The organism is Paraburkholderia sp. BGA-UO-ETr-F12 (assembly GCF_059567945.1).
In genome coordinates this window covers 169009-280264 of the sequence record NZ_JCAQOZ010000024.1, presented here as the reverse complement: position 1 = coordinate 280264, position 111256 = coordinate 169009, and the positions used below count along the sequence as shown (strand labels likewise).

General features: G+C 61.6%; 117 protein-coding genes and 4 pseudogenes (1 of these 121 cut by a window edge). 77 read left to right on the top strand and 44 right to left on the bottom strand.

Annotated elements, in window-relative coordinates:
• Positions 1-417 precede the first annotated feature (417 nt).
• On the top strand, positions 418-1002 hold the full coding sequence (locus AC57B6_RS10525) for a hemerythrin domain-containing protein (protein ID WP_035483076.1): 585 nt from the start codon (positions 418-420) through the stop codon (positions 1000-1002).
• Positions 1003-1212: 210 nt separating this feature from the next.
• Here the strand turns inward: AC57B6_RS10525 and tnpC are convergent, their stop codons facing one another.
• The 10 genes from tnpC to merT (AC57B6_RS10475) form a co-directional block, all read right to left on the bottom strand.
• Positions 1213-1584: a Tn3 family transposase post-transcriptional regulator TnpC gene (gene tnpC, locus AC57B6_RS10520; RefSeq protein WP_035483074.1), complete on the bottom strand. Its 372-nt coding sequence runs from the start codon at positions 1582-1584 to the stop codon at positions 1213-1215.
• Between the two features lie 7 nt (positions 1585-1591).
• The gene (locus AC57B6_RS10515; RefSeq protein ID WP_183804545.1) at positions 1592-4588 is read right to left on the bottom strand and encodes a Tn3 family transposase; all 2997 of its coding nucleotides are present in this window, start codon (positions 4586-4588) and stop codon (positions 1592-1594) included.
• A gap of 286 nt (positions 4589-4874) precedes the next feature.
• On the bottom strand, positions 4875-5441 hold the full coding sequence (locus AC57B6_RS10510; RefSeq protein ID WP_496421256.1) for an acyloxyacyl hydrolase: 567 nt from the start codon (positions 5439-5441) through the stop codon (positions 4875-4877).
• Between the two features lie 259 nt (positions 5442-5700).
• Positions 5701-6399 (bottom strand): BufA1 family periplasmic bufferin-type metallophore, encoded by a 699-nt coding sequence (gene bufA1, locus AC57B6_RS10505; RefSeq protein WP_496421255.1) that lies wholly within the window; start codon positions 6397-6399, stop codon positions 5701-5703.
• Positions 6400-6555: 156 nt separating this feature from the next.
• Entirely contained in the window at positions 6556-7524 is a 969-nt protein-coding gene (locus AC57B6_RS10500) for a LysR family transcriptional regulator (protein ID WP_496421254.1), read from the bottom strand.
• Between the two features lie 35 nt (positions 7525-7559).
• Positions 7560-7994 (bottom strand): organomercurial transporter MerC, encoded by a 435-nt coding sequence (gene merC, locus AC57B6_RS10495; RefSeq protein ID WP_496421253.1) that lies wholly within the window; start codon positions 7992-7994, stop codon positions 7560-7562.
• A gap of 613 nt (positions 7995-8607) precedes the next feature.
• Positions 8608-9246, bottom strand: coding sequence for an organomercurial lyase MerB (merB, locus tag AC57B6_RS10490; RefSeq protein WP_496421252.1), 639 nt, complete (start codon positions 9244-9246; stop codon positions 8608-8610).
• Positions 9247-9383: 137 nt separating this feature from the next.
• On the bottom strand, positions 9384-11090 hold the full coding sequence (gene merA / locus AC57B6_RS10485; RefSeq protein WP_496421251.1) for a mercury(II) reductase: 1707 nt from the start codon (positions 11088-11090) through the stop codon (positions 9384-9386).
• Positions 11091-11273: 183 nt separating this feature from the next.
• Entirely contained in the window at positions 11274-11552 is a 279-nt protein-coding gene (gene merP, locus AC57B6_RS10480) for a mercury resistance system periplasmic binding protein MerP (protein ID WP_496421250.1), read from the bottom strand.
• A 13-nt stretch (positions 11553-11565) separates the two neighbouring features.
• Positions 11566-11916 carry a mercuric ion transporter MerT gene (gene merT, locus AC57B6_RS10475; protein ID WP_496421249.1) on the bottom strand — a complete coding sequence of 117 codons (351 nt, stop codon included), beginning with the start codon at positions 11914-11916 and terminating at the stop codon, positions 11566-11568.
• A gap of 455 nt (positions 11917-12371) precedes the next feature.
• Between merT (AC57B6_RS10475) and AC57B6_RS10470 the strand changes: the two genes are divergently transcribed.
• Together AC57B6_RS10470 and AC57B6_RS10465 are read left to right on the top strand one after the other, a co-directional pair.
• A complete protein-coding gene (locus tag AC57B6_RS10470) occupies positions 12372-12764 on the top strand; it encodes a MerR family transcriptional regulator (RefSeq protein WP_496421248.1) in 393 nt (130 codons plus the stop codon).
• Positions 12662-13009, top strand: a complete 348-nt coding sequence (locus AC57B6_RS10465) for a MerR family DNA-binding protein (protein ID WP_496421247.1) — start codon at positions 12662-12664, stop codon at positions 13007-13009. The genes AC57B6_RS10470 and AC57B6_RS10465 overlap by 103 nt, the downstream gene beginning before the upstream one ends.
• A gap of 108 nt (positions 13010-13117) precedes the next feature.
• Here the strand turns inward: AC57B6_RS10465 and AC57B6_RS10460 are convergent, their stop codons facing one another.
• On the bottom strand, positions 13118-13777 hold the full coding sequence (locus AC57B6_RS10460) for a hypothetical protein (RefSeq protein ID WP_496421246.1): 660 nt from the start codon (positions 13775-13777) through the stop codon (positions 13118-13120).
• 391 nt (positions 13778-14168) lie between these two features.
• Here AC57B6_RS10460 and AC57B6_RS10455 point away from each other — a divergent pair, with 391 nt between their 5' ends.
• From AC57B6_RS10455 to AC57B6_RS10425, 7 genes are all read left to right on the top strand, one after another.
• Positions 14169-15422: a hypothetical protein gene (locus tag AC57B6_RS10455; protein WP_496421245.1), complete on the top strand. Its 1254-nt coding sequence runs from the start codon at positions 14169-14171 to the stop codon at positions 15420-15422.
• Between the two features lie 137 nt (positions 15423-15559).
• Positions 15560-15907 (top strand): hypothetical protein, encoded by a 348-nt coding sequence (locus tag AC57B6_RS10450; protein ID WP_496421244.1) that lies wholly within the window; start codon positions 15560-15562, stop codon positions 15905-15907.
• Positions 15908-16176: 269 nt separating this feature from the next.
• Positions 16177-16299, top strand: coding sequence for a hypothetical protein (locus AC57B6_RS10445; RefSeq protein WP_496421243.1), 123 nt, complete (start codon positions 16177-16179; stop codon positions 16297-16299).
• 114 nt (positions 16300-16413) lie between these two features.
• On the top strand, positions 16414-16590 hold the full coding sequence (locus AC57B6_RS10440) for a hypothetical protein (RefSeq protein ID WP_496421242.1): 177 nt from the start codon (positions 16414-16416) through the stop codon (positions 16588-16590).
• Between the two features lie 264 nt (positions 16591-16854).
• Positions 16855-17382 carry an Xre family toxin-antitoxin system antitoxin gene (locus AC57B6_RS10435; protein ID WP_496421241.1) on the top strand — a complete coding sequence of 176 codons (528 nt, stop codon included), beginning with the start codon at positions 16855-16857 and terminating at the stop codon, positions 17380-17382.
• Positions 17379-17858 carry an RES family NAD+ phosphorylase gene (locus AC57B6_RS10430; RefSeq protein WP_496421240.1) on the top strand — a complete coding sequence of 160 codons (480 nt, stop codon included), beginning with the start codon at positions 17379-17381 and terminating at the stop codon, positions 17856-17858. Before AC57B6_RS10435 ends, AC57B6_RS10430 begins: the two co-directional genes overlap by 4 nt.
• Before the next feature lie 4 nt (positions 17859-17862).
• Positions 17863-18327 (top strand): hypothetical protein, encoded by a 465-nt coding sequence (locus AC57B6_RS10425; RefSeq protein WP_496421239.1) that lies wholly within the window; start codon positions 17863-17865, stop codon positions 18325-18327.
• A gap of 294 nt (positions 18328-18621) precedes the next feature.
• Here AC57B6_RS10425 and AC57B6_RS10420 read toward each other — a convergent pair whose 3' ends face one another.
• The gene (locus AC57B6_RS10420; RefSeq protein WP_496421238.1) at positions 18622-19269 is read right to left on the bottom strand and encodes a hypothetical protein; all 648 of its coding nucleotides are present in this window, start codon (positions 19267-19269) and stop codon (positions 18622-18624) included.
• A gap of 59 nt (positions 19270-19328) precedes the next feature.
• Here AC57B6_RS10420 and AC57B6_RS10415 point away from each other — a divergent pair, with 59 nt between their 5' ends.
• From AC57B6_RS10415 to AC57B6_RS10405, 3 genes are all read left to right on the top strand, one after another.
• On the top strand, positions 19329-19475 hold the full coding sequence (locus tag AC57B6_RS10415; RefSeq protein ID WP_496421237.1) for a hypothetical protein: 147 nt from the start codon (positions 19329-19331) through the stop codon (positions 19473-19475).
• Between the two features lie 244 nt (positions 19476-19719).
• Positions 19720-20325 (top strand): DNA-binding protein, encoded by a 606-nt coding sequence (locus tag AC57B6_RS10410; RefSeq protein WP_496421236.1) that lies wholly within the window; start codon positions 19720-19722, stop codon positions 20323-20325.
• Between the two features lie 52 nt (positions 20326-20377).
• The gene (locus AC57B6_RS10405; RefSeq protein ID WP_496421235.1) at positions 20378-20527 is read left to right on the top strand and encodes a hypothetical protein; all 150 of its coding nucleotides are present in this window, start codon (positions 20378-20380) and stop codon (positions 20525-20527) included.
• A 302-nt stretch (positions 20528-20829) separates the two neighbouring features.
• Here AC57B6_RS10405 and imuA read toward each other — a convergent pair whose 3' ends face one another.
• Together imuA and AC57B6_RS10395 are read right to left on the bottom strand one after the other, a co-directional pair.
• Positions 20830-21486: a translesion DNA synthesis-associated protein ImuA gene (gene imuA / locus AC57B6_RS10400; RefSeq protein ID WP_496421234.1), complete on the bottom strand. Its 657-nt coding sequence runs from the start codon at positions 21484-21486 to the stop codon at positions 20830-20832.
• A 395-nt stretch (positions 21487-21881) separates the two neighbouring features.
• Positions 21882-24854 carry a Tn3 family transposase gene (locus AC57B6_RS10395; protein ID WP_496421233.1) on the bottom strand — a complete coding sequence of 991 codons (2973 nt, stop codon included), beginning with the start codon at positions 24852-24854 and terminating at the stop codon, positions 21882-21884.
• A 153-nt stretch (positions 24855-25007) separates the two neighbouring features.
• Between AC57B6_RS10395 and AC57B6_RS10390 the strand changes: the two genes are divergently transcribed.
• From AC57B6_RS10390 to AC57B6_RS10380, 3 genes are all read left to right on the top strand, one after another.
• The gene (locus tag AC57B6_RS10390) at positions 25008-25571 is read left to right on the top strand and encodes a recombinase family protein (RefSeq protein WP_496421232.1); all 564 of its coding nucleotides are present in this window, start codon (positions 25008-25010) and stop codon (positions 25569-25571) included.
• A gap of 288 nt (positions 25572-25859) precedes the next feature.
• Positions 25860-27404 (top strand): hypothetical protein, encoded by a 1545-nt coding sequence (locus AC57B6_RS10385; protein ID WP_496421231.1) that lies wholly within the window; start codon positions 25860-25862, stop codon positions 27402-27404.
• Positions 27405-27428: 24 nt separating this feature from the next.
• Positions 27429-28019 (top strand): uracil-DNA glycosylase family protein, encoded by a 591-nt coding sequence (locus AC57B6_RS10380; RefSeq protein WP_496421230.1) that lies wholly within the window; start codon positions 27429-27431, stop codon positions 28017-28019.
• Positions 28020-28138: 119 nt separating this feature from the next.
• Here AC57B6_RS10380 and AC57B6_RS10375 read toward each other — a convergent pair.
• Positions 28139-28347, bottom strand: a pseudogene (locus AC57B6_RS10375) (tyrosine-type recombinase/integrase); the annotation flags it as partial.
• A 244-nt stretch (positions 28348-28591) separates the two neighbouring features.
• On the opposite strand from AC57B6_RS10375, the gene AC57B6_RS10370 reads away from it, so the two are divergent.
• The 9 genes from AC57B6_RS10370 (at position 28592) to pxpA (ending at position 37003) form a co-directional block, all read left to right on the top strand.
• A complete protein-coding gene (locus AC57B6_RS10370; protein WP_496421303.1) occupies positions 28592-28999 on the top strand; it encodes an NUDIX domain-containing protein in 408 nt (135 codons plus the stop codon).
• A gap of 30 nt (positions 29000-29029) precedes the next feature.
• Entirely contained in the window at positions 29030-29563 is a 534-nt protein-coding gene (gene bamE / locus AC57B6_RS10365; protein WP_496421229.1) for an outer membrane protein assembly factor BamE domain-containing protein, read from the top strand.
• A 155-nt stretch (positions 29564-29718) separates the two neighbouring features.
• Complete coding sequence (locus AC57B6_RS10360) at positions 29719-30120, top strand: DUF3597 domain-containing protein (RefSeq protein ID WP_496421228.1); 402 nt, start codon at positions 29719-29721, stop codon at positions 30118-30120.
• A gap of 156 nt (positions 30121-30276) precedes the next feature.
• Positions 30277-30672: a hypothetical protein gene (locus AC57B6_RS10355; protein ID WP_496421227.1), complete on the top strand. Its 396-nt coding sequence runs from the start codon at positions 30277-30279 to the stop codon at positions 30670-30672.
• 709 nt (positions 30673-31381) lie between these two features.
• On the top strand, positions 31382-33697 hold the full coding sequence (locus AC57B6_RS10350) for a bifunctional diguanylate cyclase/phosphodiesterase (protein WP_496421226.1): 2316 nt from the start codon (positions 31382-31384) through the stop codon (positions 33695-33697).
• A gap of 5 nt (positions 33698-33702) precedes the next feature.
• Positions 33703-34737, top strand: coding sequence for a helix-turn-helix transcriptional regulator (locus tag AC57B6_RS10345; protein ID WP_496421225.1), 1035 nt, complete (start codon positions 33703-33705; stop codon positions 34735-34737).
• 178 nt (positions 34738-34915) lie between these two features.
• Positions 34916-35986: a TRAP transporter substrate-binding protein DctP gene (dctP, locus tag AC57B6_RS10340; RefSeq protein ID WP_496421224.1), complete on the top strand. Its 1071-nt coding sequence runs from the start codon at positions 34916-34918 to the stop codon at positions 35984-35986.
• Positions 35935-36243: a hypothetical protein gene (locus AC57B6_RS10335; protein WP_496421307.1), complete on the top strand. Its 309-nt coding sequence runs from the start codon at positions 35935-35937 to the stop codon at positions 36241-36243. The genes dctP and AC57B6_RS10335 overlap by 52 nt, the downstream gene beginning before the upstream one ends.
• A complete protein-coding gene (gene pxpA, locus AC57B6_RS10330) occupies positions 36224-37003 on the top strand; it encodes a 5-oxoprolinase subunit PxpA (protein WP_496421223.1) in 780 nt (259 codons plus the stop codon). The genes AC57B6_RS10335 and pxpA overlap by 20 nt, the downstream gene beginning before the upstream one ends.
• 8 nt (positions 37004-37011) lie before the next feature.
• Here the strand turns inward: pxpA and AC57B6_RS10325 are convergent, their stop codons facing one another.
• Positions 37012-37410: a helix-turn-helix domain-containing protein gene (locus AC57B6_RS10325; protein ID WP_496421222.1), complete on the bottom strand. Its 399-nt coding sequence runs from the start codon at positions 37408-37410 to the stop codon at positions 37012-37014.
• An 84-nt stretch (positions 37411-37494) separates the two neighbouring features.
• Between AC57B6_RS10325 and AC57B6_RS10320 the strand changes: the two genes are divergently transcribed.
• The 26 genes from AC57B6_RS10320 to AC57B6_RS10195 all read left to right on the top strand — a co-directional run bounded on the left by AC57B6_RS10320 (position 37495) and on the right by AC57B6_RS10195 (position 58378).
• Complete coding sequence (locus AC57B6_RS10320; protein ID WP_496421221.1) at positions 37495-37746, top strand: DNA-binding protein; 252 nt, start codon at positions 37495-37497, stop codon at positions 37744-37746.
• 146 nt (positions 37747-37892) lie between these two features.
• Positions 37893-38552: a lytic transglycosylase domain-containing protein gene (locus AC57B6_RS10315; RefSeq protein WP_496421220.1), complete on the top strand. Its 660-nt coding sequence runs from the start codon at positions 37893-37895 to the stop codon at positions 38550-38552.
• 77 nt (positions 38553-38629) lie between these two features.
• Positions 38630-38968 (top strand): hypothetical protein, encoded by a 339-nt coding sequence (locus tag AC57B6_RS10310; protein WP_496421219.1) that lies wholly within the window; start codon positions 38630-38632, stop codon positions 38966-38968.
• A 7-nt stretch (positions 38969-38975) separates the two neighbouring features.
• Complete coding sequence (locus AC57B6_RS10305) at positions 38976-39413, top strand: VirB3 family type IV secretion system protein (RefSeq protein ID WP_496421218.1); 438 nt, start codon at positions 38976-38978, stop codon at positions 39411-39413.
• On the top strand, positions 39413-41983 hold the full coding sequence (locus AC57B6_RS10300) for a VirB4 family type IV secretion system protein (RefSeq protein WP_496421217.1): 2571 nt from the start codon (positions 39413-39415) through the stop codon (positions 41981-41983). The genes AC57B6_RS10305 and AC57B6_RS10300 overlap by 1 nt, the downstream gene beginning before the upstream one ends.
• A 25-nt stretch (positions 41984-42008) precedes the next feature.
• The gene (locus AC57B6_RS10295) at positions 42009-42782 is read left to right on the top strand and encodes a TrbJ/VirB5 family protein (RefSeq protein WP_496421216.1); all 774 of its coding nucleotides are present in this window, start codon (positions 42009-42011) and stop codon (positions 42780-42782) included.
• The gene (locus AC57B6_RS10290; protein ID WP_496421215.1) at positions 42772-43017 is read left to right on the top strand and encodes a hypothetical protein; all 246 of its coding nucleotides are present in this window, start codon (positions 42772-42774) and stop codon (positions 43015-43017) included. Before AC57B6_RS10295 ends, AC57B6_RS10290 begins: the two co-directional genes overlap by 11 nt.
• A gap of 69 nt (positions 43018-43086) precedes the next feature.
• The gene (locus AC57B6_RS10285) at positions 43087-43959 is read left to right on the top strand and encodes a TrbL/VirB6 family protein (protein WP_496421302.1); all 873 of its coding nucleotides are present in this window, start codon (positions 43087-43089) and stop codon (positions 43957-43959) included.
• A 301-nt stretch (positions 43960-44260) separates the two neighbouring features.
• Positions 44261-45112 (top strand): VirB8 family type IV secretion system protein, encoded by an 852-nt coding sequence (locus tag AC57B6_RS10280; RefSeq protein WP_496421214.1) that lies wholly within the window; start codon positions 44261-44263, stop codon positions 45110-45112.
• Between the two features lie 17 nt (positions 45113-45129).
• Positions 45130-46020 carry a TrbG/VirB9 family P-type conjugative transfer protein gene (locus tag AC57B6_RS10275; protein ID WP_496421301.1) on the top strand — a complete coding sequence of 297 codons (891 nt, stop codon included), beginning with the start codon at positions 45130-45132 and terminating at the stop codon, positions 46018-46020.
• Between the two features lie 18 nt (positions 46021-46038).
• On the top strand, positions 46039-47397 hold the full coding sequence (locus AC57B6_RS10270; RefSeq protein WP_496421213.1) for a TrbI/VirB10 family protein: 1359 nt from the start codon (positions 46039-46041) through the stop codon (positions 47395-47397).
• Between the two features lie 11 nt (positions 47398-47408).
• Positions 47409-48068 carry a hypothetical protein gene (locus AC57B6_RS10265; RefSeq protein ID WP_496421212.1) on the top strand — a complete coding sequence of 220 codons (660 nt, stop codon included), beginning with the start codon at positions 47409-47411 and terminating at the stop codon, positions 48066-48068.
• 54 nt (positions 48069-48122) lie between these two features.
• Positions 48123-49160 carry a P-type DNA transfer ATPase VirB11 gene (virB11, locus tag AC57B6_RS10260; RefSeq protein ID WP_496421211.1) on the top strand — a complete coding sequence of 346 codons (1038 nt, stop codon included), beginning with the start codon at positions 48123-48125 and terminating at the stop codon, positions 49158-49160.
• Complete coding sequence (locus tag AC57B6_RS10255; RefSeq protein ID WP_496421210.1) at positions 49157-49420, top strand: hypothetical protein; 264 nt, start codon at positions 49157-49159, stop codon at positions 49418-49420. Before virB11 ends, AC57B6_RS10255 begins: the two co-directional genes overlap by 4 nt.
• Positions 49417-49644 (top strand): DUF3717 domain-containing protein, encoded by a 228-nt coding sequence (locus AC57B6_RS10250; protein WP_496421209.1) that lies wholly within the window; start codon positions 49417-49419, stop codon positions 49642-49644. Before AC57B6_RS10255 ends, AC57B6_RS10250 begins: the two co-directional genes overlap by 4 nt.
• Positions 49641-49931 carry a hypothetical protein gene (locus AC57B6_RS10245; protein ID WP_496421208.1) on the top strand — a complete coding sequence of 97 codons (291 nt, stop codon included), beginning with the start codon at positions 49641-49643 and terminating at the stop codon, positions 49929-49931. The genes AC57B6_RS10250 and AC57B6_RS10245 overlap by 4 nt, the downstream gene beginning before the upstream one ends.
• Positions 49932-49987: 56 nt before the next feature.
• Entirely contained in the window at positions 49988-50344 is a 357-nt protein-coding gene (locus AC57B6_RS10240; protein WP_496421207.1) for a hypothetical protein, read from the top strand.
• A gap of 2 nt (positions 50345-50346) precedes the next feature.
• Positions 50347-52140, top strand: a complete 1794-nt coding sequence (locus AC57B6_RS10235; RefSeq protein WP_496421206.1) for a type IV secretory system conjugative DNA transfer family protein — start codon at positions 50347-50349, stop codon at positions 52138-52140.
• A complete protein-coding gene (locus AC57B6_RS10230; protein ID WP_496421205.1) occupies positions 52137-53795 on the top strand; it encodes an LPD7 domain-containing protein in 1659 nt (552 codons plus the stop codon). The genes AC57B6_RS10235 and AC57B6_RS10230 overlap by 4 nt, the downstream gene beginning before the upstream one ends.
• A gap of 61 nt (positions 53796-53856) precedes the next feature.
• A complete protein-coding gene (gene stbB / locus AC57B6_RS10225; protein WP_496421204.1) occupies positions 53857-54567 on the top strand; it encodes a StbB family protein in 711 nt (236 codons plus the stop codon).
• Between the two features lies 1 nt (position 54568).
• Positions 54569-55009, top strand: a complete 441-nt coding sequence (locus AC57B6_RS10220; RefSeq protein ID WP_496421203.1) for a hypothetical protein — start codon at positions 54569-54571, stop codon at positions 55007-55009.
• A 44-nt stretch (positions 55010-55053) separates the two neighbouring features.
• Positions 55054-55380, top strand: a complete 327-nt coding sequence (locus AC57B6_RS10215) for a TrbM/KikA/MpfK family conjugal transfer protein (RefSeq protein ID WP_200654964.1) — start codon at positions 55054-55056, stop codon at positions 55378-55380.
• Positions 55381-55849: 469 nt separating this feature from the next.
• Positions 55850-56209 carry a hypothetical protein gene (locus AC57B6_RS10210; protein WP_200654963.1) on the top strand — a complete coding sequence of 120 codons (360 nt, stop codon included), beginning with the start codon at positions 55850-55852 and terminating at the stop codon, positions 56207-56209.
• Positions 56210-56214: 5 nt separating this feature from the next.
• Positions 56215-57570 carry a DUF8535 domain-containing protein gene (locus AC57B6_RS10205; protein WP_496421202.1) on the top strand — a complete coding sequence of 452 codons (1356 nt, stop codon included), beginning with the start codon at positions 56215-56217 and terminating at the stop codon, positions 57568-57570.
• A 172-nt stretch (positions 57571-57742) separates the two neighbouring features.
• Complete coding sequence (locus tag AC57B6_RS10200) at positions 57743-58000, top strand: hypothetical protein (protein ID WP_200654961.1); 258 nt, start codon at positions 57743-57745, stop codon at positions 57998-58000.
• Positions 58001-58039: 39 nt separating this feature from the next.
• Positions 58040-58378 (top strand): hypothetical protein, encoded by a 339-nt coding sequence (locus AC57B6_RS10195; RefSeq protein ID WP_200654960.1) that lies wholly within the window; start codon positions 58040-58042, stop codon positions 58376-58378.
• A 254-nt stretch (positions 58379-58632) separates the two neighbouring features.
• Here the strand turns inward: AC57B6_RS10195 and AC57B6_RS10190 are convergent, their stop codons facing one another.
• The 10 genes and pseudogenes from AC57B6_RS10190 to AC57B6_RS10145 form a co-directional block, all read right to left on the bottom strand.
• Positions 58633-59322 (bottom strand): hypothetical protein, encoded by a 690-nt coding sequence (locus tag AC57B6_RS10190; RefSeq protein ID WP_496421201.1) that lies wholly within the window; start codon positions 59320-59322, stop codon positions 58633-58635.
• An 82-nt stretch (positions 59323-59404) separates the two neighbouring features.
• Entirely contained in the window at positions 59405-59830 is a 426-nt protein-coding gene (locus AC57B6_RS10185; RefSeq protein ID WP_200654958.1) for a hypothetical protein, read from the bottom strand.
• Between the two features lie 20 nt (positions 59831-59850).
• Positions 59851-60345, bottom strand: coding sequence for a zinc-finger-containing protein (locus AC57B6_RS10180; protein WP_496421200.1), 495 nt, complete (start codon positions 60343-60345; stop codon positions 59851-59853).
• 67 nt (positions 60346-60412) lie between these two features.
• Positions 60413-62755 (bottom strand): annotated as a pseudogene (locus tag AC57B6_RS10175) (AAA family ATPase).
• A 178-nt stretch (positions 62756-62933) separates the two neighbouring features.
• Positions 62934-63947: a hypothetical protein gene (locus AC57B6_RS10170; RefSeq protein WP_496421199.1), complete on the bottom strand. Its 1014-nt coding sequence runs from the start codon at positions 63945-63947 to the stop codon at positions 62934-62936.
• Between the two features lie 62 nt (positions 63948-64009).
• On the bottom strand, positions 64010-64537 hold the full coding sequence (locus AC57B6_RS10165) for a PH domain-containing protein (protein ID WP_496421198.1): 528 nt from the start codon (positions 64535-64537) through the stop codon (positions 64010-64012).
• Between the two features lie 14 nt (positions 64538-64551).
• On the bottom strand, positions 64552-67785 hold the full coding sequence (locus AC57B6_RS10160) for an LPD7 domain-containing protein (RefSeq protein WP_496421197.1): 3234 nt from the start codon (positions 67783-67785) through the stop codon (positions 64552-64554).
• The gene (locus AC57B6_RS10155; protein ID WP_496421196.1) at positions 67779-68030 is read right to left on the bottom strand and encodes a hypothetical protein; all 252 of its coding nucleotides are present in this window, start codon (positions 68028-68030) and stop codon (positions 67779-67781) included. The genes AC57B6_RS10160 and AC57B6_RS10155 overlap by 7 nt, the downstream gene beginning before the upstream one ends.
• Before the next feature lie 12 nt (positions 68031-68042).
• Positions 68043-68408 carry a plasmid mobilization protein gene (locus AC57B6_RS10150; protein WP_496421195.1) on the bottom strand — a complete coding sequence of 122 codons (366 nt, stop codon included), beginning with the start codon at positions 68406-68408 and terminating at the stop codon, positions 68043-68045.
• A complete protein-coding gene (locus AC57B6_RS10145; protein ID WP_496421194.1) occupies positions 68389-68772 on the bottom strand; it encodes a hypothetical protein in 384 nt (127 codons plus the stop codon). The genes AC57B6_RS10150 and AC57B6_RS10145 overlap by 20 nt, the downstream gene beginning before the upstream one ends.
• 304 nt (positions 68773-69076) lie before the next feature.
• Here AC57B6_RS10145 and AC57B6_RS10140 point away from each other — a divergent pair, with 304 nt between their 5' ends.
• Positions 69077-69586: a hypothetical protein gene (locus AC57B6_RS10140; protein ID WP_496421193.1), complete on the top strand. Its 510-nt coding sequence runs from the start codon at positions 69077-69079 to the stop codon at positions 69584-69586.
• Positions 69587-69950: 364 nt separating this feature from the next.
• Here the strand turns inward: AC57B6_RS10140 and AC57B6_RS10135 are convergent, their stop codons facing one another.
• Positions 69951-72038 (bottom strand): ParB/RepB/Spo0J family partition protein, encoded by a 2088-nt coding sequence (locus tag AC57B6_RS10135; RefSeq protein WP_496421192.1) that lies wholly within the window; start codon positions 72036-72038, stop codon positions 69951-69953.
• A 227-nt stretch (positions 72039-72265) separates the two neighbouring features.
• Here AC57B6_RS10135 and AC57B6_RS10130 point away from each other — a divergent pair, with 227 nt between their 5' ends.
• The 10 genes and pseudogenes from AC57B6_RS10130 to AC57B6_RS10085 all read left to right on the top strand — a co-directional run bounded on the left by AC57B6_RS10130 (position 72266) and on the right by AC57B6_RS10085 (position 81524).
• A complete protein-coding gene (locus AC57B6_RS10130) occupies positions 72266-72685 on the top strand; it encodes an antirestriction protein (RefSeq protein ID WP_496421191.1) in 420 nt (139 codons plus the stop codon).
• A 52-nt stretch (positions 72686-72737) separates the two neighbouring features.
• Positions 72738-73115, top strand: a pseudogene (locus tag AC57B6_RS10125) (DUF932 domain-containing protein); the annotation flags it as partial.
• A 42-nt stretch (positions 73116-73157) separates the two neighbouring features.
• On the top strand, positions 73158-74606 hold the full coding sequence (locus tag AC57B6_RS10120; RefSeq protein ID WP_496421190.1) for a site-specific integrase: 1449 nt from the start codon (positions 73158-73160) through the stop codon (positions 74604-74606).
• Entirely contained in the window at positions 74603-76486 is a 1884-nt protein-coding gene (locus AC57B6_RS10115; protein ID WP_496421189.1) for an integrase, read from the top strand. The genes AC57B6_RS10120 and AC57B6_RS10115 overlap by 4 nt, the downstream gene beginning before the upstream one ends.
• Positions 76483-78366, top strand: a complete 1884-nt coding sequence (locus tag AC57B6_RS10110) for an integrase (protein ID WP_496421188.1) — start codon at positions 76483-76485, stop codon at positions 78364-78366. The genes AC57B6_RS10115 and AC57B6_RS10110 overlap by 4 nt, the downstream gene beginning before the upstream one ends.
• Positions 78363-78725 carry a hypothetical protein gene (locus AC57B6_RS10105; protein ID WP_496421187.1) on the top strand — a complete coding sequence of 121 codons (363 nt, stop codon included), beginning with the start codon at positions 78363-78365 and terminating at the stop codon, positions 78723-78725. Before AC57B6_RS10110 ends, AC57B6_RS10105 begins: the two co-directional genes overlap by 4 nt.
• A 117-nt stretch (positions 78726-78842) precedes the next feature.
• Positions 78843-79358 (top strand): annotated as a pseudogene (locus tag AC57B6_RS10100) (DUF932 domain-containing protein); the annotation flags it as partial.
• A gap of 50 nt (positions 79359-79408) precedes the next feature.
• Positions 79409-79708, top strand: coding sequence for a hypothetical protein (locus tag AC57B6_RS10095; RefSeq protein ID WP_496421186.1), 300 nt, complete (start codon positions 79409-79411; stop codon positions 79706-79708).
• Positions 79709-79753: 45 nt separating this feature from the next.
• A complete protein-coding gene (locus AC57B6_RS10090) occupies positions 79754-80116 on the top strand; it encodes a single-stranded DNA-binding protein (protein ID WP_496421185.1) in 363 nt (120 codons plus the stop codon).
• Positions 80117-80813: 697 nt separating this feature from the next.
• Positions 80814-81524, top strand: a complete 711-nt coding sequence (locus AC57B6_RS10085; RefSeq protein WP_496421184.1) for a DUF7673 family protein — start codon at positions 80814-80816, stop codon at positions 81522-81524.
• Positions 81525-82140: 616 nt separating this feature from the next.
• Here AC57B6_RS10085 and AC57B6_RS10080 read toward each other — a convergent pair.
• The 5 genes from AC57B6_RS10080 to AC57B6_RS10060 form a co-directional block, all read right to left on the bottom strand.
• Positions 82141-82755: a DNA-binding protein gene (locus AC57B6_RS10080; protein ID WP_496421183.1), complete on the bottom strand. Its 615-nt coding sequence runs from the start codon at positions 82753-82755 to the stop codon at positions 82141-82143.
• 477 nt (positions 82756-83232) lie between these two features.
• A complete protein-coding gene (locus AC57B6_RS10075) occupies positions 83233-84474 on the bottom strand; it encodes a hypothetical protein (protein ID WP_496421182.1) in 1242 nt (413 codons plus the stop codon).
• 268 nt (positions 84475-84742) lie between these two features.
• The gene (locus AC57B6_RS10070; RefSeq protein ID WP_496421181.1) at positions 84743-85717 is read right to left on the bottom strand and encodes a ParB/RepB/Spo0J family partition protein; all 975 of its coding nucleotides are present in this window, start codon (positions 85715-85717) and stop codon (positions 84743-84745) included.
• A gap of 6 nt (positions 85718-85723) precedes the next feature.
• Positions 85724-86908, bottom strand: a complete 1185-nt coding sequence (locus AC57B6_RS10065; protein WP_496421180.1) for a ParA family protein — start codon at positions 86906-86908, stop codon at positions 85724-85726.
• Between the two features lie 239 nt (positions 86909-87147).
• The gene (locus tag AC57B6_RS10060; RefSeq protein WP_496421179.1) at positions 87148-89166 is read right to left on the bottom strand and encodes a site-specific integrase; all 2019 of its coding nucleotides are present in this window, start codon (positions 89164-89166) and stop codon (positions 87148-87150) included.
• 208 nt (positions 89167-89374) lie between these two features.
• Between AC57B6_RS10060 and AC57B6_RS10055 the strand changes: the two genes are divergently transcribed.
• The 3 genes from AC57B6_RS10055 (at position 89375) to AC57B6_RS10045 (ending at position 91635) form a co-directional block, all read left to right on the top strand.
• On the top strand, positions 89375-90541 hold the full coding sequence (locus tag AC57B6_RS10055; protein ID WP_496421178.1) for an ImmA/IrrE family metallo-endopeptidase: 1167 nt from the start codon (positions 89375-89377) through the stop codon (positions 90539-90541).
• The gene (locus AC57B6_RS10050; RefSeq protein WP_496421177.1) at positions 90538-91071 is read left to right on the top strand and encodes a DUF4411 family protein; all 534 of its coding nucleotides are present in this window, start codon (positions 90538-90540) and stop codon (positions 91069-91071) included. The genes AC57B6_RS10055 and AC57B6_RS10050 overlap by 4 nt, the downstream gene beginning before the upstream one ends.
• Before the next feature lie 267 nt (positions 91072-91338).
• Complete coding sequence (locus AC57B6_RS10045; RefSeq protein ID WP_496421176.1) at positions 91339-91635, top strand: hypothetical protein; 297 nt, start codon at positions 91339-91341, stop codon at positions 91633-91635.
• A gap of 218 nt (positions 91636-91853) precedes the next feature.
• Here AC57B6_RS10045 and AC57B6_RS10040 read toward each other — a convergent pair whose 3' ends face one another.
• The 3 genes from AC57B6_RS10040 to AC57B6_RS10030 all read right to left on the bottom strand — a co-directional run bounded on the left by AC57B6_RS10040 (position 91854) and on the right by AC57B6_RS10030 (position 94917).
• The gene (locus AC57B6_RS10040; RefSeq protein WP_496421175.1) at positions 91854-92117 is read right to left on the bottom strand and encodes a phosphoribulokinase; all 264 of its coding nucleotides are present in this window, start codon (positions 92115-92117) and stop codon (positions 91854-91856) included.
• Positions 92118-92280: 163 nt separating this feature from the next.
• Positions 92281-93174 (bottom strand): IS1634 family transposase, encoded by an 894-nt coding sequence (locus AC57B6_RS10035; RefSeq protein ID WP_496421174.1) that lies wholly within the window; start codon positions 93172-93174, stop codon positions 92281-92283.
• A gap of 588 nt (positions 93175-93762) precedes the next feature.
• Positions 93763-94917, bottom strand: coding sequence for an IS110 family RNA-guided transposase (locus AC57B6_RS10030; RefSeq protein WP_496421173.1), 1155 nt, complete (start codon positions 94915-94917; stop codon positions 93763-93765).
• A gap of 165 nt (positions 94918-95082) precedes the next feature.
• On the opposite strand from AC57B6_RS10030, the gene AC57B6_RS10025 reads away from it, so the two are divergent.
• Complete coding sequence (locus AC57B6_RS10025; protein WP_496421172.1) at positions 95083-96105, top strand: IS110 family RNA-guided transposase; 1023 nt, start codon at positions 95083-95085, stop codon at positions 96103-96105.
• A 253-nt stretch (positions 96106-96358) separates the two neighbouring features.
• On the opposite strand, the gene merR is transcribed toward AC57B6_RS10025, so the two are convergent.
• A complete protein-coding gene (gene merR, locus AC57B6_RS10020) occupies positions 96359-96793 on the bottom strand; it encodes a mercury resistance transcriptional regulator MerR (protein WP_496421300.1) in 435 nt (144 codons plus the stop codon).
• A gap of 71 nt (positions 96794-96864) precedes the next feature.
• Between merR and merT (AC57B6_RS10015) the strand changes: the two genes are divergently transcribed.
• The 7 genes from merT (AC57B6_RS10015) to AC57B6_RS09985 all read left to right on the top strand — a co-directional run bounded on the left by merT (AC57B6_RS10015) (position 96865) and on the right by AC57B6_RS09985 (position 102186).
• The gene (gene merT / locus AC57B6_RS10015; RefSeq protein WP_496421171.1) at positions 96865-97215 is read left to right on the top strand and encodes a mercuric ion transporter MerT; all 351 of its coding nucleotides are present in this window, start codon (positions 96865-96867) and stop codon (positions 97213-97215) included.
• Between the two features lie 13 nt (positions 97216-97228).
• Complete coding sequence (gene merP / locus AC57B6_RS10010) at positions 97229-97504, top strand: mercury resistance system periplasmic binding protein MerP (RefSeq protein ID WP_496421170.1); 276 nt, start codon at positions 97229-97231, stop codon at positions 97502-97504.
• Positions 97505-97522: 18 nt separating this feature from the next.
• Positions 97523-97957, top strand: a complete 435-nt coding sequence (merC, locus tag AC57B6_RS10005; protein WP_496421169.1) for an organomercurial transporter MerC — start codon at positions 97523-97525, stop codon at positions 97955-97957.
• Between the two features lie 45 nt (positions 97958-98002).
• Positions 98003-99682, top strand: a complete 1680-nt coding sequence (gene merA / locus AC57B6_RS10000) for a mercury(II) reductase (RefSeq protein ID WP_496421168.1) — start codon at positions 98003-98005, stop codon at positions 99680-99682.
• A gap of 16 nt (positions 99683-99698) precedes the next feature.
• On the top strand, positions 99699-100355 hold the full coding sequence (gene merB, locus AC57B6_RS09995) for an organomercurial lyase MerB (RefSeq protein WP_496421167.1): 657 nt from the start codon (positions 99699-99701) through the stop codon (positions 100353-100355).
• Positions 100270-100584, top strand: coding sequence for a broad-spectrum mercury transporter MerE (merE, locus tag AC57B6_RS09990; RefSeq protein WP_496421166.1), 315 nt, complete (start codon positions 100270-100272; stop codon positions 100582-100584). The genes merB (AC57B6_RS09995) and merE overlap by 86 nt, the downstream gene beginning before the upstream one ends.
• 255 nt (positions 100585-100839) lie before the next feature.
• Complete coding sequence (locus AC57B6_RS09985) at positions 100840-102186, top strand: dihydrolipoyl dehydrogenase family protein (protein WP_496421165.1); 1347 nt, start codon at positions 100840-100842, stop codon at positions 102184-102186.
• A gap of 118 nt (positions 102187-102304) precedes the next feature.
• Here the strand turns inward: AC57B6_RS09985 and AC57B6_RS09980 are convergent, their stop codons facing one another.
• The 8 genes from AC57B6_RS09980 to AC57B6_RS09945 all read right to left on the bottom strand — a co-directional run bounded on the left by AC57B6_RS09980 (position 102305) and on the right by AC57B6_RS09945 (position 108611).
• Positions 102305-102454, bottom strand: coding sequence for a hypothetical protein (locus AC57B6_RS09980; protein ID WP_496421164.1), 150 nt, complete (start codon positions 102452-102454; stop codon positions 102305-102307).
• A gap of 210 nt (positions 102455-102664) precedes the next feature.
• Complete coding sequence (locus AC57B6_RS09975; RefSeq protein ID WP_496421163.1) at positions 102665-103897, bottom strand: MFS transporter; 1233 nt, start codon at positions 103895-103897, stop codon at positions 102665-102667.
• Entirely contained in the window at positions 103813-104628 is an 816-nt protein-coding gene (locus AC57B6_RS09970; protein ID WP_496421162.1) for a cytochrome c biogenesis CcdA family protein, read from the bottom strand. Before AC57B6_RS09970 ends, AC57B6_RS09975 begins: the two co-directional genes overlap by 85 nt.
• 84 nt (positions 104629-104712) lie before the next feature.
• Positions 104713-104985 (bottom strand): thioredoxin family protein, encoded by a 273-nt coding sequence (locus AC57B6_RS09965; RefSeq protein WP_496421161.1) that lies wholly within the window; start codon positions 104983-104985, stop codon positions 104713-104715.
• Between the two features lie 15 nt (positions 104986-105000).
• Entirely contained in the window at positions 105001-105423 is a 423-nt protein-coding gene (locus tag AC57B6_RS09960; protein ID WP_496421160.1) for a heavy metal-responsive transcriptional regulator, read from the bottom strand.
• A 213-nt stretch (positions 105424-105636) separates the two neighbouring features.
• Entirely contained in the window at positions 105637-105864 is a 228-nt protein-coding gene (locus tag AC57B6_RS09955) for a heavy-metal-associated domain-containing protein (RefSeq protein ID WP_496421159.1), read from the bottom strand.
• A 45-nt stretch (positions 105865-105909) separates the two neighbouring features.
• A complete protein-coding gene (locus tag AC57B6_RS09950; protein WP_496421158.1) occupies positions 105910-108387 on the bottom strand; it encodes a heavy metal translocating P-type ATPase in 2478 nt (825 codons plus the stop codon).
• Positions 108384-108611, bottom strand: a complete 228-nt coding sequence (locus tag AC57B6_RS09945) for a heavy-metal-associated domain-containing protein (RefSeq protein ID WP_496421157.1) — start codon at positions 108609-108611, stop codon at positions 108384-108386. Before AC57B6_RS09945 ends, AC57B6_RS09950 begins: the two co-directional genes overlap by 4 nt.
• A gap of 459 nt (positions 108612-109070) precedes the next feature.
• Between AC57B6_RS09945 and merT (AC57B6_RS09940) the strand changes: the two genes are divergently transcribed.
• The 4 genes in view from merT (AC57B6_RS09940) to merA (AC57B6_RS09925) are tightly spaced (at most 60 nt apart) and all read left to right on the top strand, a layout consistent with a single transcriptional unit that may run on beyond the window.
• Positions 109071-109421 carry a mercuric ion transporter MerT gene (merT, locus tag AC57B6_RS09940; protein WP_496421299.1) on the top strand — a complete coding sequence of 117 codons (351 nt, stop codon included), beginning with the start codon at positions 109071-109073 and terminating at the stop codon, positions 109419-109421.
• A 13-nt stretch (positions 109422-109434) separates the two neighbouring features.
• Positions 109435-109713 (top strand): mercury resistance system periplasmic binding protein MerP, encoded by a 279-nt coding sequence (gene merP / locus AC57B6_RS09935; protein ID WP_496421156.1) that lies wholly within the window; start codon positions 109435-109437, stop codon positions 109711-109713.
• 3 nt (positions 109714-109716) lie between these two features.
• Positions 109717-109884: a hypothetical protein gene (locus tag AC57B6_RS09930; RefSeq protein ID WP_496421155.1), complete on the top strand. Its 168-nt coding sequence runs from the start codon at positions 109717-109719 to the stop codon at positions 109882-109884.
• Between the two features lie 60 nt (positions 109885-109944).
• On the top strand, positions 109945-111256 hold the 5' portion of the coding sequence (merA, locus tag AC57B6_RS09925; RefSeq protein ID WP_496421298.1) for a mercury(II) reductase. 386 nt of this gene lie beyond the right edge of the window; the window shows 1312 of its 1698 coding nt (coding positions 1-1312); it begins with the start codon at positions 109945-109947; the stop codon falls past the right edge of the window.

Here is a 111256-nt window from a genome sequence, read left to right as displayed (position 1 = left end):
CGCCGCCAACTGGTCCTTGTTGGCCGAACACTGCCCGATGCAAATCGCGGCGGAATGTAGCGCCGCAGGACAGACAGGTTGCGTCAGGCAGAAGACAACCCCTTCCGGCCATATGCGACTGCGGCGGAACGACGCGCTGCCATGGGACAGTTGCCTTCGGTACTGTCGTGTCGGCTGCCTTGTACGCGGCCGAAGTGCATGTAGCACGCGAGTCACGCTCCAGTCGTGTGGTCCTGCAGGAGCTCCGCGCACTGATGCCGCAGTGGATTGACCTGTGTCAGTCCTTCTCAGGTTGCAACCAGTAGTATTTCAATTGCACTGATCGCGCTGGGCGTTGTCGACCTCGCCACGAGGAATGCATTTGCGCTTTCGTCCAGACGGTCTATCGTGTACTTGATCGATTCAATGGAGCACGCCATGGCCGACCCACTTGCCGTATGGCACACCGAGCACATTAATTTCGCCCGGCTACTCGACATTCTGGAAGAACAGGTAGCTGAACTCTACCGGGGCGAAAGCCCGAATTACGCTCTCATGGGAGATATCCTTTACTACATGCGGAATTTTTCCGATCGTGTTCACCATCCGCGAGAGGATGTTGCGTACGCGCGGCTTGCTGAACGGGATCCCGGGACTCAAATCGTGGTGAACCGCCTTCTGCAGGAGCATCGCGTGATTGCCACGGCCGGCGATGAACTCCTGATTCGCATCGATGAAGCCGCGGGAGATGTTGTAATCCCGCGCGCCGCTCTGGAGGCGGCCACGGCCACGTATCTTATATACTATCGTCACCACCTTTCCACTGAGGAGCGAGACGTGATGCCTCGCGCTGCGCGGGTGCTGACAGAACAGGACTGGGCTGCAGTCGATGCGGCCGTATCGGCTAGCCCCGATCCGCTTTTCGGAGACAATGTACTGGAGCGCTTCGAAGCGCTTCGCAGGCAGATCGCTCTGGACGCGCAGGTGTCAAATGAATTGGGCCAACCACCGGACACTCATTGATTGACGCCGGCTACAGGGTGCTGTTCACGCGCATCAGCGATGCAAGAGCATCGGGTCCACATGTCCGTGGAATAATGTTCTGGCGCAGGCCGTCGACTTACTTGGAAGAGAGTACCAAGTCCGCTGTCAGCGGCGTAACCGACGCTTGAATGTCCGCAAGTGGGTTGGGTGGACGACCGGAGCGCCGCGATGTGCCCGTCGGCGAGCAACTCAGCGGCCGTCGAGACAATTCGTGTCATCAGGGCGAAGGGCCTCCAGAGGCTGCAGCACGTCGCGAATCGCCAGCAGATCGGCAACGTATTGGTCGATTTGGTCGATCACGTCCGAGACCTGATCAACGAACGGCTCGTCCTGTGCGCCGATGGTCAGCCCGGCGCCGTTGACGAGCGTGTGGGCGATGCTGTGCAGGTGCAACAGATCGTCCCGCAGGCCTTCCGGGTCGTAAAGGCTGATACGCACCTCATCGAGCGTGCTCACGGCGTCCAGTAGCCGCGTCGTGTCGTAGCCCGATTCCAGTGCTTCCAGCGCGGCGGCGTCCACCTCACCATAGGGCGTCGCGGTCACCGCGGCTCTTGCGCTCATGCAGTCGTTACCTCATCTCATCACCAGGGCGTGCCGCCTGACCAAACAGCACATCGTTGATCCAGCTCTCTGGCGCGCGATCCAAGTGCAGCCGGTAGCGCCCGAACCGGCGAATGTTATGCGTCGGATAAGGGCTCAGGAATTCGACGTCCTCAGGGCGGATTTTCTCGCCTTCGGCCACCATGTCACGCAGCGCGCGCATCATGTCCGCCGTGTTCTGCAGGATCACGGCCGATGCAATCAGATCATTGTAGCGCAGCCGTTTCTGCTGCTCTTCCGGCTCGTTCTCGGCAATCACGTCGCCGCCGAACGACAGCCACTTCGCGAAGCCGTTATACGACTCGATCTTGTTGGTGTTCGCGGTCACTTCCTGACGCAGTTCGCGACTGCCGATCCATTCGAGCAGGTAGACCGTGCGCACGACGTTACCGAGTTCGCGCGCCGCGAGATAGAGCCGGTTCTTCCTGCTTTCGGAACCGAGACGGCGCAACAGCAACGGTGACGAAATCGTGCCTGCCTGGATCGACAGCGCGACCTGCATCAGTTCCTGCCAGTGGCGCTGGATCAGTTCCCAGTCGATGGTCGCCGTGAAGAGCTTGTCGATGTGCTTATATTTCGCATCGTCGCCCGGCCGATACAGCACGAGATCCTTCCAGTTGCGGATCCGCGGCATCAGCTTGATCCCGAGCAGATGCGTGAAGGCAAACACGGCGGCCGACTGGCCCTGCGTATCGGCATGGACCGTGTCGGCCTTGACTGACAGGCCAGCCTTGAGCAGTCCCTCGATTACGTAGATAGCTTCCCACACGCCGGGCGGGATGAAATGCCTGAACACCGCGATGTAGTTGTCGGCGACGTGCCGGTACGCCACCGCGCCCATCTTTCGATAGCGGAAGTGATACCCAGCCAGCAGGTTGTTGTCGTAGAAATCGTACTGGGTACCATCCGCAGCGACCGTCTTGCCATCACCCCAGTGCTTTGGTAGATCGAGCCGCAGGTACAGTTCGATCAGTTCGCGCTGCGCGGTTTCGAGCTTATCGAGGCTCATGTGCCGTCGGTTGACGAACGACAGCATTTGCGCCGTCACATCGGTGTCGAGGTGGCGGGCAGCCTGGGTCGGGCCGAGATTGCAGCCCATCGCGAAAATCGTCAGCAGATACCGCTCGGCCGCCTTGCGGATCTGCGGATCGATACCGGAAAGTGGTCCGAAGTGCCGCGTGAAATGCGTCCAGTGTTCGATGTTGGCAAGTATGTCCAGCACGTTGCGGGTCGGCAGCCGCGCGTTGAGTCGCTCCTGTAGCGCGATCGCGCTGGCCGGAATTTCGCGGGCCACGGTTTTGCGCAGGATCGGCTCTTCGTTCTGACCGATCGTGACGTGTTCGCGTTTGTGCGGAAAGTCGTCATCCAGCTTGCGCGCTGTCTCGCTGAGCCACTGCCGCAGTTGGGCAACGAAGTCCTGTCCATTCTCGGGCAATCCGACCTTCGCGCAATAATCGGGCAATCGCTGCTCGCATTCCCGCCACGAGAGCAGGTGAGCCCTATAGTCGGCATACGCATCCGAACCGGACACGCACAGGTCACCGACGCGTAGTTCCTCGGCCATGTACGAGAAGACGCATAGTTCGAGATAGCGCCGGTTGGTCGGCGCGCCATCACCGTGCGAGCGCCGTATGAGCTTGCGCCAGCGCGGCGCCGCAAAGCTCACGTCAACGTTGACATCGATCCATTCCCGATGCCGTGTTTCGTTTTCCAGGACCACATCAAGTGCATCGAGCAGCGTTCGCACTGGGCTGGTCGAGTCCCACTCAAGCGTACGGGCAAGACGCAGGATGACCGAGCGATGCGCGCGGAAATGTTTCCATAGCAAAGGCAGGTAATTGCCGCCGCTGACTGCACGCACTGCCGCACAGCTCTCGCGCAATGGTTCGAGGTCGCCCTTGGGCGCGAGCCATTTGCGGATCGACTGCGCGATGATTGTCTCATCGGATTGATCGGCGAGGATGTCGACCACACCGTCGAGCAGAACCACGAGGTCTTCCACCTGCGTGCGCTGCCGGCGCTGGATCACCTCCAGTTCTTCGCTCGCCCGTTTGTGAATCGCCCCCATGCGGCGCACGAACATGTCGGCGAGATCGTCACGGGCGCGAACCCGCATGCGGTTGAGCAATGCCACGATCAGCGTGTAGCGCTTCTCGGGCAGGGTGTCCTTTTTCAGATTCGCCGCGTCCAGGCTCATGGCCTGAGTGGCCAGCGAGCGCAATTTCGACGCGGGAATACCGGCGATGGCGTTAGTAAAGTCGCCGAGTTCATCAAGCCAGGTGATCTGGTCGATTAGCAGATCGAGATGCTGGCGCGACGGGCGTTTCGCATGGCGCTTGATGCGGTTGTAGGCGCTCTGGCGGCTCACCAGATCCCGCGCGAGGAGCCAATCGAGAGCACGCTTCTGCTCGTCGGTGAGGCGCCGGGCAACACGCCGGAACAGCCGCGTCTGGGTCTTCGCATGGATCTGCTCCGTGATCCGGTCCAGCGTCGAGAACGCCGGTAGTTCAATGCCCTGCGCGATGAGTTCATCAATCGTGGCATTGATGATGTCGACGGGCTGGTCCATCGACAGGGCCGCGGTGTGCGCCGCACGTGTCGCGATTACATTGGCATCGGTCCCGTAATAGGGCTTCACGCCGAGGTATTCACGAATTGTCAGGTAATGTCGGAACAGCGTCGGCGACGACTGCGTGTCGTAGCCGAACTGAACCGCGGAACCAATATCTGCCGCAGCCCGCACGTGCTCGACGACCGCGGTCGGAACGCTGTCCAGCGCCGGGAAATGATGCATCTGCTGGAAGATCTTGAGCAGCACCAGCAGGCCCAGCCGAGGTCGTTCACCCCGCGTCGAACGGCGCGCCCATTCAAGTTCGTCGGGCTGCGGCGTGTAGCAGGTTTGCAGGTCCCTTGTGGCAAGGACCTTGGGAAAACGCGGATAGGCAGTGCGCTCGATGGTAGCCATGCGAGTCATCCTGATCGCAGAGGGCCGCTCAGATTAGCGCAAGAAAAATCCAATGTTACCAGGTCAAGTCGAAATGATCCAGCACGTTTTCATAACCAAAAGTCTTATGATAGGAATTTACGCTTACCTTGCTCATACCCCGGCCACAGCCGCCGCTCCAGTGGCGGCGCCTACGCGTTCTGCCAGGCACGAATGGGCCGCGACTACATGAACGCCAAGTTCGAAGCGGCGTGGCAGGTAACACGGTCACGTTCGACAACTGCGAAAACTGTTCTCGAAGATTTCGTCAGAAGTTGTATTGCAGATAGATCTGGCTGAAATTGATGCCCGGATTCGGATGTTTGAGACCCGCATTCGATAGATGCTGGAACTGGAAACCTGCTTGGTAATTCTGGTGCGCACCAATCTGCGCGCCAACTCCAACCATATCAGCGAACTCGAACGCCGATGAGAAAGTGCGGTTCCAGGTCTCACGCACATGTGAAAGCAGCCGTACACCGACGCCGGCCTCGACATACGGACGGACCCGCCCCGAACCGCTGATGAAGCGGAACACAGGCGTGAATCCGAATTCCCAGATGTTTGGGTGCGTGGCATGATCCTCCTGGATGTCCCAGTACGAGATGTGCGCTTCGCCGATCACCGTGAAGTGATATCCGGCGACTTCCCACCATCTCAAACCCGGGTCCCAGTCCACGCCAAGATCCGCCTTTTTTAATCCGTGATCTGCGACGCCGCCCGCGAGCTGTACGCCGTACTGGTCCGCATTTGCGGTTGCCGAAGCAATCGCGAGCGCGATAAAGGCCGTCGCGCAGAACACTTTGCACTGCCATGCATCCTTCCGCTTTTGCATAACCTGCTTTCAAAACGTTTATCGATCGATTGGGGCGCAAGACGCCTGTGCACCTGGCGCTCGGCTCTCGCCGATGCCGGTTCCATCAAGAACAGCGCGAATAATCTCGCAAGTACGACCGGTTCCACTGCTCTGCGCGAGCGCAGCGGCGCGGACAAACGTGGATTGAAGGCTTCCGGCAGGACATCTGGAACGAGGAAGCAGCCGCGGTGTTGGGTCGTCTCGCAGGTTTCCTCGTTCCACGCCGGTTGGGGGGACCCTAGCTAAGCTTCCCGCCGATTTTCAGGCAGGTTCCGTTGGGGACGAACTTGAAATCATCGGGCGCATGATCGACCGTGGCCTGGCTGTTGCAAGCATGCCTGGCGGTCGAGCAATCGTTTTTGCCGGCCAGCGCCACACCAAAGCATTTCTCGGTCCCGCCCCCCGCGCTTGCCTGCGCGGCTGGCGAAAACATCTCGACCGATTTGTACATGCCATACAGGGCGGCTGCCGCCGTCACGCTGAGGGCCGCACCGGTGGCAATCCGCCGGATGGGGTCGGCTGGCTGGCTCGCCTGTGGAGCCTCGCAGGCGGGCTCCGTTGCACATGCCTTGGCTTTGCGTCCCCTCAGAGCATCCCAGACGCTGCCGGCGACGAGCACGGCCAGTCCCGCGTAGACCAGGGCAGTCATCGGATACAGGCCGGTCACGAGCAGCCACAGTCCCGCCATGCCGACGATGGCCCCGGCGAGACCCAGCCAGAAGGGCGCCAAAAAGGCGTGACCGCGCGCCGAGCGGAACAGAAACCACAGGCTCACCGCCCCGAAGCCAGCGAAAAGCGGGAACAGGTAAGCGTCCCGCACCAGAAATCCCAAGCCTACCGCCCCCATCGCCGCGAGGACCGCCGGTATCCCCAGACAGCAGGCGGCAGCCACGCCGGCACCGACTATCCCGCCAAATTGCTTCAACAGCTTCCACATGGTCGTGGCCTCCTCTTCACATACCGGATCGCCCGGCCGTCAAACCGCCGCATGCTGCAAAGGCGGGATACATGGTACATAGTCGTCTATCTCAAAGCTGGGCGCCTGGGCCGGCGGTCGGTGCCGCTGTGCCGGGCTTACCGGCACAGGCCAGGCTCAATCTCCGGTGACGCAATCACACGGTGCTTCGGCCGCACGTTGTGGTGACATCCCGCGACGCCAGTCGTCCCAATCCGGATCGTGACCGAAGCGGGCGGCCAGGAAGTCGACAAATGTGCGGACCTTGCCAGACAGAAGCAGCCGGTGGGGGAAGACCGCGCGAATGGCCGCCTCGGGCAGCATGTAGTCGGTTAGCACGGCAACCAGCCGGCCCGCCTTCAGCTCCTCGCCGACGGTACAGGTCTGCTCCAGAATCAGTCCTTGCCCTTCGATCGCCGCTGCGACCAGCGCGCCTGAGCTGTTCGCGCGCAGATTCCCGGCCACGCGAATCCGCTGCGCGGTTCCGTTGGCGCCAATAAAAATCCAGTCGGCGGAATCCGGCGAGGTGCTGAGCGTGAGGCAGTTGTGCGCCGTTAGCTCTGCTGGCGTTCGAGGAACGCCTCGCTCGGCAAGGTAACCCGGTGCCGCACACACCACGGAACGGCACGGCACGAGCCGTCGCGCGACGAGCCCCGAATCGGGCAATGGTTCGGCACGCACGGCGAGATCAAATCCCTCTTCGATCAGATCGACCACGCGATCTGTGAGGGTGAGTTCGACGGAAACCTCGGGATAGCAGGCGGTGAAACGGGCGATCGCAGGCGCCAGGTGCAGCATCCCGAACGACAGTGACGCGTTGACGTGCAATACGCCGCGCACAGTCGCCTGCTGCTCGCTGGCGGCCTGTTCGGTTTCCTCCAGGTCGGCGAGAATGCGCGTACAGCGCTCGTAAAACGCCCGGCCCACCTCGGTCAGACTCACCCGGCGGGTCGAGCGGTTGAAGAGCCGGATGCCCAGCCTGGATTCCAGGTCCTGGATGCGCCGCGTGATTATGGCCGGCGCCAGATCGAGGCGTCGTGCCGCGCCGCTGAAGGTGCCGCACTCCACCACCTTGACGAAGGCGGTCATACTGTCGAAGCGGTCCATGATGGCGTGGGGATGTCAGACTCGCGCGTGTCCGCTCAACACTTCGAGCGGTTGCCAGCACCTGACGCACAGGCCCGGTCGGTCTCGCAAACACGGTTTGCCGGGGACGCAATGTCCCAAACCGACACCGCAACCATGATCGCAAGTCCGGCGTACAGCACTTCGTTATGCAAGCTGAAGTGCCACAGCGGATAGCGGGCAATCAGCACGAGCGCGGGGCCGAGCATGCCCAGCACAGTTCGCCGTCGTTGCCGGTGGCTCAACCAGCCAAGCGCGTTGGCCAGCAGCGCGATGCCCGCAAACAGCGGCAGCAGCGTGCTGACCAGCAGACCTTCGTACTGGTTCAAGAAACCCAGGCCGATCGCCGCGCCGAGGCTCGCGAGCGCGGGAAAGCACATCGCGCAGCCCATCGCCGAGACGATGGTGCCTGTCACGCCGGCCTTGTCGGCTACCCGTGAGATAAAGGACATATGATGCTCCGTAGACAGTGTTTGGCGCTGATGGATAACCAGCATTTCCAGCATTTTCGGTGGTGCCAGTCAGCCCCCACGATGGTCTTCCGTCGTCGAACGTCCCCCCCGACTCTGATCTTGCGAAATCGATCTTCGTTTGCGGGACAGCCCGAGCTCGGGGGCAGCGTACCAGGCGCGCCAGATCCGGGGTGCCGACTTTGCTGCCCGCCGGCGGGTACGTTGAGGTCCTGGTTGGCGGGGGCATACTGCAAGCGACTGCCCACGGGACCACCGGATCACGATTCATTGTATGTGCGTACCAAGGTACGGGATCAAGCTCTCGAGCGAGTTGCGTCGCTGCATCGTGATCGTGCCGGACGCATCCGACAGCACCGATGGCCAGAGACGAGCGCCCGTCAAAGACGGAGCCGGCCGATGTTCGGTCGTCGGGGCGTTCACCGGGTGCGGTGATGCCGCTTCTTGCGTGTGCACTGCGGAGCGGGCCTGGCTGCATTGGCAACAGGTGAGAACGACCGTGGTGAGCGCAATGGCAATTTTCCACATAGGAGAGCCTTTGGGACCGGCAATTGTGAAGGGTTAACGATTGCGTGCACTGTTTCCAGGCAGCGCGTCACGTCGGTTTCGCGTGGCGGTCCGGTGAGAACTGTCGAGCGAGGGCTTGTCCGAGCCGAAACGCGTCCCCGACGCTCACCACCTCGGCGCCTTCGTGCTGCGCGACCCAATCGGCTGCAGCAGCGGCACTTGCGAAGAAGTGAACGTGGCAGCAGAAGGCGCAGCGAATGTCGGGCGACGCGTCCGGTCGCACCAGCGACACAACCGCACCGGCCGGTTCGAGCTGATGCAGGCCGTCCGGCGCCACCGTGAGGGTTATCTGCTCACCCGTCGCGTGGCAGCGCGAGACCACGCGAGCGCGCTTGCCGAGCAACGCCGGAAACATCAGTGCGTCGAGTGCACACCAGGTGTAGAGACGCTGGCCGCCGATCTCGAACACATGGGGGGTTTCGCGCAGCGTAAGGCCATAGCCGATGATGTTGCCGTCGTTGTCCCATTCGGTGCTGGGGGCCTGTTCGAGCACCGCCGCGACTCGCTCGGCCGGCCAGCCTAGCTCGGCCGCGAGCGCATCGGGTAAAACGGGGCTTCCTATGGCGAGCTCACGCAGCAGTGCAACAAAAAGCTCCGGAAAACCCTCGGGCCGATTGACCGGTGACAGGCGTTCCGCAACTGCGGAGATATAGGTCGTGGCTTTCATGGTTCCCCAATGCGTCGTCGCAACAATTGAACGTCCGTGGCACGAACCGCAACGCCGCCCCTGCGTAACCGCCCGCCAGCCAGCCGCGCCGTGGACTGGCGCGGGGCGGTTTGTGCTTGTTCCATGCCTTGGACCGATCAGCCGGCACAGCAGGACAGCTGCTTCACGTCCTTGACGAAGGTCTGCGCGGCGAGCTTCAGGCCTTCGACCATCGTGAGGTACGGGAAGAGCTGGTCGGCGAGGTCCTGAACAGTCATCCGAGCCCGGATCGCGATCACGGCAGTCTGGATGATTTCGCCGGCTTCCGGCGTCACCGCCTGGACGCCCAGCAAACGGCCCGTGCTTGCCTCGGCGACCAGCTTGATGAAGCCCCGCGTATCGAAGTTGGCCAGCGCGCGCGGGACGTTGTCCAGCGTCAGCGTGCGGCTGTCGGTTTCGATGCCGGCATGGTGGGCTTCCGCCTCGCTGTACCCGACGGTGGCCACCTGCGGATCGGTGAACACCACGGCCGGCATGACATCGAGGTTAAGCGTCGCGTCGCCGCCCGTCATGTTGATCGCCGCGCGGGTGCCTGCGGCCGCTGCCACATAAACAAACTGCGGCTGGTCAGTGCAGTCTCCCGCGGCGTAGATGTCCGGCGAACTGGTGCGCATGCGCTGGTCGATCACGATCGCACCGCGCTCATCGAACCTGATACCCGCATGTGCCAGATTCAGCCCTCGGGTGTTGGGCGAACGTCCGGTGGCGACGAGCAGTTGATCGGCCCGCACCTCGCCGTGGTTGGTGGCGAGCACGAACTCGCCATCGCCGTGCGACACCTGGCTCGCCTGTGTCTGTTCCAGCACCTCGATGCCTTCCGCGCGAAAGGCCGCCGTCACGGCGTCACCAATGGCGGGATCTTCGCGAAAAAACAGCGTACTGCGCGCCAGGATCGTGACGCGGCTGCCCAGGCGGGCGAAGGCCTGCGCCAGCTCGACGGCCACCACTGACGAGCCAATCACGGCAAGCCGTTTGGGGATGACGCCGCTTGCCAGCGCCTCGGTCGAGGTCCAGTACGGCGCCTCCTTCAGACCTGGAATCGGTGGAATCGCCGCGCTCGCGCCGATGGCGATCAGGCAACGGTCAAAAGCGATTTCGCGAGTGCCGCCTTCAGCCAGTTCCACGGCGAGGGTGCGACTGTCCTTGAACCGGGCGGTGCCATGCACGAGGCGGATGGCCGGGTTGCCTTCCAGAATGCCCTCGTACTTGGCGTGCCGCAGTTCGTCCACCCGACCTTGCTGCTGCGCGAGCAGCCGGTCGCGCAGAACCGTGGGCGCTGCGGCGGACAGTCCCGCGTCGAACGGACTTTCCCGGCGAAGGTGAGCAATGTGCGCGGCCCGAATCATGATCTTGGAGGGCACGCAGCCGATGTTCACGCACGTGCCGCCAATGGTGCCGCGCTCGATGAGCGTGACGCGGGCGCCGCTCTCGGCCGCCTTCAGTGCAGCCGCCATGGCCGCTCCGCCGCTGCCAATGACCGCAACGTGCAGCGTGCCGCCATCTGCCTCGGCTTTCGCGCTGCCACCCAGCCAGTTCAACGCTTTGTCGAGCAGCCCGGGCCGTTCTGCTTCACGCACGAAGGGTTCCGCCCGCTCTTCGTGCGCGGCACCATAACCGATCGCCGAGACGGCGGCCACCAGCTCCGACGGGTCAAGCGCCGCGGTGCGGCTCGCAACACGGGCGACACCTTGCGGGTAAGTGACAGAGGCCTGGCTCACGCCCGGCACTCCCATCAGCGCTTCCTTGACATGCTGTGCGCAACTTGTGCAGGTCATGCCCGTCACGCGAAGAATCGTTTCGTTCATTACGGTCTCTTTGTTAAAGTCCGCCACAACCAGCGGACGGTCGGTCTGGACGCTCAGCTTCGCCGCCGTCGCGATCCCTCGCAAAGTGCAATTACGGCAACCTCGAGCAGAGCGGATAGTTCGGGGCAGCGGGGCGGGCGTGAAACGGCATCGCGTCTGTATCCGCCCTTGAGGTGTCACGCGCTACTGTTTCAGTTCCGACGGATAGCCCGCATCTGTCGTGGCCCTGGTGAGCGCCTGAACGCCGGTCTGCTTGTCGTCAAAGGACACGACGGCTTCCTTCTTCTCGAAATTGACTTCGACTTTGCTCACACCCGTAACGCCGTTCAGCGCCTTCTTGACCGTGATCGGGCATGCCACGCAGGTCATGCCAGGGACCTGCAAGGTGACGGTTCGGGTGGCCGCCCACGCCGGGGCGATCAGGGTTGCCGCAAGGGCGACAGCTGCAACAAGCTTCTTCATGACTTCTCCTTCTTCAATAAAACAGCGGTACGACGTAGGGGAACACGAGTGCGACGACAACTAAAACAGCGACGACCCAGAAAATGGCCTTGTAGGCCGTCCGGACCTGCGGCACCGCGCAAACATCGCCCGGCCGACAGGCCTGCGCCGGTCGGAAAATACGCCGGTAAGCGAAGAACAGCGCCACCAGGGCCGCGCCGATGAAAATCGGCCGGTAGGGTTCCAGCACCGTCAGGTTGCCGATCCAGGCACCGCTGACGCCTAGGGCCACGAGTACCAGGGGGCCGAGGCAGCAGGTCGACGCGAGGATTGCGGCAAGGCCTCCGGCCACCAGGGCGCCCCGCCCGTTTTTGGGTTCAGACATGCGATTCTCCATGAGAGTGCAGCGGTTCGGCGTCAAGATATCTCCGTAGTTACGTACGGAATCAAGCGATATTTGAAGCGGTGGAAATCTCGACCGCGGCCTTGCGCGACGCAACGAGACGAAATATTCGGACGTCCCCTGAGCTGTCGGCGGGGCGCCGCCTCCGCATGCGAAAGAGACTGCCAGTTTCGTTGCTACAGCAGCACTGTGGCGATCCAGAGCCTGCCCACGGCTTTCTCTTGACTCTCAAGCACGCTCCATGGGCTAGGCTGAAGATCGCGCGGCGTGGCCTGTCGTCCGTCATGGATTTGCGTCAGATACGGTGCGATTCGGCGTGAGCCAGAAGGGCGAGAGGTCGCAAGAATTGGATCGACACCGCCCGTGATGCAGCGCCGTGATCGAAAAGGCGCAACTCACATAACCCGCCGCCGACACGGTCGCGGTGAGCCGAGCCCATGAACCCACGCGGTCGAATACGACCCCCATGCGGCTCTCGGATCCGCGCAAAAAGTCTCGTATGGCCAGAGGACCCGAAAATGCAAACCCCCACCAATTCATGGGAGCACCGACGCGCTATGACCTCGGCTAACACTCTCCAGTCAACAATGACGGGACAGCGGCCGCAGCATCGAAAACACAAGGTGGATGCGGCGGCCCGCGTGAGCACCGGAATGACGCTCGGCAAGCTCGCGAAGCGGACCGAGGTCAGTGCCGATACCCTCCGCTTCTACGAGCAGGAACGGGGTTGCTGCGGCCCGCGACCAGGACCGAAGCCGGGTACCGGCTGTATGACGAGGACGCGGTGCGCCGGCTGGACTTCGTCAGGCAGGCCCAGCGCTGCAGGATGACGCTGTCGGAAATACGGCAACTGCTGGAGCTGAAGGCCGACAACAACGCATCCCGCGGCGACGTGCGCGACCTCGCGATCTGCAAGAAATTGCAGCTCGAACAGAAGATCGGAACGATGCAAGCGATGTCGCAGGCGTTGAGCCAACTGATCGACATCGGCCCGGCGGGGGATCAGCCTTTAGATGACTTTCCCGTTCTGGCCGCGCTGGAGTCCAGCATTGCCCAGCATCGGGGCGCCATTTAAACGGCGCAATTTGCTGATGCCTGCGCCGTACTGCCGCCACCCGTTGGCGTGGGCGTTTGATCAGATCGCACGTGATAATCGTCCATCAAATCATGCGACGAACAGCGGCTACTCCGGATAGAGCCGCCTCATGCAGGTGTTGAAGTTCTTCTGCAGCCCGCCGTCAGCGGCGAGGGCGTCGAGGTAGGCGGGTACTGATTCGGCTATGTCGCGCCACAGACTGCCGAGATGGACATGTACTCGGTGCGTATAGCGGCACGGCCACGGCGAATCGCGGTGCACCTCGCCGACCTCTTCCACGAGCCGGATCGCTGGCCGAGCGCTATCTGCAAGCACCTTCCAGGTGAGTCTGCGGCCGCGGAACTCGTCGTGATGGTCCGCCCAAACCCCTGTTGCGATACTGCGGTGCGCGATCGGATTGCGTAACGCGTCAAACAGGATCCTGACCGTTTCAGGAGCATAGTCAGGTTGGCGCATGTACGCTGTGGCGTACGCAGATATCTGCACGTTGGTCAGTGTCCGGCCAACCTGCCCAAGGAAAAGCGCTGCCAGGTACTCCAGCATGCCGCAGCACGCCATCAGGGCCGGAAAATAGGCATGCGTGACGCCTGCCTTGCCCGGTGCCTTGATTCCGGTGAGACATATCTTCATGTCCTTCTCGAACCCTGCCAGGCGGGACGTCACAAAAGAATGCCCGAAGGCAACCGTATCGCCCTGTGCGCCGCGATGCGGCAGCCGGGTCGTCGTCAAGGGTTTTGCCGTTCCCATCGTTCTATCCTCTCCCGGGGTTCATGCTGCGCGGCATACGAGTCCGTCGACCGCTCTCATGCTTGGTAAGACATGGCACGGCGACGCAGCCGGAAAACCAGGCGGAAGCATTATGGCCTGTTCAAACGCTCTCGCCTCTGCGGTATACCTGGTCCGCACCCCAGACAACGGGTGCCGGGTTTGGCGACCTGATTCATACAAGCGCACGGCCGCGCATGCGGCTTTTTTTGTGCGTATTGCCTCTGCGCGCCGCTTTCAATGGGCGGGCCTTGTTAGGGAGACCTTACGGTCTGCCGGCTGCTTGTGTGACCGGTTCGCCAACCCTGCCATGCGCCCGCTCACCTCATTTGGCGATGAGAAGCCGGGTAACGCTCACACAAGAGGCCGCACCGTGCATCCACATACCACGCATCTTCCGCAGTCGCTTTTTCCCACTACTACTTTGCGCCTCATGCCGGCCGGTGCCCCCGCGGACCGCGTACCTTCCACGATCTCTCACGCCGACGCGGCCAGCGGTTCGTCGTCGCTGCCGCGCGCGACTTCTTCGCTGCGGTGGTGGGCGATGGGACTGGCCGTTGCTGCGACGGGCACCTCCGGATGCGTTTCGTTGATCGCAGCCTGGGAGCGCGGTGGCCAGCTCGCCGAGCGGCTGGTATGGGTAGGTATCGGGATGGTCCTGCTGCTGAGCGCGCATCTGCTGCCCGCGCTGGCTAGATCCGTTTCGGTCGCGCTGCGCATCCCCGCGCTCGTGCTGTGGCTTGGTGCGATGCTCGCGACCGGCTACGGCCAAGCGACATTCTTCATTTCCGCACAGGAGCACGCTGGCGAGATTCGGGCCGCGACGGTCGACGCACAGATACCGCCCCTCATGGACGCCACCGGTTCCGGACGTGACCTTACCTCGATCGCCGCTGAACGCGCGCAGGTCACTGCAGAGCTGGCCACCGCCAGGACGCAGAAGTGCGCTGGACGCTGCACCGCGCTATCGTTGCGCCGCGTGTCGCTGTCGACCCGCCTCGAAGCGTTGAGCGTCGCGTTCGACGAAGGCCGGCGACGCGAGCAATCGGTCGACCGGCTGAACGCGGCGCGCGATCGTCAGGCCACGTTGCGCGCCGTAGCGATGAGCGACCCTGTTACCGATCGCCTCGCCCAGCTGCTCGGCATGTCGACGGGCGAAGTGGATCTGACCGTCGGCATCGCATTCGGAGCGATGCTGGAGTTCGTCGCCTGCCTTGGGTGGCTGCTCGCACTTCAGGAAAACAGGGGCGGCGATCAGTCGGCAGCGACGAAAAGTAACGCGACAGTAGCGCCGGGTAACGCAGCCGTTCGCGCGAGTCATGAACAGCTGATTGTCCCGATTGATGCGGGTTTGCCGGGTCACGGTGGCGATACTGCCAGTCATTCGACGGTCGCGACCGGTAACGGCGACAAGCTCGCGACGCACGCGCAGGACCAGAGGGTAACGATGCTGGTGGCCAAGACTGTCAGCGCCGACCTCGCGAGGCTTGCCGCAGAAGTGGCTGCGGGCCGCTCGCGCGGCACGGTTGCCGAGATCCGGAAGTTCTTCCGCTGCTCACAGGCGAAAGCGATGACGCTGCGCCGACAGTTGGCCGAAGCAGCGCTAGAACAACCGCACGCGGCCTGATCCTGCCGCTCATTCCAGGGGTCAAGAAAACGGGATTAGTTGCCGTTAAAACTGGGTTGGGCGACGTGCGCATGTTGCGCGCGGTCTTCGCGGACCTAATCGCTCATCACAATGGAATCGAGGAATAAAGGATGCAAATGAAGAAAATTCTGTTGGCGTTCACAGCCTGCGTGACGGTGTCGGCGGCGTTCGCGCAGACTCCGGGCGGAATCCGTCAAGCCGTCTCGCCAGATCACTATCAGTCCATGCCGCCCGCGGAGCGACAGATCTATGTGGCCGGCGTACTGGACGCGGATCGCGTGTTTTTTCAGCAGACGCAACCAGTGTTCGCGGCGTGTTTGAACGGAGTCACGCTCGCCCAGGCGACGGACATCGTCGATAAGGGCCTCACGAGCCTGACGCCGGAATTGCGGGCGTCGATGCCGCTCGCAGTCCACAACACGCTGATTGAAGCGTGCAATCGCAGCGGCTATAAGGTTCCCTGAATGATGATGTGCGGGACGCGTCCCGCGCGGCGTCGTTATTTCGCATGCGAAAGCGGGCATGAACAGGCAGAGCAAACTGCTGGCATAATTCTGCCTCTCTCAGGTTCTGCTACAGCCCTCGGAATTGGCAGAACTTTTAACCGACCTTGTGGGTCGGTTTTTTTTCGCCCGCTCGCCAAGCCCTGCCGTCAAGCGGTATGCGTGCCTCCTTCGATTATTTGCCCGTGTTCTGCATAACGGAGAGCAACGTTCTTTTCATGGAGGCAACGATGCTGAAAATTGGCTTTGTATCCGTGTGTCTGGTGGCAGCGGTGGTTTGTGTGATCAAGAGAAAGTACTGGCAGGCCAGCGTCGCTGTGGCGCTGGAGATAATCGCCGCTCTGGCGATGTGACGAAGGGCGCCCACAGATGACGGTGGGCGTGATTTTTTCGAGGTAAAGTGAGCGTTCGCGCGTCACACTGGAAAGGACCGCTTCGCGTTTTTCTCTCGCTAAGGCAAACGAACGATGTCTACATTGACCACAGCACTGGCGCTGCGGGCTGCGATTAACGTGCTACGTGACTCGGCCGAATCGCGCAAGATGCCGTCGGGCGAGCCGCTAGATGATGCCAGCGTGCAACTGCACTTCGACGCTGCGGACACCCTCGAAGAGTCCTTGTCAGACCTTCGGGACCACGAGTAGGACAAGACTCAGTCCAGCATCTCGGCGTGTGGGCTGAACTGCGGCGCGGCGAACCATCGCGTTAGCTCCGCACCAGTACGCTACGGCGAAGTCGGTCAATTCGGCCATGGTGATCTCCCCGGAAATGGTGCGCGAACCAGCATGTCCTGCGGATGTTGTCTTCTCCTGCGAGATCCGCCCTGCGCAGCGTCAAAGCGAAATCCGCATTCGCACACTCTGCTCATTTGAGATATACTGAATGCTCAAATGCGGAGGAAGCAAATCATGACGGTCACTATACGTAAGCGCGCACCGACAGCTAAAAAGGCCGCGCCCCTGTTCGTACAAGCGGCGGAAACCGCTGTCAGTCGCACGCCCCGCACCGTGCGCGACTTCGTTCGGATTTATGAAGCGGGCCCGATGGAGCGGATCGAGCTGATCAAGGGCGGTATCGGCGCCGACGGTCTAATCGATCTGGCCAGCTCGCTCCACACGACCAAAGACCAGCTGTTTAAGCGACTCGGGCTTCCGCGTGCAACCGTCGACCGGAAAGCACGGAATAAACAGAACCTGTCGCAGGAGCAATCGGAACGTGTCGTTGGTCTGATGAAACTGGTCGGCCAGGTCAGGACAATGGTGGAGCAATCTGGCGACCCGACAGACTTTGATGCCGCGCAATGGGTGGGGCAATGGCTGGAACGCCCGAATGGTGCGCTCGGCGGCATACGCCCCGCAGAACTGATGGACACGGTAGAGGGCCAGGAAGTGATCTCGGGGCTTCTCGCGAAAATGCAAAGCGGTGCTTACGCATGACCGTTGCGACATGGCGAATCGCCACTGATACACCCGACTACACTTCGGACGACCTGACGGGCGAGGGGGCGAAGAGAACCGGCGGCCGTTGGAACAGGTCCGGTACGCCGGTCGTGTACTGCGCATCCAGCATCGCGCTCGCTTGCCTCGAAACCGTTGTTCACTGGAATGCCGATGATCTGCCTCTGAACCGCTATCTGGTGCGAATAGACGTACCAGACGAGCTTTTCGAGAAGGCTACCGTCGTGAGCGCAGAGAAAGGACCTGTCGGCTGGGATGCCATGCCGACCGGCAAGGTGAGCCTCGACGTCGGCGAAGCGTGGGCAACGGAAAAGAAATCGGCGCTTCTGCTTGTGCCCTCGGTGATTGTTCCGGAGGAACTCAATGTTCTTATCAACCCGCAACATCCGGATGTAACGAATATCACTGCGACGAAGCTGCGCAAGTGGATCTACGACGCCCGTCTGCGCAAGTAACGAGATGTCGATCGAGGCTTTACGAGGCGGGCGCTGGGCCGAGTGCCCGAAGACATTCCACGGGAGGATCGCGATTCAGCGTACCCCGACGAACAGGACCCGGATGAGCGGAGTGAGCAGCATGAACGCCGTTGAAGCGAAAACGACCCTTGAGACACTGGCGCGCGGTATTGACCCCGCGACCGGAGAAATCTTCGCGGAGCAAAGCCCGTTCAACAACCCTCAGGTGATCCGGGCATTGTTTTTTGCCGCAAAGGAACTCGAAAGGCTCAACCAATCGGCGCCGGCCGCGCGAGCTGAGCGCGAACGGCCAACGAACGCCGGGCGATCGTGGCCGCCGGAGGAAGACGCAGCCTTGCTCAGGGACTTCGACGCCGGCATGTCGGCCAGGGATCTCGCCGTGAAGCACGGCCGCACCAAGGGCGCGATCGACTCCCGTCTCGTGCGTCTTGGGCGTGTGGAGCATTGAATGCTGAAGACCGCGACGTGCCTTTTAGTGATGCGCGCACCAAATCCACGTCACCATGATTTGCCCGCATACGCGGATGACGGTGTTCAGTAGCGGCGCAAGCGCGCACATGACCGCCGCAAGGTCGGATTTTTTGTTCTTTGCTTCTGCCACCTGGACTCTCCTGTTAGTGAGTTTTCCGAGACGTCTGTCTCTAGGTGGCAGAATAGATTCTCAGCCGGTTCGTTTAAATTGCCATGCGGTGCAGACAGGCGGGTGAGCCGCGCAAACAGCACCGTCTGCGTCGCTGACAGGCTAAGTTTTCTTCGGGGCCGACCTTGTGCGCCAATGCGGCACCTTCACCGCGCTCTCCGCGATCCACTTTGCAATCGTGTCTGGATCGGTCACCGTATGCCCGTACTGGTTCGAGACCTCTCTCACAAATGATGCTTTGGTCTTGAAGCGTGGCCGGCCGTCCGCCCTGATTTCGGCCGCATGCTTTTCGTAAAACCCGATGATTTCCGGCTTTACACGAGCGTGAGGCGATTTGGCATGAGCCTGCTTTGCCAGCATGCGGCCCTGTTCGCTTCTGGCCGCCTGGCTATTTTCCTGAAACCGCTTTTCCAGTTCGCCAGCTTCCTGGTCCCGCTCCAGAGTCACCAATGCCAGGAGGGTATACGCATCAATCGGTTCGTTCTGAATGGCTCGCTGGATCTCTTCAATGTCAGCGGCGGAATGGATGAGATCGGAAAGCTGCTTGGCCCGCTCATTGGCCGCGATGATGTACTTGGCCGTCTCGGCCCACTGTTTCCCTACCGGCGAGTTCGCAAAGTCCTGAATCCTTTTTTGGAGTTGGGCTGCCACCCCAGCGTTGGCTTGGATGTGCCTTGCCATTCCCGTTAAGGCGTTTGACCACTCAGCATCGACAAGCTGTTTCGGCTGCTTCCCCGCTTCCTTACCCATGCGCCCTCGCTTCGCTGTGCAGGCGGTCATTATCGCCCGATGCGATCGGGCTTGGAACGATGCAGGGGCAGCGCCCGGTGGGCATCGCGTGGCTGCTCGAAGAGGGCGAGCCTGACGGCCACGTCATGATGCAGCGCCTGCACGAAGCCCGCAGCAAGCCCGTCCTGACGCCAACCGACTTTCCGAAGCCCGAACCCGGCCGGTAACCTCGGTATAGGAATGCGATGCGCCATCGGTGTAATAGACCTCATGAAAGCCGCGCCATGTTTCGCCGTTCTTGCGCAGTTCGATCACGCGGTAATTCCAGGTTTCACCGGGCCTCGCCGTCACGGGAAGAATAGTGGGTCATAACCTGATCCACTGGCGCAGACCCGGCGGTTAAATCTCTATTTGTAGTATGTTGTAGTATGTAGTAGTGTACAAATACTACATTTACACCGAGAGACGGGCATGGCGATTACCAAGGATCAAATCTGGGCGGCGGCGGACGAACTCGACGGCGCCGGCAAGCCGCCGACTCTGGCGGCCGTGCGCAAGGCCGTGGGCGGCGGCAGCTTCACGACCATTCAGGACGCGATGACCGAATGGAAGGCGAAGCGCCAGGCCAAAGAAACGCCGATCAAGGAACCGGCGCCGCAGGCGTTGACCGACCGGCTTAGCGAGGTCGGCTCGGAAATCTGGAGCATGGCGCTGCAGCTAGCTAACGCACGCCTGGCGGCCGATCGCGAAACGCTCGAGGCCGAGCGTGTCCAGATGGAAGCCGACCGCCAGGAGGCCGCTGATTTGGCCGATCAGCTTAACGAGGAGCTGGACGCCGCAAAGGCGCTCGGCGCGGATCTGGAGCGCGCCGAGCGGGAGACCGCTGGTCGACTCAATGCGGCGCTTGCTGACGCCAAGGAAGCCGCAGAACGCGCCACACGGGCAGAGACGCGCGCGGCCGAGATCGAACGGCGGGCCGATGACCTGAACGCCGAGCTGGGGCGCGTGCATGAGCAGAACACGGCGCTGATTGCCGCGATTGCGAAGCCGGCCGACACCGACAAGGGCAAAGCCTAATTTGGGGTATCCATCGCGTTCGAAGGATATGACAGTGACCCGCGCGAGCTGTATGTCATACCGGAAGTTCGCCGGTTCGCGCACACCCCTCACCAAGGCGTTCCCGTACTGGTTTCACTTCTGTAACAAGGTCGACGAGTCGCTGTTTGTCCTGATAGGCCGCCTGTTGCCGATCGACAGTTCCTCGAGGATCGGCGGCTAACCTCGCGTTTTGTGCCCGGCAGTTTTACCGAGCTGCTGCTTGAAATGTTTTCGGCGGTCAACGGCCTGTATGCCGAACACGGCCTGACCCGAGACGAAAACGACGCTTGCTGTGGAAGAGGCGGAATAGGCGATTCTCCGGACGTACCACGCTCAGCTGGCAACGGCGGCGGACGAAGCAGACCTGTTGCAACGTATGCAGTACCAGGCTGCGTAATTCGGGCGGCGACCCACGGGGAACACTCAAAACCGTTCCCCGTGCGAACGGCGAACCCTTGGCTACGGCTCGCCCAAAGCGCCTTGTCATACCCGCGCGTCGGCCAGCTCGCGCACCGTGCTTCGTACCGGCCGCTTGACGCGTGCGTGCGGACTCAGAAGAACTGGCGACGGTCGCAGTTCGACAGAAACGCTGCCGTCCATGGAGGGGCCCTTGCGCTTGATTACCGACACACTGACTCCACCCTCGCACGGGCGGACCGTCAACCTTAGCTCGGCGGGTGAAGAATCACCCGCTCTGGCGAGCGGCCTCATCACGAAGAAAAGCGCTTCACCGGATTTGGCGGCAACCTGCAGGCGTCGGAGCGATTCCGGCCGCACCTGTTCCTGCCAGAACAGCAACGCGCCACAGCTGCCGGTCTTCAGGATCTGCTCTGCTGACCACAGGGCGTCAGCGGTCAACTTTGGCCGTACGAGCAGGATTTTGTCGAGTGGCAAGCCGATGTATTGCAGTGCGGCGGCATTGAGCAGATGCGGTGGTCGCAGCACGGCCACAGGTCTGCGGCTGACGGTAGCCAGAGCCGGCGCGAGTAACCGGATTTCGCCCACTCCGGCCTGCTGCACCAATAGTTCGACACACGCGCCTTGCGGCCAGCCGCCGCCCGGCAACTCGGCGGACAACGCGGGGTAGCCTGTCTCGACCGTCTGCCCGCTGGCACGCCCCATCTGCGTAGCTCGCCACAAAGATGGGTGGATGGTCTCTATGTTTGCTGGCAGGGGTTCGGGGAGCAATGGAACGGTTACGAAAAAAATCGATAACCGTTCCTATGGGAAGCCCATCGTTATGGAAAGTAGGAATTGGCCGAAGCCGGAGCGACGCGCATCTCCGGCCGCAGCCACCGTTCATAATGAAACGCCCCGCGATTCCGGATCCGTAGTACTCCAGGGAAGCCGGAGACCTGAAATATGCAGTCAACATGCCGCTCTCTTTCGGGATACGCCCTGAAGGACGGCAGCATTATGTGAATCAAGTCAGAGCGTTTCGTTGCAGGGACGGGCCTTGGGACAGGCCAGCGCCGCCGCCCCAAATCAGCATACTTTCCATAACGATGGGCTTCCCATAGGAACAGCCAACCGACTTAAGCCTCATTTGGGCGCCGGAGCGGTCGTAGTTCGCCACGAGCGACGGCATCCGGGACCGCAAACGAATATCGTCCCAACAGGTTGATGTGGTCGTGGCCAAACGGGGAGAGCCGCGCCACGTCTTCATCTTTCACCGCGAACCCTTCATCGCGTAGCTGCGTCAGGATCGCATCCATGTAGATCGTGTTCCACAGCACGATCATGTTGACCACCAGCCCGAGCGCGCTGAGCTGGTCTTCCTGACCTTCACGGTAACGCTGATGCAGTTCGCCGCGCTTGCCGTGAAATACATCTCGCGCGAGGCTATGGCGCCCTTCGCCGAGATTGAGTTGAAGTAGCGTGCTGCGGCGACGTGTCTCGTCATCGAGATACGTCAGCATGTGGATGGTTTTGTCGATGCGCCCGATTTCTGCAATGGCTTGCGCCAGTGGCGTGGCTTGCTTACCAACTTGTAGCGTCCGCATGATGCCGGCCGCTGGCGCTCGCCCAAGTTTCAGGGAGCCGATCAGTCGCAGCACATCGTCCCAATGAGGCGTGACACGATTCAGCTTGATGCAATGCCGCGCAAGATCGTCGAGATCGCCGTAGTCGGCGCTCGAATCGATTCTCCAGAAGCGCGCGTCACCAACGTCTGCAAGCCGGGGGCTGAAGCGATAGCCCAATAGCCGGAACAGCCCGAACACGACATCGCTGTATGCTCCCGTATCGGTCATGATGCGGGTAGGCTGCAGTTCCGTCTGCTGTTCGAGCACGACGGCGAGCAGGACCAGACTGTCGCGTAGCGTGCCGGGTACCGTAATGCCGTTGAGCCCCGTGCGCTGATCCGAAATCAGGTTGTACCAGGTGACGCCGCGGCCGCGATTGAAATACTTCGGATTCGGCGCAGCATGGACGGTGCGCACCGGCACCACGAAGCGCATCCCGTCGGCGGATGCGACGTCACCGCCGCCCCATTGCCGGGCTAGCGCAATCCGGTTTTGGGCCGCGACCAGTGTAGCGTTAGCTGCGATCAACGTCTCGTCGCGCACATAGTTTTGATCGACCCACATCAGCCGGTCACGCCGCAAGGCGGGGGTGTCCTGACGAACGAACGGCTCGGGCCCGGTATTGCACGCCTCGGCAAGCAGCACGGCACACAGGCTTGTGGTCAGATCTGCAGCACGTGCTGTGCGTTCGGTGAGATGCGTGAAGGCTTCGGCAAAGCCGGTGCGTGCCGCCATTTCCAGCAGGATTTCCGGCAAATCGACGCGCGGCATGCGCGACTTCACCTCGGCTCGTAATGCAACCAGCGACGGGGGCTCATCCAGCTTGTCGAGTGGCGTGAGCACCAGCTCGCTCTTGCCTGCGACGGTCTCGAATCGCACGGCGGGATTGTCGGGCAACCGAGCTGCGACTGCGCGATAGGTCTCATCAAGCTCCTGGGCTAGCGCGGCCAGCGCAGGCTCGGGATCAGCACTCAGGCCAAGCGAGCGACAGATGATGGGGCGTGATGCGCTCCATTCCGGTCCGCTCAGCAAACCGGCGCGCGGGTCAGCATAGCGCCAGCTCGGCGTCACAAACACATCGCGGCGCCGCAAAGCCGTCTGCAACTTGTCGAGCGTACAGAAGGCGAAGGCCGCATGATCAAGTTTGCCATCGCCCTGAACAACATGGCGCTGCCATGCCTTGTCAACAACGGTTGTCGGTGGATCGTGATCGGGCCGGTGACGCAGCCAGTCAAGCGCCTGGATCAGCGGTCCGGCAGCAGGGTTGGCCTCGAATCTGACAACCCGCAGCAGCGTAGGAAGAAAGCGCTTCACGGTTTCCTGTTTGCGCTGCAATTCCTGATAGAACACGTCGTCGGGTGGCCGGACCAATCCGGTCACGTTGACGAGGGCCTGTTCCAATGCGTCTTGTCCGATCGCCGCGTAGATACGCGTACGCAACTCCGCATCGGACAATTCCGGGTTGAGCAGCATCCTGCAAGCATCCGCCAGCGTGATCGCCGCCTTGTCGAGGTCCTTCAATGAACGCAGCCGGACCTTCCGATCGGCCTGCTCGGCTTTCGAGAACAATTCGCGCAGCAACATATCAAGAACATCAAGCGCGTCGTCCTGCGTACTCGCTTCCAGACTGTGAACAAACGCGACGAGCGTTGCCAATCGCCGGGCGGGCGGCAACCGGCTGATCGCGCTCACCTTCGCGGCGCCGGCAAACCGGGCAAGTGAGGCAAGGCGACTGGGTGGGACCTGCGCCGCCGGCAACGTGATGCCGAGCGCGCGGACGGTTTCGACGCGTCGCAATGCCTGCACGAGCGCGGGTCCACTGATCCGCACCGGTCCTTTGCGCAACCGGTCAAGCCATGACTGACGGCTGCCGTCGGCGACCGTCAGCAACTGATCCAGACGGACCTGCTGTTCGATCGTCACGTCCCGCACGAGAAGTCGCCACAAACGGCTCTCCATGCGAGCTCGAATTTCCGCTACAAAACGTTCGAGGACGGTCGCGCCCGGCAGCAATACCTTGTGTGAGATCAACCAGTTGCTGGCGTGCTCAAACAGAACGCTGGGCCGCTCGGTCCCGGTCCAGCATAATGCACATAGCCAGCGGCCGAGCCGAAAGCGGACGCCGCGCTCGACGAACTCGCGATAGTGATAACGGACACGAATCTCCGCGGTGTGCCGCCAGCGTTGCTCGCTTTCTTTATATGCAGATACGCAGCCCGGATCGACTACATTGATCTGCGGAGCGAGCAGCTGGATGACCGATTTGGGCACAGCAGTAGGGTCTTCCAGAAAGGTTCCGAGAAATCGGACCGTCGTCAGCTGGAGAGCATAGCCAAGGCGACTGGAGTCGCGCCGCTTGCGTGCAATCCATTCGCGATCTTCATCATCGAGATGGAAGTAGCGCGCGATTTCATCGGCCGACATGGCGCCGGGATACTGACCGTAGCGTTCGCGCTGGCTCGGCGTGAGAAAACTGACAGGCATCCCGCTCCTCGCGGGTCGATTGCACAAACGTTCGTTTGCGCAACAAAACTCCGCGCACGACGGGCCAAGCGTTTGCATGGTGCACAAATATATTGCACAATCAACAGCAATGGCAATTGGTTTGTGCAGCGTTACATCGGCATAGGACACGTCATGAAGCTCGGCTATGCACGCGTCTCGACGGAGTCGCAAGACAACGCCGCCCAGCTTGTCGCCTTAAAGAAGGCCGGCTGCCGACGCATATTCGAAGAGAAGGCATCCGGCGGGCGCTGGGAACGCCCCGAATTGCTGCGCGTCATCGAACAGATCCGCGAGGGTGATGTACTCATCGTCTGGAAACTGGACCGCCTTTCGCGTTCGCTGAAAGACGTGCTGAATCTGATGGAGCGAATTGAACAAGCGGGAGCGGGATTTCAGAGCCTGACGGAGGCGATTGATACGACCTCACCAGCAGGCCGGATGATGATGCAGATCGTCGGCGCTTTCGCCGAATTCGAACGAGCCATGCTGCGCGAGCGTACTCGCCATGGACTGGTAGCGGCTCGAAAAGAAGGACGGATCGGCGGGCGCCGACCCAAACTCAATGTCCGTCAACAACGAGAAATTGTGAAGCTCGTGAATTCCGGAGCGCAGACCGCTGCTGACGCCGCCAGACTGTTTAGCGTGCATCCATCCACTGTAGCGCGGCTTTTGGCACGCACTCGGCTGGCTGGATAAGGCCTTTGGGGATCAATGGAACGGAAACTGTACCTAAGCGGCTTCGGCCGGCTGATCGCGCAGCGGACGTAACTCGCCACGGCCTCCTCGTGAATGGCGAACGAATATCTACTCGCGCGTGGCTGCAAATAACGCTGGAAAATGTGCGAATAACGATCACGAGCGCGCATGCCTTCATTGGCCGGATCGACGAAATCTTGTTTTCTCACGAGATCCGGACCATATAGCTGCGCGCATCGAAGCCAGACGAGTGTCTGTTTCTTGAGGCGATGCCAAGGGGGATAGTGGATGAACCAGCCAGGTACTGTGAACCATCCGGACGAGCTATGTATTGACCGGCCAAGTAGCCACCTTATGCTGCTTGAGGCGTGGGACGGACTTTCCGCCGAATCGCAAATGCGAGTACTTCACATAGTAACTTCCAACCCGATTTACGAAGGCTTGGATTTAGCGGAAAAGGCTCTGGCGAGCCCGAACGCTTACGTTCGTTACTTGGTCGCCCGCAGCTACTGGCTTAGGTTTTCGGCCAAGGACAAAACTCGAAGAGCCGCTTTGGTTGAACGTGTCCGTCACGACCCCTCTCCGCTGGTCCGCTTTGCCCTGGACGAGCACGTCTTCCCTGATAGGTTTTTCGATTCCGAAGAGGCGCCCGAGATTTTCTGTCGCATGCCACGGGAGCAACGGCTCGCTCACTTGCGAGGACACGGCGTCGGCCGGTACTTCGCCGACGTTATGCGCAAGGCCATGGAGTTATTGATGCTGCCAGCTGAGCTGGATGAGATGGCACGGGAATTCGTGGCATGGTTGCGGGAAGAAGTATCGCACCGCACGCTGGAGTACTGGAGGTATGGGGAGCAGTACGAGGGTCTTTCGGGCCTATGGAAGGCGGTCGGAAATTTACCGGCCGCGTATGAGGATACGGCCACAAGGTTGATTGACGAGTTGCCGCCAGTGCCCGTCCTTGAAATCCTGTCCTTGTCTGCCCACAGGCTCGAACGATTCCTGCGACGCAAGGACGTCGATGGGAAGTTACGCGCCACGATCATCCTCTGCAAAGACGAACCTGGCGAAGACACACCCGAGCACGACGAATGGAAGCGGGTACTACGCGAGGCAGCTCGTGGCCACGTGGATATGAGCCTGGAGGAATTCACCGGATTGCTCTCGGATCCCACGCGCATGTGCGCAGTAGGACCTACAGACGCTCGGCTGCCGCCGGTCATGATGCGCGCAATGAATGAACGCTTATGCTGGAAATATCTAGATGACGGTCGGGTAAGGAGGTCGCATTTCAGGGCGCATGCTGAGGCGAATATATTGGCAAGGTCTCTCCTAGATGACGGGGTGGAGAAGTCGGGTTTGAGTGAGGATTCAGAATTCAGGGAGGCGTACCAGCGTTGGTTAGAACGCGACACTCAGTCCAGACTCTGGGATCTCTCGGAATTGTCAGAGGACGAGTGGCGAAAGGCCGCGCGGGAAGTCTGCATCTACCAGTTCGCCACGATGATCGCGCCGTGGCCGGATCAGCGCGTACCCGCTACGGTATTGCCAAAAGAGTTGGAGTCGGCCAAGACCCTTGCTGTCACTGGTGACCCTTGGGCCGCCTACGTCAGGCTGCGCGACTTCTTTAACACGAAGGAAAAGTTCGAAGCTCTGGCGCGCTTCACCGAAATACCGGCCTTAGTGCAAGACGCGGAAAGCGCGACGCCCGAACCAACGGTGAGCGAAACGATACACACTGCGATGCAGAAACAACTGGATGCGATAAAGCTCAAGCTGAACATCCTGCTGTGGGTGGTAGCCGCTTTGGTGGTCGCCAAGTTTTTGTTTTGACGCGGTTAAGCGCTGGGAGTAGCCGTGCCGTCCTCATTTCCGACCACCGGTAACTGCACGACCGTCACCGTTGACGGGCGCGAAGTTCGAACGCTTCGCGATATCCTCCCGGAGCGGCCTGGACTGAAGGTGCTATTCGTCGCGAAGGCTCCGGTACCGGAGAGTGTCGACGCATGTCACTACTTCCAGGGCAGACAGGGCAAAGCGCTTTGGAATCGATTGAAGGGCTATGGCCTTTTCAACCCGACCACCGAGTTCGAGGACGACTCGCTGCTCGATCATGGCTTCGGAATCGCGGACATCGTCAAGGTTCCGAGAGCGTACGGGAGCGAGCCTTCGCGAGATGAGTACAAAGATGGTATGGATCGCATTCTGGAGCTGATCCGTGTGCATCGTCCAGCCGTGATCGTGTTCGTCTACAAGAAAGTCCTCGACGAAGTGCTCCTACATCGCTTCAGCGTGCACAAAAAGTCCTCCTACGGGTTCAACCCGGATTTGACGCATCATTTCGGCACGCGAGTGTTTGTCTTCCCGATGTCGGGTATTCGGTGGTGCACGAGAGCGCAGGCGGAAACGGCGATGTGTGAGCTTGTCGAGGCAGTTGGGCGCCGGTAGGCATTCGCTCCGGTGCAAGGCCGGGCCGCCCATGTGGCCCATGTTGGCAACGCGCCGATCATCGGCCGCTAAACGTCTGGTCAACAAAGCTGCGGAACCGCGTCAGGTCCGTCTTCGCCCTATGCGCAATAGAGCGCGGTGGTCTGCACCGAAGCGTGACCAAGCAGCGTCTGCGCAGCCGGCAGCGGCACTTGATGGTCAACGACGAGCGTGCGCGCGTAGGCATGACGGAGCCAGTGCTGCGAGGTTTGATGCAGCGTCGCAGCGCCCGCTGGGTCAGTTCTTTCGAGCCGGTCGGGGCCGCCGAGACGAAGATCTCTTTCACCTCCACCAATCTGGCCACAGCTGATGAGCTGGCGCATACCCGATCGCTGCTGCAGGACGCGCAGCGACAGACCGAGCGAGCCGACGCCGAGGTTCAGGTCACGCGCCGACTCATCGATGAGATGAAAAAGGCGCCAGCGGGAACGCGCTGCGCCAAACAGAAAACGGGCTGACGGCGCTTAAGTACACTTTCCGTTCGGTTGATCCCCAATGGCCGATAACCCCCGTACATGGCTTAAGTCGGTTGGCTGTTCCGTTGCTCCCCGAACCCCAAGGTCCGCCGTGCAGAGTCGCTGGTCGACGCGGCGGGACGCGAACTCGAGGAGGAGACCTCGCTCGTTGCCGAACGGCTGACGTGGCTCTTCCAGTTTGGCGGGGCGAACACGTTGCACCACGTGTTCGTCGCCGATCTTCGCGATCATGCGGCGCCTCGCGCAGCCAATGAAATCGCCCGCTGCCAGTGGTTTCGCACGGAGAAAATTGCCCGGCTGCCAGTGAGCGTTTCGACTCGCGGCATCGTTCAGCTTGTGTCCCATCCCGATCATGGCGTCAGTGAGCCACTCCACCAAGGACGGCCCCGCGCATCTGGCGACGCAACGCGCGGCAGCGGATGGATCGATAAAGCGTTCGTGTTGAGATCAGTCGTCGAAGGGTAAAAACGGGATGTCTACAAAATGGCGAAGAAAATGTTTTTGAGGACGTGTATCGTCGCGGCCACGCTCGGCGCACTGCTTGCCGGATGCGACGATCAGAAGGTCGCTGACGCGATCAATGCGGTCAAGCCCGACCCGATGGCGTTCGGTAACCTGCAACCGGGCGTTTCGACCGTCGACGATGTGCGCCGCCAGGCCGGCAAGCCGGAGATTGTGTGGCAAAACGAAGACGGGTCGCAACGGTACGAGTATCCGCGCGGACCCAACGGCGCGAAAACGTACATGCTTGACTTCGCGCCGGATGGCAGGCTGACCACCATCACGCAGGCACTCACCGCGGAGAATTTCGCGAAGGTGGTACCGGGGATGACAAAGGACGACGTGCGCCGGTTGCTTGGCAAACCGGCAACCGTTGCCCGGTACGCGTTGAGCAAAGAGGAGGTTTTGAGCTGGCACTGGGCAGACGGCGGCTATCCTGGCGATTCGATGTTCGATGCTCATTTTTCAGTGGACGGGGTTGTCACGACGACCTCGCGCTCGGAAGCACCGGGCCATGAAAAGCATTGAAGCGCGTCGCGAAAGCCGCGTGGCTGGAGCGTGAACTGCCATTGTTGAACATGTTGCGGCGGCCGCGTCGCACACATCATGTAGCATGGGCCGGGCAGGCCTGTCACGGGCGGCACGGCGCATCCGTGAATAACCAACCCTTTGGGAGATTTGATATGAGCATCTTTGGTGACATCGTGAACAAGCTGTTCGGCAAGGCTAAGCCGGATCAAGCGCCGCCCGCGGCCGAACCCACGCCGGATCCCGCAGCAGCCCAGGCTGCCGCTCCGGACGCTGCGCCCGCGCCCGCACCGCTGGCTGACATCGACGTCGCGGCCGTGATGGATCAGCTCGTGAGCGAAAGCGGCGAAACGCTGAACTGGCGCACGTCGATCGTCGATACGATGAAGGCGCTTCGCGTCGACAGCAGCCTCGAACATCGCAAGCAGCTCGCGCAGGAACTCAAGTACGACGGCGATATGAACGACTCGGCGAGCATGAACGTCTGGCTACACAGGCAGGTGATGCAGGCGCTGGCAGCCAACGGCGGGAAGTTGCCGTCCGACCTCGCCGCCTGAGTTCGCTTCAGTCCGTGTCCCAGGCTTCGCGATGTGTCGGCGTCAACGTTGCGTTGTCTGGTGCGGTTGTTGTTGCCACTGCTCGATCGATGAATGGTCGCGCGTGCGCAGGAACCGGCGAATAGAACAGAAGGGTAGGTCCCCGGAAGCTGAACCATGAACGCCATGAACGATAAACGCGATCCTCCGCGAGGCGGCCTCGCATCGCGGCCTGGCCATGCGCCGAATATGACGCCGGTCGACATTCCCGGGGGCGTGCGCACGGATTTTCCGGACGGTAGCCATCTGATTGAGGGGCCGACCGGAGAGCGGTATCTGGTCTCCGAGTCGGGTGCTATCAGTGGGACCGTCCCTTTCATCCGGCGGGTGCAGATCGAGGATCTGTCGAAAGTGTTGCGCCACCACATCGCGCACGTGCACGACACGACACGACATCGCACACGTTGCATTTCGTTGGCGGTGGCGTGGTTTCCTATCTCCACCAGCGCGCTGGAAGCGGCATGTCGATCGAGGGAGACAATATCCTGTTCCGGACGCTCCCGGACGGCGTGATCCTCGTTTGCGGTTCGGTATGAGCCTGAAACTGTCGGAGCGGCGGACAAGGTTTTCAGGAACGACATGTGTAACGCCGGAAGGGCACGGATATGAGATCGATTGAAGTGAAAAGAACGAAACAGCAAGTACCGTGCAGCACCGCAAGCGGCGATCTGCGGTGGATGGTTGCCCAAGGCCGGCATGACGCAGATGCCCGCGGAGCGAGGCAACGTGGGCGATTCTGGAAACCATGGTTCGTCGTTGCAGCATTGCCGCTGGCGTTGCTCTTCGCCTACGGCTTTATCCGTTTCATGCTCGAACTTGTGTTCCCACACGCCGCGACACGTCACTGACGAGTAGGGCGAGATCAGCGGAGATACTCGGCGCAACTGGCCACATTACCCAACTGGATGGGCCCCCCCAGTCGTAACGGCACCAGTGCGCCAGTGGAAGTGTCGAGTAACCACTTAAACCGAAGGGGGCCTCATCGCGCGGCTGACGACGATCGCCAAAACATTGAAGCTGTGATCGTTGTTCCTTCGGGTTCTTGCAATCCACATCCCATCATGGCACTGTAACATTTCGTAAAAATCGTCCCGCCGATACGTCAGACGATTTATCGTTTTCGGATAAATCTCCACGAACACGAAGTGATCGGCTTCGTGTCACGCGTGCACTCGCGTGGAGACACGTGTGGTGACCTGATCCGGTAAGGGCGGACGACGCAATGGCTGGTGGATCTTCCGGGAAACTGATGCGGGTCGTCAGGAAATGGCGTGGACCTGCGGCACGGCGGGGGCACCCCCTGTCTCTTGCCTGGATCCCGGCGGGAACGCTCGTTATTGTCGCTGTCATCTGGAGTGCAGTTTTCCTGCGCATTCAGGCCGAACGGCGGGAAACGCACGATGCCGCCGTTGCGGCATCGGTGCAACTGGCCTCGGCATTTGCCCAGCATATTGACAGGACCGTTCACGATGCGGATGCCGCGGTCCGTTGGGTGAAATATGAATATGAGCGCTCGCCGTCGACCTTCGACCTAGGAACATACCGGCGACAGGGGCTCATCTCCGCTGACACTGCATTGCAGGTGACGCTGGTCGGCGCCAACGGCGAGGTCATGCAGACCACGACGCCCAATGCGAAGCAGGTCAATCTCGCCGACCGGCCTCATTTTCTGATCCATCAGGCCAACGCTGATGCTGGCCTGTATATCAGCCAGCCGGTGGTTGGCCGCGTATCGAATCAATGGACATTGCAGTTCACGCGCCGGTTGAATCACCCCGACGGCTCGTTCGCGGGCGTCGTTGTGGTGTCGGAAGACCCCGACTACCTCACCAACGGTTTTTACAACCTCGAGGCGCTTGGTCCTGGTGGAATGCTCGCGGTTATATCGGATAACGGCTATCTGCTGTCCCGACGAGCAGGGAGTCAGCCGGCGTCGCCAGCAGGGCCACCCGCGTCGGCGTATGGCGAGACGGTGGGCGCGAAAGGTGGTGTGTTCGATGATCCTGTCGATCACGTTCGCCGGTTTGTGACGCATCGACATCTTTCGCATTACCCAGTGGCTGTTCTTGTCGGACTGTCGGAGCACGACACGCTGGCGGGCTACCAGCATGCAAGGACGTTGTACATCCTGATGTCCAGTGTGATTACCGTCGTGCTGATTCTGAGCGCAGGGCTGATCACGAGGATGATGGGTGAGCTGCTGGCCGGCAGGGAAGAGATGCGTCATCTCGCGGGAAGGATGCAGGATCTCGCCGAAACCGACGCGTTGACCCGCTTGCCGAATCGGTACCTGCTCACCGAAACCGTGCGCCGCCAGATCGGACGCGACAGTCCGATCGACAGACTGGCGCTGCTTTTTATTGATCTCGACAACTTCAAGCGCATCAACGACGCGCTTGGTCACGAGACGGGCGACGAGCTCCTCCAGAATGTGGCGCGACGACTGGCTAAAGTGGCGGGGAAGGAGCGCCTGCTCGCCCGCGTGGGCGGTGATGAATTCGTGCTTGTCGTCGACGGCATGGGCGCATCAGTCAGGGCGCGGAACCTGGCCCAGTCGATCGTTGACGCTTTCGAGCTGGCCTTCGGCCTGCGCGGTAACAGCTATGTCATTCGCGTGAGCATTGGCATTGCTGTCTACACCGATAGCGATGACGCAGAATATGATCTCCTGAGGCAAGCCGATCTGGCAATGTACGCAGCGAAGGGTGAGGGCAAGCCTACGAACACGAGCAGGTATCGTGTCTACACACCCGACCTGTCAACGCGTGCGATGCGGGATATCGAACGTCAACAGGAATTGCAATACGCTATCCTGAACGGCGAATTTTTCCTCGAATATCAGCCGATCGTTTCCCTGAGTACGGGGGAGATCCGCGGCGTTGAAGCTCTGGCGCGCTGGCGACATCCTGAAAAGGGCACTGTCATGCCTGCGGACTTTATCCCGTTCGCCGAGAGCACGGGGTTCATCGTGCCAATTGGCGAACTGGTGCTCGAGCAGGCCTGTGCGCAATTCAGCGAGTGGCAGGAGAGTGACTCGCGACCACTCTATCTGTCGGTGAATGTTTCCGCCGCGCAGCTGGTCCACGGGGACCTGGTGCGTGTCGTACATCGATGCCTCAACCAGTACATGATCGACCCTCGCCGGTTGCAGCTGGAAATCACTGAGACCGCCATCCTTGAGGACTCCACTGCCGTGACGAGGCGGCTGAAGGAGTTGCGGCTGTCCGGCGTCAAGGTCGTGCTTGACGACTTCGGCACCGGTTACTCGTCACTGTCGCAGCTCACAAGTCTTGTGATTGACGGCGTGAAGATTGATCGCAGTTTCACGCGCGGTGTCCCCGGCGATAAGGCGGCTCTCGCGACGTTCAACAGCATTGCCTCGCTCACGCGCGATCTGGGGTTGTCCCTGATCGTCGAGGGAGTGGAGACGGAGCAGCAGGCCAACTGGCTTTGTCGCTTCGGGGATATCGAAGCCCAGGGGTTCTATTTCTCCCGGCCTGTCGCTCCAGCCGATTTGCGCGTTGGAAAAGCGGCGTAGCAATCATGCAGAAGCCCATCGTCGACCAAACGGCTGATTCGAGGCAGATCCTTTTTGACGCTGACGTCCAGATTGCGCGCGATCATGTCGTTTTGAGTCTATGGCGGAATTCCGATGCTTTCTGTGTGCTGGAGCGGCGGCTTGTCAGAAGCGACGACGTTGTATTGACCCAGATTCTCTCGCTAGAGGATGGTGACGCGTTGACGGAGTTCGCCGCAGCCGATCCGTACGGCGATCACCTGCGCGCGCAGTATCAATCTATCGACCGGGAGCGACGCGAACAGATCCGCCCCCAGACCGACCGGAAAGCCCGGAATAGCCAGGTCGATCCAGTCGAAGAAATTGGCCTGATCGATGCGTGCTCGAACGAAGGCGAACTGATGGCGCTCGCCGGTCGCGTCGTCACCCAGCTGGGAGGACGGTCCTATATCTATCACTGGTTACGGGTGAACGAGAAGACGGGGGGCGTCGACGAACAGCGCTGCCTGATTGGCTGTCATCCGGCATGGCTGCACAAGTACATCAATCGCCTGTGGTACAGGCTCGATCCATTCCTTGAGTACGCAAAGAGAAATGCAGCGCCGACGGTCGGCTCCCGCATCGATCTTGGTAGCGACGATTACTGGTTGATGAACGATGCAGTCGGATATGGTTTTCGCAGCAGCCTGGTATGTCCGGCGCATTCCCGTTCAAATGCGTGGGTCGGCGTGCTTCAGGTCAGTAATGAGCAGCCCCAGTCGACGGGCGAGGGTGCGCTCTGGGAGCATCGCGTGCTTTTGAGGGCGCTGGCTCTGGCACTACTCGATTGGCGCCTCGCAACGCTGCGCCACGAGGCAGAAAATCTCTTCAACCTGGATCAACGGGAGCTTGCTGCACTGCGCATGGTCCGCGCCGGCCGCACCGCGCTCAATGTCGCGGATAGTCTTGGCGTTTCGGAAAGAACAGCATATGCGATCTTCACGAAGATCAACGCGAAACTCGGCACGCCAAATATCGGCAAGGCCGCCGAGACGGCGGCCGCCAGCGGATTGGTTGAATAGCGAAAACGCGATTTTCGCGGAACAACCAAGTACTATACCAAACCAGTGAGCGTTTGGGAATGTCAAAATCCAGTTGGTTTTGACATGGCCTTCTTCGCTAAAGTACCTACACCGCGCCTTGGTCGCGCCCTGCGATCGAGTAGTGGTAGCCATCGTACTTTACCGACCAAACTCACCGATGATCTGGAACAAATTAGTACAACTAACAACAGATGCTGCGCTTGCGGCTGTTCTGGTTTGCGGCGCGATGATCCCTGCGGCGCATGCGGGCCAGACATGGTCAATTGCAACTGAGTACCCGGCGGATACCGTGGCTGGTCGTGGCGTCGAGTCATTTGCCGCAGCCTTGTCCAGAGAGACAGGTGGGGCCGTGACCGGCAAGACAGAATTCAAGGCAAAGCACGAGACATCGGATCTCGTGTCCGCCGTTCTGGATGACCGCCTGCAGGTAGCCGACGTGTTCACTGGAGCGCTGGCCCATCTCGATCCGATTTTCGAACTGTCTACATTGCCTTTCGAAGTCCAGTCGGTCGACGAATCCCGGCACCTTGCCTGCCTCGCAGAGTCGGCTTACCGCAATGCGTTGTCGCGCGCCGGACTTCACCTGCTGTTTATTTCGCCGTGGCCACCCACTGGATTGTGGTCGCGTCAGCCGATAGCTACGACTGCCGACATGGCAAGTCTCCGGATCCGCACATACGACGCTGCCTCAGCCACGGTGCTATCAGGCTTCGGCGCGCACGCAGCGGCCCTCCCGGTTCAGGACGTCAGGCCGCTGCTGCGCATTGGCGCGCTCGACGGTGTTCTGTCGTCTGGCGATGGGGCGGTCGGGAAATCACTGCAAGCGGATCTGCCCAACTTCGCCGCGATCCATTACGCGTTCCCCGTTTCGTTTGTCGTCATGAGCCAGGCGCGGTATGAGGCGCTTCCGGAACATCTGCGGCACGCGCTGGACAAAGCAGGCGCTGTAGTGCAACAGGAGCAGTGGGCGGTGCTGCCGGCACGCATCGAGCGGAACTATACGGAGATGCGGCGTGCGGGCGTAGCCGTCAATACGTCCATCGACGACACATTGCGCGAACGTCTTCACGAAGTGGGGCAGGCACGTCTGAATGACTGGCTTTCTCGGGTCTCACCGGATGAGTCCGACATCGTCACGCGGTTCCGGGTAAAGGGGGCGCCATCGGCGCAGAACGCATGTCCATTGACCTTGTTAGAAGCCGCGCATTGCGCACACAAACTGTCCTGAGTGGTCGTGCGCTCGCAGCAGCCGTTGTGATCGCGTACCTGCTGATGTTTGCCGCGAGCTTATCGCACATGTCTGCCCGGGAGCGCACAGAGACGCTGCTGCCCGAGAGCGCGCCGTCAATCATGGTGCTGCGTGTTCAGGGCAGCAGCGCTGTGTGTGATTTCAGAAACGTGGTGATTGGTGACGGCGCTGTCCGCACCGGCCGCCGTTGTGTAACTGAACAGCATGAGGCAAAGCATGAAAGAGAAAACAATTGATCTGAACGTCGACATTGGCGAGGGTTTCGGCCATGACATTGAACTACTTGGCTACGCCACGTCGGTCAACGTCGCATGCGGATGGCATGCTGGCGATCCGCTGACCATGCGACGCGTTACGACGGAGGCAATACGTCGGGGCGTTGCGATCGGCGCGCATCCCAGCTTTCCTGATCGCGAGAATTTCGGTCGGGCTGTCATGACCCTTTCGCCGGATGAGGTGTACGCCGGCGTGCAATACCAGGCCGGTGCGCTTGCTGCGGTTGTGGCGGGGCTGAGTGGCCGCGTCATGCATGTGAAGCCGCACGGAGCCTTATACAACCAGGCCGAGGAGGACGCTGACCTGGCCCGCGCCATTGTGCACGCTGTCCGTGATATGGATCCCGACCTTGCGATATTCGGCCTCGCGGGCGGGCAACTCGTCCGGATTGCGCGCGAAGAAGGGCTAGTCGCGATCGAGGAGGGTTTCGCCGACCGCGCCTATACGCCGGCAGGCAAGCTGGTGCCTCGATCCCAGCCGAACGCGCTGCTCGAGAACGACGGCCAAGCCTGTGAACAAGCCATCAGCATGGTATGCGATCGTCGCGTCCGGGCATCTGACGGCAGTTGGGTCGCGACTAACCCGCAGACGCTGTGCCTGCATGGAGACGGATCGCACGCGGTGGCCTTCGCGAGTCAGGTTCGCGCTGCTCTGGCGAAAGCAGGGGTGGTGATTTTACCCGCCAACTGTTCCAGTCCGGCGGAGTCGATCACCGCGTGATGAAGTAGTCAGGAAATCAGGTCGACTGCCTTCTGCACGACAAGTGGATCGACCTGACCGTTCTCCGCGGAGGTTTGATAGACAAGGGCGACGAGCTTGGACTTCTTTTCAACGTCAATCGAATGGCTTGCGTTGGAAAGAGCCGATTCAACAGCGACGAACACGTTGCGTAGCAAGGCTTCGTTAACTACCCCGCCGTGAGGAGAGCGTTTTCCGGTAACCAAATACCCGATATCGAACCCGTGCGTTGCAAGTGCGGCCAGATAGCTGACGTCAGGGAGCCGGACGGACTGTTCGTAATTGAACTGCGTACGCCTGCTAACTCCTGCGATGGCTTTCATGTCGCCTTGAGCAAGGCCCATACGTTCGCGCTCGGCAATCAATCTGGCGCCGAATGTTTCTGGCATAAATGTGCTCAAAGTTTGACAATAGGAACAAACGTGCCTATATTGTGTGAAATTGAATAATTTTGCTCAGTATACGGCGATCGCATGCGACTCAAAACCTTAAAGGAAGTCCGGGCAGAGTTCGATCGGTGTGGCATTTCCGTTTCGGGCTGGGCCGTAAAACATGGAATCCCTCGCAACATCGTTAACGGTGTGCTGCAAGGGCGACTTAAGGGCAGGCGCGGACACGCGCACAACGCGGCGGTCTTGCTGGGATTGAAGGACGGCGTCGTAAATCGCGAGAACGAGCCGAGCGAGCCGGATCTTTGCGAGGTAACGCCAGCCAGGGAAGGGTAGGTGAGGGTGTAGGAGCGGTCAGCGCCGATGTAGCGAGCATTGGCGCCGACCTGACCAGTTGTTGGAACCTGAGAGGTCGACAATGGCTAAAGCCATTATATCGTTCGGGCACAGTCGGCGACATAACGTTGGCGAAGGGGGAAGTGATGCTTGATTTCAACTCCCTGGCCCAGCAATGCGCGCCGAACGTACACCCCACGACGCTTCAGGCAGTCGTAAGGACTGAGTCCGGCTTCAATCCGTACGCGATCGGCGTCGTTGGTGGCCACCTTGTTCGCCAGCCGCGTGACCGTGCTGAAGCGGTGGTGACGGCGAAAGCGCTCGAAGCGCAAGGCATCAATTTCAGCATGGGGCTTGGACAGGTCAACAGGACCAATCTCGCCCGCTACGGACTGACCTACGAAACCGCCTTCGACCCGTGCGAAAACCTGCGCGCGGGCAGTGCCATCCTGCACGACTGCTATCAGCGGGCGACCGCAGCAATGGGGCAGGGAACACCCGCATTACGTGCTGCGATCAGCTGTTACTACAGCGGTAATTTCTCGCGCGGCGAGGCAGCCGATGCCGACGGCACCAGTTACGTCCAGCGAGTTGTTGCCAACGCCCAGATGGCGGCAGGTTCAACCAACGTCGTTCCGGCGATTCCTGTTGTGATGGACCGTCAGTCCGGCAGACCGGCGCACGCTGCAGCACCCGATGCCAAAAACTATTCCGCGCATCGAGGCGGCTCAAAACAACGGCTGGCCGCACCGCACCCGTCGTGGGACGCGTTCGGCGATTCTGCCTGCGACGATGACTGCAACTGATCTGAGCCGCGACGACGCGGCCTGATCTCGACCACCTGAAAGGAGAAGCCATGCATCGCAATGCAAAACTTAAAATCATGAAATCAGTACAACTGAAAGGTAATGCGTATCGCATAACGGCGCAGCGAATCGTGACCCGCGCATGCCAAACGGTGGCATTGGGCATCGCGATCGGCCCCGAAGTCGCATTCGCGGGTGGGGGGCTGGACTCAGCAACGCAGGGCGCGACCACTTTCAAGATCTGGCTCTATTCGTTCCTCGGCGTGGTCGCCGCCTGCGTGCTGATGTGGAAAGGGGCGGAGTGCTGGGCCGATCGCGCGCACTGGAGCGAGTTTGTGACGATGTGCGGCAAGGTGGCGGCGGTGGGCTCGGTGGTCGGCGTGCTCGCACCTTATCTGTGGAACATGTTCAGCTGAGCACGCCATGTCGGATGAAAAAACCCGCTATCCCGGATTCAACGGCCTTGGCCGCACGGCGGCCATCTGGGGCGTTCCTTATATGGCGACGCTGGTTGTCGTCGTCGCGTCGATGTTTGTCGGCGTGCTGATTTCCTTCTTCGTCGGACCAGGCGGTCTGCTGTTCGTCTTCCTGGGCTTTCCGGTGCTGCTGTATTTCAAGCACATCTGCGAAACCGACGACCAGGGTCTGCGGATCATGTGGCTCGAACTGCGCTGCCGCTTCTACTTCTGGCAGCTGCGGGTCCGCGCGCGGCTAAATGCCGGGCGAGCTGCCCCGCGCTTCGGCAATACCGCTACGCTCGCGCCGCTGCGATACGGACGGCAACGTCGCGTCTACCGCGATTTTTTCAAACCGTTGTCCAAGAGTGAGCGCCGGCTGCGTGAGCTCGATCCGGAGGCCTGATGCAAAGCAGACCCGCCGTCACCAGCGAAATCCTCGGCGCGATCGGCGCCGTGGAAGACTGGATTCCGAAGTACGGGCATCCGGTCACGAAACACGTACAGCACCTGGAGGGCAACCGGTTCATGGTGACGCTGGCCATGCGCGGCGTGCCGTTCGAGGTGCACGAGAACGTCGCGATGGAGCGCATGTTCGATCGCGATACGGAAGCGTACAGCAAGCTGGGTCGCGACCTGGGTGGCCGCCTTGGATATCACGCAACGTTCGTGCGACAGCGCGTAAGTTTTGATCGCGTGTACCGGTTCAAACAACGCTTCCTGCAGTGGTTCGTACGCGAGTACATCGGGCGACGTTTCGGAGACGAAAAGTTCTTCGAGAACCGCTACTACCTGTCGCTGATCCTGAAATACGAGGAGTTCGACGACGGGTTGAAAGAAATCGGGTCTCTCGCACAACAGGCGCTGCTGCAGTTCGCCGAGTATGAAGCCGAGTTGCTTGAAGTGTACGAGCGCAAGCACATGAACGGCACGAAGATGCTGTTCTCGCCCCTGTATGGGCTCGTCAGTTATCTCGTCAATGGGAAGACCGGCGATCTGCCGGTCGCAGCGGAACCCGGCACCGATGTCATCCCGTCGAGCCATCTGCATTTTGGGTACAACACGCTCGAGATCGGAGCGAGCGACGTGCCGGCGTACCGGCGCGTTGCAACCTGCCTCGACCTTCGCAGTTGCCCGGAGAAGCCGGGCTGGGGCCAGCTCGACCCGTTGATCACGTTGAACATGGAATTCACGATTACGCATACGTTCAACTGCATGACGGGATTCGAGTCAAACCGGACCATCGATTCGGCAATCAACAAGCTGGAGTCGGCCGGCGACAAGGCGAAGCATCAGGTCAAGGAACTGCGCGACGCACAGGGTTACGTGAACACGGGTGAACTGTCGTTCGGCGAGTATCACGGTGCGGCGGTTATCTACGGCGAAACAGCGAAAGAGGCGCTGGAGAACGCCGACAGGTTTGCGTCCCGTTCGCGCAACGAGTGTGGAGTTGAATGGTCGCCCGCGACGGGATCGGCGCCGTTCACGTACTTCTCACAGGTCCCGGGCGCGCGAGTCAAACCGCGACCGAAAGTGCAGTCCTCGCGCAATTTCGCGGCGATGTACACGTGCCATGACTACTCGTCTGGCAAGGCAGAGGGCAACCCTATTGGTGACGGGTCAGCTGTCATCCCGTTTCGCTCGGATTCGGGCGTCTACAACTACAGTTCGCACGCGAGCCGGATGGGGGACATCAACGTTTCGGAGAAGGTCGCCGGCCATTTTGAAGCGAAAGGCACGACGGGCAGCGGCAAGTCTACGGTCGTCGTGGCGGCGACGGGCATGCTGTCCCGCTTCGATCCGATGCTGTACGTGCTGGACAAGGGCCGTGGCTGGGAAGTGTTCATCCGGGCGATGGGCGGCGCCTATGTCTATCTGGAGAAAGGCAAGCCGACTGAATGGGCGCCGTTTGAGCTCGCCGACACGCCAGACAATCGCGAATTCCTGTATGGGCTCGCCGAACTGTGCGGCAGGAAGAACGGTGTCGACCATCAGGGTAAGCCAATCAAGATCGACCTGACGGCCGGCGAGAAGATTCACTGCCGCAACGCCGTCGATGCGGTAATGGGGGTCGATGACGTTCGGCTGCGCCGCTTCAGCCTGCTACTGGACAGCATTCCGGACGAAGGCGACGACGGCCTGCGCGCACGTCTGTCGATCTGGTGCAAGTCGGAGGGCGGCCGGTTCTGGTGGGTGTTCGATAACCCGCCCAATCTCTCCTTGAACATGAGCGAGCAACGCTGGATCGGCTTCGATGTTGAATCGTTTCTTGTCGAGAACTATGAGCCGTCGGAGCCTGCATTTGCCTACCTGTTCCATCTCAAGAAACTGATGCGTCGGGAAGGCACCCTGATGCTGACCGTAATCGAGGAGTACTGGCTGCCGCTGCGCTTTCGCACGATCCGCGAGCAGATCGAGGAAACGCTGGCGAGCGGGCGTAAGGAAGGGGAATTCATGGGACTGATCACGCAACAGCCGGAGCAGGCGCAGCGGGCGGCAGACCTGTTTCCCGCGCTGCGCAGTCTGGTCGCGACGAAGATCTGGCTGGCCGATCCGGCGGCCGAAGAAGAGGCCTATCTGCGCGACGGCATGACCCGCAAGGAGTTCAGGGAATTCAAAAAACTCACGCCACAGTCGCGCCGATTCCTGATCAAGCAGGGCAACCAGTCGGCCTTCGCCAGTTTCGACCTGAGCGGCCTGGAAGATGCGATTGCGGTGTTCTCTGGCGATCGCGAGAACGCACTGATCTGCGACGGGGTGCGCGCCGAGTTTGGCGACGATCCGGACGTCTGGCTGCCCGTTTATCTGTACCGCGTGTTCGAACGCAAGCTGCGCACGCGGCTCGCGGCGAAGCACGGCGCCGATGAGCGTTTGTGGTCCGCCGAGCTGCAGCGCGGCCTCGAGCGCAAACGGGCCGAACTTGCGCAGATCTATCCACCGGTTAATCAGCCGGTGGATGACGAAGTCTTTGCTTAACGTGCTGAAACGTGAGGAGGTAGCAATGAACAGCACCGATGTCTATCCGGCCGTGCGCCGGCCGGTTGACCCAGCGATCTGGAACCTTCGCGAGGCGCTGCGGGCACGATCAACGCGCGCCGGCATGAGCGCCTTTGCCTATCTGCCGGGAATTACGCTTTGGCCTCGTCGCAGTCTGGTCGCGTTGTTGTGCGCGTGTGCGTTTTCACAGGCTCACGCGCAGGGTGTGCCGACCATCTCGCCGGCGGAGCTCGCGCAACAGATGATGCAGGTCGAGCAGTTGGGGCAGCAGATCCAGAATCAGGAAGACCAGTACCGTGCGCTGACTGGCAACAGCAGTTTCGGCAACATCATGAACGATGCGTCGCTGCGTAACTACCTTCCGGAACAGTGGCAAAACATTTACGACCAGGCGAAGAACGGCGGTCTCTCGGGTATCAGTTCGTCGATGCGTTCGATCGAGCAGCAGGAAAGCATGACCGGTGCCGGCACGCCCGGTCAGCAGCGCTATTACGACACGCTCGCGGCCAACAAGGCGATGAACGAGCAGGCGTACAGCGCGACGATGGCGCGCCTGAACAACATCCAGTCGCTCATGCAGCAGTCCAATCTGACGCAGGATCCGGCACAGAAAGCGGATCTCCAGAATCGCATGGCCGCAGAAGAGGCGATGGTCACGAATGACCAGACGCGGCTGCAGCTCACCGCGCAACTGCAGCAGGCTGAGCTGAAACTTGCCGAAGAGCAGCGCGATCGTGAATTCGACAACGCATTCCTGGGGAAAACCAATGATCAATAAGACACTTCTCGGCTCGATCATCGCTTTGCTGGTCGCGATCGCGGGCTACCTCGGATACCTCGCGTGGGATCGTCACCAGCACAACCTGCAGGAAGAGCAACAGCAGCAGCAGGATCTGAAGTTCGATGCGGCGTTTCTCGGCACGACGCCTGAGAAACTCGCCGCCGAGCGTAAGGCGAAGGGCATCAACGCCGCAAGCGACGATGCCGAAGCCAGCGCGGCCGGGCTGAAGTAATCGGGTTTGTCCATCAACCCCTGACCGAAGCAGGAGATATCCGTGGCAGACGTCCAGCTTTTCACCTCAATGACCAATTCGTTCGACCAGAACGTGTTGAACACGATCTCGACCGGTTCGACCCGCATCATTTCGCTGATCTCTCCGTTGATGGCCACCTGCTTCAGCATCTATGTCCTGTTGATTCTCTGGACGTACTGGCAGGGGCGCAACGACGAGCCGATCAACGATTTCCTGATGCGCATGGCAACGTGGGCGCTCATCCTGACCTGCGGGATGAACATCCAGTTCTACAGTGAGTACGTCGTTCCATTCTTCAATGGTCTTGGCGAACAACTGGCCGGCGCGCTGACCAATGGTAGCAACCCGGTGTCCGGCCTCGATAACCTGCTCAATGCATACATCCATGCAGCCCAGGCGATCTATGCGCAGGCGTCCGGCCTGAAGGTTATTGCGGCCATCTGGACGATCGCCCTGATGATCATTTTCGGTGGCCCGTTCATGGCGATAGCCATTGCGTACATCATTCTGGCGAAGTTTGCGCTTGGGCTTCTGCTCGCACTCGGTCCATTGTTCATCTCAGCGGCGCTCTTCCCACCATCGAGACAGTTCTTCTGGAACTGGGTCGGTCAATGCATGAACTACACCCTGCTGGTCGCGCTCTTCGCGGCTGCATGTGCACTCGAAGTAAATTTCGCGATGGGCGTGGTACCGCTGAACGGATCCCCCTCTATAGCGCAGGTTATTGACCTGGACATCATGGGGCTGGCCTTCTGGGTTATCTCGCTTAACCTGCCGGGTTTGGCTTCGTCTCTCGCGGGCGGTGTCGGTATCTCGACGATGGTGGGCAAGCTGGGTAGCGTCGCGAGATTTGCCGGCTCGCTTGGAAAAATGGGCGGCGGCGGATCGCCGAAGACCGGCGGTAGCTTGAGTGAGGCGTAAAAAATGATCAGGTTATTCAAGACAATCGCACGTTGGTGGCTTATCGCGGCGGTGGTGGCAACGATCGGCGCGATGGTATCGATCAAGCTGTTTTACTAGATGCCACGCAATACGCCTGTTTTGCTCAATCCAAAGGAGAAACGGAGACCATGAAATCTCCTGTCGCTATTTTACTGATGGCCTTCGCGCTGCAGGCGTGCAGCTCGGCGCCAAAGCCACCCGAGCCGACTGGTCAGTGGGTACCCGTCAATCAACCGTTGGCCCAGCAGTCGGGCCATACGGAACCGAAGTGAGGAACAGGATGGCATCGACTATCAGGCAATGGTTTGCGTCGGGAGCGAACGCGCGCAAACGTAAGGGAAGCCCGGTCGGGTCGACCACGCGCGCAGACGCGCCGGTGAGCGGTGTTGAGTCAGGTGAGCGCGATGCGGTCGGCTGGTATCTGAAACAGGCACAGGCCTTCGAGAAGTCGAAGGTCGAAGCGGCGGAAGAGAAGGCCCGTATCGCGGACCGGCGCTCGGTGCTCTCGGGCGTTGTCGCTCTCGCCGCTGTTTCTGGCATGGGGGCTTTAGGACTCCTAAGGCGGCCGAACCCACCGGCTGTGCTGCGCGTCAACGACACGACAGGGAAGGTGGACGTGTTGCCGACAACCGCGAACGGACACGTTACGTTTTCCGAGAAAACCGATCGCGCGGATCTGCACCGTTACGTCGAACTACGCGAGAGCTACGACTGGGAGACGATTTCGGACACGCACGCCGCGGTGATGTTCATGAGCGACGACCACGAGAAGGAAGCCTATGACGGGCTGGTGCGCGGCCCGGTGGGCCCGCTCAAGCTTCTGAAGGATCAGGCGCGGGTCATTGCACACGTCGGTTCGATCACGTTCGCACCCGCCGCACAGGTGTTCTTCTCGCGTCAACTGGTCCCACTGAATCCCGCAGCGAAACGGCCGGATCCGACGTACTGGATTGCGACGGTCGCATTCGAGCGTGTCAACGTTCCGGAAAAGCAGGATCAGCAGGATCTCAACGCGGACGGTTTCCGCTGCACGAGCTACGAGGTCACGCGAGACTGGACCCGGGCGCCCGCCGATGCCGGGGCGACGTCGGGATCGGCGTCGGGCTCTGCGGCAGCCGGAGGTGGAGCATGAAAGGACGAACGATCCGGATGTCAGCAGGCGCAGCGGCGGTCGCACTAGGCTTCGCGTTGGCGCCGATCCACGCGCGAGCGCTCGAAACGCCACGCAGCTGCGGGTCGGACCCGCACATCCAGTGCGCGACCTACGATCCGGATCAGGCCTATCGTGTGGCGACCATGCCGGGGCGTGCGGTGATGATCCAGTTCGAGCCAGGCGAACACATCATCAACAGCGGCGAGGGCATCGGAGACGGCAAGGCCTGGCACGTGGCCATCAACGACAGTGGCGCGATGCTCAAACCGGGTGCGCCGCAGCCAGAAACCAATCTTCTGCTGGTCACCAACCGGCGCACCTATCCGCTCTCGCTTGTTGACGTGTCGGCCGCACAGCCGGCGACATGGATACTGCGTTTCGACTATCCGGACACCCGTGCCAAAGCGGCGAGCGCGCAGCTACGCCGTGCGCAGGCGGTAAGCGCTGCGCTGGGCAGTCAACAGGGCAATGGGCCGGCCATTCCCGCATCGATCGTGAGCAGCGTGGGCGCTGCGAAATCCACGCCTGTGGCGTCAGTTCCCGCGGCCAATATCCAGTACATGATGCGCGGAGATCGTGCACTCGCGCCGACCGCGCTGTGGGACGACGGCCGATTCACGTACTTCAAGTACGCAACCGCGCGTGACCTGCCGACGATCTTCACGAAGCTTCCCGACGGTGGCGAGGCGACGGCGAACTTCCATATGGAGGGCGATACGGTCGTCGTGCACGAAGTGTCGAAGTCGTTTGTCATCCGCTACGGCCAGTCGGTGCTGGGTATCCGCAACGACGGCTATTCGCCTGATGGTCATTACAACCGTTCGGGCTCGTCGGTACCGGGCAGCGCGCGCATCGCACGTGACCATACCGATGCACCGACGAACTGATCAGGGAGCGAACAGGGTATGACTGAACGAAACGAAATGGAACACGCGGGGTCGACCGACGTCGGCCCGCAGCCTTCGCTCGACCTGCCTGGCCGTCGGAAAACACGCGTGGGCAAGCTGCGTCTGGTGCTGGTCGCGCTCGCCGTTATTGCGCTGGGTGCATCGGGCGTCACGATCTATCTGCAGCGCCTGTTCCAGCAGCATCAGGACGCGAAACAGGCGGCGCTGACAAAACCGAAAGACAGCGGCGCGAGTGACGCCGGTGCGGATCTGGAGACGCAGAAGGAACGTATCAAACGCGCGGAAGATCAGGCCCGTGCAGCGTCGGAGGCTGCGGCCGCCGCTGCCGCGAATTCCCACCTCGCGACGCCGGCCGGCGCGGCATCGCAGACGAACGGACAGGCGGTGGCCGTGAGCAACCGGCCACGGCCGCTTACTCCGGCCGAGCGCCGCCTGCAGGGCAGCGTGCTCGTCGCGGGTAGGGGCAATGAGGGCAACAACGATTCCGGCCAGAGCAAAGATGGTCCCCTGGCATCGAATGAAGCCGCTGGCGACAGCGACAGTGGCAGCACTGGAGCCGTCGGCCACGATGCCGGTGGTCTGGCAGGTCTGGCGAAGTCGATGGGCATGTCAGCGCTGCGCGGCGGCAGTGCAGGCGGTGCGCCCAGCTCAACCAGCAAGGCGGACGCGGGCGCTGGCGACGGCAAGGGCTCCGCGATCGACCAGTCGTTGCAGCCATCGAAGCTGCAGCCGATGCAGGCCTCGTTCCGACCGAACAGGCATTACCTGCTCAGTCGCAACACGATGATCCGCTGTGGTCAATCGACGGCGATCCGTACCGACCGGCCGGGCCTGATCGGGTGCCCGATCGCGCAGGACGTGTGGTCCGACGATGGCACGACGCTGCTCGTTCGCAAGGGTGCGATGGCGAAGGGCGAGCAGCGTGATGCGGTGATCCAGGGGCAGGGCGTGATCGGCGCTATCTGGGACGAGATCGACGACGGCGACGTACACATTCCACTGAACTCGCCGGCTACCGATCCGTTGGGTGCCGCAGGCATTCCGGCCTACGTTGACGAGCACTTCTGGCTGCGGTTCAAGGGCGCACTGATGGTCAGCCTGATTGGCGACTTCGGCCAGGCGCTGGCGAACAAGGCGACTGGCTCAGGCCAGACGATCACGTTCTCCAACAGTTCGAACGCCACGCAGGATGTGGCCGCGGAGACGCTGCGAAACACCATCAACATCCCGCCGACGGCTTATTCAAACCAGGGCTCTGTCATCAATATCTTTGTGGCGCGCGACATTGACCTGACCGGCGTGTACGAGAACGTCGACGCGCAGGGCAGCCCGGTTGGCCAGAACGGGCAGCAATGAGGAACGGACCCATGAACCTGAAGATCACCTACCCGGACGATTTCCCGCTGCACGGCCTCGATCGCGACATGTTTGAGACGAAGCTGCGCGACGCACTGCGTTTCTGTTTCTACGGCACGACGGTTCGGCAACTGGCCGAACGGGTCGATGCACGGCGTGCGCGTGTGGTTCCTGATGTCTTGCCACTTCGGCAGATCGCCGACGAGCACGCGTTCGAGGATTGCATGACCCTCGACGGGTGCCGGATCGACGACATGTCAGCGCCGCTGCGACGCAACCTGCTGCGTAATGTCGGGGCGCGTATCGGGTTGACGATTTCGGAGTGGGGCGACAGCGCGTTGCCGCCACTCGATGAGCCAGCCAATCATGCGGTCAGTAACACGACGGAATCACGCGCAACTACCCGTCAGTCGGCCGAACCCGCACCGATTCACGACCGCCTTGCGCCACGCACATCACACGTCCTGCTTGCAGCGGGGCTATGCGCAGTGGCGATTGGCGGTGCGGCCTGGAAATTGACCCGGCCGGCCGCGCCTCTGAGCGCAACCGTGGTTTCCACATCGCCGGCGCAAACGCTCCGCGAACTCGCCAGCAGCGTGCCGGATGATCGCCGCCCGTATCGCGTGTCAGTGCAGATCGAGCCGCAGGATACGGGCACCACGCCTCGTTGACCGTGCCCGGCAGGTCGCCGAATGGGTGTGACATTAACCAACAAAGGAGTACTCATGAGTGCAGTGGTAATTGATGTGATCGAGAAGGGCACGATCGCCCGCAGTTTCCTCAAGCAGATGGGCATTTCAAACTTCTTCGACGGTAGCCTCACCGAAGTTGCGATCAACCGTCCCGGTGAGATCTGGACAAAGGGCGGCGGTGGGTGGAAACGACACGACGCACCGGCCTGCACGCTCGATGCGTGTTTCAAGCTCGCGAACGCCCTGACGGTGATGAAGGGCGGCAAGTTCTCGACGAAGGAGCCCATTCACCCGGTGGTGCTGCCCGATGGGCAACGCGGGCACGTTCTGATGCAGCCGGCCTGCGAGCAGGACACCATCTCGATCACCATCCGTATCCCGTCGAATGTGCGCTTTACGGCTGATGAGTATGAGACCAACGGATGGTTTGAGGGATATCGCGACGTCTCGCCGCGCCGCGACATGCCACCCGGGCTCGACCTGCAGCCGTTCGAGCTCGGGATGCTTGAGGCGCAGGGTCAGCGCAACGTCAGGCGCATGCTCGAGCTTGCTGTCGCCAATCGGTTGAACATTGCGCTCGCCGGCGGCACCGACTCAGGCAAGACGACACTGAACAAGGCGCTCTCCGACCTCGTGCCGTCCGATGAGCGGATTGGCACGATCGAGGACACGCCGGAGCTATCGCTGCCGAATCACCCGAACCGCGTGCATATGTTCTTCAGCGACACGCTGCCGGCGAAGGAACTGGTGCGCTCCACCCTGCGCATGACGTTCGATCGTGTTTTTCTCGCCGAACTGCGAGGTGACGAAACATGGGACTACCTGACGCTGCTGAACACGGGCAAACCCGGCGGCATCACGACGGTGCATTGCAACGATGCACGTTCGGCCCATTCGCGCATCGCGACGCTGGTCAAGCAGAGCGCGGTCGGCCAGACGCTCGACTGGCAATTCATTATGGACCAGGTGCGGGTCACGGTGGATCTCGTCCTGTTCATGCGCAACAGGCGACTGGCCGAGATCTGGTACGACCCGATCGGCAAGGCGCAGCTGCTGGGTTGCGTCTCATGAGCGCCGATGCCGCGGCGCAGATGATCGAACAGATCGCGATCGGCCTGTGCGGTGCGCTCGCCGTTTTCCTGTCGCAGGACCGGCGTGTGCACTGGCGGCGCTGGGCCTGCATCTTCGGGCTGGCCGCGCAGCCTTTCTGGTTCGACATGGCGTGGCGAGCTCATCAGTACGGCGTGCTCGCGCTGTGCCTTGTCTACGCGGCGTCGTGGGCGCGCGGTTTCACGGCGCACTGGCTCGTCCGCAGGGAGGACCGTGTATGAACTTCGCGATCAGCGATATCGAGGCGGCGATCGGGCGATTGCGCATGCGTTCGCCGTCAGATGAAGCCTTTGCTGCGAGCACAGAGGCCCGCGCGCTGGCGCGGCTCTACGGCGCAGTGATCGTGTACGGCTGCGAGGGTGTCCCCGACGCTGGGCTGGACGACGCGCAGCGCGACGCCCTGCGGATCCTGTCCGCCGATCCACCCGGGGAGTTCCCGCAATGAAGGCAGATCTTCCGGTTCCCGCGATTGCCGGTGCCGCGGACGCGAACGATGACAGCGAGTGCAAATGGCGACCGTCCGGCGACTTTGCGCTGGTCCACCCGACGGGCTGGACGATCGCGCGGTACTCAGTCTATGACGAGTGGCGCTACCTGCTGTGGGAGCCGATCGACCGCTGTACGGCGGCCCGCAGCAACCAGTTCCACGGACCCTTCGGCAACGTGCGCGACGCGATGTGCCTGCATCGCGAGCTGAGCGCGCATCTGCAACAACAGGAGATGGCCGCATGACAACGCATCTGAAATTCCAGGCCGCTATCGACGCGGCCGCGCACTGAGGACCGACCATGCCAAAACCGCTTCGAATTCTGATCCCCGTCGTGGTCTTCCTGCTGATCCTGTGCGGCTTCGCGTTCCTCGGCCAGTTCGCCGGCGGCCAGCTTTTCGCGAAGATGCAGAAGCTGCCGGAGGGCAACGCGGGCGTGTTCACGCTGTACGACTACTGGCATGCCTACGGCGACGTGCCTGCGGTGGTGCGCGCGCTCAAGGTGTGCACGCTGCTGTCGGTGGTCATCACCGGCCTGCCAGTGGTTGTGATCACGATGGCGCTCGTGTCGGGCCGCAAGCGCCTCGCGCAGTTTGGCGAAGCCCGGTTCGCAACCCGTAACGACATTGTGAAAGCGGGCCTGCTGGAGAAGAAATAACCATGACGACCTCACAACATCTGTATCCGCCGTTCATTGTCGGCAAGTACAGGGGCGAATACCTGAAGTATTACGGCCAGGATTTCCTGATGACGGCTGCCGGCACCCGCTCCGGCAAGGGCACGTCGCTCGTGATCCCGAATCTTCTCACCTATCCCGATTCCGTCGTGGTCGAGGACATCAAGGAAGAGAACTACCACTATACGTCCGGCTATCGGCGGGCATGCGGTCACGAAACCTATCTGTGGGCGCCGTTCTCGGAAGACGGACGCTCGCACGCGTACAACCCGCTCGAATACATCGCAGGCCGACCCGCATATGCGCGCGTGGGCGACGTGATGACGATCGGCGAACACCTGTATCCGTCCAACGTCGACGCGCGCCTGAAGTACTGGAACGACAACGCCCGCAACCTGTTCATCGGGATCGTGCTGTATCTGCTGGAAACACCCTCGCTGCCGTGCACGTTTGGTGAGGTGCTGCGACAGGCCTCCGGCAAGGGCAGGGCGATCCGTGAACACATCTCGTCGATCGTCAGCACGCGCGCCGATGCCGCTCACGCGACTGACGGGCTGCCGGCGCTCACGTTCGAATGTCTCGACGCGCTGAACCGTTTTCTGTCGCAGTCGAAGGAAGCCTTCGCGAACATCGTATCGACGATGACCGCGCCGCTGAACGTCTTCAGCAATCCGGTTGTCGACGCGGCAACCAGCCGCTCGGACTTCGATCTGGCCGACGTGCGCAAAAAACGCATGTCGATCTATGTGGGCATCAAGCCGGGCGACCTGAAGGCCGGCGCGCTGCTGGTCAATCTTTTTTTCTCGCAGCTGATCGACCTGAACACGCGCGAGCTGCCTGCCGAGAATCCTGCGCTCAAATACCAGTGCGCGCTGATCCTGGACGAATTTGCAGCGCCCGGCAAGATCGACATCATCGATACGGCCAACCCGTTCATTGCTGGCTACAACCTCAGACTGATGCTGATCTTTCAGGGCATGTCACAGATCGAGGATCCGAAGCTGTACGGCAAGCACGGTGCCGAAACTCTGGCGATCAACTGCAAGATGCGCAGCCTGTATGCGCCGCGCACGGTCAAGGAATCGGAAGAGTACTCGAAGATGCTGGGGACCTTCACGTACATGGCGCGCTCGCGTAACCGTAGTCGCGGCAGGAGTTCGTCGACGAGCACCAGCGAGTCGGACCACGGCAGGGCGTTGATGATGCCGCAGGAGCTGCGGGCGCTGAAGCACAACAAACAGATCATCACGATGGAGGGGTGCGAGCCGATCCTGTGCGAGAAGGCGTTTTTCTATGAAGACGCCGATCTTGTCGACCGGCTCGTGCGGCAGAGCCCCTACCTGCAGGGGGTGATGGCGAAGCTGGAGAAGACCAACCGCAGGCGCGCCTGGTTCGGTTTCGGTCCGAAGTTTCCGGACGAAACGCAGATGAAACACGCCGCGTTTGTCGCGCGCGAGCTGTGCGCGCCCGTACCAAAGATCGACGTCGAGCAATGGTGGCAGACCCAGAACGCCGCCCGCCGTGCGCAGCAGGCCGCCGCAGTTGCGGATGCAACCAGGCAGCCGGCTGGTCCAGCGCGCGACGTACGCGAGCACGAGATCGGCGTGCTTGCGCCTGTTCACTTCACCAACCGCCACAGCATACGCGCGTCGCTCTTCCAGTTGATGCCTTACCTGCGCGAAGTTCTGCCAGACGCGGCTGCTGCCGCCGCATCGACTGCGGGCGCGCAAACCTCAGTCGCCCCGTCCCAACCTGAACCGCAAGGAGTCACCGTATGAACGAGATCGAATTTCCCGCCGACCGGATCGACTACCGCGAACGCGACGCGGCAAACGCCGACGATGCGTCGACCATCCGCGCGCGCGTCACGCCACCGGCGAACGAGCCGGACGCGCGTGCCGTGCCGGGCAACCTGGAGACGCCGGTCGATAACGCGATCGATGAGCGCCTGAAGAAGATCCGCGCGGCCGATCGGGAGAAGGTCGAGAAGCTGCTCAAGCGCGACTCGTCGACCAACCCATCGACCAGCACAGCGACCGACGAGGCGGTAAAGCCAGCTGCTGGCACCGGCAAGCCTCTCGGGAAGAAGGGCGAGAAGCCGGAGAACACCATCCGCCCGAAACCGGTTTTCGAGAAGACCGGCTATGACGTGCCGAAGTCGGTCAGTAACCGGTATGTGGCGCATGAAGGCAAGTTTCTCGATCGCAAAAGCGAAACGGTGCACTTCGAGGACAAGGGCCGCTCGCTATCGACGGCCAGCGAGGACCGCGACGTGATTGTGCACATGGTCGAAGTCGCAAAGGCGAAGAACTGGGGCGAGTTGCAGCTCAAGGGCAGCGAGGAATTCCGTCGGCAGGCATGGATCGCGGCCGAGCTCGCCGGCGTGCCGACACGCGGCTTCAAACCCGCTGTGCACGATCGGGCGGTATTGACCGCCGCGCGCGAGGCGATGCGTATTGGAGCAGGCGAGAAATCGAATGATGCGGATAAGTCGCGCACAAATGAAATGGAGGCAGCAAACGCTGCGGGGCAAAAGCAGCCCGCAGCGCCGGAGCCGACGAAAACGGTCGCATCGGGGCGTGAAAGCGCCGCGCCCGGAGGCGAGCGGACGAACGCCGCGCAACCATCAGCGGCTGCGTCGGCCAGACCCGCACCGGACACGGCAACTCCGGCTGGCGTCACGGCGGGGGTGCTGGTGACGCACGGTCCCGCTCCCTTCAACCACGACGAAAAACAGAACGCCAGCTACTACGCGACCGTACGAACGAAGGACGATGAGCGCACCGTGTGGGGACTGGACCTCGAGCGCGCGATCGGCGAGAGCGGCGTGCAGGTGGGCCAGCGCATCGAACTGGAGAAGGGCGGCAGTAAGGAAGTGACCGCCATGCAGCGGCAGTTCGACAAGAACGGGAAGGAGCTCGCGCCGAAGTCGGTCACGAGCCGGCGCAACGAGTGGCTTGTGTCCTCGCCTGATGTACCGGGCCTGCCCACGCGTGAGCAGCGCGAAGCGCTTGCCAGCGCACGACGCGAAGGTGACGAGCGCCGGCGGATCGCCGAAGCGCGCGAACGGTTTCTGAAGGGCGAGTGGAAATACTCGAAGGAGCAGCAGGCGACGCTCGATGAGGCACGCGAGCGGATCAAGGCGCAGGCAGCACGCGAGGTGCTGCGTGACGAGATCAAAAACCTGCCGGAGCAGCAGCAGGAGAAGCTGATGGGGGAGTTCGAAAGCGCCGTGGCCGAGGCGCGCGCGGCTAACCGGTCACTGGACGTGCCGATGCCTCAGGTGAGCGAGGCGACGATTGAGGCGGTACGCGAGCAGATCGAGCGTGAGCGCGCCGGGCAGGACAGGACATCGGAACCGCGAGAACAGACATCGGATCAGCCAACGCATGAGACAGGGCATGACGCGCCGACGCTCGAACTCGAACCCTAACGCAACGCGTGTCCGCGACAGCGTCGCGGCCGCCCTGATAGATCAACAGGAGAGACACACCATGAAAATCGCGGTCATCAATTTCTCGGGCAACGTTGGCAAAAGCACGGTTGCGCGCCATCTTCTCGCACCGCGCCTTGACGATGCCGAAGTGATTGCCATCGAATCGATCAATTCCGACGGCACTGAGACGGCTGCGCTGCGCGGCAACCAGTTCGACGAACTGCAGGACCAGTTGATGACGCTCAGGAACGCCGTAGTCGACATCGGTGCATCGAACGCTGAAGACTTCGTGAGCCTGATGCAGAACTACGACGGTTCCCACGAGGATTTCGACCTGTTCGTCGTTCCGACAGTGCCGGCAATGAAGCAGCAGGTCGACACGATTGCAACGCTCCGGTCGCTTTCGGAAGACATTGGTGTTCCGGCGGCCCGAATCCGTGTTGTGTTCAATATGGTCGATCCGAAGCGAGACATCGAAAAGCTCTTCGCGAAGGTGTTCGAGGCCCATGAAGACGACCGGAGCTTCATGTTGTGTACGGACGCGGTGATTTATGAGAATCCGATCTTCGAGAAAATCAAGGGCTTCGACAGATCCATCATCGAGTTGCGCAACGATCCCACGGACTACGTCGCGATGAACGCTGACGCCATCGAGCAGGGCGAGCCGGAAGAGCGGAAGGCGTGGATCCGGCAGATGGTCGCACTGAAACGTCTTGCGAGCCGTGTGACGACAGAACTGGACGCGGTATTCAAGGTCCTGGTGCACTGACATGGGTGCACCGGACGATTCAATCCGCGAGGAGCTGATCGGCGCGGTCCTCGGCGAGCTGTCGCTGCTGCGCCGCGACGTCGGTGACCTGCGCACGGCGCTGCAGCAGGCGGGCGATCAGTTCAAGGACAGTAGCGACCTCGCGATGCTCCGGCTTGCTGCGCGCACCGACCAGTTTCTGGCTGACTTTCGGGATAGCTCGGCCGGCGTGCTCGACAAGGCCCGACAGTTTGGCGAGGCGCGTGAGCAGTTGCTGGGCGAAATTGCAATCCGCCAGTATGACGCCGCCCATGACCGCAGCCTGGACGAAATCAGGCAGATCCTGCGCGAGCCGCTCTCGCGTCCGTCACTCAACAGGTTCGAACTGGCGTTGTGGGGAATCGGCACGGCGCTGCTGTCGACAGCACTCGCCGTCGGCGCGGTTGTGATACTGGCGCGCTGAGACACACACCGCCACGACGCGTGGCATACATGGACGCATCCATCATGAAAACATATCTTGCGGTTGCGACAACAGCGGCGGTTTTCGCCGCTGCATCAATTGCGCCGGCCACGGCGCGCGCAGATGACAACACGTCGGCATGTGGCGCCGTACTGTGTCTGGCTGGCCTGATCGACGGCGGCAATACTGGTGGGGACTGCAGGAACTATATGAGCGGCTACTTTTCCATCGTGAAATTTCACCACGGCCATTTCGATGAGACAGGCACGTCGAATGCCCGTAGTGATTTTACGAACCAGTGCCAAAGTGTTGGGCCAGATACAAAGAAAGGCGTCAACGACCGGTATGGAAACGTTCAATCCGGTCCGTGACGCGCAACCGCTCTCTCAGGTCCTGACACACATCGTCACCCTCGGAAGTCAGGACCTTTTCAGCGTCGGCTCAATGCCGGCGCTCTTTTCCAATTCACGGCTCCGTCGCACGACGTGGAGCCAAACGGGAAATCGATATGTGGCAGTCTGCCAGGAACTTGCGTCAGGGCAATGCAGCCCTTCGCCTCGCACTTGGATTACCGGACGCCGAACGGATGGCGAAGGAAATATCATTCCGCATGGCATCCGTCACGTTCGATTCACGAAAGACGGTGGTGTTTGGCCTGAGTGAACACGCTCAGCGCAGCGCTAAAGCCATGCTCACATCGATGCGTTGCCAGGGATAATGACATCACCTGCTGTCCGCCACACGTCAGGCGATGACTACTGCTACGTGCATGATGGCGGGGGTAGTCAATGGAAGACGGCGACAGTACACTTCCTGATGCCGTGAAAAAGGTGGACCACGATGAAACTGACGTCAGGAAAACTGCTGCGGTCGATGGGCCCCGGCCGAGGATATCGAGCAGGCGAACTGGCCGCATGGTTCGACACGTCGACCGCACAGATCAACGACATGTTATGCACAGTGGTTGAGGACGGGCTCGTCCGGATGAACAGCCATGCAACGCGCATTATCCGGTTCGAGCGTTTGGCATTTCAGCCCGCGCAACCCGTGCCTCGTTCGTGCAACGCGACGCAACTGCAAACGTCCATCGCCACGCCACCGGTTACCCGCACGATGCAAGGCGCCCTGCGCGGCTACGAAGCGTCGCTCGAAACCCTGCGCGGGTTCGCCATGCTCGCGCGAAACTCTCACCACGGGTAAGTCCAATGCGCCTTGTCGACAGAAGCAGACCAGACCGGGTCAAGCGGCAGCTGTCACCGGAAGAAGAAGCCGCGGTGCGAAGATTCTGTGGCGCCGGCCAGCACGTGCATGCCGCCGACGCCGAACTTGTCGCGGCCGTGCTCGAGGAGATGCACGACGGACGGCAGGTAAGGCAGTGGCTGGAATGCGATTGCCGTGACGCCGGCAGCGCACAGCCGCGGCTGACAGCCCGCGTGCGCGAGGAAGGTCCGCGGCACTTCGTGCGCATGCACGCATATGGAGAGCATCGGTGCGCGCTCGCCTCTTTTCGTGCCGCCCCCGACGACGAGCCCGGAACGGATGATGATGACGCACCGCCCGGCACGCACAATCCCCTTAAGCCGATCGGCGACGCACTCGACTTTCTCGATAACCGGCACGACGGCGTTGCCGGACCGCGCAATGGCAACACGCCCGGCGGCGGCCCAGGACGGAAGGGGCGCAGGTTGCCAAGGCTCGGACGCATCATGTACACACTGCTGGACGACGCCGGGTTCAGTTCGGTCTGCGGCGACGAGCTCACGTCAGGCCAGAGTTCGTGGGACCGGCTCAACGCGTTTGCCGCCGGCGAGGCAATGAACGCGTCGCTGACGCTGGCCCACGTGCTCAACACGAAGCCGTGGCTGGATGTCTCCGCCAAGATGACGGAGATCGATGCGCTACCCTGGCCTGACAGCAAGGAGCGAAGCGCGCTGCTGCTGTTCGTCGCCGATTCGATCGAGGATGGCGTCGCGGTAAAACAGACGCGGTACGGCAAGCGGCTTGTGACGCCGGAGAAAGGCATGCGGGCTGGCGGCCGTGACCGGGAGCTCACGCAGCCCCCTTATTGGGTACTCGCCGTTATCGATCGCGACCGCGAGGGTAAGGCGCGGTTCCGCGAGGCTTTCGCGCAGCACGCGTACTCGACAAAACAGCCGGTGCCGCTGGACAGCCGGTATGAGCGGCGCACGCTCGACTGCCTGCTTCGCGTGATCGAGTGGGTGAAAAGCCGTGGCGTCGACGTGACGCTGACGAAGCCGCTCTTCGATCGGGAAGTCAAGCAGCTGGACGGGCCGAGCCTGTGGTGTCGGCCCGACTTCGAACTTACGTTCCACAGTGTCACGGCCACAGGCGACGCCGGGCAGCTGCATCGCCTTGTCATCGAAACCATGGGCGCGGACGAACCAGAGTATCTAGAACGCAAGTCCCGCACACACGAGATCATGAAGCAGCGTGGCATCCTGATCGAGCACCGGGTCTCGGACGATACCGGACAGGGCGAACGGGACGATGCGTTCTTCCGCAGGGTCGGCGCAAAGATTCTCGACCTCGCCGGTCTGTAGCGTCTCGTTGATTCCTGGTGCGTTGAGTTGGGTTTAATGTTGCACACGAAGACTTGTCGATGCGCGCGGCGTTGTGGCACCCTTGGCACTTCGCCTGGCGAATAGCGCCCGGATCCCATGGCCATCGCATACCGATTCCGGTGTGCCAGCAGCCTCATGACCGGATAACCTGATGACCATACTGAAAGACCGTCTGGCTGCGACCGATCAGCGACTCAAGGAACTGAAGGAAAGTCGCAAGGCAGCGGACAAGGTGCGGCGGCAAGCCCACAAGCAGAGCAAGGCAGACCGGGACCGCAAGGTCATACTCGTCGGCGAAGCGGTGCTGCGTCGCGTCGAGCGCGGCGAATGGGACGAGGCGGAATTTCGCCAGATGATGGACGAGGCGCTGGGCCGTCCGGCGGACCGGCAGCTGTTCGATCTTGACTAACCGCCCCGGGCAACACAGGCAGGCAGGAATCAACGACACATGAAAAGCTATCGCCATGCAGAACAGCTAATCGCGTATCTGCGTGAACAGCCCCAGCCCGTTACCGTCGCGCACATCGCCGCTGCCGGCATCATGAATTCGCGCGACGCGTCCGATGCGATCCAGTACGGTGTGCGGCACGGCGTGTTCGAACGGATCAGGCGTCCCGGCGCGCGGGCGAACGAGCGTGTCCAGTACAAGATGACCGGTCACCGGCTGCCTGCGGCCAGGGAGGCTGGCACGCCGTCCTTTGACGCGCTGCTCACCGCGTGGGGCATCGCGCGCATCCCGCCGCAGTTGCCCGGCAAGGTGTCGGCGCAGGTGGCGTTGACTGACTGAATGCGTTGCCCGGCACCGGGAGGTGCATAGGGTTCTCGAAACTATGCACCGAAATCCTTATTACCGTCAGGATCGCGCGCGCGTGTATTTTTCCAGAACGGGCCAATGGGCCTGAACCCAGCGACGCTGACAAGCGTACCTGATCTCAGGGTGGAGTAGACCTCAACCATGCGTCATAGTGAGCTGGTTTGAGAATGGTCCGGCACGCGCACCGTAATCGCCCTGGATCGAGTTTGACGCGTCAGGTCGCCAGATCAGCGGGCAAGCGGAACCTCCTGCGGTCGCGCGAAGTAGTCCAGGCAGGCCCGCGGCATCTTCTCCGGCGCGAATTCGTCAAAGATGCACCGGGTCGCGGTCTCCTTTGACTCATCGACGGCCTGGTGGAAACGATCGCAGAGTCCGATCAGACCGAGGGGCTCGACGAGTGCCTGGACCTTATCCGACAGGGTGCCGCCGTTCAGGACCCGATGGATGAATTCCCAGGCGAGAAGTACATCGCAAGGGGCACGCATCAAATCGAGAGACTTATCCATTCGCTCTTCCCAATAGCTGCGTTCTTTCCTGTACCGCGTCAATTCCGTGGGCACGATGAACAGGTGCTCGATCTGGTTATCAAGGCATTGAAATTGTTCTGGAGTCCGCGCGTCGTTCTCGTCCTCGAATTCGTGATCATCATCGCAGTAGACAAGTTTCGGCACGCCATCGACAAAATACCGTTTCAGGTGCAAAAGCTCATGGAACACCGATGCCTTGCGCAAAGGTCCGGCGGCCGGGACGCGGATAACCGCCTTCCCCTTGCGGAACTCGCACGCCATGGTTCGATTGCTCGACCGTTCCACCTCTATGCCCAAACCGGCTCGGTCCTCGATCTTCGCGACCATCTTTTGCAGATGGTTGGGCAGTTCGGTGAATGCCGATAGTCCGGTGAAGTATTGAATCGGCATAGTCACTCCCGGTGAACGGACGCACAACACTTTCCGAGGCTCTCCTACGGAAAGGACCGTTTCCTGAATACATTACAGACAGCTAACCCGCGGGTGACCGCCGGCGATATGAGAGCACGCGGGCTAACGGCCTCTTCCATTCTTCCCCCTTGCGCGCGAGATACCCCGAAACATAGTGGCTGGCCAGCTGTTCCGCGCACCGCTGCATGAGATCAGCGACGCTGTCGACCGATTTCGGGCCCAGCACCATGACGATCACTATCGCCGTACGATTGCTCGTGAGCATCATCATCGCTGTCTGTGATTCACCCGCCTTGAACGCTGACACACGCTTGCAGAGCTCCCGTTCGAGTTCGGGATCCTGGTTGCATACCAGGAGATCCACGGCGTCGATACTGCCTGCGACCCAGTCCATCTGCTCAAGATCGGCGCCCCGGCCGATCAGGAGGCGCTCGCTCTGCTGCAGGAACATAACCGCCTCCAGGGCTTCGTCAAACGATGCCGCCATGTGTTCCTCCGTGCCGTGCATTAGTTGTCGTCGAGATCAAAGGGATCGGGGCCGACGTCATCGCGTCGCAATGGCGCAGGCAATGCGCGCCGACACACGAACTGTTCGATAATGCCGATCGCTATTTTGCATTGCTCGACATCCAGCTGGTGAATGTTGCCGTGCTTGTCGTCAAGCCCCATCTCGTCAGCCAGCCACCTCATCCCCCGGGCTCGTGCCTCGAAGAGGTTGCAGCCATCGCGACGCACCTTGGCCGCTGCGAGCGGCTCGAGCGCGTCGTGCAGCCTGGCCTTCCAGTTCCTCAGTTCGCCATTGGCCAGGCGTCCGAGCGGCACGTGGTGCTTGCTGCGCGCGAACACGCCGATCCACGCCTCGCACGATGCACATAGCCAGAGTGGTCCGTGATCTTCGCGATACGGATAGGTATCGTCATCGGCCCGAACCAGCGCGGCTTTGGTGCCGCAGTAGTCACAGACTGCCTGCGGCAGCGGTTTGACAGGGCGACCGACGCGCATGAGCGGAAAGCGGTGGACGTAATGCGCAAACTATAGCAGTCCCGGATTGCGGTAGGGATGCGCCAGTTCACAGGTCCGTGTAGATGAACTCAAGCATCAACCGGGCGTGGGAGGCCCAATCCTCTCGGCCCCGTGCAGCAAGCACGTGATGAGGTCCGTTAAGATCCTCTCGATAGAAGTGAGCCGTCCTGGCTACTTCGTTTGAAATGGCTCCTGTCGCACGCAGGAAGTCAATGACTTCCGACAGCTGCGCGTATTGCATGCCACCCGCAGTAATCTGTTGCCGATAGCGATCCCTTATTTCATTTTCGAGATACACACGGAGGTCTACGCCAACAGGTTCTTGTGTCCTTCCCTCGATGAAATCCACGAATTTCCGGTACAGCTTTTGCTGCTCTGAATGAAGAAACTCGGTCGGGTCGCCATCGATCAAGCCCGACGTAACATCGTTTCGCGTGAGCTTATGGAAGCTCATCGTTCCGCCCACACGCTCCACGTCAAGCCAGTGGCGTGCGAACGCGTGGTAGTGCGTGAAGACGATAAGCTGGCGGAGCGTGGTCGCTTCCATCCGCATCAGCATGACCGCCGCCGAGATACGGTTGTCGTCAAAACTGGTGACCGGGTCGTCGAGTACAGCAATCGTCAAAGCGCGGTCTGCCTCTGACAGCACCGATAACTTTGCCCAAAAAATCGACAGCGCAAGTGCGCGCCGGTCGGACTCGCTGAAAACCGCACCAAGATTCTGCGGCTCGATAACGACGCCGTGGTATTTGACGACGAGCGACAGGACGGGCTGGTAGCCCTGCATGTCCAACTTCTCGTCAATACCAATTGTGAAGTGATGGCTGCCGAACTTTGTGAAGTAGAAGTTGATGCGTTCGAAGAACTTCTGCAGATAGGCCGACTATTCCTTGGTCAGCTCCTCCTCCGCTTGCCGGATAGCGCCTTCGAGTTCGACATCGAGGTCTTTTGCCGTCCTGTACTCGTCGCAAGTGACGGCGCTAGTCACGCGTCGGAGCTGCAGTTCTTTGACTTGCACGTCACTGTTCAACCGGGCCACTTCCGCTTCGAGCGTCGCCTTGTCGGATTTCTTCTTGAACGTCAGGAGAGTCCCGTTGAGCATTGCACAGTGATCGTTGAATGCCTTGACTGCCGCGACTGCTAACTCATGGGTCCGCCGGTACTCAGCAAATTCCAACGGGGCAACTGGTTCGTACACCGCGGCTCGCTTACGCGCAATCGCCGCAGTTGCGGCTTCGAGGAGATGTTGTAAAGCACGTTTCTCGTCAGTGCCCGTGTCAGCAACGTGCCCTCCAAGTTCGTCGAACCGAGCGCGGACGCCTTTGAATATTTCATCGTCTTCAAGCTCGCGGTACTCCGACAGAACCAGTGCGTTTTTCTGAAGTCCTAACTCATATGCAGCGGCGGTCCATAAATGAACTGACTTCTCGAAGGCATCGAGTTCGTCAAAAACGGCTGTAGTTTGTCGATTGAAGGCCTCGTCGAAGAACTGTTTGTACGCGGCGAGTAACCCCTCGCGGGCATGCTCAAGCGGCTGCTCACAGAACGGACATAGTGGACCGGAGATGTAGTCTAAGCCCTGCCGGATCCAGTCAGTGCCAGACCTATGGCCTCCCATATGATCGGCGACATGCTGCTCGAGGCGCGCGCGAGCAGCATCATGTGTGCTCTGTAGCGTTTTCTGGAGGGTTGTATTCAGGCGTTCCATCGCGGCCGGGTCGCCAGCTGGCGCGCCAAGGTCGGAGAGAAGCGGCCTACCTTGAATCTGCTGGACTGCCGCGAGGTTCTTCCTTGCCTGGTCTAGCGCGACGACCAAGGGCCGAAGCTCCGCCTTGATCTCGTCTTCGCCCTGCTTGACTTCCAGCTTCACGAATTCGTCGACATCACCCACACCCTGCAGCTGTGTCTGCAGCTTTCGCCACGCAGACCTGGTCGCCGCCCAGCGCTTGCGCATATCGGCAAGTTCGTTCGCTTGCTTGACGCCTTGTTCACCCAATACGAACCGGCTAAGCGCCTCCTTGTTACTTCGCTCCAGGCGGCTGCCAGTAAACAGATTCCGCGAGACAAACGCCGAGTCAAAGACTTGAAGCTTGAATGGACTCGGCGTCACCGGAATCCACTGTGCGTCTTTCAGAACGAGAGGAGCCTCGCCCTTGCCGTCTTCCGCGAAAGTAATGGTGACCTGCTGGGCAACCGGCCCGGGAATGGTTCCGCGAACGCTGACATCACTGGTGTCTCCCGTCTCAAGCGAGCGAAGCACCTCACACAGCGTACTTTTCCCGTACGAGTTGTACCCGAAAACCAGCGCGGTCTTGCGGAACTCAACCGGACCCGCGGCACAGTTCACGTACGGACCGACCCCTTTGATCACTGTGATTCTTTTGAGCATGCCTAAGCGCCTCGGACGCCGTTGATTACCCAGTCGTGGGCTATCTCACCTGGCAAGTCTAATACGGATCGCGAACTCAACGATATCCCCGACGAAAAGCTAGTTCTCGGTTGGGCGCGCCGTGCGCGGTCCAATCAGTGAAGCCCGACGCCTTACCGTGGCCGTGGATATGTGACCGCTAAACGGTTTTCGCAATTTCGTAATCTTTCATCACGGCGCCGCGTTCACTGCCCGGATTGATCAGCGCGGCACGCACCCATGTTGTCCGGTTCGCCAGCCGTCTGATGTGTCCCCGGCGCAGATGGGTGCGCGGCCCGGCATGGGTCCCTTCACTGCCTTTCGAACCTGACTTCCCGGGCGACAGTTGCAGCACTTTATAGGTGAAGAACGGCGGCTTGTTCGTCGCAGCCCTTTTCGCATTGGCGCCCTTACTCGGCGCAACATCGACCGTTTCGACATTGGCGCAGTTGAGCACCGCGCACGCCTGCACCGTCATGGTCACTTCGTCGTTGCTGTCGTAAATAACATGCGACAGACCGGTCGGCACGTCATTGCCCTTGCGCTCGACCAGTTGATTGAACGGCTCATCGAGCAGCACAAAGGGCTCGGACCGGAATTTGAAGCCTTTCTCATTGAACTGTCCGGCGCTTCGCAGTGCGTCATGCACGATCGTCGACGCCGGCAGATCCTCAAAGTTCGGACCGCACCTGTAGTCGCGTGGGACGAACTGGCCTCCCAAACCCGGGTTCCAGCATCGCAGTTCGTCCGAGTAGCTGATCGGGTAAATGAAGACTCCGCCGTCCGGAAAAACCGACCGGACCGTCTCGTTGAGCTGCGCGAACGGCTCGAAGTCATCCGACAGTTCCCAGCAAAGCGCGATGCGTCGCGTAGACGGCGATTCGACTTCGCCATTCAGCACCATCCCGTCGGACTCCTTCATCCACGGTGCCTCAAACACGGTGACGGGATAGGGAAGGCGCAGCAGGTCCAGATGAGCGTCGTTCAGGCTACATGGATCGACCAGTTCCGCACAGTTCGGAAGAAGGAACTTCGTGGCCTTGGCCAGCATGTCCGAAAGAACGCGGACCCGGCGCGCACTGATGGGCATCAGTGCGGCCGCGTTTTTTGAGAAAGCACGCATGTCTTCAATCGCGTGCGTGCAGTAGTTCACCACCTGAACGTTGTCAGACATGCACACTGGACCCTCGGAAAGTTAAAACGTTATCGCAAAGGAGCGCTGCTCACGAGGCCCCGTCAGACGCGCCCCATGTTCACTTCGCGAACGCCCTTGAGGTCGCGCAGCGCAATGGCGGCCCGGTTGAGCTCGTCGCGCAGCTGCTCGGCGTGCGTCATGCCCGGCAGACGCCAGACCGGATTATTGGAGTCGCTCGTCATGACCACCACCGCGCCGATCCCGAACAGGCGCTGCCACCACGGATGTACGGACGTGACATCCTGGATCCGGAACAGCTCGATGCTCGACACACGGCGGTTCAGGATGCCCTGCCGGCAGGTGATGCGCTCGGTGTCGATGATGAATTCGGTAAAGGCCGTTTGCAGGTACACCAGCACCACGCCAAGACCGACGAGCAGCAGCGCAAGCGCCGGCGCAAACCACGGAACCGGCCAGCGGTTCAGCGCGAACACGTAGCCGACGACGATCAACGCCGCCACGACGAGCCCCCTGATGAACGCCGGCAGGTTCACGACCTGCGACGGCGTCCCGCTGAAGATGACTTCCCGTGCGATCTCTGCCCGCCTGACGATGCCATACCGCGTCATGGTTTGTTTCCTCCTTATCTGTCGATATCAGGCCCGCGGTCCGGAACATCCGGACCATCTGGAACGTCGGGGTCCTCGCGATCGTCATTGCCAGGTCCGGCGGCGGCCCCGCCCGCTTCTGGATCCGGCGCGCGCAGTATATCGCGCAGCCGTTTACGCTCCTGAGCCTCACGCTCGCGATCGGTATCGCGCTGCGCCGCGCGACGCTCAGCCCCCTCGGCATCGAGCTCCGCGCGCCGGATCTGCCGGATGCGCTCTAGCTCGGGATCGGCAAACTCGACATGCATCCGGGTTTCCGCCGCCACGCGCGCGGCGGCCGCCTGAAACGCCTCCGGACCGGTGAGCGCCAGCGACGAGCCAAACTTTTGCTGCGCGAACCGCAGCGCGATTTCCAGCGCGTCACGCTCCTGATCCCACAGGCGCAGCGTTCGCCCTTCGTCGACGAACAGCGCGGCGCCGTCCTTGCGGTAATCCACGTTGCCATTGACGAGCACTTCATAAGTGATCGACGGTCCACGATAGATGATTTCGTTCGGCTCGCCAGCATCCGCCGGGCGGAACACAACCGCGCCTGTCTCGTCTGCTGCCCTCGCGAGTTCCGACCGGAGCCGCTGCATCCGACGGAGTTCGCGTAACGCCCGCGCGTCGCCCGCCTGCGCGCGTTCCTGCAGAAAGTCGCGATACTGGTCGGTCAACGGCCGCCGGGCGGCGCCCTTCAACGCGTCGCGCTCGCGGGCGACTCGTTCCCGCAACGCAGCTTCGGCCTCGAAGCGCTCGACGCGAGCCGCTGAGAGAGCCTCCTTGCGCTGCGCCGGAGACAGATCTGTGCGGTCAGCGATCGCGCTGCGTTTCGCGTAAAACGCCGATTTGATGGCCGTCCACCTTTGCTTTTCGTGCGGTCCCTGCGCGTTCCACTCACCGCGCAGCGCATCGCGCCACACCGCGCGCCACGCCTGAAACTCCGCCCACAGATCACGCTCCGGCGTGCGCCGCGGCGCATGCGCCGGATCCCGTCCCGTTTGAGCGCGATAGGCGTCGCGCAGCAACTGCGCCGCGTCGGTCCACGACAGATTCATTTCCTTCGTCAGGAAGTCGGATACATTGAGATTGCGCGAGCCCGCCTTGATCCGGTCGGCCCCGTCGCGACCCTTGCCGATCTGGTATTTCTCGACGATCAGACCGTGTGAGTGGGCAAGGGCTGCGAGCAGCCGGCTCGCATCGAGCGTCGCGCGGATCTCCGCAAACTCGTCCCGCTCGCGGTCTGCCCGAACGGATCTCATTTCGACCAGATTGCGCGCGAGCTGGTCGCACACCGTATCGGCTTCGCGTCCGGTCGATGCTCTCGCGCGAGCATTGAACGACTGTCCCGCAGGTCTGCCTGCATCTGGCCAGTTGCGCGGCGCGTGCATCGCTCCGGGCGGTTGACCATAGGCATCGGACAACCCGTCGCCGGCATCGAATGCGTACAGATCCCGTTCGAACGCGTCGATGCCTGGCAAGGGGATCGGCTCACTGCCTGCATTGGCCAACGGCACCGATTCGAACGGCATCGACGCGATTGCGTCGAATGACTGGATATCCGAAATACTGCGAGGGGACCGGTCCTGTTTGAACTCTCGTGGCATCCTGCCACCGCCGAGCGCACGGTTCATTCCGAAGGTCTTGCGCCCGAACTTCTCCGCGCTGGTCGCGGCAAGTCTCGCGCGCTCGACTGGATCAGCCTGCTGATACGCCGCGTACATCCGCGTCGCGATGGTCCGCCAGCTAGGCGTATCGCCCTCCCCTGTCAGTCCTCCTTCTCGCTCGCGATCGCCAGACCATCGCAATGCGTCAACTCGTTCGGCTTGCTGGTTTCCCAGCTCCAGTAATGCATCAGGCGGCAGAAGCATTTGACGTCGCGCGGCGTCGCCATCCAGACGGCTGCCGGGCACACCTCGCACACGGTCGAAGGATTGGGTCGCCGCGACGGATCGATCGAAGCGAGCGTCAAAGTCACGATCCGCTCCGGCTCGCCACCGCCGGGTGATTTCTTCGTGTTCGCGTTCGAGCGCTTCCCAGTCGGTTTGCCCGCGCTCCGGCCCACCTCGGCCTGGCTCCCGTGCTCGTTCGTGGCCGCGAGTTCTTCCAGGCCCCCGCCAATCTCGCCAGTTTCCGGGTCCCCGGCCGCTGCGTCGTTCGCTACGTTCTTCGATTCCGCGTTCATCCTGTCCTCCAGTGCGTTGATAGAAACGCGTCTCACGGTGTGCAAGCAGGCGTCGCTGCTCGTCGGGCGTTGCGTTCCGGTAGGTCTCGTAAAAAGGGCTGCCGCTGTTCAGATACTTGATTTCCCGCGCACGCACCGCGTGCCACTCGTTCAGCAGATCGAGATAGGCTGCCGGCGTCTCGTGTGGCACGCCGGGTTCGATGTACTCCGGGTGGATGCCCGATGCGAGTGCGGCGCGCTTCGCGTCCGCGTCAAGCTCGATGAACTCGCGCGAGAACACGTACTCCTTCAGATTGACGCCCTTTGCCGCGCCGTGCGGCTTGACGTTCTCGTACTCGGCGCCCCGCCCCGCGTTACGCGTGCGTGTCTCACCGTACCCGGCCACCAGCGACTGAAAGTCTTCGTACCGCGTGACGCCGCGCGCCATCATCGCTTCGAGGATCGACGCCTTCAGATCCCGGTTCGCGCCCGCGAACGCATCACCCTTGTAGCGGCTGATCATCTCGGACGCATCGGTGAACTCGACACGCCGGTTATCGCGCGGGCTAGCAAGGCCGTATTTCGCGTTCGTGTGCTCCTGGAACGCCTCAAGAAAGCGCGTCTGCTGGTCAACCTTGCCGAACGGTTCCATGCGTCGCCCGGTCAGCAGATTGAGAGCCGGCACCACGATATGGACGTGCACCTTGCGTTCGACCGGCTCGCCGCTCTTGCGGTCGGCGTAGCTTTTCAGCCTCGGCACGTGCGCCTCGGCGTAAAAGTTGTATTCGTCGGGCCGGTAGGCGGAAAAGGCAAACGCCTCGAAGTCGCGCACGATCGCCCCCAGCGTCTCCCGCGACATTTCATCTTCCTTGAACGACAGGGTGATGTGCAGGTACCGCTCGGCATCGGTGTCGATCGACTGGATCAGATCGTTCGTCAGGTCGAGATCCCCGGCGAGAATCACCCGCTCGTCCATCTCGTCGCGTTCGAACTCGCGGTCCTGCTTCTGGCCCTTCTCCAGATAAGCCTTGATGCCGTCGTGGTGGCCACGCACGCGAATCAGCATGAGTCGGCCTCCGGGTCCGCGCGCGCGGCGAGCCACAGCTCGACCTGTGCAATGCGTCGCTCAAGCTCGAAATACGAGTTTGCATACAGGAGATGCCGTGCGGCCACGACCTGCGCACGCGCCGCGTCGCAGTGCGCCCGGCTTAATGCCCCCTCCCCGGGGCCCGGCCCGGCACCGGGGAGTTCGTCGTGCAGCCGTGTTTCAAGCTCGACCACTGCGGCAATCGCCTTCTGCATCTCCGTCATGGCGTCTCCATGTCAGTCGACCTTGCCCAGCGTCGCTTTCAGGTATCGCGAGATCATCTGCAACTGGTCAAGCAGCTGCGCATACGTCACCTCGGACAGCTTGCCGCGTACATGTTCGGAGTTCGCCCGGTGCGCGATCTGGTTCAGGTTGTTGCTCGTCTTGTTGAACACGTACAGCAGGCGCTTACGGTCGGTGCTCGCCTTCGGCCGCGCGACGATCTGCGTGCGGTTGGTCAGCACCGCCTGACGAAAGAATTCCGACTGGCTCAGCCCGGAGGCCGCAACCTTTTCGAGATAGGCCGCACGATCGGCATCCGATAACCGGAACGCGATCGGCTTGCCCAGCCCGGCGCCGCCATTAGTCTTCGCTCGGGGCATCGGCTTGATTCCTCTTTGTCCACTCTTCCACGATCGCGCAATGTTCTGCGTAGAGCCTCGCCACGTTGGCGCGGGCCAGACAGACCTTGGCTACTTCCGCACTTACAGTGAAGTAACGCCTCAACGCCTCGCCGGCATCCGCACGATGAAAGCGGGCGCACTCATGTAGCAGCCATTGGCCGGCGTCGCTGAAAAGATCGATCCACACCTCGCCTTCTTCCGGGTCCTGGTCGAAATCCACGATGGCGAGCTCGTCGTCCATCGCCGCCGTCAACCGTGCATGCCCTTCGGCAACCGCGACGGCGATGCGCAGCACCGGGATTAGTTCGCCGCGAAACGCGACGCGCACATTGAATTCCGCCATCGCTCCTCGTCCCGGCGACCGCCTTCTGGAAGTCGGCGCCAGAAGGCCCGACGGCGTTTCCGCGCGGCAATAGCCGCGGGGGTTTCAAAGGGGCGCGCCCCTTTGGCACGAGATATTTTATGCAATGCGTAGCATTGTGTAAACATATCCGACGTGCCTCGCTCCGGCATCGGAATCAACAGGTATCACGCCAAAGATGCACAGCGGCTTCGGTTGAACACCACCACGACGGCAGCTAGAATGCGGATAGGATGCACTTCCCCGATTGAGGATGCAACTGGACTTCACAAAGGATGCAATTCGCATGGCTCTCGACGATTTTGCGCGCCGCGTGGGAAAATTACACGACCACGCGCACGAACGCTCCCAGACCGCCCGCCTCAACGCCTACTTCCCCGTCATCGAGCAGGCGCTGAATAGCGGCCTGTCGCTCGCCTCGATCCTGCGCGAACTGCAAGCCGAGGGCTTTACCTTTCGCATCACCGGTCTCAAGTCTGCGCTCTATCGCATCCGGAAAAAACGCAGCGCGACCGCCACCACCGGTAGTACTCCTGGCATCCCTTCATCGCACGCCATAAACACGCCCGCACACGACGACAGCGCCCGGTCTCCGGTCAACGTCCAGGCTCAAACCGCAGACGGTGGCCAAAGCCGCAAGGGCCGCAAAACGATGGAGCAACTACGGGCGGAAAACCCGACCATGCCCAAGATCCAGTTGAACAAGTTGTACGCGCAACAGTACGACCAGCCCAAAGTGACCAGTGCGGACATTGAAGAATTGAAGCGCAAATACCCTCAGAAACCGAAGGCCTGACCGCATCGCCCCGCCGCTACGCGCCGGGTCGGCCCGCTCCCCACGCCTGCTGGCGCGGGTCCCCGTGGGCCTCGATGCGGGCGCGCAGGCGCGCGCCAATCCGCCCGGTGGTCGCGAAGCGCAGTAAATTGCTGGCAGCAAAGGGGCGTTCAGGCTTTCGCCTGGCATGCCGTTATGAGGATAGCCGGCTGGTCGTCCGATCCGCTCGGCGTGTGTTGGTTGAGCTGGGCCTGCCCGTTACTTGGCGGTCCCGGCTCCTTTTTTGACCGTACATCTGGCAGGGGTCGTGCGAACGGCGGCCAGGAAGGAAGGCGACACATGGCCCGGGCGCGTGACCCGGGCTTCGTTTCATGACATGACGTGATTATGCGTCCTGCGGTGCTTCCTCCGTGGCTTCCGCTTCGTCGCCTTCACCGTCCCCGTCGCCTTCGTCTGCGTCTTCCGCAACATCATCCGCGTTGATACGGCCGTATGACCGGCGCTCGGGTGTCTCACGGTTCGCCAGCACCTCGGGCAACCAGCCACTGTCGGCCATCCGCAGTTCTGCCGCCGCTGCAGCGTCGCCCTTTTTCATGCCCTGCAGGTCCGCCGCCGCTTCCGGCGAGACAGCCGCTGCGACCACGTCCACAATGCGGGCCTTCGATACGTGATCGAAGTAGCTCGCCCGCGTCGGCTTCCAGTAATACGACAGGTCAACATTGAGCAGGTCGGCCAGTTCGTTCACCGGGTGCGCGCGATCAGCATCACTGGTGCCATCGAGCGTGGCCGCGACGCAGAATGCAAACAGGTTCGACGTAATGTCCGACTCCTGCGCCAGCAGCCACGGCAGCAGTTCTGCCGTCCGATCCGGCAGCATGCGCGCCCACTTCCCGCGCTCCCCCTCAATCTCCTTCCACGCGAGGCTGTCGGCCATGTCGTCGGCGTCGGTCAGCAACCGGTCGCGCGACGTATGCGCCTCAATGCGGATCGCGTACTCCGCAAATTCCCGCGCATACACATCCTCGAACACGACCGGAATCATCCGGCTCATCAGCACCGCGAGCGCGGCATTGGGTTGCCGCGCCAATTCCGCCTGAATCGCCGCCGTGCGATGCGCGGTGAGGCGGCGGCAGAGTTTTTCGCCGTGCAACGGCTTGGCTTTCTTCGGTGCCGCCACGCCGACGGCGGCACCTGCGACCGCGTTTGCGCCTCCCGCGAACTTCTTCGCGTCCTCACGGCGAATCAGGCCGCGCTCGACCGACAGTTGCCCGTCACTGTCGATCACGACAAACGCACCGGCCCGCTTCATGTCGTCGACATCGAACGTTTCGAACCGCTCACCATAGAGGTCGACCGCATCACTCGCGGCGTTGGCGGCGTCCTCCAGGCGCTCCTGTTCGTCCTCGTCCGGCTCGCCGTCCGTATCGTAATACGCATTCAGCGCGTCGGTTGCGGCGTCACGTTTCACGATCAGTGCATCGAGCGCCGCCTGCTCGTCGGGCGTCGGTTCGCGCGACACCGAGTGCAGACGTGCAAAGCCGACCATCTCGTTATAGTCGCGGCGCGTCCTGGTCTCGATCCACGACCAGCCCTCGCGCCCAGTCTCCTGTGAGGCCACGACAAGACGCTCCGTCGCCAGCCTGTGCAGCAGGTCCGGATCAGCGATAAACCCGGCGTTCGCCGCATCGCTGAAAAGGTCCCGGCGCACGTGTCCCCCTGCCGCCTCATAGACCTCGATTCCGACGAACTTCGCCAGATGGCTGCGGCTTGCGTCGATTTCGTTGGTGGTGATGGCTGCGCGTAGCTCGCGCGGTGTGCGCTGCCACGGCGCGCGCGCATCAGCCCACACCCGCTCCTGCGTTTCGTGGTCGTCGGCCAGCGCAAGCGTCGCGGCCTGCTCAAAATCCAACTGGTCGTTGCGGAACGCTTCCAGCAGCGCTGACGACAGGCTCGCCAGTTTCAGGCTTCGCCGTACGGCAACCTCGGAGGTCCCAAAAAACGCGGCCACGTGAGCCACGCTTTTGCCCTCCTCGACCAGCAGCCGGAACGCGACGCTTTCATCAGCAATATGCATGTCCTCCCGCGCGCGATTCTCGATCAGCGATGCGGCGACGGCTTCGCCCTCACTCACGATCAGCACCGGCACCTGGAAGTCCTTGGTGATTTTTCCCTGCGAGAACAGCAGATCGAGAGCGGCCAGACGCCGCTGACCGGCGCAGACGCCGAGCTTCGGCTGCTTCGCGCGCGACCCTTTGACAGGGTGCGCCACGAGATTCTGAACCAGTCCTTTCCCGGCAATCGTCCCGGCCAGCGCCTCAATGCCGGTCGGTGGTTTTTTGCGGACATTCAGCGGCGAGCGGCACAGCCTTCCGTACGGGACGTATTCAATCTGCGCATCGTTACCGAAGCTGGTTTCCAGCATGTTCGGGACGCTGCTGCCTGCCACGACTGCCTTTTGTTCATTTGCTTCCATCGGTTTTTCTCCGGTTAGTGACCAGAAGTAGCTCCGGCCTCACAACCATGATAGGGCATATTGCCCTATACATAAAGATGGCGATCCATATTAATTAATAATCAACAAGCGGATTCGATTAAAACAAATTCAGAACAATCCAGTAAATCGCCTTGTTAATAGGGCAATGTGCCCTATACTAAGAACTGAGGCCGAACTGTTTTCGGTCACTAACCGGAGAAAAACCGATGACTCAAGCAACTTCTGTTGACGCGATCACCTCGTCTGTTGTGCCCGACGAACTGCGCCTCAACTTCCTGCCGCACTACCTCGGCTCCCACTACCTGCGTGGCGAGACGCTCGTGTACGAGTGGGCGCGCCGTCTCGCCAGCGCTTACGACGGTGGTTCGTGGACCTTCTTCCAGCTCTCGAACGGCGGCTTTTACATGGCTCCCGAGCAATGCGGGCGGCTGCATGTCCGGTGGCACATGAACGGTTACAACGACATGATGGGCGCCGACGCGTTCGGCATCGTCGTCACGCTCTTCGCGCTCTGCCACCTGGCTGAACTGTGCGGTGACGACCGCATCATTGAGCACTACCACGCACTGCGCGCCCATGCGGCCCAGCACGTGGAAGCCGCCAACATCCTCCGCGCCATCGACTAACCGGCCAGCCCCGGCCTGCGGGCTGGGGCTGATTCCGACTTTGGAGAACAGCATGGACACCACTTACCTCACAAGCCGCTTCAGCCGCAACGCAGTTGGCACACGTTCCGATCACCCGCTGACGAATGACGAGATTGCAGAAGTTGCGCCGTCGATCTTCGCGCAGTCTGCGCACGAAAGCCGCTCGGAACGGTACACCTACATTCCAACCAGCGACGTACTGGACGGCCTGCGCAAGGAAGGTTTTCAGCCCTTCATGGTCTGTCAGACCCGCGTACGCGCCGACGACAAGCGCGCACACACCAAACATCTGGTCCGCCTGCGCCACGCCGACCAGATAACGGGCCGTGAAGCGAACGAAATCATCCTCGTGAACAGTCACGACGTATGCGCAAGCCAAGAGCGATTTCCCGATACTCTCAGGCTGCTTTAAAACGGCCATCAACACGAACACGGCGCGAGGATCTCGGCGATGACGGCAAGACGAACCACCATCCGGCAACTGGCACTGACCGAGGTCGCTAACCGCGACACTCCAGGTGCGGCGGCGATCAGCATCACCACGCCCAAGGGCGGCACCATCTATCACACGGTCCCGCTCGCAGACCCCGACACCGGCAAGCGGCGCGACGCCCGTCCTCGGTGGATCGCAGGTAGCTTCCCTCTTTTTCCCGTTGTCCGGCTCGCGGACGGCGCGCCGTGGGCTGAGGCGAACCTCTGGCTCATCGATATGATGGAGTCGAAGTCCTCGCCCAACATGCTGACGTTCGCCAGCATCGCTGACGACCTGGTGGCATTCCGTCGTTACCTGGATGACGAAGGCGTCGACTGGCTGACGTTCCCCGCGAACAAGCGGCAACGCCCAACCTACCGCTACAGCGCCTCGATCAGGCTGGCCGTGCAGGCTGGTGAACTTTCTCCGGGTGTTGCCAGGCGCCGTATGGGCGCCGTGGTGCGCTTCTATCGCTGGCTCATGGCAGAAGCGGGCTTCAAGCCTGCGAACGCGCCGTGGGTCGAATCTGGCCGTTTCATCGAGTTCAGGGACCAGAAGGGCTTCAGCAGCACGATCGAGGTCAAGGCCACCGACCTGTCGATCAGTGGCCGGCGCGCAGATGACCCGTGGGACGATCACATTCAGGACGGCGGTCGCCTGCGCCCGCTCCCCTCATCCGAGCAGTCGGTGCTGCTCGAATCGTTAGCCACTCTCGGCAATTCCGAGATGACGCTCGTTCATCTGTTCGCGCTGTTGACTGGCGCTCGCATCCAGACGGTACTGACCGTGCGTGCGAAACACGTAATGCGCAAGCCGGGCGAGTTTCACGGCGGCGACATACGTCTCGCCTGCGGGCTGGGTACGGGTATCGACACGAAGGGCGATGTCAAGGGCGTGTTGCACCTGCCGCGCGGTTTCTACGAGCGGCTCTACATCTATGTGCACAGCGATCGGGCTCGCAAGCGTCGCCAACTGGCAGACGGCGGCGATCACTTCGAACAGCCGCTCTTTCTGAGCCATCGCGGTGCGCCGCTCTACGAGGACCGCGGGTCGCGTGGCCCGCTCAGCACCGGCCCGCAGGTGCGCCGCCATGTCAAGACCGGGCAGGCCGTTCGCCAGTTCATCAGGGACGAACTATTGCCCATGATGCGCGTGCAGCTCGGCAACCCCAGGTATGAGTTCAGCTACCACGACCTGCGAGCGACCTTTGGGCTCAATACGGTCGACGCGATGACAGCGAGCAAGACGAGCTACACGCGGGCGCTCGATCAGTTGCGACAGTTGATGTGGCACGTACAACCATCTACGACCGAGCGCTACCTCGCTTACCGCGAGAATCGTAAGCTGTTCGATGCTGTTCAGGATAGCTGGGGTGCGCACCTGTCGACGCTGGTCACACGCACCCTCGACACTGCGGTGACAGTATGAACCGCCTTTACGACGAAGTGCACATGCCGCTCGCGGAGGGCACAATGCTGCTGCACCCCGAGCGAGCGCTGCTCAAGTGGGAAGGCATGAACAGCCGTTCCGATATCGGGCAGATCTGCTACCTGAGGCGTGACACGTCAAGCTCGCACCGCGCGCGACGAACTTTCGATATCCTGAGCTTCAGCATCGAACGCGTCAGGGTCGTACGCATGCTGGTAACGCAGCTTTCCGGGCGTATGACCCTTGGCGCGATGCGTCCGGCGACGATCTCGATAGCGCTGCGCGTCGTGCTTGATTTCGTCAATTGGGCAGACAGACATGGCTTGCATCAGGTGCTCTGTGACGAGAAGGCTACGGCGGAGGCAGTTCATCGCTACTTCCGCGAGAAACGCGAACAGGTTTCGCTGGGCAATCTGAAGCGCAATTCCGTCGGCCACGATCAGCGTAATCTGTTGTCGATGCTCCGTGAGTTTTTCGGAAACGACGACTTCTGCACCGACGCGAGGGTGCTGCGCCGCCAACTGGATGCCTCTGTGCCGACTGCTGTGCCTGACACCGAGGCACAAGCCGCCCTGCTCGCGTGGGCTGACGCGCTCTTCACCGGCATCAGCACCCTGGTGCTCGACTTCAAGCCGTACCCGGTGCGCGTGAGCACGGCGCGGGGCGAGAGTCTTTGCCTGGTTCCGCACAGACACCACCGTCGTGAAGACGACAACTTGCACGGCCACCTGCTTGGCTGGAACCTGGAGACCGGAGGGTTGCGCACGCGGGAGGAAATCGCGACGCACATGACTGCGGCAGGCGCTAAAGATCCTCGTGCGCGTGCGTGGATGATCGCCTCGTTTGCGGCTAAACATCTTAGGGCTGCGAACGAGGACGCGCAGTCAGCGATCCGTCGCTCGCACGCTTCAATGGCGACCCTTTGCTTCGCCGCGCTGTTCCTCGCCGAAACGGGCGTCAACCTCGCGCAACTGCTGGCCATGAAGTGGAGCCCGGAGCTTGTCGAGAGCCTGCAGGATACGTCGGTTGTACGTCAGACGTTTCGCGAGATCAAGTACCGTGCAGGCGGGAAGGGGGTCACGTTCACCGTCTCGCTGGGCTTCATGCCGAAGCTCAAGACGTACCTGGCGTTGCGAGAGTATCTGGTGCAGAACGCGGACTGCGACGCGTTGTTCATTCTAGCCGGACATTACGCAAAGCGACGACGGCCAATGGGTCTCCCAACTCAATTTCTGGCTCAGCTTTACAGTCGACTCGATACGCTCGGGATCGTGCTACCGCGCATTACCGCACGTCAGTGGCGTGCGGCGAAGCAGGATTGGGCGGTGAGCAACCACGACCCTGTCGTCGCAGCCAGACTGATGGGCCACTCGTTGGCCACGGCGCTGCGCTCATACTCGAACGGCACGGACGCCGCTCACAAGGCCGAGATGGGCGCGTTCCTCGCTTCGGTCGAGAAGACCGTGCTGAAGCCCGGCAACGACCCGGCGGGCAGCATCAGGAGCGCGGTGGGCGTCTGCATCGAGTTCCACAAACCTGCGCCGATCGCGGCTTCAGTCACCGTACAGCCTGACTGCCGCTCGACCGAAGGGTGTCTCTTCTGCGACCAGTACCGCGTGCACGCCGACGCCGCCGACATCCGCAAGCTGCTGAGCTGCCGTCACTGCGTCAGGCTCGTGAGCGGGCGAGCTGACTCGATCGAGCAGTACGACACATCGTTCGGCGCCGTGCTGCGGCGCGTTGACTTCCTGCTGGATGAGCTGCGCAAGCGCGACGCCGCGCTGGTCGATCAGATTGAGCACGACGTTGATATCGAAGGGAATCTGGACGCTTTCTGGTCGGCCAAGCTCGACCAGCTTTACGAACTGGGAGTGGCATGAACAACACGCTGATCACGCCGATCGCAGAGCGCCCCGACTGGTATCGGATCGAGGATGATACGGTCGTCACGCGCGACAAGGCTGGGAACGCCGTTTCGCTGTTTGGTGACGACGCCTGGGGCATCGGCGCATACGCGATTGGGCCGCGCAGCACCGGCCTCCATTTTAGGGGCCACCTGCCTGACGGCGTGAACCGTGCTCTTTCAGAGGCGACCACGCGTCAGTGGAAGCAGGTCATGTACTTTCTGATGCATGAAGCAACCGATATGGTACCGGCGTCCAGTACGCTTCAGGCTCGTTCAGTTTATCTGAGGGAATTCGCATTCTTTGCCGCCGAACGGCAGCTTACGCTCTACGAGGGGCTGTCCAATGTCCCCATTGTTCTGGACTATGTGGCGCAAGCGGGGATGGAAAGGAAGGCCCAACGCCTTCATTCGATTCTGGTGCAGCTTCACCGTCTGGGCGTCGGGACCACCGGACTGTGTGTGCCGCTGGCCCAACTACATAAGCCTCTGCTCGAACGCTTCGCGCAACGCGCTGAATACGCACAATACCCTGTCATCCCGACGCGGATCTATCAGCACTTCCTGTCGACCTGTGAGCATGACCTCGGCGTCGCTGAGGACGTCGCTGACATCCTGTCGGATTACCTCGCACGCGTGTACGCCGGCGAGAATCCAGACGTCTCTGCAGCGGTCGCAACGAATGCTGTGCACTTCGGGTGCAAAGACTCCCCTTACGTCGTGTCGTCGCTTGTGGCGTCGATCCGCGCGCTATGCCAGCTTGTCATCCTGGCATTCACCGGCATGCGCGCGAGGGAAGCGGAGAACCTGCCGTACGACTGCCTGAGCGAGACCCGTCTGGATGGCATGACGCACTACGCCATCGAGGGCGTCACAACCAAGCTGTCGGGTGGTCGTCCCAGGCGCGCGCGCTGGGTGACCAGCCCGCTCGCTGCTCGTGCCGTCCGGCTTGCGCAGCGGCTGTCGGGCGAGGCTCACCGTGCGCACGGCGCACCGAGCTACGCCGAATCAACGGACGGGTCACACCTGCTGTTCTGCCGGATGGGCCTGCGTTATGGGTACGTGGCAAACCGTGGGGCAAGTACCCTGCATCTCGATGTCGAAGCGTTTCGTGAGCGCGTCTTCCCGACAATCACGGTCGAGGACATTGCCGAACTGAAGCGTGTCGACATGCACCGCGCGTGGGAAGACGAACCGAAGTACGCGCCCGGGCAGCAGTGGCCGTTCACGCGCCACCAGCTTCGCCGGACCCTGGCCCTCTACGCGCATCGGAGCGGACTCGTGACACTGCCGACGCTCAAGCGTCAGTTGCAGCACATCACGCAGGAAATGAGCATGTACTACGCCCGCGGCTCGGCGTTCGCGAAGGGCTTCATCGACATCGACAGGACCCACTTCGCGAAGGAATGGGTTGAGACACAGAGCCTGTCCGAATACCTTGCATACGCCCAGCAGGTGCTGTTCTCCGACGAGCGGCTGTTCGGCGGGCACGCAGCGTGGACGCAGAGCCGTGCCGTGCAGGCCTCGCCTGTGTCGGTTTATTCGCGCGACCAGACGGTGAGGATGTTCAGGAAGGGCGAGCTGGCGTACCGCGAGACGGTGCTGGGCGGCTGTGCCAGCATCGAACCGTGCAAGTCGACACCGCTCGACTGGATGCGTCTGGATTGTCTTGAGTCGAACTGCCGTAACCTCGTGGTCGTGCCGTCGAAGCTTCAGCGCGTGATCAAGGCGCAGCAGGTTACGGTCGGGAAGCTGCGCGCTGTCGACGATGCGAGCGTCGAATATCGTATCGAGGTCCGGACGCTGCAACGACTGCTTGATGTGCAGGAGAAACTGATCAAACCGGAGGTAGCATGAGCGAAACGATGGCCAACTACTACGCCGCCCTTGAGCGGCTGAAGAAGCGCAAGGGTGCGCGTATCAACAACGACACTGTGGCGATCGAGGCTGGCCGCAAGAAGGGCTGCATCAAGAAGTCGCGCCCGCAGTTCGCTCAACTGATCGAAGCGATCGACGCGGCCAACGCCGTAGCCGAGCGACCTAAGCTTGAACTGAACGATCGTCTGAACCGCGCGAAAGGCGATGCAAAGGATTTGCAGGCACAGCTTGACGAGTCGCTGGCCCGGGAGCTCGCACTACTGCGACAGGTATTCAGCCTGCGCAAAGAACTGGCCGCGCTGCGTGGCGGTAGCGTCCTGCCCTTGCATTCGAGCTAGATTGAGATGGACACTCCGACGGCCATTCTGTCCACTTTTACTTCCAATCAGATGGACACCTGGCAGACAGCTGACTCCGGTATTTTCAAGGCCGCAGCGGATGTCCATCGTTTTTCTCTTGCGCGTAACGATGGCAGCAGCAGCTACCAGATGCTCGCCGGGATGTTCCGGTTCGTGTGCCAGAACGGTATGGTCTGCGGAGACACCATGGGCGATATCCGCGTGCCTCACAAGGGCGACGTGATCGGTCAGGTGATCGAGGGAGCGTTCAAGGTGCTCGACAGCTTCGAGGCAGCGACCCAGCAGCGCGAGGGGATGGCCGGTCTGGCGTTGACCGACGGCGAACAGACCGCTTTCGCACGGGCCGCGCTTACGCTGCGGTACGACGACGACAAGCCCGCGCCTATCACTGAACGTCAACTCCTGACACCGCATCGCATGGAGGATCGCGCACCGGACCTGTGGACGACATTCAATCGTGTGCAGGAAAACATGATCAACGGCGGCCTGCGCGGTCGTAATGCGACTGGCCGGGCCACCACAACCCGCGCCGTGAGCGGCATTGACCAGAACATCAGGCTCAACCGCGCCCTCTGGGTGCTTGCCGACGAACTGTGCCGTCTGCGCGGCTGACAGGTGCGCCCGGCCTTCGGGCCGGGCATGACCTTACTATGGAAACCGACATGGATACCGCTCACATCCGCCCAACGTGGCTGACCGCCCTCCTTCCGCTGCTGGCCGTCTATCAATACGGCGATCGTTCCCTGGTGCGCGCGGAACTGTTCCGCATGGCCTTGTCCGCCGATGCCGCCGCGCGCTGCGCCGAAGCGCTCGACCGGATTGCCAACATGCTGGACCGCGACGGGCACCCAATCGACATGCACCGTGAAGAGTTGCGCGCGATAGCCCGTAATGCGCTCTCCGAGTTTGATCGTGTGCCGCCCCGCGCGCCGCAGCCTGCCTTACCCGAGCCACGATTCTAACGAACGTCTCCCTCTCTTTCATTCAAACTTTCAGGAGTACAAATCATGAACAAACTCTTCTTTACTGGCCGTGTTGCCGCCGCCCCGGTGCTTTCGAATCACGGTGATTCGAAGGTGACGAAATTCACACTGATTTCCAACGAGTACGCCGGTCGCGACGAAGGCAGCGGCGAAGCGAAAGAGCGTCAGGTGAGAATCCAGTTCACCGCCTTTGGTTCGCGCGGTGAGGCTATCGCCAGAAACGTTCTGAAGGGCGATCAACTGATCGTTGAGGCGAAGCTGTCGAACAACGATTTCACGGACGGTGAAGGCATCGAGCGTTACGGCTACAACTTCACGGTCGATAACTTCGACTTCGGCGCTCCGGGCGAACTCAAGCGGGCGCAACTCGCGCGACGTCAGGAATAATCCATGTCGGCCCCGGTTCATGCCGGGGCTGTTGACCAATACAGGAGTTGACGCTGAGACCCTGGGCTGCGGCGGTTCCTTCCGGCTCATGCCTGCCCGGAATAGCCTCAGCGGCATGGGCGTCCCGGCCATCCGGAAAGGGAACCCCCTTCCTGCCAAACCTTGAGCCCGGATAACCGCAGGCGTCACGCGCGCGCCGGCGCGCCCGGATCGAGGCGCACGGGGACCCGCGCCAGTAGGCGTGGGGAGAGCGCCGGCGCGGCGCAGTAGCGCCGGGACGATCCGGTTCGGCGCAGGCAGACCGGGGGCGGGGTCGTCAAGCAGCCGGAGGCTGCGTGTTTCCTCCGCGGCGAAGCCGTGGGGGCTGGATCCTGGATCGGCTTGCGGACCGCAGAGGCCGGCGCTGTCGTACGATCGCATATACGGACCGACTCATCAGGACCAGACATGGAAGGCAGAACGATTTACGGCTGGCACCGACGAACTGGGACCTCTCAAGGCACACATGGTTGTGGCCTGGCGCGAACGGACGCAAGGAACTGGCGTTGGGTACAGTAGCGAATATTTCCGCGGCATGGTTGCCGGCTTGCGCTGGCCGATGCCCTCGATGCAACGGTGTCGTTCAGCATCGCCGCTTGTACCATCGAACGCGGCTACGAAGTCGAAGCCCCCTATTCCGGACCATCAAGGTAACACCATGAACATTCCGCCCCGCCCGAAAACACACCGAATCACCAGTGACGTGCCCGAGCACCTCCTTGAGGCCTTCCAGCACACCGTCACGGAATTCTTTGCGAACGCGCATGGCGGCCAGACACCCGCGCAGCGCGCAGCGGAGACTCGCGCCGGTGATCGCGACCGCGGCCTCGATTCGCTCCTGCAGCTCGTCGACGTTGCCGAGGGCAGCACCGAACAGGCAGAGACCGTCGCGGAATTTCTCGCGGGCCTGTACAACGGCGCCGACTACCGTTTCGACCTCACGGCGCTGCGGGTGCTGGACGAGGATCTCTTCGAGCACTGTCTCGCCGTCCTGCGACTCGATCACCGGCCGGCCGTTGAAGTGCACGGCTATTTTCCTGGCGGTGAGCAGCGCTGGCAGCAGATAATCGCGCGCTGGAATCTGGACAAGCGCCCCGCGCCGGAGCCGGCGCCGGTTCATGGCGAACCCTATCACGCCCGCTATGTGACGCATTCGGAGGCACCGGGCTATCGCGATATCACGCTGGTCGTAGCCATCGACGAAGACGCCGCACGCCAGTTGCCGATTGAACTGCACTTCTCGGCTGAAGACTCGGAGAGCATGGCTCGCGATCTTCTGGAGCTGCATCGTCGCGCATGGGCGCCCCGAGATCACCGCGCCGGCCCGATTGACGTAAAGGAAGGCGAGCGGCCGCCACGGTGGCTTTAAGAAATACACTGAGCGCAAAAGGAAAAAATGAATAACGACTTCCACACACGCATTCGCCCGGAATGTCTGCTGCCGTGGGTACAAGGCTGGCAGCAACCAACCGGTGTTGAGATACGTGAGGTCATAGGTCGCACGGGGCTAACCGGTCGGGCGGTAGCGGATCTAGTGGGCTTGAGCGAAAAAGGGGGCGGCCGGCAGGTTCGGCGATGGATCAGCGAGGAATCGCATATCCCCTACGCTGCCTGGGCAATCCTGTGCGAGGTAGCAGGTCTGGGCAAGATCTGGGAAACCCGAGAGTAAGGCTGATTTGCTGATGGTCGGGATGTGTCCGGTCTTGCCGATAATTTTGATGTTGCGCCTCTCACGCTGGTCTATGGCCTTCTGGCCAATTGGCTGGGCGTTCAGCGTGTCATGTTTGCCGCCATGGCGGTATTCGCAGCGCTCACGGTCTTGACGGCGACCGCGGCGTCAGTTGGCCAGATCGCGCGGTTAGTAATCTTGCGGTCGCTTCGGCACGTGACCCTCGCGTAGGAGGCCTGGCTTTCAGCGTGACACGCGGGAATCACATTGTCAGCCCAATGATGGACTGGACCGACCGCCCTTGCGGGATGCGAAATCAGGCCTTGCCCTTGTCGGTGTCGGCGGCCGGCTTCGCAATCGCGGCAATCAGCGCCGTGTTCTGCTCATGGACGCGCCCCAGCTCGGTTTTCAGGTCATCCGCCCGCCGCTCGATCTCAGCCACGCGCGTCTCTGCCCGTGTCGCACGTTCTGCGGCTTCCTTGCCGTCAGCGAGCGCCGCAGTGAGCCGACCAGCGGTCTCCCGCTCGGCGCGTTCCAGATCCCCGCAGCGTGCCTTTTCGGCGTCGAGCTCCTCGTTCAGCTGATCCGCCAGATCAGCGGCCTCCTGACGGCCGGCTTCGATCTGGACGCGGTCGGCGTCGAGTGTTTCGCGATCGGCCGCCAGCCGCGCGTTAGCCAGCTGCAGCGCCATGCTCCAGATCTCCGCGCCGACCTCGCCAAGCCGGTCGGTCAACGCCTGCGGCGCCGGCTCCTTGATCGGCGTTTCCCTGGCCTGGCGCTTCGCCTTCCATTCGGTCATCGCATCCTGAATGGTGGTGAAGCTGCCGCCGCCCACGGCCTTGCGGACGGCCGCCAGCGTTGGCGGCTTGCCGGCGGCGTCGAGTTCGTCCGCCGCCGCCCAGATTTGATCCCTGCTAATCGCCATGTCCATCTCTCAGTGTAAATGTAGTATTTGTACTATACAACATACTACAACATACTACAAAAGCAATGATTTCCCACGGACCGCCGCGACACTCTATGGCGGCGAATTGCTTGAACGTGGCCATCCCGCGACCGGCTAAGCGCCTCGCGTTGACCGTTCAGTTTTTTCTGGACACCGCGGGTACGAAGCACGACATGCTATCCGCCTTAGGGGCGTTTCGTTACCCGGTAACGGGCTCTCGTTACCGGGTAACGATGATGAGGGTGCGGCGTGGCACAGACGACAGCAGAGCGACAGGCCGCCTACCGTGCAAGGCGGGCGACGGCCGGAAACGATGGCAACGGGAACGGCGGCTTAGCATGTGTGGGTGACCACTGAAGCCGATCTCGCACTCGCACGGCTGGCACGTCGTCACTCGGTAGCGAAGGAAGGCTGAGGCTGGCAATGCGCAACAGGTAAGCTGCGAAGGCACACGACTGCGGCTCACGCAACGGCCGGATGCAAACGGCCGGCAACGGTCACGCGCAGCAGCTGCTTCATCTGTGCGAGCCGATCGTCTGCGTCCTCGGTGAGGACCCGTGGCATCTCGTGGGCGAGCTGCGTACGCAATGCAGACTGCACTGCCCCCCCGCCCTGCAGCCGCTTTGCTGCAAACGCGGCCTCGCGCGCCGGGGTCGCCGGAACGAGGTGCCCGCTTTCGATCGCGGCAACAAAATCCACCTGCCAGTTTCCGGCGCTGACGCGTGGTGCGGCCTCCCCGCATTCGTGGACGGTGACCGCGGTGGCGTCGCTGGCCACGCAGATACGTCGCGAGGTCTTGCAGTCGAAAAAGATCCCGCCGGCATTCCGCTGAACCACCGTGGCGACCCGGAGCGCTTCCTGGTCGGCCTTGTGGCGTTTGGCCGTTGCCTGCCGTTTGTTGCGAGCCTGCCAGGCGAAATCAGCGGTCGAGCGCAGCAGGGCGCGCAGATAGTTGATGGGGCGCTGGGCCTTGCTGAGGTGTTCCCAGGCGACGTCAACCACATCGGAAAGCAGTTTCTGGTGCTGGCGTGCTTCGCGCATGAGTTTGAAGATCAGGAATTCATGAAATCCCAGGCGGCGAAGGCGCTCGAGGTCACTGGGGAGCTGGCCCGGTTGTCTCTTTTGAGAAGAAGCAGGGAAAAGATCCTTATATATACCTCCGTCTGCCACATTGGCAGACCGCTGGACAACCGAAGAGCTCCGATCTTCCTGCTCTACCCGCCGCTCGGTTTCGGGCGTTGCCGCGGGACTAGCCGGAGCCTTCTCAGCGACCAGACCGAGCAGCAGGGCGGCGCTTTCCGTGAGATGCAGATACGCACGTCCAAAAAGGCCTGCTTCACCGTATCGGTTCTGCGGGGGGCGAATGATCAATCCAGCGGCTTCGAGGTCGTCAAGGCTGCGATAGAAGGTTCGCATGGACTGCATCGCGCGGCCCGTGAGCAGCTCGCGCCGGGCGAATATCGCGGCGTACGGGCGTTTGGCGTCGACGGTGCGGGCAAGGGCAGCGAGGAGGGCGCGTGAGCGGGCGGTGAGCCCCTGCAGTTGGGCAGCTCGATGAGCGGCCCGAAAGATCACCCAGGGCAGATTGGTGGTATCGCAGGTGAATTCGGCGCGTGCTTGTGCGTCGCCCTCTGCTGGTTGTGCTTCTGCTGCGCCGGGATAAGCATCACCCTCGCCAGCAACGGAATGTTGCGCGATAGACATGTCGAGCGTCCATTTTCTAAAAATGGAAGACACATGCTTGACTGCCGATCGCTTTCCGCTACACTCCGAAGTGTCAGTGCTTCGCCCGATTAGCCGTCGGGGGAGTGCAGCAGGAGGGGCGAGCGACAGCAAGCCCAGTATTCAAAAGCCTTCGGAATTAGCCGTTCCGAAGGCTTTTGTCTTTCTAGCGTTAGAGCGTCATTGACTGCATCCAAGCCCCTTTCTTTTTCCGTAAGTCACTGATTTATAAGCATGTACGACTCGTACATCACTCCTTGCTCGTAATCTGACTGGCGATGAACTCTCGAATCCGCTGCGCCCAATCGCTGGCAGACTCTGCGTCATCGCCCTTGAATTGAACTCCTACGACGCCTTTGCGAACCGAGATCTCGCAGATGTGCCGTTTGCCGCTTTTGACGAACAATTTTTCTGCTGGTGCAGCAGTCGGTCGCTTTGCCCGGGCCATGCTCACGGCCTGCTCTTGCGTCATCGTTTCGTCGTTGACGAGCTTCTCGATCGCCGAAATTACTGCCTCGGCGCGGCCCGACTCCGCTATCTGCGACAGCGCCTGCGCCGCAGTGCTACCCAAGCGCTCCGGGCGCCGAAAGAGGATTTCTTTCGCCTTGTCCGGCAAGGCGTCGTATCGCATGATCCGAGTCACATGGACGCGGCTAATGCCCGCGATCTCTGCCAACGCTGCGTGGTCCAACCCAGTTTCGGTCTGCAGTTGAAGGAAATTCCAATACTTCTCGAAGTCGGAAAGGGAGGGCGCTAACAGATTGCTGAAAAACGCGAATTTGCTGACGTCCTCGTCGGCAATGTCTTGGGTTACCGCTCGAATGCGTTGGCGGCCCAGCTCGCGATAAATCGCGGTGCGGTTGTGACCAGCGACCAATTCACGTCGACCGTTAGGCCTGCGGCGCAGCACGACCGGTTGAATCAGCGGGTTGCGTTCGAGGTTAGCTTTGAGTTCAGCGTATTCCTCCGGACTCAGTTTTCGGCGCCTGCCTTCGACCTCGTCGATGAGATCCAAGTCGACTTCTTCCTCGGCGGTGCGCTCGGCGAGCGCGCGCTTCAAGCGCTCGATCTCGTCATGCTGCTGCTCCGCAGTTGCCTGCAAGTGCATGAGCTGCCCCGGAGCCGTTCGGGGGGCGCCAACTGGACGAGTTCCAGCCGCGGCCACCTCTTCACTGGTGAGCTTGATGCCTGCCGCTTTTGATGCGAAATTCTTCATCGTCGCCATGGTCGCCTATCCTTTTTGCCAGAGACTCGAAATCTTGTCGTCCACCCGGTCGACGAACTGGTCGCACGGGGTCCGAATTCGCCGGAGAGTCTCTGCGCCGCCCTCATAGACCGTCAGGTCGTAGACGGTCGCGAACCGCATGTTCGTGTTTCGCGCAACGTCGGTTTCGGGTATCTCGACAGGTATCACCCTTGAGCCGTAGAGCTGCGAAATCCAAGACTGAACGGCTTTCGCAGCAGGCTTTGGCGTCATCCTGGTCACCAGAATGTCGATGAAATCGAATTCCTTCCTCGACTCATCCCCTCTGGCGGCCATCCCGGTCACCAAATCCGAGAAGAGATGCCAAAACTGCACCATGGACGCGAATGCCAGTACGTCGGGAACAACGGGCACAATCACTCCGTCAGCCGCGAAAATGGCATTGATCGTCAGGTAGCTAAGCGTGGGGGCAGTATCGAGAATGATGTAGTCGTATTCATCTCGCAGGGCTTCGAGACCCTGATGCAGTACGTTCTCAAAGCGTTCGCCACGGGCGCCCGCCGAAGCCCGAGCTGGCAGCATGAACTCCGCGTTAAACAATTCCGTCGACGAAGGAATCAGATCGAGGTTTGGCCAGTAAGTGGACTGAGGAAGCGTCGACATGTCGAAGGGCTCTCCCTTCAAGAACGCTTCGACCAAGGGCATGATCGTCTGCGACGCATCAACCTCAGCGTGTGGGTTTATCCCATAGAGCGTCGTGGCGCTTCCTTGCGGGTCGAGGTCGATATGGCAGACGCGCCGGCCCCGTCGCAATGCGAGCCCCTGCGCCAAGATGGTCGACATCGTAGTTTTTGTGACGCCACCCTTGAAGTTGGCCACCGCAATGACTTTGCCTGGACCGATGCGCGGTGCAGGGTTCAGTTCGGCCTTGACCCACTGAACTGCCTCCTCCACGGTAAACTGTCGTGGAGCGCCTCGACGGGACTGCGTGCCTTGTGGCAACTCCCCCTTTTTGAGTGCATAGGCCATCCGTTGGGTGTCTATGCCACACATCTCCTGCACCCGAGCGGAACTGATTAACGGCGGGACTTTCCGGGGGAACGGTTCAAGCAACTCGTCGCGAATCTTCTGAAGCATGAAGTCAGATAGGCCGGCGAGCTTGATGAGGTCTTCGGGCGTCGTCTTCCCGGGATTCGCGAGGTCGAGATCCATAGCGTTCTTAGGGCGTTCCATTCCGGTGGTTGTGTTCTATCGTTTGAACGAAAATCTAGCCAGCCGATAGAATTTCCCGAAGCGTAGCTGTCGCTCTAGGTAAACGCAAGTTAACTTTTGCGGGGATGGATCGCCTGGGACCCCTTTAAATGCTGGGTTCGGCAGGTTTTCGTGAGAAATTACGTGAGGAAAAGCGCAGGTCGTCTCGGTATCTGCCTGCTCTTTCGTATGCGAAAAAACTACTCTTCTGCACCCGAAAGGGCGTCCTCGAAGAACGCGTTCATGGCCTTGTAACGCCGCGCGCTATCCCCTTTGGTGTAGATCGTGGTCGTGCCGAGGCTGGCGTGTCCAAGATTCACCTGGACGTCACGCACGTCCGCGCCGCTGTCGAGCGTGTGGTTGACGTGCGTGTGACGCAGCCAGTGGGTGCTGGCACGGTGCAGATCGGCGGCGGCGCCGGGGTAGGTACGCTCGAGCTGGTCGGCCGCCCGCGCAAAAATCCGCTTGAACAGGCGCGCGACCGCGTCCGGGGTGAGCGGCCTGCCGGTCTGCAGATGCGCAATCAGCGGGGTCTCTTTCGGGCACTTGCCGAGGGGCGGCTCGCGCCGGGCCTGCAGCGTACGCTCCAGCTCCTCCATCAGCCTGACCGGCATCGGCACGTGACGCTTGCGGCGCCCCTTGCCATGGACCTTCAGCTCCCACGCATCGTCCAGCGCGCCGTCCAGCGCGGTGCGGGACAGATCTCCCGTGGTTGCCCTGGCCAGTTCAGCGCGTCGCAGGCCGGTAGCGTACGCGAACAATAGTATGAAGTGGTCGCGCTGTTCTTCCCGCGTGTACGTCACGCGCGTTGTTGTCTGCAGCACGTATTTCCATTGGGCGTGCGTGAGGGTGCGTCCCGTCGCATCGATCTCATCGATGCCGTCGGACTTCGGCAGGCCGTGGAAAGGGTTGCTGGCCAGATACCGTTCTCCGACCAGCCAGCTGCACATCGAACGCAGGACCTTGCGCGCGATCTCGCGGCTGCGCTCACTCAGCGCTTTTCCCGTGAACGGCCGCCAGGCCGGCTCAAAGCGCTCGACGCGCCGATGGCCAACCCAGCGTGCCGCGGGCTGCGGGTCCCGCAAGAAAACCTCGATGTATTCGCTGCAATCCAGCGTATTCAGCGACGACAGCGGTTTGCGTTTCTCCACGATCGCCCACAGCAGCAGGCGCTCGGCCTCCCGCCGGTAGGCCCGGGCCGTATCGGCGCTGCGGGCGCCGCGGACGTTCACCCAGGCGGCGATCGCGGCGAGATCCGTATCCAGTTCGGCCTGGTGCGCGGGGACGGGCGCGCGGTTCAGCCCGCGGGAGCCGTCGAGTTCTGCCGATACGCGTAAGGCTTCCAGCGGCACGACAGCCGGTACGGTTGGCGCGATCGGCGGCCGGGTAAGCGCCGGATGCCCCGGTTGCAGCTGCCGGCGCGGGGTGGTGGCCAGCGGGGAAAGTACCTGCCGAAGTGACGTGGCATGCAGGGACAGCCAGTCCATGATGCGCTGCGCGCCCTTCGGGCCGACCTTCGGCACGGCGGTGTGCCAGCGGTGACGTCGCCGGCCAATCAGGGCCAGCAGGTCGGCCAGCGTTGCGAGGCCAGCGGCCTGCAACCGGCCGGCGACGACCGGCTCGAACCAGCCGTCGAGCGGGTGGTCCGGGCGCGGATCCTGAACCAGCGCCTTTTCCATGCGGACGAGCGCCGCGGCCTGGCGGTGCCGCAGCCGGGCATTGCGGGCAATCCGCCGGTCCATGCGCGGGGTAGCTTCGGGCGGGTAGTCGGCGAGATACAGGCCAAGCAGCTCCGCCTCGCCATAGACGTGGTCCGGATCAACGCGATCCCGGTAGACCTCCAGCGTCGGCACGTCGTCGGTGCCGTGCAGCTCGGCCAGCGGGATGCTGCCGGGTTTCAGGCGTAGCAGGTGCGCCGCCTCGATGTCGCGCGCGCGCCGCGCGGCGACGGCCAGCGTGTCGCGCAGCGTTGAGATCAGCCGGCGTGTGATCCGCACGTCGGTGCCGGGCTCGCCATAGGCGGTGTGCAGTCCCTCGATCGTTGCGCCCTCAAGGTAGCCGCGGTACAGCGCGAAGTGTTGGCGGGTCAGACGTCGGAGGGACATGACGGATGGGCGTGCAAATTTTTGGCTTTGGATCAACCGGCCGGAAGCCTTACCGGGCGGGCGTTCCAGCGCAGTGTAGCGGAGCGCGTCAAATCTGACGAGCAAAAACACCACTCCCGCTAACTCCAGTTATCAGATGTGGCGATTTTCTGCCCGGGGCGGAAAAAGACGCTTTTCGCATGCGAAACGGCCAGAAGGTCAGGGCGGCGGACGTGGCTGGCTGAATCACTCGCGCGCAAATGAGCCTCGCCGGTTTGTGCGATATCGCGCAAAATACGGCCAGTGCGCGGACTTCCCCGTGCGGCACGCATCCCCAACTGACATGCCCCAGATCAACCCTGACATATTGCTGTGGGCGCGAGAAACGGCAGGTCTTTCAATCGAAGAGGCCGCCAGCGCCCTGCAGCTCGGTGGCGTGCGCCAGCCCGGCGCGGTCATCCTGCGCGCCTACGAAAGCGGCGAGCACGCACCCAGCCGGCCGCTGCTACTCAAAATGGTGAAGGTGTATCGCCGTCCTTTGCTGGTGTTCTATCTTGCGGAGCCTCCGAAGCGGGCTGACCGTGGCGAGGACTTCCGAACGCTGCCACCCGATCAGCGCGTCGAGAGCGCGGGCGCGCTCGATGCGCTGGTGCGCGACGTGCATGTGCGGCAGCGTCTCGTGCGCACCACACTGGAAGAAGCCGAGGAAGCGGTTGCGCATTCCTTCGTGGGTAGCGTCACGCTGGATCAGCCGGTCGCCGATGTGGTGACCCGTGTGGCGCGCACGCTGCAGTTCGATCCTGCCGCGTTTCGCCGCACGCGTACGGTCGAAGACGCTTTCGCGTACCTGCGCGATCAGGTTGAACGTACCGGGGTGTTCGTCCTGCTCATGGGCAACCTCGGCAGTCACCACTCCAATATCAGCCCGGAGGTCTTTCGCGGCTTCGCGATTGCCGACGATGTCGCGCCGTTCATCGCCGTGAACGATCAGGACGCGAAGTCCGCGTGGTCATTCACTGTTTTGCACGAACTCATCCACATCTGGCTCGGCCAGTCCGGGGTCAGCGGGGGAGCGCCGGAACAGCGAGTGGAGAAATTCTGCAACGATGTTGCAAGCCGCCTGCTGTTGCAGGACGCAGAACTGGACGATCTCCCGCTGGTGGGCATGGACCTGGCCGGCATGGCTCAGCGCATTGGTGAATTTGCGGATGCGCGGAAGATCAGTCGACCGCTGGTCGGATATCGGCTACTGCAACGGGGGCACATTTCCCACCCGACGTGGCAGGACCTGTCGCGGATCTTCCGGGACAGCTGGCTCAAGGAGCGTGACGCCAAGGCGAAGCGTGTCGGCGCGCCGAGCTACTACACGGTCCGCCGGCACCGGCTTGGCGGGGCGCTGCTCGATCTTGTCAAACGTACGGTGGACGAGGGCATCCTGACGCCGACCAAGGCGGGCCGCGTCCTGGGCGTGAAACCCACCAACGTGGCAACCCTGCTGGGTGGTGCATGAGTCGAACGCCCAGCACGGTTTATCTGTTGGACGCGAACGTCCTCATTGATGCTCACAACAAGTATTACGCGATCGACATGGTCCCGGAGTTTTGGGACTGGCTTCTATATTCTGCGAGCGCGGGCGACATCGCCATGCCGCTCGAAACATTCGAAGAGGTGCGGGGTGGGGCGGATGCCAAAAAGGACCTTCTGAACGAGTGGCTTTGCCGCGATGCGGTGGAAGAGGCGCTGGTGCTTGCCGAGGAGGTTGACACGGGGATACTGGCCCGGGTCATGAACGCATACGCGCCAGACCTGACGGATAGTGAGGTTGAGCAGCTGGGCCGCGATCCTTTTCTCATCACCTACGGGCTCGTGCGGCCCCAGCAGCGCGTGGTCGTGTCGAACGAAGTTTCAAAGCCCTCCAAACAGCGGGCCAACAGGAAGGTGCCGGACGTGTGCCGCCAGGTAGGCGTTGCCTGCTGCGACACCTTTGCCATGCTCAGGGCGCTCGGGTTTCGAACAGGCTGGGCAGCAAAATCCGGTTGAGCCCACCTCGGCAGCGCAGCTTGCACTGCCTCGCTCTGCTGAGTCGAGAGCAGCTAACAGATGTGGCAACTTTTTTCGGCAGCCGCGATGTCACCGGGATCACAGCGATTGCGCATGCGAAAACCCCGGGAGCGGTCTTGGCGGCGCCCATCGTTCAACTCCTTGGTCGGGTTGGCTGATGTTCGCCACGAACTACGATTTGACGATCGAACGAAAAATCTTCGGAAATGAATAGCGCTCTACACGCGAATAAAATAGGGGTACCGCATGCACGTTCTTGAGACACATGGTCAAATCATTTCCGACTATGCGAGCTATATCCGTAGCTTCCTGAACATTCAGGATCCGGAGATCCGCGCTGAGGTCGAATCGAAGCTTTCGGACGGACGATTGTGGCCCATACAGGTAGCGCGTAACCGCATCGCGCGTCGACACGCCTGCGTACCAGGCGCGCAGCGCGGCCAGCGCATCGGCGTCCGGAAAGCCGGATTGCGCGGGTATCGCGTCCGACGGGATTGTGAGGCGCGTTTTCAGGCGAGTTTAGTCGGAAAACATGGCTATTAAGATAAGCATACTTATCTTAATAGTGCGATCTTCTAGCGCGTTCGTAACAGGTCATGCTATTACGTGTAGGCGCTTGCAATTGAAACCGGCCGTGCTTGCAATCGACGCGCGTTTTTGCTCGAAATAACTGCAACTGACGAGCAGCACGTGCTCGGATTATCTGCAACTGTGCTTGCATTCCATCGCCGCGTGCTCACATTATCTGCAACTGACGGCACTCAGATCGGCAGCCCGGCGGCCAGCATCCTGTCGCGCAAGGTCGCGGCCCGCACGGGGTCGAGCGAGTTACTGAAGAGCGCCTTGATCTCGGCAGGCTTGGCATCGAACTGTTCGACGAGATCCTTGACGCGATAGCACTGACGCGTCAGCGTCGGTTCCAGCTGACACGACAGCACCGACTCGACCAGTTCGGCCGATACCGGCTTCTCGCCCGTCAGATACCCCGCATCGAACGCCAGAGCCAGATGCAGCTGGATTTGCAATGGCGTGCGCAGCCTGGTCGCCAGCAGGTCGATCGCGTCTTCAGTCAGGATCGATTCAACGTCGGTGCCATCGCCGGCGCACGCGCCGAGCAGCCAGTAAATGTATTCACGCTGGCTGCCCGCCTTACATTCCGCACGTCACAATTTGGCGCGAATTTCGTCGCTAGTCCGGCGGGCGAAAGGCGTCTTCCGGGACGCCGAGTAGCCTGAGCAGCTGACGCTGCAATTCCGTGAGGGGAACGTCGAAGACCTGCACAGTGTGTGCACCATCGATCAGCCGGTGACGTTCGGCGAGGCTGAACAGGCGCAGGATCTGTTCGGTCGTGGGGCGTGCGCACTGACGCTGCTCGGGATAAAGAGGCAGTTCGTCGATATTCTCGCGCTTCATGGCAAGGCGCAGCTCGCGTTCAATGAGCGCCTGCACGAGCAGAGCGAGGAAGTACAGCGTGAAGAAAGCCTCGATGCGACCCTCATCCTTCAGGAACACGGGTGCGATCTCATGTACGGTCTTGATCTGTTCGAAGCGCTTCTCGATCATCGGCTGACCCTTGTGGGCTTCCAGCACCTGGGCCGGTGACAGACTGCGATCGTTTGTAACCAGAGGATACATCCCGTCGCTGCTGTGATCGTAAGCGATGGTCTGTTCGTCCGTCGTCCACTCGATGTCAAAGCGCCGCCTGGTGATCTTGCGGTAAGCCGTCTCGGGTCCCGGGCGACCCCGCCGCGTCTGCCGGTACTCGTGTTCTTCGCGCACGGTACGACGGACCTTCAGATAGCGGGCGACGTGGTGCTTCTCGAGAATCACCTTTATCTGCAGGTCAATCTCGGCAGCGCCACGCAGCCGCGTCTTCGAGCCGGCGAGCCGCGCGCGTAACTGCTGGAACTCTTCAATGGCCGCGGCGATGTTCCTGCGTCGCCGGGCCTCCTGACGCAGGGTCAGCAACGGACTCCACACCCATACTACGGGCCAGGCTTCGGCCGACAGTAGCGGCGCGCGAAAGACATACCAGCAGTCGCGCAGCCCGTCGCTGTGGCGCGGATTGGGCCGGTCCCACACACAGGTCCAGTCAGTCAGGGGTATTGGTCTGGATCCACTGGCGGAACTCGGCGTCTTCCAGGCGATTGCGGGGCAACACGGTGACGAACCGTCCGCCCGCGCGATCGATATGGTCCATGTTTTCGCGCGAACACAGTTTCGAATGGGCAACATACTGCCACATATCACCGAGAGGTTTGCATCTACTATCGCTTTCATCCTCGCGCCGGGGAGGTGGCGCTTGTATCGGGGTGCCCTTCTATGAGCAGGAAGTTGTCAATACCTTTGACGATCTGGGTCGTAAATCATAGAGATCCTTTCCGCCAATGAGGGGAAGTGTGCTGCGGTCCAAACGTCCAATCTACATCGGGAGGTCCGAAGCCGATCGTCGCGCTCGTGAGAACCAACGTCTCACCACCTTCTATCCGCTGGCCGCTGGCCAGCCTCATCCTGTATGCGCGTTGCGCCGGAATTGCTTTTCGGGAGCATGCCCCATCTCAAGATCGGTTACGTCGGTAACCTCGGCACCCCACGGGCATGTTCACTTCAAACTGTCCCTGCATCACGTTTCACGCCCTCCATGATGGCGTAGCTATCGCACCCTTCGACTCAGCTTGATTTCAGTTGCGCTCCCTCTGGTACCACGCCATCTTTCAGATAGCGCCAGAGTGCAATCGCGAGACGTCGCGCAACGGCAACGATCGCAATGCGTCGGGAGCGGCGATTCCGTTCCGTTCCCTGAGTGCGCTGGTGGAACCACTGTGTCAGCGCACTATCGGGTTGGTAGCGCAGCCATGACCACGCCAGCTCGGTCAGCAGCGCACGCACGCGTCGGTTGCCCTGTTTGCTGATTCCCTGATCTACCTGACTCTCACCGCTATCGTAGGGCTGGGGTACCAGGCCTACGCATGCACCGACTTCACGCCGATTGTGAAATGTTCTCCAATACAGTTCGAGCGCGAGACGGGACGCGCCGACCGGTCCGACACCCTTCAGCCTCGACAGGTCTTCGATCCGTTTGCGCGCGGCCACCGGCAGGTTCTCGTGTCGCGCTTTCTCAAGCGCTGCGAATTGCTGTTCGGCGAGTCCCAGCCGTTCGCATTCCCGCCGCAGCCGCGCATGCAGTTCCGGTGGCAGCGGCGTGCCGTCGTAACACTTCACCTCACCACAGGCGAGGCGGCCCGCGAAACCCCGATGATTGACGTCGTCCCAGCATCCGAGCGTCATCAGCAGCTTGCGTATGCGGTCGCGGTGCTGCAACACTTCCTTCTGCAGTTGTCCGCGGTCTCGCATCATCTGGCGTGACGCTTCGTCCTGGATTGACGGCACACGCACGACGTGCATCCGGTCCCGTTCGCCGCGTAACCATGCGCGCAGGTTGGTCACCAGCTTGATTACATCCAGCCGGTCAGTTTTTGCACGCCGCCGGTGACGTTCGACAGGGATGCTCGCGGCATCGATCACATAACATTCGATGCCGCGCGCCTGTAGTGCACGATAGATCCAGAACGCGTCCTGGCCGGCCTCGTAGCTTACTGCCACGCGCACATCCGCAGGCAGTGCCCATTTCTGCTTGTGCGCATCAATCAGACCCAGTACCGCTTGCAGACGCCCGGCGGCATGCGCGTCCGCCACCGTATGGATAGCTGGCTTTTCGCGCTGACCATCGTGCAGCGCGACCTTCCACTTTGCTGCGGCCAGCTCGATCGATACCGCCAGCAACAATTCACCACTGCCGGTTGAGGATGGCAGATCTGTGCGCATGATGTTCTCCTGTGAACTGGAATCGACACCCTGATTCTACGTATCAGGGTGTCGACGATCCGCCTGCTGTCATAGGATCTCAAGAAACGGATTTACTGGGATGGTCCACCCACTTTTCATCGGGCGGATACTGAAGCCCCGATACCCGTATGTGAGGTCACCGTCATGAACTCCGCCAATTCACAAGTGATCGGCATCGACGCCGGCAAGAACTGGTTTCATGTAGTTGTTATGGACGCGAATGGTCATCAGGTCGACCGGCGCAAGCTGGCACGTGGCGCACTTCTGGAATACATCGCGCAGCGGCAATCGGGACTGATTGCAATGGAGTCATGCGCCGGAACGCAGTTTCTGGCGACCAGGATGCAGGCGCTTGGCCACGACGTGCGGCTTGTTCCCGCCCAGTTTGCGGCCCCCTTTCGCAAGTCGAACAAGAATGACTTTAACGACGCTGAAGCGATCGCCGAAGCTGCCATGCGAGGTCACATGCGGTTCTCTCGCGTGAAATCGGTTGAAGAGCTCGACATGCAGGCTCTGCACCGTGCCCGCGATCGAATGATCCGCGAACGGACCGGGCAGATCAATCAGATCCGGGCGTTTCTCCTTGAGAACGGCGTCACGATCGTACAAGGCAGAGCGAAATTGCAGCACCGTTTGCCGGAGATCATGCACGGCGCCAACTCGGGGCTGTCGGGTGTCATGCTGCGACTGCTGGACATTCTCGTCGGCCGGTGGCGGGAACTGGACAACGCGATCAGCAAGCTCACCCATGAGATCGAGCTGATTGCGCGCAGTAGCGAACTCTGTCAACGACTCGTCAGCATTCCCGGCATCGGCATGCTCAGTGCCACCGCACTTGTCGCCGCTGTCGGCGACGCCAGGCAATTCAAACATGCCCGTGATCTGGCCGCCTGGATCGGCCTCGTGCCACGGCAGTTCAGCACCGGCGGCAAGCCCCGTCTCCTGGGCGTCGGCCACCGCGGGAACAGTTATGTTCGCAAGCTGCTGGTTCACGGTGCGCGCGGTGTCATCAGTCGGCTGAACCGTTCAAAACATCAGTTGGCAAACTGGCTCACCGAGCTCGAGGCACGCGTCCACCCCAATGTCGCCACGGTCGCGTTAGCCAACAAGCTCGCCCGAATCGCGTGGGCCGTACTTGCCAAGGGAGAAACTTATCGTCCAGCCTGAACCCAACCTGTTACTGCAAGCGACGTTGTGTGGAAGAACAGTCAATCGGCGCGATCGTGAACCTGTGTACGTAAAGGGCTCTCTGAAGCCGCGGATTTTCTAAGGTCGATCACGCGCGGATACCCATCACGGCCGGCAACGTGTTGCCGAGACCGAATAGATTTATGCAGACGCATCTTCCAGACAATGACAAAACCTCGCTTGCAATTCGCGGGTGGACCATAGATTTTCGTACGTTAAGGCCGAATGCCCCTTACACGGCGCCGGCGTCACGCGATTCTTCACCTCGCTGCAATGAGGCAATCATCGGACACGACACGTGACCCGTGCGCGAATGGCACGCGCACACGAGTTGAGTCAGCACGGCCTCCATGCGCCGGAGATCGGCGAGCTTGTCCTGTATGTCCCTGAGCTTGTGTTCAGCGAGGGTGCTCGCCTCGTCGCAATGCGTTCCGTCTTCCAGTTTCAGCAGGTCCGCGATTTCGTCGAGGCTGAAGCCCAGCCGCTGCGCCGATTTGACGAACCGCACCCGGGTGACGTCAGCCGCGCCGTAGCGGCGAATGCTGCCGTACGGCTTCTCCGGCTCGAGCAGCAATCCCTTGCGCTGATAGAACCGGATCGTCTCCACAGTGACGCCGGCCGCCTTCGCGAAGGCGCCGATGGTCAGGCTTTCGCAACCGTTTTCTATACCGCTTGACTCCGTACATAGGTACGGAAGTAAGCTTACGCTATTCATTCAAGGTTCGAAAGGAAAAGCGTATGGCTGAACAGCAGAACGGGCGCAGCGTGCTCTTCGCAGGCGGCCTGGCCGCGCTTCTCGCCTCAACCTGTTGCCTCGGGCCACTGGTATTGGTTGCATTAGGTGTCAGCGGCGCCTGGATCGGCAATCTGACGGTGCTTGAACCCTGGCGCCCGATTTTCATCGGCGCTGCGCTGGTCGCGTTGTTCTTCGCCAGGCGGCGCATTTTCCGACCGGCATCGGCCTGCAAACCCGGCGAAGTGTGTGCGATTCCACAAGTGCGCACCGCGTACAAGCTCATCTTCTGGATCGTGGTCGCGCTGGTATTGATCGCGCTCGGTTTCCCCTACGTACTGCCTTTGTTCTATTGACCAGGAGTTCGTCATGAAAAAACTACTTGCTGCACTCGTTGTTGCGGTCGTCACCGTCCCGGTTTGGGCGGCGACACAGACCGTCAAGTTGTCGGTGCCAGGCATGACCTGCGCCGCCTGCCCGATCACAGTCAAGCATGCGCTTTCCAAAGTTACGGGCGTCGAAAAAGCAGATGTCCGTTTCGAGCAGAGGGAAGCCGTTGTGACGTTCGACGACGGCAAAACCAACGTCCAGGCGCTGACCAAGGCCACTGCGGACGCGGGCTATCCGTCGTCGGTCAAACAGTGAAACTACGGAGGTACTGCAATGTCGTTCGTCACGCGCGCGGCCGATAAGGCCGGTTTGCTCGGCAGCATCGCCTCAGCGATGGGCTGTGCGAGCTGCTTTCCCGCCATCGCCAGTTTGGGTGCGGCCATTGGTCTGGGCTTCCTGAGCCAATATGAAGGGTTGTTCATCCGCATCCTGCTACCGACATTCGCCGGCATCGCGTTGTTCGCCAATGCGATCGGGTGGCTCAATCATCGGCAGTGGCGCCGTACCGCACTTGGCCTGATCGGCCCGGTACTGGTGCTGGCGGCCGTGTTTGTGATGCGGGCCTACGGCGAGCGCAGCGGTTGGCTGCTCTATCCCGGTCTCGCCGTCATGATGGCGGTATCGATCTGGGACATGTTCTCCCCGGCCCAGCGCGTCTGTACCACCGATACGTGTGCGCCGGGCACGGGCAACGTGCGCAAGGGTTGAGCCGTGGTGCATCTAACCAAATCTATGAAAGAACGGAGTAAGCCCATGATGACCTTGAAGATCGACGGGATGACCTGCGCTTCCTGCGCGGAGCACGTCAGGCAGGCGTTGGAAAAGGTGGCCGGCGTGCGCTCGGCAGCAGTCTCCTGGTCTAAAGCGCTCGCCGATGTGACGGTCGATGGAGTAGTCAGCCACGACACGCTGGCGGCCGCCGTGACGACAGCCGGCTATCACGCCAGGGTTGCCGACGTGCCGACCCAATCCAACGGCCCGCTCGACAGGGCGCCCGGCTGGTTGGGGGCTGGTGGGAAGCATAGCGGCGATGCCGGCGCGCTGCGGGTCGCCGTCATCGGCAGCGGTGGCGCGGCCATGGCGGCTGCGCTGAAGGCCGCCGAAAACGGCGCACAGGTGACACTGATCGAGCGCGGCACCATCGGCGGTACCTGCGTGAACGTCGGCTGCGTGCCCTCCAAGATCATGATCCGTGCAGCCCACATCGCGCATCTGCGGCAGACAAGTCCCTTCGACGCGGGCATCACCGCGACGGCACCGGCCATTGACCGGCCGCGCCTGCTCGCCCAGCAGCAGGCGCGCGTGGACGAGCTGCGCCACGCCAAATACGAAAACATTCTCGACACGAGCCCGAACATCAACGTCCTGCACGGCGAGGCGCGCTTCACGGGGAGCCATACGCTTACCGTGACGCTGACCGCCGGCGGCGAACGTACGGTGTCGTTCGATCGCTGCCTGATTGCCACGGGTGCAACGGCCGCAGTGCCGCCGATTCCGGGTCTGAGGGAAACGCCGTACTGGACTTCGACCGAAGCACTGGCGAGCGACGTCATCCCCAAACGGCTCGCCGTGATCGGCTCGTCGGTGGTCGCGCTGGAACTGGCCCAGGCATTTGCGCGGCTGGGCAGTCATGTCACCATCCTGGCCCGTCACACACTGTTCTACCAGGAGGACCCGGCAATCGGCGAAGCCGTGACGGCGGCCTTTCGCGCCGAAGGCATCGAGGTGTTGACGCAGACCCAGGCGAGCCAGGTGTCGCACGCCGATGGCAAGTTCGTCCTCACCACGAACCACGGCGAGGTGCGGGCCGACCAGCTGCTGGTGGCAACGGGTCGCTCCGCCAACACCCGCAGTCTGAACCTGGCAAGTGCCGACGTGCAGCTCGACGAACACGGCGCCATCGTGATCGACACGGGAATGCGCACGAGCGCACCGGATATCTATGCTGCCGGCGACTGCACCAACCAGCCGCAGTTCGTCTACGTTGCGGCGGCCGCCGGTACGCGCGCGGCGATCAACATGACCGGGGGCACTGCGCGGCTCGATCTCGATACGATGCCGGCGGTCGTCTTCACCGAGCCACAGGTTGCGACGGTCGGCTACAGCGAGGCGCAGGCGCACCAGGCGGGCATCGAGACCGACAGTCGCACACTGACGCTCGATAACGTCCCGCGCGCGCTGGTGAACTTCGACACGCGCGGCTTCATCAAGCTGGTGGTGCAAGCCGGCAGCGGCCGGCTCATCGGCGTGCAGGCGGTGGCGCCCGAGGCAGGCGAAATCATCCAGACGGCCGCGATCGCGATCCGCGCGCGGATGACGGTCCAGGAACTCGCCGACCAGCTGTTCCCGTACCTGACGATGGTCGAAGGCCTGAAGCTCGCCGCGCAGACCTTCACCAAGGACGTGACGCAGCTCTCGTGCTGCGCTGGATAACCCACGGGGGACAACGATGAACCTTGCCCGCTACACGGCCGAACTTGTCGAGCGCCTGACGATGGGCAACCGGTCGGAAGGCTTTGCGGATCTCTTTGTCGTCCTGCTGCGTGAACTCAGCAAGGGGGCGCCGGTTTCTCCCGCCGCGCTGGCCCTGGCCCTGGACTGGCCCGTCGGGCGTGTGACCGCTGCACTCGAACAGGCGGTCAGCACCGAGTGGGACGACGATGGCAACGTCGTCGGCTACGGTTTGACGTTGCGTGAGACCCCGCACACTTTCGAAGTCGGCGGCCGACGCCTGTACACGTGGTGCGCCTTCGACACATTGTTCTTCCCGGCGCTGATCGACCAGACGGCCCACGTGGTCTCGCGTTGTGCGGCCACCGGCGTGCCGGTCTCACTCACGGTCACGCCCACCGTGATACAGGATGTTGCGCCGGCGGGCGCGGCCGTGTCACTGATCCTGCCGCAGGACACGCCTGACATCCGCGCTGCGTTCTGTTGCCATGTACATTTCTTTGCCTCCGCCGCCGTGGGCCATGACTGGGCCTCAACGCATGCCGGAGCCGACATCGTGAACGTTCACGATGCTTTCGCAGTCGGCCGCGAGCGTGCCGACCGACTGTTGCAGGCCACCGGTCTGCGAAACGCGGGGAGCGCAGACCGTGCGTAATTCGGCCATGCCGCGTTCCCCTCACAGCTCCCGCTGGCGCGCCTGGCTCTGGGGTGCGCTCGCTGCACTCACCTGTCCGTGCCACCTTCCGATACTGTTGCTGGCCCTCTCGGGCACAGCAGCCGGTGCCTTTGTCAGCCAACATATGGGCGTCGCCGTGATCGTGCTGGTGGTCCTGTTTGCCCTATTTGTGGCGCGAGCGCTGACTGCGTTTCGCACATCGCGCTGAGATGTGTGATTCAACCCCGCACGCACCAGCGTCCGGTTGGGGACAGCACTATTACTGGCAAGCAGCCTGGCTCAGGTTGCGTCCGGGGGATGACCCAGCAGATGGGCAGCGGCGCTCGATTCGTCAAACCCCATAACTTTTCCTGACCGGGAGAAGAAAGCGTTGCCCGGCGATTGCGTTGCGGACTACCCTTTTAATTCCTGCCAGAGTTTCGTTTGGCCTTGTGTCGCGGGCTGTGAAAACAGGAGCAACATCATGACGAAAAAGTATGACCTCGTCGTTATTGGCGCCGGTACCGCAGCGATGACGGCTGCCATGCGAGTTCGTGCCGCCGGTTGGCAAGTGGCCGTCATTGATTTTCGTCCCTTTGGCGGGACATGTGCATTACGGGGATGCGATCCAAAGAAAATGCTGATCGGCGGCGCCGACGCATTTGACCATGCACGCCGCATGCGCGACAAAGGTGTCGCAGGAGACCTGCATATCGATTGGCCCAAACTGATGGCCTTCAAGCGCACGTTTACCGATCCGGTTCCGAACAAAATGGAAGATCGGTACAAATCCAAGGGAATCGATACGTACCACGGGAAAGCGCAGTTTGTCGGTAAAAACAGATTGCAGCTCGCCGGTACGCCCGTGGAAGCTGAGCACATACTAATTGCTTCAGGAGCGGAGCCGGTTAAGTTAAACATTCCTGGTGAAGAACATCTGCTGGATAACGAAGGCTTCCTGGCGCTCGAAGCCCTGCCTAGCCGGATTGTCCTCGTTGGTGGTGGCTATATCGCAGCAGAGTTCTCGCACCTCGCAGCGCGTGCGGGCGCAAAAGTGACGATCTTGCAGCGTGGCGATCGGATGCTCAAAGCATTTGATGCCGACCTGGTCGGTTGGCTGATGGAGTCATTCACCGCCCTTGGCATTGAAGTGCGGACAAAAACTACTGTCCTCGACATTGAAAAAACCACCAGTGGATACCGGGTTGCTTCTTCGAATGACGGCAAGCAATCGACGATTGAAGCAGATCTGGTAGTGCATGCTGGGGGGCGGGCTCCGGACTTTGACGCGCTCGACCTTGCTGCGGGAGGCGTCGATACGGAAGGCGGTCGGTTAAAACTCAACGAATATTTGCAAAGCGTCTCCAATTCGTCGGTGTACGCCGCCGGCGACGCGGCCCGCATGGGGCCTCCGCTAACGCCGGTTTCCAGTCATGACGCAAAAGTCGTCGCTGCAAACCTACTGAATGGAAACCAGCAGAAGCCCAATTATCAGGGTGTTCCGAGCGTGGCTTTCACCATCCCGCCGATTGCCGCGGTTGGCCTAACCGAGGCCCTTGCGCGTGAACAAGGCACTAGGTTCCGGATCCGAAGCCAGAAAACGCCGACTTGGTTTACAGCCCGGCAGCAAGCAGAGCCGGTCTATGGCTTCAAGGTGCTTGTCGACGAAGATACGGACCATATTCTCGGTGCGCATCTAGTTGGACCGCATGTGGACGAGGTCATTAACATATTTGCATTGGCAATAAGGCATGGTCTGACCGCCGAAGACCTCAAGACCACCATGTTCGCGTACCCAACCGGCGCTTCCGATATTGGATCAATGCTATAGGTGGTATGCCGTCGAGAAACATATTTACCCGTACGCCTGCGGAGATAGCAGGGCGCCAAGCGCTGATGGCTTGCAGGAGGAACCTAACGGACGGCGCCATGTTTCTTCTCGAAGACACCTAAATTCGTCCCAGGCAATGCGCCAGCACCCGGTACGCTCGATCAAGCGACGAGTCGTTCGCCTCGCGGCGCGCGATGGCCTCAAGCGTGCGAAGCAGGTGTTCGGCAACTTCGAGGTCTTTCTCCGAACAGGCGCGCTCGAATGCCATCCGCACATCATCGTGAAGCGTGGATCGGACGGCGCTTGCGTCTTTGCAGGAGAGCGCCCTTGGTTGCCGTGAGAAGGGGCGAGAGCGTTGTCGGCGCATCATGTCAGTGCCCCAAAGGTTCGAACGTGAGCGTCCCCTCTGCACGATTGCCGGCCGATGGATGGCACGCACTCCGCACGCGAGCAAACGACGTGCTTAACTCAGCGAACATTACCGACTCCCGGATGACAGGCCTGTCGCTCCAGAAGGGATTTCGGAGCGAAACAACCGGAGGGAGGCCACGGCGACCGCCAACTCAACGGCCGCAAATACACCCAATGCGGCCCCGAAACCGAAGCGAAGCACCTCCCCGAAGATGAGGCTGCCCAGGCCGAAGCCAACGAACAGCGTGAACACGTTCAAACCCATGGCCTGTCCGGGTCGCTTGCTCCCGAGGGACGTGACAATGCCCGCGAAGAGTGGCTGCGTCATGTCGTAGCCCAGGGACAGCACCATCGCCACGACCGGTGCGAGGATCAGTGGGAAATCCAGGAGCAGGGCCGCCGCGCCGAGCGTGCTGAGTCCCAGCCCAATCGGCAGCAACCTGGCACGTCCCCACTTGTCCGCCGCGCGGCCGATCAGCGGCCCAAACAGAAAACCAGGCACGCCGTAGCCGAGCAACGCCAGACCAATCCCGACCGGCCCAAGGCCATAACGTCGTTCGAGATACACACCGAGCCACGTGAAAACTCCGGAATGGAACATCGAGTTCACGAATACGTAGCCATAAGTGCGCTGACCGCGTGACGTGCCGAGGAGAGTCAGATAACCCCGAAAGAGCTCACCGAGCGTACCTCCAACTGGCTGCATCGCGGTCGCAATGATGCGGCGATAGGGCAGAAACAGCGGCAGGGCAATTCCTCCTGCTGCACCGACCAGCAGGAAAAGACCCCGCCAACCGATGACTGGTACCAGCATCGCACCCAACGGCGAGTCGAAGGCCATTCCTCCGGCCATGGCGCCAAACAGCCACCCGAGCGGGCGGCCTCGCTGCTCGTAAGGAAACAGCCTGGCGACGAGCACGAGCGCAAGCGGCACAACACCGCTGGCACCCAGCCCCGTCAGAACGCGCCACAGCGCCATCTGCGCGATGGACGTCGATGTCGCGGTTAAAGCCGTGAGCGCCGCAAATGCCGCCAGGGAGGCATACATGACCCGCTGCACGCCGAGCCGATCCGCCAGAAGACCGTAGACCAAGGTCGCGATCCCATAGGGAATCAGATAGGCCGGCACCACCAGGCCGACGGTTTGCACCGAGGTCCCGAAAGCGTTCGAGAGCGTCGGGATGATCGGTGCGACCATGTACGCCTGGAAAAAAATCATGAAAGTGGCGACCGCGAGCATTCGCAGCAAGCGTTCCCGTTCGTGATGCGCCGGGGTGTGCGCGACGGCTTCATGCGACATGTTGATTTCTCCGCCCGGTCAGGGAGTGAGGGCGGCCTAGATGGCCAGTTGGGGAATGACAAAAAATACGCGTTCAGCATGTACAGGCCCGCCAGCACCAGCGTGACCGCGCCGGTCACCTCGAATGCCTTCTGGTAACGCTGAAGCATCGCAAGACTTTCCAGCCAGCCCACCGCCGCGGCACCGAGGATGACGGGAACCGCGCGCCCTATCGCAAACGCAAACAGAAGCGTTGCGCCGAACAGAGGTGACCCGATCCCGGCCGCGATGCCGAGCAGTACCACGAGAGCGGGCGTGCAAAACGGGCAGACAGCAACGGCGAAGGATGCGCCCAGTACCACGGCCCCCCAGCCGCTGCCGGCCCGCTTTCCGCGAAGCGATATCGATGGCAACGGCAGCCTGATCCAGCCAGGCCACATCAGGCCCAGCAGAATCAGTGCGGGCCTCAGGACAACGCCCCATTCCCGGTCAACCAGCTTCGCGACCCAATGTCCTCCAAAGCCGGCAATCAGCCCCAGCAGGGTCTGGGTGATCACCATGCCCAGAACGAACAGGCCGCCATACAGGGTTGCTGTTCTCGGTTCGCGCGACTTCGTCACGTAGGCGAGGGATACCGGGATGGAGGCGAGCGCCACCGGATTGAAGGTGAACACAAACCCCAGCAGAAACCCGATGCCGAGCGATGCCAGGCTTGCGTGCTCGAGCGAGGCACGCAACGACTCAATATTCATGTGGCGTTCCTGGAAGGGTGTGTTCGATGGTTAGCTTGCCCGTTGGCACACGCGTCTCGCGTACCATGGTTGCGGGATGGTGACTCACGTCCGTTCGCGTTCAAGTCGCCGCGCCAGTTCGTCGCGAAGCTGTGCGGCGCCGGGCAGTTTTGCGAAAACGAGCTCGCCATCAATCGCCATCGACGGCGGGGTCAACACGCCGAGTTGTACGGCGTAATCCAGTTCATCGAGCAGGTTCACGTCGCGCCACGTCACCCGATGCGCGCCGAACGCCTGGGCGATGGCTTTGAGGCTATCCCGGCTGCGCTCGCAGTGGCTGCAGCCTGGCGTCGAAAACACTTCGATCCTGATACTCATGGTTCGCCTTCCGGGTTAGTGTGGCTCGCGCTGCTGGTTTGCCACGCTGGACTCCAGCGCTGCCAGAATGGGACAGTCATCCAGCGGCCTGCCTTCGTCCGTGCAGACCTCGATCAGCCCGCTCAATGCCTGGGACATCGCTTTCATCATCTTGATCTTCTGTTCGAGCTGCAGCTTCTTGCGGATCGCGAGGCCACGCACGTCGCTGCAGCACGAGCGGTCGTCGGCCCTCATCTCAAGCAGTTGCCGGATTTCCGACAGCGTCATGCCGCAGTCCTGGGCGTGCCTGATGAAGTCCAGGCGGCGCACTGCGTCCTCGCCATACAGTCGATAGCCGGCTTCGGTCTTTGTTGCGGGCGTTAGCAGGCGTTCATCCTCGTAGAAGCGGAGGGTATCGGTGCTGACGTCGGCAAGCTTCGCCAGCTTCCCGATAGTCATCGCGGCGCGCGCCTGAGTTGCCTCACCTCGCGGGTCGGTCCGCTGCCGAGGCTCGGGCGTAGGACTTCCTCTTGGCTTCGCACCAGCGCGGTCTCGCTTGCTCGAATTGATGGGTGTTCTCACGTATGGTTCTCCAATGGACGGGTCCCGGCATGTATGCCGATCCCCGCGCAAACTGTGGCCCGGCTCAATGAAATGACGCGGCGCGGCCGTTTAACTGACGACCCGGGTCTCGTAACCGGCCTCAGTCAGGCATGCAACGAGTGCGGCCGGTTCGACCGCTGCCGTGTCAAACAGGACGTTGATACGCTGGTCATGGGCCTGTGCGCGCACCTGACGTACGCCACCCAGCGGTGTGAGCAGACGCGTGACACGCTGCTCGCATTTCTCGCAGTTCAGGCGCTGGTCGCCGATGACCTCGAATGTGACGGACTTGAACATCGCTAAAACCTCCAGTATTGGTGCGGCACGCGCCGCTTGAAGCTTTCACGCGTGACCGGTCTTCTTCAAGGATGCGACCGCATCGGACGGCGTCTGAGGCGGGTGCCCGACCGCCCGGATCGCTTCGAAGAAATAGTCACCCCGGCCCCAGAGCGAGTTGATAAAGATCGCGGTCACGCTTGCGGCCATCGCGACCATGCCCCATATCGGATAGACCAGTCCCGTGGCGGCCGCGGGAATCCCGATGCCATTGAACAGGAATGCAAGCGAGACGTTTTGCACGATCTTGCGATAGCTGTTGCGACTGACCGCATAGGCCTCAAGTACTGCGCCGAGCCGCTGGTTGAGGATGATCACGTCAGCGGACTCGATCGCGATGTCAGCGCCACTGCCGAAGGCAATGCCGACATCGGCTTGCATCAGTGCCGGTGCGTCGTTGATGCCGTCGCCCACCATCGCCACCCGTGCGCCCTGCTGCAGTTGCCGGACCAGCGCCGCTTTCCCGGCCGGCAGCACCCGCGCATGCACTTCGTCGATACCGGCCGCATGGGCGAAATGGTGTGCCGCCTGCTCGTTGTCACCGGTGATCAGGCTGGTCCGGATGCCAAGCGCGTGCAGACGGCGCACGGTATCGGCCGCGTCGGGCCGCAGCGCATCGCCGAGCGCCAGTAGACCGAGCAGAACGCCGTCGCGCGCAACACCGATCACAGTCAGTCCGCGCGCTTCCAGTTCATTGATGCGTTCGTGTTGGGCCGCGAGATCAACGGCTTCGGCCGCGAGAAACGGTGGGCTGCCGACCATCAGCGTCGTCCTTCCCAGCTGCGCACGGACACCCTGGCCCGTAATGGCCAGGAATCCTTCGACTTCAGGCAGCGCAAGACCGCGTTTAAACGCTTCCTCCACCACCGCTCGCGCGAGCGGGTGCTCAGAAAAGGCCTCTACCGCTGCGGCAAGCGCGAGCAGTTCGTCCTCAGTGCCGGCCGTAGCGACGATCTGCCGCAACGCGGGGCGGCCTTCGGTCAGTGTGCCGGTCTTGTCGAACACCACGCGGTTCACGCGTCGCAGCGCCTGAAACGCCTCGCCGGTGCGCATCAGCACGCCGCGTTCGGCTGCTTCGCCCGCCCCGCGAACGATCGACAGCGGGGCCGAAATCCCCATCGCGCACGGGTAGCCCATCACCAGCACGCTGAGGCCGGCAAACACCGCGCGTTGCAGATCCGGCGCGGCGCCGACAAGAAGGGGGCCGACGAGCCAGAACAGGGCCGCGGCGGCGGCGATGAACAGCACGAGCGGTGTGTACACGCGCAGCACGCGGTCCACCAGATGCAGCAGGCCGGGTTTGAGGGCGCGGGCGTCCTCGACGCTGCGAATCACCTGCCGGAGAAAACTGTCTTCCCCGACCACACTGACGCGCACGAGCAGTGTGCCGTGTCCGTTCAGCGCGCCACTCACGACCCGGTCTCCGCTGCGCTTCTCGACAGGTAGCGGCTCGCCGGTGACGAGCGATTCGTCTACGTCCGATTCACCCGATTCGACCTGGCCGTCAACCGGCACGCGACCGCCCGGGCGGATACGCACCAGGTCGCCGACGCGGACCTGTTCGAGCGGCACCTCCTGTTCCTGACCGTCCCTGACGACATAGGCCACATCAGGCTCAAGGTCCAGCAGCTTCTTGACCGCCTGCGAGCTGCGGGTCTTGACGATCAGCGACAGCCATTCAGAAAAGATGTGATAGCTCAGCACCATCACGGTCACCGCGAAAAACGCCTCCGTCGGATAACCGACCGGATGAAGCGCCAGCCCAATCGCCCCGCCGGCGAGGCCCGCGAAGGCCCCGAATTCCACCAGCACATGCTGGTTGAGGATGCCGCGCCGCAGCGCCATGAAGGCCATTCTCACAATGTGCTGGCCCACCCCGAAGATGAGCGTCAGTGCGAGTGCGCCGGTCAGCCACGGGACGGACGCGCCGAACGTGCCGCGCAGCTTGAAATAATAGATGCCCGCGCCGAACGCTGCGAGCAGGGTCGTGCCGGCCATCGCTCGCTGCAAGCCGTAGCCGCGCAACACGACGAATGCAAACGCGACGAGACTCACGAGAGAAAACACGCAGAGCGCAAACCACGCGCTGTCGACCGGGTAGCCGACCAAGCCCATCGACGCAATGCTGGCCGCCAGGGCGGTCAGGAAGCGGCCGCGCTCGCGCACCAGCGCGCGCTCTTCCTCGTCATATGGACGCAGCTTGCGCGGATCGGACACGGTATAGCCGATATCCTTGAGCGTTTGCAACAGGTCCTCGGCGCGGGCCACGTTCGGGTCGTACTCGATCAGCGCCTGTTCATGCGTCAGGCTGACCGCGACCTTCGCGACGCCGGGCCGCTTGCCCAGCGCCTTTTCGATCGTGCCGGTGCAGAGTGAACAGTGCAGCCCGCCGATGCGCGCGCGGATGCGCCGCCGGCCCGGCAGATTGGAGGGTTCTTCGCTCCAGAACTGCGGCGCCGATTCGATGGATGTTACTGCGGTCATGACGCCACCTCCGTATCGAACCCAAGTTCTTTGAGTCTGTTCTGTATCTGGTCTGAGCCCAGTAGAGTCGGATCAAACGTGACTGCCACACGCTGCGTCTCAGCGTCGGCGGCCACGTTCTGTACTCCTGACAAGTGCTGCGGCGCGAAGTGAATGCGGGATTCACAACCGCTGCAGTGGATTTGTTCGTCACCGGTCACGGTGAAATCGATCTGGTCCATCATAAAGTTCTCCTTGGCCGGTTCGGCATACGGCAGTGCCTTCACGCCGAAACGGCTCGAGCCAGTTCACCTGGTGTTGAATGAGCCCGCTCCCCGAGCGCCTGCGGAAAGCCACCGCAGCCGGGGCTCTCGACTAGATCACGGGCAGATCAAGGTTGGCCTGCACCGCGATGATCATCCTAGACCTTGGAGTGCACTCCAGAGTCAAGGGAAACTTCGTGGTGGCGTGGAAGTGCCGGGGTGCGTTAGAGAAAACGGATTTTTCCTAACCGACGGCAGCGCTTTTCAGGCGGCACGGACTTGCCGAGTGCTTCGCTTCGTCTCCTTGGCGCGCAAATGGCGCGCGCACCGCGGATCAAGATTTGCAAATCACCTCGCATACCGCTTGACTCCGTACTCTACTACGGAGATATCTTGATCATCAGAGTGCAAATTCAAACGGAGAAACGCATGTCTGAACGCATGTCTGAACCCAAAAACGGGCGGGGTGCCCTGGTTGCCGGAGGCCTCGCAGCGATCCTCGCCTCCACCTGTTGCCTGGGCCCCTTGGTGTTGGTGGCGCTAGGTCTCAGCGGCGCCTGGATCGGCAACTTGACCGCGCTGGAACCTTATCGGCCGATTTTTATCGGCGCGGCGCTGGTCGCGTTGTTCTTTGGTTATCGGCGTATTTTCCGTCCGGTACAAGCATGTCGGCCAGGTGAAGTCTGCGCCGTGCCGCAAGTCAGGACAGCCTACAAGGCCATTTTCTGGATAGTGGCCGCTTTAGTTGTCGTCGCGCTCGCGTTTCCGTACGTCCTACCGCTGTTCTACTGAAGAAGGAGAAGTCATGAAGAAGCTTGTTACGGCTGTCGCCCTTGCCGCTGCCTTAGTCGCTCCCGCTTGGGCGGCCACCCAAACGGTCACCTTGCTGGTACCTGGCATGACCTGCGTGGCGTGTCCCATCACGGTCAAGAAGGCGCTGAACGGCGTTAAGGGCGTTAGCAAAACGGAAGTCAATTTTGAGAAGAAGGAAGCCGTCGTGTCCTTCGACGACAAGCAGACCAACATTCAGGCCCTGACCACGGCAACGACCGATGCGGGCTACCCGTCCCAATTGGAACGGTAGCGCATGCCGCCCCAAGCGCTCATTCAGCCGGGACTCACCGGCGCGGCGCTGGCAGCGCGGTGCTGTTTCACGCCCGCGTTCGCCGTGTTACTTGGCGCACTGGGGCTGCTCGTCCTGCTTGTATTTGCCGTGATGGCGCTGTACGACAGGCGCCGACGCCATCGGGAATAAGCGTCCCGGATGACCGCCCCTGTGCTTGCCAACTTAGACAAAGAGATTGAAATGAATGAAATGATTCTTCGCGTGACGGGCATGACCTGCACAAGTTGCGCACAGCACGTCAAGGAAGCGCTGATGGAAGTGCCTGGCGTGAGCCATGCCTCCGTCACTTATCCGCAAGGTGTCGCCCGTGTCGCGGGCCCCCCCGGGGCAATTGACCTGTCGGCGCTGGTAGCCGCCGTGTCGGCGATCGGTTATCGCGCCGCGCACGAAGATCGGTTAGAACCTACCGTGCGTGAAGGTGAACGGCCCGGACTGCTGGGTAAGGCGCTGGACTGGTTGAGTGGCAGCGCCAGAACCGGGGCAGAAGGCACCACGTTGCACGTTGCGGTCATTGGCAGCGGCGGAGCGGCCATGGCGGCCGCACTGAAGGCGGCAGAGAGCGGCGCCCGCGTCACTCTGATCGAACGCGGCACCATTGGCGGTACGTGCGTGAACATCGGCTGTGTGCCATCCAAGATCATGATTCGCGCAGCGCATATTGCCCACCTGCGCCGCGAAAGTCCGTTCGACGCTGGACTGTCTGCCACGGCGCCTGTGGTCATGCGCGACCGGCTGCTCGCGCAGCAGCAAGGTCGCGTGGACGAACTGCGGCACGCCAAATACGAGGGCATCCTGGACGGCAATTCGGCCATCACCTTGGTGCGCGGCACCGCCCGCTTCAAGGACAGTCGCACCCTTATCGTCGACCTGGCAGAAGGCGGTAACCGCGAAGTCGCGTTTGACCGCTGCCTGATCGCCACCGGCGCGAGCGCGGCCGTACCGCCGGTTCCTGGTCTGACGGAGACGCCGTACTGGACCTCGACCGAGGCCTTGGCGAGCGACAGCATTCCGCGGCGGCTCGCCGTGATCGGTTCGTCGGTGGTCGCGCTGGAACTTGCCCAAGCATTTGCCCGGCTGGGCAGTCAGGTCACGATCCTGGCCCGTCACACACTGTTCTACCAAGAGGACCCGGCGATCGGCGAAGCCATTACCGAAGCGTTTCGCGCCGAGGGCATCGAAGTTTTGACGCAGACACAAGCGAGCGCTGTGTCGCACGCCGATGGCGAGTTCGTGCTTGCCACGAACCACGGCGAGCTGCGGGCCGACCAACTGCTCGTGGCCACCGGGCGCTCGCCCAACACCCGTGGCCTGAATCTGGCGCAAGCGGGTGTCAGGTTCGATGAGCGCGGTGCCATCGCGATTGACCCGCGCATGCGCACCAGTAGCCCGGACATTTATGCGGCGGGCGACTGCACCGACCAGCCGCAGTTCGTCTATGTGGCAGCCGCCGCCGGCACCCGCGCGGCGATCAACATGACCGGCGGTGATGCGACGCTCAGTC

What these genes read in the sequence shown, in the direction of transcription:
- AC57B6_RS10525 (WP_035483076.1), top strand. Translation starts at nt 418, where the DNA reads ATGGCCGACCCACTTGCCGTATGGCACACCGAGCACATTAATTTCGCC.
- tnpC (WP_035483074.1), bottom strand. Translation starts at nt 1,584, where the DNA reads ATGAGCGCAAGAGCCGCGGTGACCGCGACGCCCTATGGTGAGGTGGAC.
- AC57B6_RS10515 (WP_183804545.1), bottom strand. Translation starts at nt 4,588, where the DNA reads ATGGCTACCATCGAGCGCACTGCCTATCCGCGTTTTCCCAAGGTCCTT.
- AC57B6_RS10510 (WP_496421256.1), bottom strand. Translation starts at nt 5,441, where the DNA reads ATGCAAAAGCGGAAGGATGCATGGCAGTGCAAAGTGTTCTGCGCGACG.
- bufA1 (WP_496421255.1), bottom strand. Translation starts at nt 6,399, where the DNA reads ATGTGGAAGCTGTTGAAGCAATTTGGCGGGATAGTCGGTGCCGGCGTG.
- AC57B6_RS10500 (WP_496421254.1), bottom strand. Translation starts at nt 7,524, where the DNA reads ATGGACCGCTTCGACAGTATGACCGCCTTCGTCAAGGTGGTGGAGTGC.
- merC (WP_496421253.1), bottom strand. Translation starts at nt 7,994, where the DNA reads ATGTCCTTTATCTCACGGGTAGCCGACAAGGCCGGCGTGACAGGCACC.
- merB (WP_496421252.1), bottom strand. Translation starts at nt 9,246, where the DNA reads ATGAAAGCCACGACCTATATCTCCGCAGTTGCGGAACGCCTGTCACCG.
- merA (WP_496421251.1), bottom strand. Translation starts at nt 11,090, where the DNA reads ATGAACGAAACGATTCTTCGCGTGACGGGCATGACCTGCACAAGTTGC.
- merP (WP_496421250.1), bottom strand. Translation starts at nt 11,552, where the DNA reads ATGAAGAAGCTTGTTGCAGCTGTCGCCCTTGCGGCAACCCTGATCGCC.
- merT (WP_496421249.1), bottom strand. Translation starts at nt 11,916, where the DNA reads ATGTCTGAACCCAAAAACGGGCGGGGCGCCCTGGTGGCCGGAGGCCTT.
- AC57B6_RS10470 (WP_496421248.1), top strand. Translation starts at nt 12,372, where the DNA reads ATGAACCCACGCGGTCGAATACGACCCCCATGCGGCTCTCGGATCCGC.
- AC57B6_RS10460 (WP_496421246.1), bottom strand. Translation starts at nt 13,777, where the DNA reads ATGGGAACGGCAAAACCCTTGACGACGACCCGGCTGCCGCATCGCGGC.
- AC57B6_RS10450 (WP_496421244.1), top strand. Translation starts at nt 15,560, where the DNA reads ATGAAGAAAATTCTGTTGGCGTTCACAGCCTGCGTGACGGTGTCGGCG.
- AC57B6_RS10445 (WP_496421243.1), top strand. Translation starts at nt 16,177, where the DNA reads ATGCTGAAAATTGGCTTTGTATCCGTGTGTCTGGTGGCAGCGGTGGTT.
- AC57B6_RS10440 (WP_496421242.1), top strand. Translation starts at nt 16,414, where the DNA reads ATGTCTACATTGACCACAGCACTGGCGCTGCGGGCTGCGATTAACGTG.
- AC57B6_RS10435 (WP_496421241.1), top strand. Translation starts at nt 16,855, where the DNA reads ATGACGGTCACTATACGTAAGCGCGCACCGACAGCTAAAAAGGCCGCG.
- AC57B6_RS10430 (WP_496421240.1), top strand. Translation starts at nt 17,379, where the DNA reads ATGACCGTTGCGACATGGCGAATCGCCACTGATACACCCGACTACACT.
- AC57B6_RS10425 (WP_496421239.1), top strand. Translation starts at nt 17,863, where the DNA reads ATGTCGATCGAGGCTTTACGAGGCGGGCGCTGGGCCGAGTGCCCGAAG.
- AC57B6_RS10420 (WP_496421238.1), bottom strand. Translation starts at nt 19,269, where the DNA reads ATGGGTAAGGAAGCGGGGAAGCAGCCGAAACAGCTTGTCGATGCTGAG.
- AC57B6_RS10415 (WP_496421237.1), top strand. Translation starts at nt 19,329, where the DNA reads ATGCAGGGGCAGCGCCCGGTGGGCATCGCGTGGCTGCTCGAAGAGGGC.
- AC57B6_RS10410 (WP_496421236.1), top strand. Translation starts at nt 19,720, where the DNA reads ATGGCGATTACCAAGGATCAAATCTGGGCGGCGGCGGACGAACTCGAC.
- AC57B6_RS10405 (WP_496421235.1), top strand. Translation starts at nt 20,378, where the DNA reads ATGTCATACCGGAAGTTCGCCGGTTCGCGCACACCCCTCACCAAGGCG.
- AC57B6_RS10395 (WP_496421233.1), bottom strand. Translation starts at nt 24,854, where the DNA reads ATGCCTGTCAGTTTTCTCACGCCGAGCCAGCGCGAACGCTACGGTCAG.
- AC57B6_RS10390 (WP_496421232.1), top strand. Translation starts at nt 25,008, where the DNA reads ATGAAGCTCGGCTATGCACGCGTCTCGACGGAGTCGCAAGACAACGCC.
- AC57B6_RS10385 (WP_496421231.1), top strand. Translation starts at nt 25,860, where the DNA reads ATGAACCAGCCAGGTACTGTGAACCATCCGGACGAGCTATGTATTGAC.
- bamE (WP_496421229.1), top strand. Translation starts at nt 29,030, where the DNA reads ATGTTTTTGAGGACGTGTATCGTCGCGGCCACGCTCGGCGCACTGCTT.
- AC57B6_RS10360 (WP_496421228.1), top strand. Translation starts at nt 29,719, where the DNA reads ATGAGCATCTTTGGTGACATCGTGAACAAGCTGTTCGGCAAGGCTAAG.
- AC57B6_RS10355 (WP_496421227.1), top strand. Translation starts at nt 30,277, where the DNA reads ATGAACGCCATGAACGATAAACGCGATCCTCCGCGAGGCGGCCTCGCA.
- AC57B6_RS10350 (WP_496421226.1), top strand. Translation starts at nt 31,382, where the DNA reads ATGGCTGGTGGATCTTCCGGGAAACTGATGCGGGTCGTCAGGAAATGG.
- AC57B6_RS10345 (WP_496421225.1), top strand. Translation starts at nt 33,703, where the DNA reads ATGCAGAAGCCCATCGTCGACCAAACGGCTGATTCGAGGCAGATCCTT.
- dctP (WP_496421224.1), top strand. Translation starts at nt 34,916, where the DNA reads ATGATCTGGAACAAATTAGTACAACTAACAACAGATGCTGCGCTTGCG.
- AC57B6_RS10335 (WP_496421307.1), top strand. Translation starts at nt 35,935, where the DNA reads ATGTCCATTGACCTTGTTAGAAGCCGCGCATTGCGCACACAAACTGTC.
- pxpA (WP_496421223.1), top strand. Translation starts at nt 36,224, where the DNA reads ATGAAAGAGAAAACAATTGATCTGAACGTCGACATTGGCGAGGGTTTC.
- AC57B6_RS10325 (WP_496421222.1), bottom strand. Translation starts at nt 37,410, where the DNA reads ATGCCAGAAACATTCGGCGCCAGATTGATTGCCGAGCGCGAACGTATG.
- AC57B6_RS10320 (WP_496421221.1), top strand. Translation starts at nt 37,495, where the DNA reads ATGCGACTCAAAACCTTAAAGGAAGTCCGGGCAGAGTTCGATCGGTGT.
- AC57B6_RS10315 (WP_496421220.1), top strand. Translation starts at nt 37,893, where the DNA reads ATGCTTGATTTCAACTCCCTGGCCCAGCAATGCGCGCCGAACGTACAC.
- AC57B6_RS10310 (WP_496421219.1), top strand. Translation starts at nt 38,630, where the DNA reads ATGAAATCAGTACAACTGAAAGGTAATGCGTATCGCATAACGGCGCAG.
- AC57B6_RS10305 (WP_496421218.1), top strand. Translation starts at nt 38,976, where the DNA reads ATGTCGGATGAAAAAACCCGCTATCCCGGATTCAACGGCCTTGGCCGC.
- AC57B6_RS10300 (WP_496421217.1), top strand. Translation starts at nt 39,413, where the DNA reads ATGCAAAGCAGACCCGCCGTCACCAGCGAAATCCTCGGCGCGATCGGC.
- AC57B6_RS10295 (WP_496421216.1), top strand. Translation starts at nt 42,009, where the DNA reads ATGAACAGCACCGATGTCTATCCGGCCGTGCGCCGGCCGGTTGACCCA.
- AC57B6_RS10290 (WP_496421215.1), top strand. Translation starts at nt 42,772, where the DNA reads ATGATCAATAAGACACTTCTCGGCTCGATCATCGCTTTGCTGGTCGCG.
- AC57B6_RS10285 (WP_496421302.1), top strand. Translation starts at nt 43,087, where the DNA reads ATGACCAATTCGTTCGACCAGAACGTGTTGAACACGATCTCGACCGGT.
- AC57B6_RS10280 (WP_496421214.1), top strand. Translation starts at nt 44,261, where the DNA reads ATGGCATCGACTATCAGGCAATGGTTTGCGTCGGGAGCGAACGCGCGC.
- AC57B6_RS10275 (WP_496421301.1), top strand. Translation starts at nt 45,130, where the DNA reads ATGTCAGCAGGCGCAGCGGCGGTCGCACTAGGCTTCGCGTTGGCGCCG.
- AC57B6_RS10270 (WP_496421213.1), top strand. Translation starts at nt 46,039, where the DNA reads ATGACTGAACGAAACGAAATGGAACACGCGGGGTCGACCGACGTCGGC.
- AC57B6_RS10265 (WP_496421212.1), top strand. Translation starts at nt 47,409, where the DNA reads ATGAACCTGAAGATCACCTACCCGGACGATTTCCCGCTGCACGGCCTC.
- virB11 (WP_496421211.1), top strand. Translation starts at nt 48,123, where the DNA reads ATGAGTGCAGTGGTAATTGATGTGATCGAGAAGGGCACGATCGCCCGC.
- AC57B6_RS10255 (WP_496421210.1), top strand. Translation starts at nt 49,157, where the DNA reads ATGAGCGCCGATGCCGCGGCGCAGATGATCGAACAGATCGCGATCGGC.
- AC57B6_RS10250 (WP_496421209.1), top strand. Translation starts at nt 49,417, where the DNA reads ATGAACTTCGCGATCAGCGATATCGAGGCGGCGATCGGGCGATTGCGC.
- AC57B6_RS10245 (WP_496421208.1), top strand. Translation starts at nt 49,641, where the DNA reads ATGAAGGCAGATCTTCCGGTTCCCGCGATTGCCGGTGCCGCGGACGCG.
- AC57B6_RS10240 (WP_496421207.1), top strand. Translation starts at nt 49,988, where the DNA reads ATGCCAAAACCGCTTCGAATTCTGATCCCCGTCGTGGTCTTCCTGCTG.
- AC57B6_RS10235 (WP_496421206.1), top strand. Translation starts at nt 50,347, where the DNA reads ATGACGACCTCACAACATCTGTATCCGCCGTTCATTGTCGGCAAGTAC.
- AC57B6_RS10230 (WP_496421205.1), top strand. Translation starts at nt 52,137, where the DNA reads ATGAACGAGATCGAATTTCCCGCCGACCGGATCGACTACCGCGAACGC.
- stbB (WP_496421204.1), top strand. Translation starts at nt 53,857, where the DNA reads ATGAAAATCGCGGTCATCAATTTCTCGGGCAACGTTGGCAAAAGCACG.
- AC57B6_RS10220 (WP_496421203.1), top strand. Translation starts at nt 54,569, where the DNA reads ATGGGTGCACCGGACGATTCAATCCGCGAGGAGCTGATCGGCGCGGTC.
- AC57B6_RS10215 (WP_200654964.1), top strand. Translation starts at nt 55,054, where the DNA reads ATGAAAACATATCTTGCGGTTGCGACAACAGCGGCGGTTTTCGCCGCT.
- AC57B6_RS10210 (WP_200654963.1), top strand. Translation starts at nt 55,850, where the DNA reads ATGAAACTGACGTCAGGAAAACTGCTGCGGTCGATGGGCCCCGGCCGA.
- AC57B6_RS10205 (WP_496421202.1), top strand. Translation starts at nt 56,215, where the DNA reads ATGCGCCTTGTCGACAGAAGCAGACCAGACCGGGTCAAGCGGCAGCTG.
- AC57B6_RS10200 (WP_200654961.1), top strand. Translation starts at nt 57,743, where the DNA reads ATGACCATACTGAAAGACCGTCTGGCTGCGACCGATCAGCGACTCAAG.
- AC57B6_RS10195 (WP_200654960.1), top strand. Translation starts at nt 58,040, where the DNA reads ATGAAAAGCTATCGCCATGCAGAACAGCTAATCGCGTATCTGCGTGAA.
- AC57B6_RS10190 (WP_496421201.1), bottom strand. Translation starts at nt 59,322, where the DNA reads ATGCCGATTCAATACTTCACCGGACTATCGGCATTCACCGAACTGCCC.
- AC57B6_RS10185 (WP_200654958.1), bottom strand. Translation starts at nt 59,830, where the DNA reads ATGGCGGCATCGTTTGACGAAGCCCTGGAGGCGGTTATGTTCCTGCAG.
- AC57B6_RS10180 (WP_496421200.1), bottom strand. Translation starts at nt 60,345, where the DNA reads ATGCGCGTCGGTCGCCCTGTCAAACCGCTGCCGCAGGCAGTCTGTGAC.
- AC57B6_RS10170 (WP_496421199.1), bottom strand. Translation starts at nt 63,947, where the DNA reads ATGTCTGACAACGTTCAGGTGGTGAACTACTGCACGCACGCGATTGAA.
- AC57B6_RS10165 (WP_496421198.1), bottom strand. Translation starts at nt 64,537, where the DNA reads ATGACGCGGTATGGCATCGTCAGGCGGGCAGAGATCGCACGGGAAGTC.
- AC57B6_RS10160 (WP_496421197.1), bottom strand. Translation starts at nt 67,785, where the DNA reads ATGCTGATTCGCGTGCGTGGCCACCACGACGGCATCAAGGCTTATCTG.
- AC57B6_RS10155 (WP_496421196.1), bottom strand. Translation starts at nt 68,030, where the DNA reads ATGACGGAGATGCAGAAGGCGATTGCCGCAGTGGTCGAGCTTGAAACA.
- AC57B6_RS10150 (WP_496421195.1), bottom strand. Translation starts at nt 68,408, where the DNA reads ATGCCCCGAGCGAAGACTAATGGCGGCGCCGGGCTGGGCAAGCCGATC.
- AC57B6_RS10145 (WP_496421194.1), bottom strand. Translation starts at nt 68,772, where the DNA reads ATGGCGGAATTCAATGTGCGCGTCGCGTTTCGCGGCGAACTAATCCCG.
- AC57B6_RS10140 (WP_496421193.1), top strand. Translation starts at nt 69,077, where the DNA reads ATGGCTCTCGACGATTTTGCGCGCCGCGTGGGAAAATTACACGACCAC.
- AC57B6_RS10135 (WP_496421192.1), bottom strand. Translation starts at nt 72,038, where the DNA reads ATGGAAGCAAATGAACAAAAGGCAGTCGTGGCAGGCAGCAGCGTCCCG.
- AC57B6_RS10130 (WP_496421191.1), top strand. Translation starts at nt 72,266, where the DNA reads ATGACTCAAGCAACTTCTGTTGACGCGATCACCTCGTCTGTTGTGCCC.
- AC57B6_RS10120 (WP_496421190.1), top strand. Translation starts at nt 73,158, where the DNA reads ATGACGGCAAGACGAACCACCATCCGGCAACTGGCACTGACCGAGGTC.
- AC57B6_RS10115 (WP_496421189.1), top strand. Translation starts at nt 74,603, where the DNA reads ATGAACCGCCTTTACGACGAAGTGCACATGCCGCTCGCGGAGGGCACA.
- AC57B6_RS10110 (WP_496421188.1), top strand. Translation starts at nt 76,483, where the DNA reads ATGAACAACACGCTGATCACGCCGATCGCAGAGCGCCCCGACTGGTAT.
- AC57B6_RS10105 (WP_496421187.1), top strand. Translation starts at nt 78,363, where the DNA reads ATGAGCGAAACGATGGCCAACTACTACGCCGCCCTTGAGCGGCTGAAG.
- AC57B6_RS10095 (WP_496421186.1), top strand. Translation starts at nt 79,409, where the DNA reads ATGGATACCGCTCACATCCGCCCAACGTGGCTGACCGCCCTCCTTCCG.
- AC57B6_RS10090 (WP_496421185.1), top strand. Translation starts at nt 79,754, where the DNA reads ATGAACAAACTCTTCTTTACTGGCCGTGTTGCCGCCGCCCCGGTGCTT.
- AC57B6_RS10085 (WP_496421184.1), top strand. Translation starts at nt 80,814, where the DNA reads ATGAACATTCCGCCCCGCCCGAAAACACACCGAATCACCAGTGACGTG.
- AC57B6_RS10080 (WP_496421183.1), bottom strand. Translation starts at nt 82,755, where the DNA reads ATGGACATGGCGATTAGCAGGGATCAAATCTGGGCGGCGGCGGACGAA.
- AC57B6_RS10075 (WP_496421182.1), bottom strand. Translation starts at nt 84,474, where the DNA reads ATGTCTATCGCGCAACATTCCGTTGCTGGCGAGGGTGATGCTTATCCC.
- AC57B6_RS10070 (WP_496421181.1), bottom strand. Translation starts at nt 85,717, where the DNA reads ATGGCGACGATGAAGAATTTCGCATCAAAAGCGGCAGGCATCAAGCTC.
- AC57B6_RS10065 (WP_496421180.1), bottom strand. Translation starts at nt 86,908, where the DNA reads ATGGATCTCGACCTCGCGAATCCCGGGAAGACGACGCCCGAAGACCTC.
- AC57B6_RS10055 (WP_496421178.1), top strand. Translation starts at nt 89,375, where the DNA reads ATGCCCCAGATCAACCCTGACATATTGCTGTGGGCGCGAGAAACGGCA.
- AC57B6_RS10050 (WP_496421177.1), top strand. Translation starts at nt 90,538, where the DNA reads ATGAGTCGAACGCCCAGCACGGTTTATCTGTTGGACGCGAACGTCCTC.
- AC57B6_RS10045 (WP_496421176.1), top strand. Translation starts at nt 91,339, where the DNA reads ATGCACGTTCTTGAGACACATGGTCAAATCATTTCCGACTATGCGAGC.
- AC57B6_RS10030 (WP_496421173.1), bottom strand. Translation starts at nt 94,917, where the DNA reads ATGCGCACAGATCTGCCATCCTCAACCGGCAGTGGTGAATTGTTGCTG.
- AC57B6_RS10025 (WP_496421172.1), top strand. Translation starts at nt 95,083, where the DNA reads ATGAACTCCGCCAATTCACAAGTGATCGGCATCGACGCCGGCAAGAAC.
- merT (WP_496421171.1), top strand. Translation starts at nt 96,865, where the DNA reads ATGGCTGAACAGCAGAACGGGCGCAGCGTGCTCTTCGCAGGCGGCCTG.
- merP (WP_496421170.1), top strand. Translation starts at nt 97,229, where the DNA reads ATGAAAAAACTACTTGCTGCACTCGTTGTTGCGGTCGTCACCGTCCCG.
- merC (WP_496421169.1), top strand. Translation starts at nt 97,523, where the DNA reads ATGTCGTTCGTCACGCGCGCGGCCGATAAGGCCGGTTTGCTCGGCAGC.
- merA (WP_496421168.1), top strand. Translation starts at nt 98,003, where the DNA reads ATGATGACCTTGAAGATCGACGGGATGACCTGCGCTTCCTGCGCGGAG.
- merB (WP_496421167.1), top strand. Translation starts at nt 99,699, where the DNA reads ATGAACCTTGCCCGCTACACGGCCGAACTTGTCGAGCGCCTGACGATG.
- merE (WP_496421166.1), top strand. Translation starts at nt 100,270, where the DNA reads ATGCTTTCGCAGTCGGCCGCGAGCGTGCCGACCGACTGTTGCAGGCCA.
- AC57B6_RS09985 (WP_496421165.1), top strand. Translation starts at nt 100,840, where the DNA reads ATGACGAAAAAGTATGACCTCGTCGTTATTGGCGCCGGTACCGCAGCG.
- AC57B6_RS09980 (WP_496421164.1), bottom strand. Translation starts at nt 102,454, where the DNA reads ATGGCATTCGAGCGCGCCTGTTCGGAGAAAGACCTCGAAGTTGCCGAA.
- AC57B6_RS09975 (WP_496421163.1), bottom strand. Translation starts at nt 103,897, where the DNA reads ATGTCGCATGAAGCCGTCGCGCACACCCCGGCGCATCACGAACGGGAA.
- AC57B6_RS09970 (WP_496421162.1), bottom strand. Translation starts at nt 104,628, where the DNA reads ATGAATATTGAGTCGTTGCGTGCCTCGCTCGAGCACGCAAGCCTGGCA.
- AC57B6_RS09965 (WP_496421161.1), bottom strand. Translation starts at nt 104,985, where the DNA reads ATGAGTATCAGGATCGAAGTGTTTTCGACGCCAGGCTGCAGCCACTGC.
- AC57B6_RS09960 (WP_496421160.1), bottom strand. Translation starts at nt 105,423, where the DNA reads ATGACTATCGGGAAGCTGGCGAAGCTTGCCGACGTCAGCACCGATACC.
- AC57B6_RS09955 (WP_496421159.1), bottom strand. Translation starts at nt 105,864, where the DNA reads ATGTTCAAGTCCGTCACATTCGAGGTCATCGGCGACCAGCGCCTGAAC.
- AC57B6_RS09950 (WP_496421158.1), bottom strand. Translation starts at nt 108,387, where the DNA reads ATGACCGCAGTAACATCCATCGAATCGGCGCCGCAGTTCTGGAGCGAA.
- AC57B6_RS09945 (WP_496421157.1), bottom strand. Translation starts at nt 108,611, where the DNA reads ATGATGGACCAGATCGATTTCACCGTGACCGGTGACGAACAAATCCAC.
- merT (WP_496421299.1), top strand. Translation starts at nt 109,071, where the DNA reads ATGTCTGAACCCAAAAACGGGCGGGGTGCCCTGGTTGCCGGAGGCCTC.
- merP (WP_496421156.1), top strand. Translation starts at nt 109,435, where the DNA reads ATGAAGAAGCTTGTTACGGCTGTCGCCCTTGCCGCTGCCTTAGTCGCT.
- AC57B6_RS09930 (WP_496421155.1), top strand. Translation starts at nt 109,717, where the DNA reads ATGCCGCCCCAAGCGCTCATTCAGCCGGGACTCACCGGCGCGGCGCTG.